Annotated in this window: 85 protein-coding genes and 1 pseudogene (1 of these 86 running past the window's edge); 44 read left to right on the top strand and 42 right to left on the bottom strand. The window is 70.9% G+C overall.

The window, feature by feature from the left end:
- Positions 1-201 precede the first annotated feature (201 nt).
- A complete protein-coding gene (locus EMA17_RS30295; RefSeq protein ID WP_126640315.1) occupies positions 202-1,488 on the top strand; it encodes a M18 family aminopeptidase in 1,287 nt (428 codons plus the stop codon).
- An 8-nt stretch (positions 1,489-1,496) separates the two neighbouring features.
- Here the strand turns inward: EMA17_RS30295 and EMA17_RS30290 are convergent.
- Positions 1,497-3,013, bottom strand: a pseudogene (locus EMA17_RS30290) (thioredoxin-like domain-containing protein); the annotation flags it as partial.
- Between the two features lie 160 nt (positions 3,014-3,173).
- Between EMA17_RS30290 and EMA17_RS30285 the strand changes: the two are divergent.
- The 3 genes from EMA17_RS30285 (at position 3,174) to EMA17_RS30275 (ending at position 5,066) form a co-directional block, all read left to right on the top strand.
- Positions 3,174-3,725 carry an LURP-one-related/scramblase family protein gene (locus tag EMA17_RS30285; RefSeq protein ID WP_246126985.1) on the top strand — a complete coding sequence of 184 codons (552 nt, stop codon included), beginning with the start codon at positions 3,174-3,176 and terminating at the stop codon, positions 3,723-3,725.
- A 94-nt stretch (positions 3,726-3,819) separates the two neighbouring features.
- Positions 3,820-4,389: a SigE family RNA polymerase sigma factor gene (locus tag EMA17_RS30280; protein WP_126640313.1), complete on the top strand. Its 570-nt coding sequence runs from the start codon at positions 3,820-3,822 to the stop codon at positions 4,387-4,389.
- Positions 4,365-5,066, top strand: coding sequence for a hypothetical protein (locus tag EMA17_RS30275; RefSeq protein ID WP_126640312.1), 702 nt, complete (start codon positions 4,365-4,367; stop codon positions 5,064-5,066). Before EMA17_RS30280 ends, EMA17_RS30275 begins: the two co-directional genes overlap by 25 nt.
- A gap of 45 nt (positions 5,067-5,111) precedes the next feature.
- On the opposite strand, the gene EMA17_RS30270 is transcribed toward EMA17_RS30275, so the two are convergent.
- Positions 5,112-5,885, bottom strand: a complete 774-nt coding sequence (locus EMA17_RS30270) for a carbon-nitrogen family hydrolase (protein WP_126640311.1) — start codon at positions 5,883-5,885, stop codon at positions 5,112-5,114.
- Positions 5,886-6,034: 149 nt separating this feature from the next.
- On the opposite strand from EMA17_RS30270, the gene EMA17_RS30265 reads away from it, so the two are divergent.
- Entirely contained in the window at positions 6,035-6,847 is an 813-nt protein-coding gene (locus EMA17_RS30265) for a maleylpyruvate isomerase family mycothiol-dependent enzyme (RefSeq protein ID WP_126640310.1), read from the top strand.
- A gap of 55 nt (positions 6,848-6,902) precedes the next feature.
- Here EMA17_RS30265 and EMA17_RS30260 read toward each other — a convergent pair whose 3' ends face one another.
- The 4 genes from EMA17_RS30260 to pdhA all read right to left on the bottom strand — a co-directional run bounded on the left by EMA17_RS30260 (position 6,903) and on the right by pdhA (position 11,836).
- Complete coding sequence (locus tag EMA17_RS30260) at positions 6,903-8,180, bottom strand: MFS transporter (RefSeq protein WP_126640342.1); 1,278 nt, start codon at positions 8,178-8,180, stop codon at positions 6,903-6,905.
- Positions 8,181-8,325: 145 nt separating this feature from the next.
- Positions 8,326-9,675 (bottom strand): dihydrolipoamide acetyltransferase family protein, encoded by a 1,350-nt coding sequence (locus EMA17_RS30255; protein ID WP_126640341.1) that lies wholly within the window; start codon positions 9,673-9,675, stop codon positions 8,326-8,328.
- A gap of 32 nt (positions 9,676-9,707) precedes the next feature.
- Positions 9,708-10,709 carry an alpha-ketoacid dehydrogenase subunit beta gene (locus EMA17_RS30250; RefSeq protein WP_371863056.1) on the bottom strand — a complete coding sequence of 334 codons (1,002 nt, stop codon included), beginning with the start codon at positions 10,707-10,709 and terminating at the stop codon, positions 9,708-9,710.
- Positions 10,709-11,836 (bottom strand): pyruvate dehydrogenase (acetyl-transferring) E1 component subunit alpha, encoded by a 1,128-nt coding sequence (gene pdhA / locus EMA17_RS30245; RefSeq protein WP_246126984.1) that lies wholly within the window; start codon positions 11,834-11,836, stop codon positions 10,709-10,711. The genes EMA17_RS30250 and pdhA overlap by 1 nt, the downstream gene beginning before the upstream one ends.
- A 312-nt stretch (positions 11,837-12,148) precedes the next feature.
- On the opposite strand from pdhA, the gene EMA17_RS30240 reads away from it, so the two are divergent.
- The 3 genes from EMA17_RS30240 to EMA17_RS30230 all read left to right on the top strand — a co-directional run bounded on the left by EMA17_RS30240 (position 12,149) and on the right by EMA17_RS30230 (position 13,647).
- On the top strand, positions 12,149-12,856 hold the full coding sequence (locus tag EMA17_RS30240) for a response regulator (protein ID WP_371863055.1): 708 nt from the start codon (positions 12,149-12,151) through the stop codon (positions 12,854-12,856).
- A gap of 78 nt (positions 12,857-12,934) precedes the next feature.
- A complete protein-coding gene (locus EMA17_RS30235; RefSeq protein ID WP_126640308.1) occupies positions 12,935-13,345 on the top strand; it encodes a type II toxin-antitoxin system RelE/ParE family toxin in 411 nt (136 codons plus the stop codon).
- Positions 13,342-13,647: a helix-turn-helix domain-containing protein gene (locus EMA17_RS30230; protein ID WP_126640307.1), complete on the top strand. Its 306-nt coding sequence runs from the start codon at positions 13,342-13,344 to the stop codon at positions 13,645-13,647. The genes EMA17_RS30235 and EMA17_RS30230 overlap by 4 nt, the downstream gene beginning before the upstream one ends.
- A gap of 54 nt (positions 13,648-13,701) precedes the next feature.
- Here the strand turns inward: EMA17_RS30230 and EMA17_RS30225 are convergent, their stop codons facing one another.
- The 5 genes from EMA17_RS30225 to EMA17_RS30205 form a co-directional block, all read right to left on the bottom strand.
- Positions 13,702-15,063, bottom strand: a complete 1,362-nt coding sequence (locus tag EMA17_RS30225) for a flotillin family protein (RefSeq protein WP_246126993.1) — start codon at positions 15,061-15,063, stop codon at positions 13,702-13,704.
- Positions 15,064-15,244: 181 nt separating this feature from the next.
- On the bottom strand, positions 15,245-15,445 hold the full coding sequence (locus EMA17_RS30220) for an NfeD C-terminal domain-containing protein (protein ID WP_170222266.1): 201 nt from the start codon (positions 15,443-15,445) through the stop codon (positions 15,245-15,247).
- Positions 15,446-15,544: 99 nt separating this feature from the next.
- On the bottom strand, positions 15,545-16,168 hold the full coding sequence (locus tag EMA17_RS30215) for a hypothetical protein (protein ID WP_126640304.1): 624 nt from the start codon (positions 16,166-16,168) through the stop codon (positions 15,545-15,547).
- Positions 16,169-16,344: 176 nt separating this feature from the next.
- Entirely contained in the window at positions 16,345-17,277 is a 933-nt protein-coding gene (locus tag EMA17_RS30210) for a metallophosphoesterase family protein (RefSeq protein WP_246126983.1), read from the bottom strand.
- 257 nt (positions 17,278-17,534) lie between these two features.
- Positions 17,535-18,554 (bottom strand): LacI family DNA-binding transcriptional regulator, encoded by a 1,020-nt coding sequence (locus tag EMA17_RS30205; RefSeq protein WP_126640303.1) that lies wholly within the window; start codon positions 18,552-18,554, stop codon positions 17,535-17,537.
- 204 nt (positions 18,555-18,758) lie between these two features.
- On the opposite strand from EMA17_RS30205, the gene hisC reads away from it, so the two are divergent.
- From hisC to EMA17_RS30175, 6 genes are all read left to right on the top strand, one after another.
- Complete coding sequence (gene hisC, locus EMA17_RS30200; protein ID WP_126640302.1) at positions 18,759-19,865, top strand: histidinol-phosphate transaminase; 1,107 nt, start codon at positions 18,759-18,761, stop codon at positions 19,863-19,865.
- Between the two features lie 272 nt (positions 19,866-20,137).
- Positions 20,138-21,574: a cytochrome ubiquinol oxidase subunit I gene (locus tag EMA17_RS30195; protein ID WP_126640301.1), complete on the top strand. Its 1,437-nt coding sequence runs from the start codon at positions 20,138-20,140 to the stop codon at positions 21,572-21,574.
- A gap of 17 nt (positions 21,575-21,591) precedes the next feature.
- Complete coding sequence (cydB, locus tag EMA17_RS30190; RefSeq protein ID WP_126640300.1) at positions 21,592-22,629, top strand: cytochrome d ubiquinol oxidase subunit II; 1,038 nt, start codon at positions 21,592-21,594, stop codon at positions 22,627-22,629.
- Between the two features lie 82 nt (positions 22,630-22,711).
- Complete coding sequence (cydD, locus tag EMA17_RS30185) at positions 22,712-26,335, top strand: thiol reductant ABC exporter subunit CydD (protein WP_126640299.1); 3,624 nt, start codon at positions 22,712-22,714, stop codon at positions 26,333-26,335.
- A 117-nt stretch (positions 26,336-26,452) separates the two neighbouring features.
- Positions 26,453-28,228 (top strand): sensor histidine kinase, encoded by a 1,776-nt coding sequence (locus EMA17_RS30180; RefSeq protein WP_174861448.1) that lies wholly within the window; start codon positions 26,453-26,455, stop codon positions 28,226-28,228.
- A gap of 105 nt (positions 28,229-28,333) precedes the next feature.
- Complete coding sequence (locus EMA17_RS30175; protein ID WP_126640298.1) at positions 28,334-29,434, top strand: medium chain dehydrogenase/reductase family protein; 1,101 nt, start codon at positions 28,334-28,336, stop codon at positions 29,432-29,434.
- Positions 29,435-29,569: 135 nt separating this feature from the next.
- Here EMA17_RS30175 and EMA17_RS30170 read toward each other — a convergent pair whose 3' ends face one another.
- Positions 29,570-30,163: an NADPH-dependent FMN reductase gene (locus tag EMA17_RS30170; RefSeq protein WP_126640297.1), complete on the bottom strand. Its 594-nt coding sequence runs from the start codon at positions 30,161-30,163 to the stop codon at positions 29,570-29,572.
- 112 nt (positions 30,164-30,275) lie between these two features.
- Here EMA17_RS30170 and EMA17_RS30165 point away from each other — a divergent pair, with 112 nt between their 5' ends.
- The gene (locus tag EMA17_RS30165) at positions 30,276-31,118 is read left to right on the top strand and encodes a helix-turn-helix domain-containing protein (RefSeq protein WP_126640296.1); all 843 of its coding nucleotides are present in this window, start codon (positions 30,276-30,278) and stop codon (positions 31,116-31,118) included.
- Positions 31,119-31,201: 83 nt separating this feature from the next.
- Here EMA17_RS30165 and thiC read toward each other — a convergent pair whose 3' ends face one another.
- The 4 genes from thiC to EMA17_RS30145 form a co-directional block, all read right to left on the bottom strand.
- The gene (gene thiC, locus EMA17_RS30160) at positions 31,202-32,968 is read right to left on the bottom strand and encodes a phosphomethylpyrimidine synthase ThiC (protein WP_246126982.1); all 1,767 of its coding nucleotides are present in this window, start codon (positions 32,966-32,968) and stop codon (positions 31,202-31,204) included.
- Positions 32,969-33,119: 151 nt separating this feature from the next.
- Positions 33,120-33,320, bottom strand: coding sequence for a hypothetical protein (locus tag EMA17_RS30155; protein ID WP_126640295.1), 201 nt, complete (start codon positions 33,318-33,320; stop codon positions 33,120-33,122).
- A 150-nt stretch (positions 33,321-33,470) separates the two neighbouring features.
- Positions 33,471-34,136 carry a thiaminase II gene (gene tenA, locus EMA17_RS30150; protein WP_126640294.1) on the bottom strand — a complete coding sequence of 222 codons (666 nt, stop codon included), beginning with the start codon at positions 34,134-34,136 and terminating at the stop codon, positions 33,471-33,473.
- Between the two features lie 75 nt (positions 34,137-34,211).
- Positions 34,212-34,529 carry a cupin domain-containing protein gene (locus EMA17_RS30145; protein ID WP_126640293.1) on the bottom strand — a complete coding sequence of 106 codons (318 nt, stop codon included), beginning with the start codon at positions 34,527-34,529 and terminating at the stop codon, positions 34,212-34,214.
- Positions 34,530-34,610: 81 nt separating this feature from the next.
- Here EMA17_RS30145 and EMA17_RS30140 point away from each other — a divergent pair, with 81 nt between their 5' ends.
- From EMA17_RS30140 to EMA17_RS30125, 4 genes are all read left to right on the top strand, one after another.
- Positions 34,611-34,988 carry a phage holin family protein gene (locus EMA17_RS30140; RefSeq protein WP_126640292.1) on the top strand — a complete coding sequence of 126 codons (378 nt, stop codon included), beginning with the start codon at positions 34,611-34,613 and terminating at the stop codon, positions 34,986-34,988.
- Between the two features lie 63 nt (positions 34,989-35,051).
- Positions 35,052-36,173 (top strand): cystathionine gamma-lyase, encoded by a 1,122-nt coding sequence (locus tag EMA17_RS30135; protein WP_126640291.1) that lies wholly within the window; start codon positions 35,052-35,054, stop codon positions 36,171-36,173.
- A 74-nt stretch (positions 36,174-36,247) separates the two neighbouring features.
- Complete coding sequence (locus tag EMA17_RS30130) at positions 36,248-37,147, top strand: LysR family transcriptional regulator (protein ID WP_126640290.1); 900 nt, start codon at positions 36,248-36,250, stop codon at positions 37,145-37,147.
- 99 nt (positions 37,148-37,246) lie between these two features.
- Entirely contained in the window at positions 37,247-37,708 is a 462-nt protein-coding gene (locus tag EMA17_RS30125; RefSeq protein WP_126640289.1) for an NUDIX domain-containing protein, read from the top strand.
- A gap of 21 nt (positions 37,709-37,729) precedes the next feature.
- Here EMA17_RS30125 and EMA17_RS30120 read toward each other — a convergent pair whose 3' ends face one another.
- From EMA17_RS30120 to EMA17_RS30105, 4 genes are all read right to left on the bottom strand, one after another.
- A complete protein-coding gene (locus tag EMA17_RS30120; RefSeq protein WP_078976274.1) occupies positions 37,730-38,398 on the bottom strand; it encodes a response regulator in 669 nt (222 codons plus the stop codon).
- The gene (locus EMA17_RS30115) at positions 38,395-39,738 is read right to left on the bottom strand and encodes a sensor histidine kinase (RefSeq protein WP_126640288.1); all 1,344 of its coding nucleotides are present in this window, start codon (positions 39,736-39,738) and stop codon (positions 38,395-38,397) included. Before EMA17_RS30115 ends, EMA17_RS30120 begins: the two co-directional genes overlap by 4 nt.
- Before the next feature lie 23 nt (positions 39,739-39,761).
- The gene (locus tag EMA17_RS30110) at positions 39,762-41,930 is read right to left on the bottom strand and encodes an MMPL family transporter (protein WP_126640287.1); all 2,169 of its coding nucleotides are present in this window, start codon (positions 41,928-41,930) and stop codon (positions 39,762-39,764) included.
- A gap of 569 nt (positions 41,931-42,499) precedes the next feature.
- Positions 42,500-43,156, bottom strand: coding sequence for a sensor domain-containing protein (locus tag EMA17_RS30105; RefSeq protein ID WP_160161615.1), 657 nt, complete (start codon positions 43,154-43,156; stop codon positions 42,500-42,502).
- 241 nt (positions 43,157-43,397) lie between these two features.
- Here EMA17_RS30105 and EMA17_RS30100 point away from each other — a divergent pair, with 241 nt between their 5' ends.
- On the top strand, positions 43,398-44,282 hold the full coding sequence (locus EMA17_RS30100) for a LysR family transcriptional regulator (protein ID WP_126640285.1): 885 nt from the start codon (positions 43,398-43,400) through the stop codon (positions 44,280-44,282).
- A 12-nt stretch (positions 44,283-44,294) separates the two neighbouring features.
- Here EMA17_RS30100 and dnaB read toward each other — a convergent pair whose 3' ends face one another.
- Complete coding sequence (gene dnaB / locus EMA17_RS30095) at positions 44,295-45,668, bottom strand: replicative DNA helicase (protein WP_126640284.1); 1,374 nt, start codon at positions 45,666-45,668, stop codon at positions 44,295-44,297.
- A gap of 479 nt (positions 45,669-46,147) precedes the next feature.
- On the opposite strand from dnaB, the gene EMA17_RS30090 reads away from it, so the two are divergent.
- Positions 46,148-47,491 carry an MATE family efflux transporter gene (locus EMA17_RS30090; RefSeq protein ID WP_170222268.1) on the top strand — a complete coding sequence of 448 codons (1,344 nt, stop codon included), beginning with the start codon at positions 46,148-46,150 and terminating at the stop codon, positions 47,489-47,491.
- 63 nt (positions 47,492-47,554) lie between these two features.
- On the opposite strand, the gene EMA17_RS30085 is transcribed toward EMA17_RS30090, so the two are convergent.
- From EMA17_RS30085 to rpsF, 9 genes are all read right to left on the bottom strand, one after another.
- A complete protein-coding gene (locus tag EMA17_RS30085) occupies positions 47,555-47,764 on the bottom strand; it encodes a heavy-metal-associated domain-containing protein (protein ID WP_078976282.1) in 210 nt (69 codons plus the stop codon).
- 145 nt (positions 47,765-47,909) lie between these two features.
- Positions 47,910-48,872 carry a nitroreductase family protein gene (locus EMA17_RS30080; RefSeq protein WP_218043102.1) on the bottom strand — a complete coding sequence of 321 codons (963 nt, stop codon included), beginning with the start codon at positions 48,870-48,872 and terminating at the stop codon, positions 47,910-47,912.
- The gene (locus tag EMA17_RS30075; protein ID WP_126640282.1) at positions 48,869-49,981 is read right to left on the bottom strand and encodes a hypothetical protein; all 1,113 of its coding nucleotides are present in this window, start codon (positions 49,979-49,981) and stop codon (positions 48,869-48,871) included. Before EMA17_RS30075 ends, EMA17_RS30080 begins: the two co-directional genes overlap by 4 nt.
- Positions 49,978-50,436: a DUF4188 domain-containing protein gene (locus tag EMA17_RS30070; protein ID WP_126640281.1), complete on the bottom strand. Its 459-nt coding sequence runs from the start codon at positions 50,434-50,436 to the stop codon at positions 49,978-49,980. The genes EMA17_RS30075 and EMA17_RS30070 overlap by 4 nt, the downstream gene beginning before the upstream one ends.
- Positions 50,433-52,004, bottom strand: coding sequence for a phenylacetate--CoA ligase family protein (locus EMA17_RS30065; RefSeq protein WP_126640280.1), 1,572 nt, complete (start codon positions 52,002-52,004; stop codon positions 50,433-50,435). Before EMA17_RS30065 ends, EMA17_RS30070 begins: the two co-directional genes overlap by 4 nt.
- A 158-nt stretch (positions 52,005-52,162) precedes the next feature.
- On the bottom strand, positions 52,163-52,609 hold the full coding sequence (gene rplI, locus EMA17_RS30060; RefSeq protein WP_078976286.1) for a 50S ribosomal protein L9: 447 nt from the start codon (positions 52,607-52,609) through the stop codon (positions 52,163-52,165).
- 17 nt (positions 52,610-52,626) lie between these two features.
- The gene (gene rpsR / locus EMA17_RS30055) at positions 52,627-52,863 is read right to left on the bottom strand and encodes a 30S ribosomal protein S18 (protein ID WP_020557174.1); all 237 of its coding nucleotides are present in this window, start codon (positions 52,861-52,863) and stop codon (positions 52,627-52,629) included.
- A 68-nt stretch (positions 52,864-52,931) separates the two neighbouring features.
- On the bottom strand, positions 52,932-53,534 hold the full coding sequence (locus tag EMA17_RS30050) for a single-stranded DNA-binding protein (RefSeq protein ID WP_078976287.1): 603 nt from the start codon (positions 53,532-53,534) through the stop codon (positions 52,932-52,934).
- Positions 53,535-53,608: 74 nt separating this feature from the next.
- Positions 53,609-53,899, bottom strand: a complete 291-nt coding sequence (gene rpsF / locus EMA17_RS30045) for a 30S ribosomal protein S6 (RefSeq protein ID WP_020557172.1) — start codon at positions 53,897-53,899, stop codon at positions 53,609-53,611.
- Between the two features lie 246 nt (positions 53,900-54,145).
- Here rpsF and EMA17_RS30040 point away from each other — a divergent pair, with 246 nt between their 5' ends.
- The 3 genes from EMA17_RS30040 (at position 54,146) to EMA17_RS30030 (ending at position 56,979) form a co-directional block, all read left to right on the top strand.
- A complete protein-coding gene (locus tag EMA17_RS30040; RefSeq protein WP_126640279.1) occupies positions 54,146-54,481 on the top strand; it encodes a hypothetical protein in 336 nt (111 codons plus the stop codon).
- 219 nt (positions 54,482-54,700) lie between these two features.
- Complete coding sequence (locus tag EMA17_RS30035; protein ID WP_078976289.1) at positions 54,701-55,819, top strand: lipid II:glycine glycyltransferase FemX; 1,119 nt, start codon at positions 54,701-54,703, stop codon at positions 55,817-55,819.
- 128 nt (positions 55,820-55,947) lie between these two features.
- Complete coding sequence (locus EMA17_RS30030; RefSeq protein ID WP_126640278.1) at positions 55,948-56,979, top strand: alanine racemase; 1,032 nt, start codon at positions 55,948-55,950, stop codon at positions 56,977-56,979.
- Between the two features lie 91 nt (positions 56,980-57,070).
- Here EMA17_RS30030 and EMA17_RS30025 read toward each other — a convergent pair whose 3' ends face one another.
- Positions 57,071-58,510, bottom strand: a complete 1,440-nt coding sequence (locus tag EMA17_RS30025) for a glycosyltransferase family 87 protein (RefSeq protein WP_126640334.1) — start codon at positions 58,508-58,510, stop codon at positions 57,071-57,073.
- 138 nt (positions 58,511-58,648) lie between these two features.
- On the bottom strand, positions 58,649-61,051 hold the full coding sequence (locus EMA17_RS30020) for a transglycosylase domain-containing protein (RefSeq protein ID WP_126640277.1): 2,403 nt from the start codon (positions 61,049-61,051) through the stop codon (positions 58,649-58,651).
- Positions 61,052-61,586: 535 nt separating this feature from the next.
- On the opposite strand from EMA17_RS30020, the gene EMA17_RS30015 reads away from it, so the two are divergent.
- From EMA17_RS30015 to EMA17_RS29995, 5 genes are all read left to right on the top strand, one after another.
- On the top strand, positions 61,587-62,246 hold the full coding sequence (locus EMA17_RS30015; protein ID WP_126640276.1) for a PadR family transcriptional regulator: 660 nt from the start codon (positions 61,587-61,589) through the stop codon (positions 62,244-62,246).
- Positions 62,247-62,294: 48 nt separating this feature from the next.
- The gene (locus tag EMA17_RS30010; protein WP_126640275.1) at positions 62,295-63,374 is read left to right on the top strand and encodes an inositol-3-phosphate synthase; all 1,080 of its coding nucleotides are present in this window, start codon (positions 62,295-62,297) and stop codon (positions 63,372-63,374) included.
- Positions 63,375-63,517: 143 nt separating this feature from the next.
- Positions 63,518-64,837 carry an MFS transporter gene (locus EMA17_RS30005; RefSeq protein ID WP_126640274.1) on the top strand — a complete coding sequence of 440 codons (1,320 nt, stop codon included), beginning with the start codon at positions 63,518-63,520 and terminating at the stop codon, positions 64,835-64,837.
- 133 nt (positions 64,838-64,970) lie between these two features.
- The gene (locus EMA17_RS30000) at positions 64,971-65,471 is read left to right on the top strand and encodes an LppU/SCO3897 family protein (protein ID WP_160161614.1); all 501 of its coding nucleotides are present in this window, start codon (positions 64,971-64,973) and stop codon (positions 65,469-65,471) included.
- A gap of 145 nt (positions 65,472-65,616) precedes the next feature.
- Positions 65,617-66,279 (top strand): LppU/SCO3897 family protein, encoded by a 663-nt coding sequence (locus tag EMA17_RS29995; RefSeq protein WP_126640272.1) that lies wholly within the window; start codon positions 65,617-65,619, stop codon positions 66,277-66,279.
- A 63-nt stretch (positions 66,280-66,342) separates the two neighbouring features.
- Here EMA17_RS29995 and EMA17_RS29990 read toward each other — a convergent pair whose 3' ends face one another.
- The gene (locus tag EMA17_RS29990) at positions 66,343-67,776 is read right to left on the bottom strand and encodes a CCA tRNA nucleotidyltransferase (RefSeq protein ID WP_126640333.1); all 1,434 of its coding nucleotides are present in this window, start codon (positions 67,774-67,776) and stop codon (positions 66,343-66,345) included.
- Positions 67,777-67,959: 183 nt separating this feature from the next.
- On the opposite strand from EMA17_RS29990, the gene EMA17_RS29985 reads away from it, so the two are divergent.
- The 9 genes from EMA17_RS29985 to EMA17_RS29945 all read left to right on the top strand — a co-directional run bounded on the left by EMA17_RS29985 (position 67,960) and on the right by EMA17_RS29945 (position 80,503).
- Entirely contained in the window at positions 67,960-68,421 is a 462-nt protein-coding gene (locus EMA17_RS29985) for an NUDIX hydrolase (RefSeq protein WP_126640271.1), read from the top strand.
- Positions 68,418-70,838, top strand: a complete 2,421-nt coding sequence (locus EMA17_RS29980) for a DUF6049 family protein (RefSeq protein WP_126640270.1) — start codon at positions 68,418-68,420, stop codon at positions 70,836-70,838. The genes EMA17_RS29985 and EMA17_RS29980 overlap by 4 nt, the downstream gene beginning before the upstream one ends.
- Before the next feature lie 52 nt (positions 70,839-70,890).
- On the top strand, positions 70,891-73,533 hold the full coding sequence (murJ, locus tag EMA17_RS29975) for a murein biosynthesis integral membrane protein MurJ (protein ID WP_126640269.1): 2,643 nt from the start codon (positions 70,891-70,893) through the stop codon (positions 73,531-73,533).
- A gap of 567 nt (positions 73,534-74,100) precedes the next feature.
- Complete coding sequence (locus EMA17_RS29970; protein ID WP_218043099.1) at positions 74,101-75,786, top strand: protein kinase family protein; 1,686 nt, start codon at positions 74,101-74,103, stop codon at positions 75,784-75,786.
- Between the two features lie 128 nt (positions 75,787-75,914).
- The gene (sigM, locus tag EMA17_RS29965; RefSeq protein WP_126640267.1) at positions 75,915-76,628 is read left to right on the top strand and encodes an RNA polymerase sigma factor SigM; all 714 of its coding nucleotides are present in this window, start codon (positions 75,915-75,917) and stop codon (positions 76,626-76,628) included.
- Positions 76,625-77,572 (top strand): RsmA family anti-sigma factor, encoded by a 948-nt coding sequence (locus tag EMA17_RS29960; RefSeq protein WP_126640266.1) that lies wholly within the window; start codon positions 76,625-76,627, stop codon positions 77,570-77,572. The genes sigM and EMA17_RS29960 overlap by 4 nt, the downstream gene beginning before the upstream one ends.
- Before the next feature lie 165 nt (positions 77,573-77,737).
- Complete coding sequence (trxB, locus tag EMA17_RS29955; protein WP_126640265.1) at positions 77,738-78,685, top strand: thioredoxin-disulfide reductase; 948 nt, start codon at positions 77,738-77,740, stop codon at positions 78,683-78,685.
- A gap of 59 nt (positions 78,686-78,744) precedes the next feature.
- Positions 78,745-79,071: a thioredoxin gene (gene trxA, locus EMA17_RS29950; protein WP_078976304.1), complete on the top strand. Its 327-nt coding sequence runs from the start codon at positions 78,745-78,747 to the stop codon at positions 79,069-79,071.
- Positions 79,072-79,324: 253 nt separating this feature from the next.
- Positions 79,325-80,503 carry an N-acetylmuramoyl-L-alanine amidase gene (locus EMA17_RS29945; protein ID WP_126640264.1) on the top strand — a complete coding sequence of 393 codons (1,179 nt, stop codon included), beginning with the start codon at positions 79,325-79,327 and terminating at the stop codon, positions 80,501-80,503.
- Positions 80,504-80,591: 88 nt separating this feature from the next.
- On the opposite strand, the gene EMA17_RS29940 is transcribed toward EMA17_RS29945, so the two are convergent.
- The 9 genes from EMA17_RS29940 to rpmH form a co-directional block, all read right to left on the bottom strand.
- Positions 80,592-80,816, bottom strand: a complete 225-nt coding sequence (locus EMA17_RS29940) for a hypothetical protein (RefSeq protein ID WP_126640263.1) — start codon at positions 80,814-80,816, stop codon at positions 80,592-80,594.
- A gap of 170 nt (positions 80,817-80,986) precedes the next feature.
- Positions 80,987-82,165 (bottom strand): ParB/RepB/Spo0J family partition protein, encoded by a 1,179-nt coding sequence (locus EMA17_RS29935; protein ID WP_126640262.1) that lies wholly within the window; start codon positions 82,163-82,165, stop codon positions 80,987-80,989.
- Positions 82,162-83,094: a ParA family protein gene (locus EMA17_RS29930; protein WP_246126980.1), complete on the bottom strand. Its 933-nt coding sequence runs from the start codon at positions 83,092-83,094 to the stop codon at positions 82,162-82,164. The genes EMA17_RS29935 and EMA17_RS29930 overlap by 4 nt, the downstream gene beginning before the upstream one ends.
- 273 nt (positions 83,095-83,367) lie before the next feature.
- Positions 83,368-84,120 (bottom strand): 16S rRNA (guanine(527)-N(7))-methyltransferase RsmG, encoded by a 753-nt coding sequence (rsmG, locus tag EMA17_RS29925; protein ID WP_126640332.1) that lies wholly within the window; start codon positions 84,118-84,120, stop codon positions 83,368-83,370.
- A gap of 82 nt (positions 84,121-84,202) precedes the next feature.
- The gene (locus EMA17_RS29920; RefSeq protein WP_371863052.1) at positions 84,203-84,754 is read right to left on the bottom strand and encodes a Jag family protein; all 552 of its coding nucleotides are present in this window, start codon (positions 84,752-84,754) and stop codon (positions 84,203-84,205) included.
- Between the two features lie 68 nt (positions 84,755-84,822).
- Positions 84,823-85,989, bottom strand: a complete 1,167-nt coding sequence (gene yidC, locus EMA17_RS29915; RefSeq protein ID WP_126640260.1) for a membrane protein insertase YidC — start codon at positions 85,987-85,989, stop codon at positions 84,823-84,825.
- A gap of 2 nt (positions 85,990-85,991) precedes the next feature.
- Complete coding sequence (gene yidD / locus EMA17_RS29910; protein ID WP_126640259.1) at positions 85,992-86,336, bottom strand: membrane protein insertion efficiency factor YidD; 345 nt, start codon at positions 86,334-86,336, stop codon at positions 85,992-85,994.
- On the bottom strand, positions 86,333-86,836 hold the full coding sequence (gene rnpA, locus EMA17_RS29905; protein WP_126640258.1) for a ribonuclease P protein component: 504 nt from the start codon (positions 86,834-86,836) through the stop codon (positions 86,333-86,335). Before rnpA ends, yidD begins: the two co-directional genes overlap by 4 nt.
- 16 nt (positions 86,837-86,852) lie before the next feature.
- Complete coding sequence (rpmH, locus tag EMA17_RS29900) at positions 86,853-86,990, bottom strand: 50S ribosomal protein L34 (protein WP_010849920.1); 138 nt, start codon at positions 86,988-86,990, stop codon at positions 86,853-86,855.
- Between the two features lie 351 nt (positions 86,991-87,341).
- On the opposite strand from rpmH, the gene dnaA reads away from it, so the two are divergent.
- The 6 genes from dnaA to gyrB all read left to right on the top strand — a co-directional run.
- Positions 87,342-89,333 carry a chromosomal replication initiator protein DnaA gene (gene dnaA, locus EMA17_RS29895; protein ID WP_126640257.1) on the top strand — a complete coding sequence of 664 codons (1,992 nt, stop codon included), beginning with the start codon at positions 87,342-87,344 and terminating at the stop codon, positions 89,331-89,333.
- 836 nt (positions 89,334-90,169) lie between these two features.
- Complete coding sequence (gene dnaN / locus EMA17_RS29890) at positions 90,170-91,303, top strand: DNA polymerase III subunit beta (protein ID WP_078976313.1); 1,134 nt, start codon at positions 90,170-90,172, stop codon at positions 91,301-91,303.
- Between the two features lie 199 nt (positions 91,304-91,502).
- On the top strand, positions 91,503-92,444 hold the full coding sequence (gene gnd / locus EMA17_RS29885; RefSeq protein WP_126640256.1) for a phosphogluconate dehydrogenase (NAD(+)-dependent, decarboxylating): 942 nt from the start codon (positions 91,503-91,505) through the stop codon (positions 92,442-92,444).
- An 18-nt stretch (positions 92,445-92,462) separates the two neighbouring features.
- Complete coding sequence (gene recF / locus EMA17_RS29880; RefSeq protein WP_126640255.1) at positions 92,463-93,605, top strand: DNA replication/repair protein RecF; 1,143 nt, start codon at positions 92,463-92,465, stop codon at positions 93,603-93,605.
- Positions 93,598-94,113 (top strand): DciA family protein, encoded by a 516-nt coding sequence (locus EMA17_RS29875; RefSeq protein WP_246126979.1) that lies wholly within the window; start codon positions 93,598-93,600, stop codon positions 94,111-94,113. The genes recF and EMA17_RS29875 overlap by 8 nt, the downstream gene beginning before the upstream one ends.
- Positions 94,114-94,504: 391 nt before the next feature.
- A protein-coding gene (gene gyrB, locus EMA17_RS29870) for a DNA topoisomerase (ATP-hydrolyzing) subunit B (protein WP_126640254.1) crosses the window boundary here: on the top strand, positions 94,505-96,480 show its 5' portion. Its footprint extends 61 nt past the window's final position; 1,976 of the gene's 2,037 nt are visible here — the first part of the coding sequence; its start codon is at positions 94,505-94,507; its stop codon lies off the right edge, out of view.

The following is a 96,480-nucleotide window of genomic DNA, read 5'->3' as shown; positions in this document are numbered from 1 at the left end:
GACACGACCCCCGCTCCCCGAATCGCTCACGCCACGAGGCCGACGCCGCTCTACTCGCCTTCCCCCCGAACCGAGCGGGCTTCCGTCGAACCGCCGCCGCCCAGGTCACCACAGTGGGCCCTACCGAGGGTGGGCGTAGGCTCGGCTGCGGACAACCATCACGATTCTGCGGCCGAGTGGGTCGCGCACCTTGGAGTACGCATGCCCTCGCCGCGCTTCGACCGGAGTCACACCGATGATCTGATCGCGTTCATCGGCGCCAGCCCCTCCCCCTATCACGCGGCCGCGAACGTGGCCGAGCGGCTGGAGGCGGCGGGCTTTCGGCGGCTCGAGGAGACGGCCGCGTGGGACGGTGAGGCGGGCGGGCGCTACGTGCTGCGCGGGGGCGCGATCGTGGCCTGGTACGTGCCGGAGGGCGCGGAGAGCACGCGCGGCTTCCGGATCGTCGGCGCGCACACCGACTCGCCGACGCTGCGGGTCAAGCCGCTGCCCGACACCGGCGCGGCCGGCTGGCGGCAGATCGCCGTGGAGGTGTACGGCGGCCCGCTGCTGAACTCCTGGCTGGACCGCGACCTCGGCCTGTCCGGCCGGATCGTGCTGCGCGACGGCGGCGAGCGCCTGGTCTTCGTCGACCGCCCGCTGCTGCGGGTGCCGCAGTTGGCGATCCACCTGGACCGCTCGGTCAACGAGGCCGGCCTGCAACTGGACAAGCAGCAGCACATGACCCCGATCTGGGGGCTCGGCCCGGTCGACGAGGGCGCGCTGATCCGGTTCGTGGCCGAGGAGGCCGGGGTGCCCGCCGGCGACGTCACCGGGTGGGACCTGATGGTCCACGACGTCCAGAAGCCGAGCTACCTCGGCCGCGATCGCGAACTGCTCGCCGCGCCGCGCCTGGACAACCTGCTGTCCGTACACGCGGGTCTGGTCGCGCTGCTCGCCGCCGCGCACGACAAGGCGGCGCACATCCCGGTGCTGGGCGCGTTCGACCACGAGGAGACCGGCAGCGAGTCCACCACCGGCGCGGGCGGGCCGCTCCTGGAGACGGTGCTGACCCGGATCGTGAGCGCGCGCGGCGGGTCGCTCGACGACCGGGCCCGGGCGTTCGCCGACTCGTTCCACCTCTCCAGCGACGTCGGGCACGCGGTACACCCGAACTACGTCGGCCGGCACGAGCCGGGCCACCTCCCCGTGCCCAACGGCGGCCCGATCCTGAAGGTCAACGTCAACCAGCGCTACGCCACCGACGGGCGCGGCCGGGCGGTGTGGACCACCGCGTGCGAGCGCGCGGGGGTGCCGGCGCAGATCTTCGTCGGGATCAACTCCATCCCCTGCGGCACCACGATCGGCCCGATCACCGCGGCCCGCCTGGGCATCGAGACGGTCGACGTCGGCGCGGCGTGCCTGTCGATGCACTCCTCGCGCGAACTCTGCGGCGCCGACGACCCGTTCCTGCTCGCCTCGGCCGCCGCGGCGTTCCTGGAGGGCTGAGCCCGAGCGCCCGGGGAACGGTCGCGGGCCGCGCGTCGCGGTCGGCGACCGTCCTCCGGGCTCGGGACTACGTGTGCGGGAGGCGGAATTTGCGGACCCGGTGGGCCGAGGATTCGACCACGGTCAGGTACAGGTCCTCGTCCAGGTCGGCCACCACCGCCACCGCGGCCGGCTCCTCCAGGCCGGTGAGCAGGGTCGACACGAACCCGTCCGCGGGGTCGTAGCGCCGTACCGCGCCGTTGTAGGTGTCCGCGACCACCACCGAGCCGTCCGGCAACGTGTCCACGCCCAGCGGGTGTTGGAACAACGCGTGCTCGGCCGGGCCGTCGCGCAGGCCGAAGTCGAACAGGCCGCGCCCGACCACCGTCTCGATCCCGCCGTCCACGAGCCGGCGCAGCGCCGAACTCTCCGCGTCCACCAGCCACAACGTATGGCCGTCGGGGGAGACCGCCAGGCCCGAGGGCTGGGCGAGGCAGGCGGTGTCCACCGGACCGTCCTCCATGCCCTCGTCGGTGGTGCCGGCCAGCACCCCGACGCCCTCGCCCACCGGGTCGAACTCCCAGAGCTGGTGGACCCCGGCCATCGCGACGATGATCCGGCCGCCGAACCACGCCACGTCCCACGGGCTGGAGAGGTCGATCGTGCGGGCCGCGCCGTGGTCCTCCGCGCCGCTGCGGCGCTGCCGGCCGGTGCCCGCGACGGTACGGATCGACCCGGTGGCCAGCGAGACGCCGCGCAGCGCGTGGTTGGCGGTGTCGGCGACCACCACGTCGTAGCGCACGTGTGCGGCCACCTCGGGCGGCAGCAGCGCCATGCCGTGCGGCTCGGCCAGCATCGCGTGCCGAGGGCCGCCGTCGAGCAGCCCGCGCCGCCCGGTCCCGATCCGGCGCAACACCGTGCGCCCGTCGTCGGAGAGTTCGGCCAGCGAGTGGTGGCCGGTGTCGGCGACCAGGAGCGCCCCCGACGGCAGCCGGAGCACCTGGCCCGGGAAGCGCAGGTCGGTGCGCGGGATCTCGGGCCGGTCCACCTCCTCGGCGGACCGGCGCAGCGTGCCCTTGCCGTCGTGCTCGGCGACCAGGTCGGCGATCAGCGTCTCGATCTCGCCCGCGTGGCCCTCGCCGGACAGTTGCGCGACCACGTAGCCCTCGGGATCGACGACCACCAGGGTCGGCCACGCGTGCACCGCGTACTGCTTCCAGGTGCTCAGCTCCGGGTCGTCCAGGACCGGGTGGCACACCTCGTGCCGCTGTACCGCGCACACCACCGTGCCGTGTTCCGCCTCGTGCTCGAACTTGGGCGAGTGCACGCCGATCACGGTCAGCACGTCGCGGTGGCGCTCCTCCAGGCCGCGCAACTCGGCCAGCACGTGGTGGCAGTTCACGCAGGCGGAGGTCCAGAAGTCCAGCAGCACGATCCGCCCGCGCAGTCCGGCCAGCGTCGGGCCCGGACCGGCGGTGTTGATCCAGCCGCCGGAACCGGACAACTCGGGGGCCCGGACCCTGGCTCGACGCGCGGTGCTGCTCATGATTCGAAGTGAACCATCCACCTCGGCCGCGAGCCGCCGGCCCGCGCGTGTACGGGCCGCACCCCACCCAACCGGGTGTATCCGTACCGCCGCACGCCGGCGCGCCGAAGACGACTGAACGCCGGCATATCGGGCAGTCTGCCGACAAGGTGAGGCGACCGTGGAGGCACCAGTGTTCGGGGACGAGTACGACGACGGCACCCAGCTCTACCCGGGGATTCCGCCCGGCCGCTATCTCGTGCGGGAGAAGATGTTCGCGATCGGCGACGACTTCTGGGTCACCACCGAGGAGGGGGAGAAGGTCTATCTGGTCGACGGCAAGGCTTTGACCCTGCACGACCGGCTGGAGCTCAAGGATTCCGCCGGCACGGTGTTGGCGACCGTGAAGAAGAAGATCGTCAGCATCCATCATTCGATGAAGGTGCAGGACGCGACCGGCGAGACGGTCGCCACGGTGCGCAAGAAGATGTTCACCCCGCTGCACGAGGCGTTCACGGTGGAACTCGCGGTCGGGACCGAACTCACGGTGCGCGGCGACATGTTCCACCACGAGTACGGGATCTCCGGGCCGAACGGGCCGGTCGCCCAGATCACCCGCAAGTGGCTGCGGGTGCGGGACACCTACGGCATCGACATCGCGCCCGGCTGGGATCACGCGTTGATCATCGCGATCGCGGTGTGCGTGGACCGGTTGAGCGAGGACGAGGACTGAGCCCGCGCGGAACCCGCCGACCCGCCGAGGGTTCGGCGGGTTCGGCATAGAACCGCCCGCCCCCACACGTCTGTTCGGGTGAAAGGGGGCACGGTTGAGATCCCAACGGGAAGAAGACGAGTTCCGCGTCTTCGTCGAGGCCCGGCGGACGGCTCTGGTGCGCACCGCGTACCTGCTGTGCGGCGATCGCGACGAGGCCGAGGACCTGGCCCAGGCCACGCTGACCAAGGCGTATACGTCCTGGGCCCGGGTGTTCGCGGCGCAGAGCCCCGACGCCTACGTGCGGCGGATCATGGTGAACACCCATCTGTCCCGGGTCCGGGTCCGCCGGGTGACGCACTTCCTCACCGACCGGCTGCCGGATCGGGCCGGGCCCGACTCGACGGGCGCGGTGGCCGAACGCAGCGTGCTGATGGCCGCGTTGGGCCGGTTGCCGGCGGGTCGGCGGGCGGCGGTGGTGTTGCGCTACTGGGAGGACCGCCCGGAGTCCGAGGTCGCGCAGATCCTCGGTTGTGCGGTCGGTACGGTGCGAAGCCAGACGTTCAAGGGACTCGCCCAACTTCGCAAGGATCCTCAACTCGCCGAGCTGATCCCATATCAGACGGAGACCCCCTCGACTTCGGATACGGAGGTGCGGCCATGGCCGACGACGGCACCGCACTGAGGGAGGCGTTCATGGCGGAGATCGAGGCGGCGCGGTTGACCCCGCCGACGGCCGACGCGGCGATCCGCGGCTCGCGCAAGCGCCGTTGGCGCGGGCTCACGTTCGGCGCGGCGACGGTGACCGCGCTGGTGTCGGCCGGCGGCGGCGCGGTGATCGCGGGGGGTGTGCTGGACGAGAACGGCAACTCCACCGACATCGTCTCCGTCGACGCGGGCACCCGGCCGCCCGGCGCGGGCCCCGACATCGTGGGCGCGGGTGTGGTGGCCGGGAAGCCGTGGAAGTTCCGGGCCTGGACGGAGGGCCCCGAGCGCATCTGCTTCGAGGATGTCGAGCGGCAGGTCTTCGGTTTCTCGAAGGCGTGCGACACCATCCCGGGGCGGACCGCGCGGGACAAGGCGAACGATCGGAACCGGTTCGGGGGCGGCGGCGGCCTCGGCCCCGTCGAGGGCGAGAAGGACCTGTACGCGGCGGCGTTCCAGGCCGAGGTCTCCCCCGACGTGGCCTACCTGAAGGTCACCTGGAAGGGAGCCAAGGAGCCGTTGGTGATCCACCCCGTGCAGATCGACCCCGACACGCGTGCCTACGTCCTGGTGGTGACCGCGCGCGGGGCGAACCCCGCGTACACGCTCAAGGCGTACGACGCGGCGGGCAGGGAGGTCGAGAACACGCACCTGTGAGCCGGCCCGCGACACCGGGTCGCGGGCACGGCCGCGGGAGCCGACTCAGAACACCCGGTTCTGCAGGACCGGGAAGTCCTCGCGGGTCTTGGCGACCAGCGCGGGGTCGATCTCGGCGGTCAGCACGGTCTGTTCGGTCCCCGCCTCGGCGACGATCTCGCCCCACGGGTCGATCACCATGCTGTGCCCGCCCATCGCCTGACCGCCCTGCTCGCCGGTGACGTTGCAGGCGAGCACGAACATCTGGTTCTCGATCGCGCGGGCGCGGGACAACACGCGCCAGTGCTCGACCCGCCGCGCCGGCCACGCGGCGGGCAGCACCAGCACCTCCGCGCCCGCGTCCAGGATGCGTCGGAACAACTCCGGGAAGCGCAGGTCGTAGCACGTCGCCAGGCCCACCTCGGCCCACGGCATGCGGACCTGCGCGGTCTCGGTGCCGCGCGAGATCAGCGCGGCCTCGCCGCCGGTGAAGCCGAAGCGGTGGATCTTGCGGTAGGTGCCGCGCAGCGTGCCGTCGGGGTCGAAGACCAGCGACGTGTTGTAGAGGTTGTCGTCGGCGCCGCGCTCGATGATGCTGCCGGCGTGCAGCCACACGCCGGCGTCGCGGGCCGCGCGGGCCATGCTCTGGGCGACCGGGCCGCGCACCCCCTCGGCGTCCGATTCCCAGCCGTCGTAGACCCAACCCGTGTGCAACCACAGTTCGGGCAGCACCACCAGGTGGTCGCCGCGTCGGCCGCGGACCAGGGCGGACACCTCGGCCAGGCGGTCGCGAGCGGGCACCGCCGGGTCGACGTCGAGTTGTACGAGCGAAACGCGCACTTTCCCCTCACCTACACCGCTTGCTTCCCGCGAACGGGCTGACCGCAGGATCTTTGGCAGCGTAACGTGCCTGCCAGGATCCCGGACCACGTCAAAGCAACGGTCGCTCCCCTCCATTCGACCGGTGACGCAGCGACGAGAGGTAGTACGTGACCATCGACCTGAAAACGCACGTCGACGCCTGGGAGCACTCGGTGCGCTCCCTCAAAGATCTGGTCTCCACCCTGACCGAGGGCCGGTGGAGCAGCCCGACCGAGTGCCCGGGCTGGTCGGTCCGGGACGTGGTGTCCCACGTGATCGGCATCGAGCTGGAACTGCTCGGCGATCCGCGGCCGATCCACACGCTGCCGCGCGATCTACGACATGTGCACGACGAGTTCAGCCGCTACACCGAGATACCGGTGGACGTGCGGCGCTGTCACACCTCGCCGGAGATGACCGGCGAGTTGGAGTACGTGATCCTGCGGCGGCGCCGGATGCTCGACGAGTGCGACCGGGCGCCGGACGACGAAGTGCGCGGCATCATGGGCCGCAGCGTTCCGTACCGCTTCCTGCTCACCCAGCGGGTGTTCGACGTGTGGGTGCACGAGCAGGACGTGCGGCGCGCGATCGGGGAGCCCGGCAATCTGGACTCGCCCGCCGCGCTGATCACCCGCGACTTCCTGCTGGCCGGGCTGGCCCGGGTGGTGGCCAAGGACGCCAAGGCGCCGGCGGGCGCGTCCGTGGTGTTCGACGTGACCGGGCCGGTGGAGTTCATGCGCACGGTCACCGTGGACGAGAACGGCCGGGGCCGGCTCGACGGGCGGGTCCCGCTGGGGCCGCTGGTGTCGATCGGCACCGACTGGGAGACGTTCGTGCGGTTGATGTGCGGTCGGGTCGCGCCGAACCGGGCCGAGGTGCGGATCGAGGGCGACCCCGACCTCGCGCGGCGCATCGTGGGCAGCATGGCCGTCACGCCCTGAGCCGTCGCCCGCGCGCGAGGGTGTCCCGAGTGCGGTGGGGCGATCGGGCACGGCCTCAGCCCGCGTCGGGCACACTTTCGCGCTCGGGCGTGCGCCGGGCCACCACGCACACCGGTTCGGGCCGCCGTTCGCGGCCCGCGACCTTGCGGGCGTAGCGCAGCACCTGCACGACGCCCAGGAGCAGCGGCACGGCCTGCACCGCCATCGCCACGCGGTACGCGGCCAGGCCGTGCTCGCCGCCGCCGGGCTCGACCAGGTCCAGGACCAGGCCGATGGCGAACAGGCACAGGGTGGCCGCGGCGAATCCGCCGACGTTGACGATGCCGGAGACGGTGCCCAGGCGCTGCGGCGGATTGCCCGCCCGGGCGAACTCCATGCCGACCAGGGACAACGCGCCGCCGGGTCCGATCACCAGGGCCAGCAGGACCAGGAGCCACAGCGGCGAGGGTTCGCTCGGGATCAGGACCGCCGCCCACGCCACGACGGCGAGCACGGGCTGTCCCACGCACAACACGAGCCGGCTGCCCGGCCGTCGGGTCACCAGCGGACCGACCACCAGGCACGCGAGCATGTTGATCACGATCGCGACGGTGAGCAGCGCGCTCGCGGCGCCCTTGGACAGGCCCTGGCCCTCGACCAGGAACGGGAAGCCCCAGAGCATCAGGAACACCTGCGGCAGGCAGCCGCACGCCCAGTGCGCCCACAGGCCGAGCCGGGTGCCGGGCTCCGCCCACGCGGCGCGGACCTGGGACCACATGCCGGGACCGCCCGCCGGGCGGGTGCGCACCGGGGCACCGGGGTTGTCGCGCAGCACGAACAGGAGCACCACCAGGACCACTACGCCGACCCCGGCCGAGACGGCGAAGGTGCGGCTCCAGCCGAACGCGTGCAGCGCCCCGGCGAGCGGGGTGGCGCCGGCCAGGTTGCCGGCCATCCCGAGCAGCGCGGTCAACTGGGTCAGCACCGCGACCCGGTTCGGCGGGAACCACACCGCCACCACGCGCAGCACGCTCACGAAGGTCATCGCGTCGCCCATGCCGACCAGGACCCGGGCGAGCACCGCGCCCGTGAAACCGTGCGCGAAGGCGAACGTGAACTGTCCCGCCGTCATCAGCACCAGACCGCACCCGAGCACCCGCTTGGCGCCGAACCGGTCGGTGAGCGCGCCGACGGGTATCTGCAGGCCCGCGTAGACGAGCAGTTGCAACATCGGGAAGAGGGAGAGCTGCGACGCGGAGACGTGGAACCGTTCCTGGGCCTCGATCCCGGCGACCCCGAGGCTGCTGCGATGGAACACCGCGACGACGTACACCGAGGCCGCCACCGCCCACATGATCCAGGCGATTCGGCCGCCGAGCCGGGTGGGCGCTGGGTCCGCAGTTGGCTTCACAGTACACACACATTATCGGACGCCCTCGGACATACGTCCGGCCGGGCCCCGAACAGGGCCCGGCCGGACGAAGTGCGCGACCCGCGGATCAGCCGCGCGCGAACAACAGCTTCGGCCGCTCCAGCATCTGCGCCACGTCGGCCAGCACGCGCGAGCCCAACTCGCCGTCCACCATGCGGTGGTCGAACGACAACGACAGCGTGGTCACCTGCCGGGGCTTGACCTTGCCCTTGTGCACCCACGGCTGCTCACGGATCGCGCCCACCGCCAGGATCGCGGCCTCGCCCGGGTTGAGGATCGGTGTGCCGCCGTCCACCCCGAACACGCCCACGTTGGTGATGGTGACCGTGCCGCGGGCCAGGTCGGCGGGCGAGGTGCGGCCCTCCCTCGCGGTGGCCACCAACTCGGTGAGCGCGCCGGCGAGCGCGGTCAGGCTCTTGCCGCCCGCGTCCTTGATGTTCGGCACGATCAGACCGCGCGGGGTGGCCGCGGCGATACCCAGGTTGACCCGGTCCCGGACCACGATCTCCTGGTTCGCCTCGTCCCAGGAGGCGTTGATCTCCGGGTGCCGGGCGACCGCCACCAGCAGCGCCCGGGCGACCAGGAGCAGCGGGCCGACCTTGGTGTCCGCGAAGTCGGGCAGCTCGCGCAGCTTGCGCACGAGTTTGACGGTGCGGGTCACGTCCACCGTCACCCACTCGGTGACGTGCGGTGCGGAGAACGCGCTGGCCACCATCGCCTGCGCGGTCGCCTTGCGCACCCCCTTGACCGGGATCCGCCGCTCGCCGGCGATCGTCTCGCCCGGCCCCGTCGCCTGGAAGGCCTGCGCCGCGGGTGCCGGCGCCGGGCGGGCGGCGGCGTGCACGTCCTCGCGGGTGACGGTGCCGCCGGGGCCCGAGGGCCGCACCGACGCGAGGTCCACGCCCAGGTCCCGGGCCAGCTTGCGGACCGGCGGCTTGGCGAGGGCGAGGGGGCCGCCGGCCGGGGCGGGGCGGGCCGCTCCGTTCGTCGGCGCCGCGGCGTCGGCCCTGCGGGGCCGCCGTTTGCCGCTGCTGGTGCGTACGCCGTAGCCCACGAGCACCGCGGTGCGGGTCTCCTTGCCCGCCTCCTTGCCCGCCTCCTTGGTGGGAGCCGCCTCGGCGACCGGCTCGGCGACCGGCTCCGGGACGAGGTCGGCCGCGAGGGCCTGCTCCCGCACCGGCTCGGCCGCGGCGGTGCCCGCGGGCGCGACCGCGATGATCGGCGCGCCGACCGCGACCGTGTCGCCCTCGGCGGCCAGCAGTTCGGTCACCACCCCGTCGTACGGGCACGGCAGCTCGACCAGCGCCTTCGCCGTCTCCACCTCGACCATCACCTGGCCGTCGTGCACCTCGTCGCCGACCTTGACGTGCCAGACGACGATGTCGGCCTCCTCCAGGCCCTCGCCGACGTCGGGCATCAGGAACTTCTTCACCTCGGACACGGGGTTCCTCACCAGGCCAGGGAGCGGTCGACGGCATCGAGCACACGGTCGAGGTCGGGGAGGTACTCCTCCTCGACCCGGGACGGCGGGTACGGCGTGTGATAGCCGCCGACCCGCAACACCGGTGCCTGAAGGTGGTAGAAGCAGCGCTCGGTGATGGTCGCGGCGACCTCCGCGCCGATGCCCAGGAACGACGGCGCCTCGTGTACGACCACCAGGTGTCCGGTGCGCTCGACCGACTTCTCGATCGTGTCGAAGTCCAGCGGGGACACCGAACGCAGGTCGATCACCTCCAGCTCGCGCCCCTCCTCGGCGGCCGCGGCGGCGGCCTCCAGACAGGTGGCCACCATCGGTCCGTAGGCGACCACGGTGCACGCGTCGCCGGAGCGCACCACGCGGGAGTCGTACAGCGGTCCCGGGGTCGCGGCGGTGTCCACCTCGGCCTTGGTCCAGTAGCGCCGCTTGGGCTCCAGGAAGATCACCGGGTCGTCGGAGGCGATCGCCTGCTGGATCATCCAGTAGGCGTCCACCGGGTTCGAGCACGACACCACGCGCAGGCCCGCGGTGTGCGCGAAGTACGCCTCGGGCGACTCGCTGTGGTGTTCGACCGCACCGATGCCGCCGCCGAAGGGGATGCGGATCACGATCGGCAGCCGCACGTAGCCCAGGGAGCGGGCGTGCATCTTGGCGAGCTGGGTGACGATCTGGTCGTAGGCGGGGAAGACGAAACCGTCGAACTGGATCTCCACGACCGGCCGGTAGCCCGCGAGGGCGAGGCCGATCGCGGTACCGACGATGCCGGACTCGGCGAGCGGGGTGTCCACCACCCGGTCCTCGCCGAAGTCCTTCTGCAGGCCGTCGGTGACCCGGAAGACACCGCCGAGCTTGCCGATGTCCTCGCCCATGATCAAAACCTTGGGGTCGCTCTCCAGGGACCTGCGCAGTCCCGTGTTGAGCGCCTGCACCATCGACATCTGACGGGTCGTGCCCGTCGACTGTGCGGGAGCCATCAGTGCCCGTCCTCCCCGGCGTCGACGAAGGACGCGTGATAAGCCTCGAACTCGGCCCGTTCCCGTTCCACGAGCGGGTGCGGCTCGGCATAGACATTCGCGAACATGGAGGCCGGATCCGGGTCCGGCATGGTGCGCACGCCATTGCGGACGCGCTTGCCCAATTCCTCGCTCTCCGCCTCCAGATCGGCGAAGAACCCGGGGTCGCCGATGCCCTGCTTGTGCAGGAACGCCTTGAGGCGTTCGATCGGGTCCTTGAGCTTCCACTCCTCGAGTTCCGCGCTCAACCGATAGCGGGTCGGGTCGTCGGAGGTGGTGTGCGCGCCCATGCGGTAGGTGAACGCCTCGATCAGCATCGGGCCCTCGCCGCGCCGGGCCCGGTCCAGGGCCGCCCTGGTCACCGCCAGGCACGCGAGCACGTCGTTTCCGTCGACCCGAACTCCGGGAAAGCCGAATCCGGCGGCGCGCCGATACAGCGGCACCTTCATCTGGCGTTCGGTGGGTTCGGAGATCGCCCACTGATTGTTCTGGCAGAAGAACACCACGGGGGCGTTGAACACGGCCGCGAAGGTGAATGCCTCGTTCACGTCGCCCTGGCTGGAGGCACCGTCGCCGAAATAGGTGACGACCGCGGTATCGGTTCCGTCACGCTGCACGCCCATCGCGTATCCGACGCCGTGCAGACTCTGCGCGCCGATGACGATCGTGTAGAGATGGAAATTGTTCTCGCGCGGATCCCAACCGCCGTTGTTGACGCCGCGGAACATCCCCAGCAGATTCAGCGGGTCGACACCGCGACACCATGCGACGCCGTGCTCACGGTACGTGGGAAACACATAGTCGTTCGAACGCAGCGCGCGCCCCGAACCGATCTGCGCCGCCTCCTGGCCGAGCAGCGAGGCCCACAGGCCCAACTCGCCCTGCCGCTGGAGCGCGGTGGCCTCGGCGTCGAAGCGGCGCACCAGCACCAGGTCGCGGTACAGCGCAAGGTATTCGTCGTCCGAGAGGTCGACCGCGTAATCCGGATGCTCGACCCGCTCGCCCTCAGGGGTGAGCAACTGGATCAGTTCGGGACCGGCTCCGGAATCGGGCGGAAACAATGTCCCGTCCGTACTGTCCACTGCCACGTTCTCTCCTCCGTCTGTCCGGTCCGCGGGGTCGCCGTGGACCGGGTCCGGATCGCCGGGCCCGGTTCCGCGCGGGGTGTGCGCGGCTACCTTGATGTGCAGACACGGCGATTGGTGGCTGTACTTCCTAGGATTTCCTAGGAATTCCCGAGTGAATCCGGGAGGCGCCTGCGCACAGGCATGCGGTTCGGAAACCGCACACCGCAACGTTACCCATCGGTCCGGCCGGGACGTAGTGGCGACCGGCCCGAACGTGGCGGCCCCCTTTGTGGCTCTTCGACAAATAGCCGGCGTGTCGGACACGAACCGCCCATGCGGCGGCATCACAGAGCGACCGCCGAGTGCGCGTGGGAACCTGTACAAGTGACTGATCAGGGAAGCATTCGGGTATTTCTCCTCGATGATCACGAAGTGGTACGCCGGGGCGTCCACGAGTTGTTGTCGATCGAGGCGGACATCGACGTGGTCGGCGAGGCCGGCACCGCCGCCGAGGCGCTGGTGCGCATCCCGGCGACCCGGCCGCAGGTCGCGGTGCTCGACGTCCGACTGCCGGACGGCAGCGGGGTCGAGGTGTGCCGCGAGATCCGCTCGCAACTGCCCGACGTGCGCTGTCTGATGCTCACCTCGTTCTCCGACGACGAGGCGCTGTTCGACGCGATCATGGCGGGCGCGTCCGGCTACGTGCTCAAGGACATCCGCGGCTCGGACCTGGTCGGCGCGGTCCGCGACGTGGCCGCCGGCAGGTCCCTGCTCGACCCGGCGGCCACCGCCCGGGTGCTGGAGCGGCTGCGCGGCGGCCATCGCGGCGACGAACGTCTGGCCGCGCTCAGCGACCAGGAGCGCCGGATCCTGGACCTGATCGGCGAGGGCATGACCAACCGCCAGATCGGCGCCGAGATGCACCTGGCCGAGAAGACGGTCAAGAACTACGTCTCCAGCCTCCTGGCCAAACTCGGCATGGAACGCCGCACCCAGGCAGCCGCGTACGTGGCCCGCCAAAAGGCCGAGAAGCACCGGTAGACGACGGTAACGCTCCGTCCCCGCCACACGCTCGTCCGTCGCCTTGCCCAGAATATTAGTCAGTGCTAATATCGAGGCGTGGGTGGACCATACGAACTGCGCTTTTTTGCCGATGTATTGGACTGGATCCAGAGGCTGGCGAAGGAGGATCCGGAAAGTCACCTACACGTGATCGCCGCGCTCGAGCGACTTCAGGAGATCGGCCCCGCTCTCCGTCGGCCGACGGTGGGAGCAGTCGAGAAGAGCCGCTACCGGAACATGCGGGAACTGCGCCCGAGGAGTGGTGGGACAGTCAGCATCCGACTGCTCTTCGTCTTCGACCCGGCCCGTCGAGCCGTCTTCCTCGTCTCCGGGAACAAGGCGACCGGTGGGCGCTGGGCGGCTTGGTATCCCAAGGCGTTCAGGGAGGCGGACGACAAATACGCCGCCTATCTCGAAGCACTCGAGCAAGAGAAGCCGGACCACCGGCGAAAGGAAGGCAACAGATGAAGCTCGGTGGCATGGCCGATCTGACGGCCGACATCACTCCGGAACAGCGCGAGCGAATCGACGCGATCAAGACGGACATGGTCGACGCCGAGCGCGGACACGAGCTCGCCGCACTCCGCAAGTCCCAGGGGTTTACTCAGGCACAGGTAGCCGCCGCGATGGGTGTCACTCAGGGGCGGATCAGCCAGATCGAACGTGGCGCGGCCCGACTCGACACGACAACGATGGCAACGTATTTGAATGCCATCGGTGGTGAGTTGACGATACTGGCCACGGTCGGGAAGTTGTCCGTACGGCTGTAGGGACCAACCCGAGCACGACTCGAAGTGCCCGGGTCGGTCCGGTGTGCGGGTTGGTCAGTTTTTCGAGGGCTCGGCGAGGACTTCGGGGGCGGGGGAGTCGTCGAGTTCGACCTCGATGCGCACCGAGTCGTTCGGGAGGGTGTCGGGCTTCGGGGTGGTGCCGTTGGTGTGGGTCAGGAGTTGGCGGGCGATGCCGAGGCCGGTGCCGCCCATGGTGAGGGCCTTGGCGAAGAGGTCGCCCAGGCCGTCGCCGCCGTTGAGCAGGACCATGTGGTCGACGTTGCCGAACGCCTCGGCGCCAGCGCGGACGATCTCCGGCCAGTTCTCGGCGAGTTGTTGGGCCACGACCGCCTCCTGGTTCTCCGCCAGGGCCGCGGCGCGGGCCGCGATGGCCGCCGCCTCGGCGAGGCCCTTGGCCTTGGCCGCCTCGGCCTGCGCCTTGCCCGTGGCCAGCGTGGCCTCGGCGGCGGCCAGACCGCGCACCTTGGTCGCCTCCGCGTCGGCGATCGCGGCCAACTCGGTCTCGCGGGCGTTCGCCTCGGCCGCCGAGATCCGCGCGTCGCGCTCGGCCTGGGCCCGGGTGCGGATCTCGTACGCCTTCGCGTCGGCCGGCTTGCGTACGTCCGCCTGGAGCTGTTGCTCGCGCCGCATGGCCTCCAACTCGGCGACCCGGGTCTCCTGGACCACCACCTCCTGCTTGGCCGCGGCGTCGGCCAGCGGACCCGCCTGCGCCGAGCGCGCGGTGGCCTCGTCCCGCTCCGCCTGGTAGCCGGCCTGCTGGATCTCGCTGTCCCGGGTGGCCTGGGCCATCCGCGCCTTGGCCTCCTGCTCGGCCTCGGTGGCCTTGCGGGTGGCCAGCGCCTCGGCGATCCGGGCGTCGCGGACCACCGCCGCGGTGTGCGGCGCGGCCATGTTCTTGATGTAGCCCGTCGGGTCCTCGATCTCCTGGATCTGCAGGCTGTCCACGATCAGCCCGAGCTTTTCCATGTCCGACCCCGACGCCGCGCGCACGTGCGCGGTGAGCTTCTCCCGGTCCCGGATCATGTCCTCGACGGTCAGCCCGCCGACGATCGAGCGCAGGTGACCGGCCAGCACCTTGCGGACCCGGGACTCCATCTGCTTCTGCTGGTCCAGGAAGCGCCTGGCCGCGTTGGCGATCGAGACGTAGTCGTCGCCGATCTTGAAGATGACCACGCTCTGCACCCGCAGCGGGATGCCCTGCGTGGTCACGCATTCGACGCTGAGCTCGGCCTCGTTCAGGTCGAGCGAGAGCTTGCGCACGGCCTGCACGAACGGCAGGACGAGCGTGCCGCGCCCGGTGACGATCCGAAACCCCATGCCCTCGCCGAGCCCCTCGGTGTGATGCCGGGAACCGGAGATGACCAGGGCCTCGTTGGGCTCGGCGACACGCCACATGAGCTTGAAGACCACGACCAGGACGATGAGCAGACCGAGCACGATGAGCACGGTGTAGAGCACGGAGCATTCCCCCTTCGGCCTGACTCGGAGTGTCCTCGCCGGGCGGAAAGCCGCCAAGAGGGAGCTCCCCAGGGGCGGTTGCCGCCCGTTGCGAAGCGAGGCCGCGCCGATCCGCGGCTCAGCCGAAGGCCGACGCCACGTACACCGTGCGCGGCGGCAGATACTCCACGATCACCACCAACTCCCCCACGGCGTGCTCCTCTCCGGGCAGCGCGGAGTACGCGAGGAACGCCTCCACCCCACCGCGTACCTCGATCATGACCTCGCCCACCAGACCGGGACCGATTCCCCCGGTGACCTTGCCGCGTTTGCCGACCATGTCGCCCATTGTGTGGCCCGATCGCCCGACCGGGTGCCGCCGGCGCGATCCGGCCCGCCCGCCCGAGTGGGGTGGGCGGGCGGACCGGTGCCGGCGAGGTCAGCCCAGGAGCGTGGTGCCCTCGTCCGAGCCCTCGCGCAGGCGCGAGCGCATGAACGGCAGGATGCCGCGGTGCAGGATCGCCCGGCGCCATTCCTCGCGCGCCAGGTACACCTCGACCTCCCCGGTCGGCCGCGCCCGGTTGCGCGCGGCCACCGCGAGCATGGCGAGCCCCCCGATCGCCGCCGCCCCGAGCGAGATGCCGATCGCCGCGATCGAGGCGAGTTGCATCGTGTGCTGCATGCCGGGATCGTCCATCGTGAGCGGCAACAGCACGTAGCCCACGATCAGGAAGACGACCGCCGAGATGCCGGCCACGATCACCGCCATCGCCGTGGCGAGGGCGAACCAACCGAAGCTCTCGCCGGCCTCGATCATCGAGGCGCCGAAGTCCGGTCGGATGCCCGACTCGAAACGCTGCTCCGTACGTTCGTACCGGTCGTATTCGTCGCGCGCCGTCTCGGCGATCGACGGGGTCGCGTCCAACGTGGCCGTCCGCAGTTGCTCGACGTTCAGGTTGGGTACCGCCGCGAGACCGGAGAGGGTTTCCTCCAGGTGCAGTGCGTCGTCGACGAACTGCTCGTACTGGCGGCGGTGCTCGTCACTTCCAAACCAGTGTTGCATCGGATCCCCCGAATGAGGCCGCGCGGGCGTTTCCCGCGTCCGCCGGGCCCGTCAGGGGACCCGTGCAAGCTGTCGGTGGATCAACGACCCGCAAAAGCACCTGACGGTGTCGAGGCGGATACCTATTGATGATAGGGTGCACCCCCGCCTTTTGGGCAGGGAGTTCCCTATGACCGTCATTCGTCCCCGGGATCGGCGGCGAGTTCGCCGAGGTCGTAGACCCGACCCTGCGTCTCCTCCAACGCGCTGGGCAGCACGCCCGATTCGGGGGCGGTCAGCGGCAACCGCGCGACCAGGCAGGGGCCGCCGAGGTAGATCCCGCCGTCCAGGTTGACCACCTGACCGTCCGCGTACACGCGCGGTCCGGCGATCGTCGAGGGGTCCTCGCCCGTCTGGTACGGGATCGGGGTGTGACCGTGCACGATCCGCCGCCCGCCCAGTTCGCTGAGCAGATCGGCCGCCGCGTACGGGCCGACCTCGCCCATGAACGCGCCGCGCCGGGTCAGGTTGCGGAACAGGTCCCACCACGAGAGCGGGTCCGGCTCGCGCAGTATGTCCGCGACGGCGCCGTCCACCTCCTCGATGGTGTCGCCGTATTCGAGGTAGGCGTTGCTGTCGGAGTGGATCAGCAGGTGCCCGTCGACCACCGCGGCCACCGGCTGTCCGGCCAGCCAGTCGGCCTGTGCTTCGGTGAAGCGCTCCAGGTCGGACTGCATGCCGCCGTTGCGCAGCCAGATCTCGCGGAAGGTGGTCGAGCCGCCCGCGACCGGCACCGGGTGATCGCCGAAGCGGAACACGCCCAGGAGCAGGATCTCGTGGTTGCCGAGCAACATCCGGGTGCTGCCGCCGGCCTCGGCCGACTCGCGGGCCAGCGACATGGCCAGTTCGACCACGCCGATGCCGTCGGGGCCGCGGTCGGTGAAGTCGCCGAGGAACCACAGGCGCGAGCGTCCGCCGCTCCAGTGCGCGTCCTCGTCGATCAGGTCCCGGGCGCGCAGGGCGGCCTTGAGCTCCTCCAGATGACCGTGGACGTCGCCGACCACGTACAGCGGGGCGTCCTGCTCCGCCGCGGCGCCCATCGGGGCCGGTGTAGCCGAGACGTTGCTCACCAGAAGGGTCCTTTCTTCAGATCGGCACCACCGTACGGCGGCGGTTCCGACACCCGTCGTGAACCAAGACGCACGACAGCCGGGTTCGGCTGCGGCTCACCCGGTCCGATTCGGATGATTCCTGGACCGTATCTCTCGTGCGGGCACGGTGGAACGGACCACGCTCAATTGTGCGTGGACCCGCGACCGTCCGACCCGGCGCCCCCACCCCCGGGTGCGACCGGGTACCGGGCCGCGGTTCGGGGCGAACACACCGGTCAGCGGCGCGTGGAGGAATCCCGGACGGAGAGCCGGGTGGGCACGGTGCGCTGGGCGGGCAGCAGCGGCCCCGCCCCGGCGTCCTCGATCACCCCGACGAGCAGTTCCACCGCCCAGGCGCCGGCCAGGGCCGGTTGCAGGCTCAGCGAGGTCACCGACGGGTCGGCCCCCTCGCCGCAGCAGGCCAGGAGCAGGTCGTCGGGCACCCTCAGGGCGCGCTCGCGGGCCGCGTCCAACAGCTCGGGCGCGCAGCCCTCGTGCAGGCCGAACACCGCGTCGGGCCCCCGGTCGAGCAGGCGGGCGGCGGCGGCCCGGCCCGCGCCGGGGGTGCGGGCCTCGTACTCCTCGGTGATCGCCGGCACACCCCGGTCCGCGCACCACGCCCGATAGCCCGCGACGCCCTTGTCGGCGCCGGGTCCGTCGGCGGCGGCGAGCAGGCCGATCCGCTCGGCGCCCGCGTCGGCGAGGTGGTCGAGCACCGAACGCACGGCCGCCACGTGGTCGTTGTCCACCCAGCCGTAGACCGGGGTGGAGCCGGGGTGGCCGCCGCTGACCACGGGCACACCCCGGCGCAGCAGCTCGTGCACGAGCGGATCGTCGTCGGCGGGGTCGACGACGATGGTGCCGTCGAGCGCGACGTTGCCCCAGACGTCGTGCGGCGAGGACGCGGGCAGCACGACGAGCGCGTAGCCCAGGTCGAGCGCGGTCGCGGTGGCCGAGCGCACCAGCTCGGCGAACCAGGCGAACTCGGTGAGCGCGAACGGCTCGGTCGAGCGCATGGTCGTGGTCAGCCCGAGCAACCCCGACCGGCCGGTGCGCAGGGTGCGCGCGGCGGCCGACGGGCGGTAGCCAAGCCGGTCGGCGACCTCGCGCACGTGCACACGGGTCGTGTCGGGCAGTCTGCCCTTGCCGTTGAGCGCGTCGGAGACGGTCGTGATCGACACCCCGGCGGCCGCTGCGACGTCCCGGATGCCCACCCGGATCCGCCGCCCCACGCGCGGTACATCTGGCGCTGTCATCGTCACGACACTAGGGCGAATGGGCGGCCCTGGCCGGGTTCATGTCATTGCTTTACGAAGAAACGTATCGCCCCATACCTGCCGCTGAACGTTCGGCGCCGGGCGCCCTCCGTCCGGGAATCCCGTCCGGGGCCGGCGGATCATAGAGTGAGACGACCGGGACGTGCGCCCAGGCACCCCGACCAGTATGCGAGGAGGACGGGCGTGACCGAGCACAACGCCCCAGGCACCGACGACGGCACCACCCCCCGGTTCCGGGCCGCCCTGGCGGCGGTGCCCGCCTACAAGGCGGGTCGACCGCCCGCGGTGGCCGAGGGCATACCGGCGTACAAGCTCTCGTCCAACGAGAACCCGTACCCGCCGCTGCCCAGCGTGCACAAGGTGGTGGCCGACGCGGTCGGCGAGATCAATCGCTACCCGGACCCGGCGAACGCGGAGCTGGCCGAGACGCTCGCCGAGCGGTTCGGGGTGCCCGCGTCGCACATCGTGGTGGGCAACGGTTCGGTGACCGTGGCCCAGCAGTTGGTCAACGCGACCGCCGGCGAGGGCGACGAGGTCGTCTTCGCGTGGCGCTCGTTCGAGGCGTACCCGATGCTCGTGCTGCTCGCCGGGGCGACGCCGGTGATGGTCCCGCTGCTCGCCGACGAGAGCCACGACCTGGACGCGATGGCCGCGGCGATCACCGAGCGGACCCGGCTGGTCTTCGTGTGCAACCCGAACAACCCGACCGGCACGGTGATCCACCGCGCCGAGTTGGAGCGGTTCCTGGACCGGGTGCCGCGCCACGTGGTGGTCGTGCTGGACGAGGCGTACCGCGAGTTCATCCGGGACGAGCGGGTGCCGGACGGGGTCGAGCTGTACCGCGAGCGGCCGAACGTGGTGGTGCTGCGCACGTTCTCCAAGGCCTACGGGCTGGCCGGCCTGCGGGTGGGCTTCGCCATCGCGCACGAGGCGGCGGCCGACGAGCTGCGCAAGACCGGGATGCCGTTCGCGGTGAACCGGCTCGCCCAGGTGGCGGCGATCGCCTCGGTCGGCGCCGAGGCCGAACTCCTGGAGCGGGTCGAGGCGTTGGTCCGGGAGCGGACCCGGGTGCTGGAGACGCTGATCGGCCAGGGCTGGACGGTGTTCGACTCGCAGGCCAACTTCGTCTGGCTGCGGCTCGGCGAGCGCACCGGCGAATTCGCCGCGATGTGCGAGGCGGCCGGGGTCACGGTGCGCCCGTTCGAGGGCGAGGGTTGCCGGATCACGATCGGCGAGACCGAGGCCAACACGATCTTCCTGGAGCAGGCGGCGCGTTTCATGGAGAAGTAGCGCCCGAGAGCCGAAATGAGCCCCTTCGGGCACCCCCCTCCAGGGTGCCCGAGGGGGCTCGCTAGTGTTTGTGAACGGATGCACAAGCTCGACTTTGTGAACCCATTCACAAAGTCGTGCCTGTCGAACCTGCGCATCCATCCCGGTTCATCCGGGTTCGTCCGGCGGAGTGTCGGGCGAGGGGCGCGGGGCGGCGTGTGCATCGTGAACCAAACGTGCCTCGCGCGCTCGCGGGCGGGGCGCGACCGGCGATCAGGAGGAATGAGGGGCCCATGGACCTCGCCGTCGAAACACTCGACGTAGCCCGGTGGCAGTTCGGCATCACGACCGTCTACCACTTCCTCTTCGTGCCCTTGACGATGGGTTTGTCCATCCTCGTCGCCTGTCTGCAGACCGCGTGGGTGCGCACCGGCAGGGAGCACTACCTCCGGGCCACCAAGTTCTGGGGCAAGCTCTTCCTGATCAACTTCGCGCTCGGCCTGGTGACCGGCATCGTGCAGGAGTTCCAGTTCGGGATGAACTGGTCCGACTACTCGCGTTTCGTCGGCGACATCTTCGGCGCCCCGCTGGCGATCGAGGCGCTGGTCGCGTTCTTCCTGGAGTCGACCTTCCTGGGGTTGTGGATCTTCGGCTGGGACCGCCTGCCGAAGAGGATCCATCTGGCCACCATCTGGGCCGCCGCGATCGGCACGATCCTGTCGGCCTACTTCATCCTCGCCGCCAACTCGTGGATGCAGCACCCGGTCGGCTACCGGATCAACCCGGAGACCGGACGCGCCGAGCTGACCGACTTCGTGGCGGTGCTCACCAACAACACCGCGATCGCCGCGTTCCTGCACATCCTCCCGGCCGCGTTCCTGGTCGCCGGCGGCTTCCTGATCGGGATCAGCTGCTGGCACCTGCGCAAGCGCAACGAGGTCGCGGTCTTTCGCCCCTCGCTCCGGCTCGGCCTGTGGGTCTCGGTGCTCGCCGGCGTCGGCCTCGCGCTCACCGGCGACATGCAGGGCAAGCTGATGTACGACCAGCAGCCGATGAAGATGGCCTCGGCCGAGGCGCTGTGGGAGACCTCCAAGCCGGCGCCGTTCTCGATCTTTTCCTACGGCGACGTGCAAAAGGGTCACAACAAGGTCGCGATAGAGGTCCCGGGCGCGCTGTCCTTCCTGGCCAAGAACGACTTCAACGCCGAGTTGCCGGGGATCAACGACCTCCAGGAGCAGTCGGTGGTCAAGTACGGCCCCGGCGACTACCGGCCCAACATCTTCGTCACCTACTGGTCGTTCCGGCTGATGATCGGCGTGGGCATGGTCACCGCGGGCATCGGCCTGGTCGGGCTGTGGCTGACCCGGCGCAAGCGGGAGCTGCCGAGCAACCCGTGGGTGTACCGCGTCGGCCTGTGGACCATCGCGTTCCCGTTCGCGGCCAACTCGTTCGGCTGGATCTTCACCGAGATGGGCCGCCAGCCGTGGCTGGTGTTCGGGGTGCTCAAGACCGAGGCGGGAGTGTCGCCGAGCGTGTCCACGGGTGAGGTGCTCACCTCGCTGATCGTGTTCACCCTGCTCTACGGCGCGCTCGCGGTGGTCGAACTCGGCCTGATCCGGCGCTACGTCAAGGCCGGCCCCGAACCGATCAAGCCGACCGCGGACAAGCACCCCGACGATCCGTCGGGCGGGGGCGAGGACGCCGACCGGCCGCTCGCCTTCGCGTACTAGGGGAGAGGGAGAGGGTCATGGGACTCAACGAATTCTGGTTCCTGCTGATCGCCGTGCTCTGGGTCGGCTACTTCTTCCTCGAGGGCTTCGACTTCGGCGTCGGCATCCTGACGAAGGTGCTGGCCCGGAACGAGACCGAGCGCCGGGTGCTGATCAACACCATCGGTCCGGTCTGGGACGGCAACGAGGTGTGGCTGATCACCGCGGGCGGGGCGACCTTCGCGGCGTTCCCCGAGTGGTACGCGACCCTGTTCAGCGGCTTCTACCTGCCGCTGCTGCTGATCCTGGTGGCGCTGATCCTGCGCGGGGTGGCGTTCGAGTACCGGGCCAAGCGCGACGAGGACCGCTGGAAGCGCGGCTGGGAGCAGGCGATCTTCTGGGGCTCGCTGGTGCCGGCGTTCCTGTGGGGCGTGGCGTTCGCGAACATCACGCGCGGGGTGAAGATCGACGGGAACAAGGAGTACGTCGGCGACCTGTTCGACCTGCTCAACCCGTACGCCCTGCTCGGCGGCGTGGTCACCACGGTGCTGTTCACCTTCCACGGCGCGGTGTTCGTCGCGCTCAAGACCGACGGCGACATCCGGGGCCGGGCGCGCGCGCTGGCCGGACGCCTCGGCCTGGTCACCGCGGTGCTCGCGGCGGCGTTCCTGATCTGGACCCAGGCCGAGCACGGCAACGGCCGTACCCTGGTCGCGCTGATCGTCGCGGTCGCGGCCCTGGTCGGCGCGTTGGCGATGAACCGGATCGGGCGCGAGGGCTGGGCGTTCGCGATGTCGGGCGTGACGGTGATCGCGGCGGTGGCGATGTTGTTCCTGTCGCTGTTCCCGAACGTGATGCCCTCGAGCCTGGACTCGGCGTGGGACCTGACCATCCACAACGCGTCCTCGACGCCGTACACGCTGAAGATCATGACCTGGGTCGCCGCCTTCATGACCCCGATCGTGCTCTGCTACCAGGCGTGGACGTACTGGGTGTTCCGCAGGCGGATCAGCACCAAGAGCATCCCGACCAAGCCGGCGTTCGGGGCGGCGGCGGCCGATCTGGTGGGGAAGTAGGGGTTCGGCGCAGGGGCCGGCGGCCCGATGGGTCCGCCGGCCCCGGTGCGGCGACGCAACGACGTAGCGAAGAGAGCCGATCGTGAAGCCTGTCGACCCGCGCCTGCTGACCCACGCCCGGGCCACCCGCGGCTTTCTGGCCCTGACGGTGGTGTTGGGCACAGCGGGCGCGGGCCTCGTGCTCGTCCAGGCGGCACTGCTCGCCCGGGTGATCGTGGCGGCCTTCGAGGAGGGCGCCGGGGTCGGCGACCTGTGGCCGGAGCTGGGCCTGCTGGCCGGCGTGATCGCGGCCCGCTCGGCGATCTCCTGGCTCACCGAGGTGGTCGCGCACCGGACCTCGGCCGCGGTGAAGTCGCAGTTGCGCGCGCGCCTGCTCGCGCACGTGGTCCGGCTCGGTCCGGCCTGGCTGAACCGGGAGCGGTCGGGTGAGCTGACCACGCTCGCCATCCGGGGCGTGGACGCGCTCGACGGCTACTTCGCGCGGTATCTGCCGCAGCTGGTGCTGTCCGTCACGGTGCCGGTGGCGGTGCTCGCGCGAGTGGTGTTCGGCGACTGGATCTCGGCCGTCACGATCGTGGTCACCCTTCCGCTGATCCCGCTGTTCATGGCGTTGATCGGGATGGCCACGCAGAAGTACATGGACCGGCAGTGGAGCGTGCTGAACCGGCTGGCCGGGCACTTCCTGGACGTGGTCGCCGGGCTGCCGACGCTGAAGGTGTTCGGGCGGGCCAGGGCCCAGGCCGCGTCGATCCGGACGATCACCGACGACTACCGCCGGGCCACCCTCAAGACCCTGCGGATCGCGTTCCTGTCCTCCTTCGCCCTGGAGCTGCTCGCCACCATCTCGGTCGCGCTCGTCGCGGTCGGCGTGGGCCTGCGCCTCGTCGACGGGGACCTGGGTCTGGAGACCGCGCTCGTGGTGCTGATCCTGGCGCCCGAGGCGTATCTGCCGCTGCGTCAGGTCGGCGCCGAGTATCACGCGAGCGTCGAGGGAGTCAGCGCCGCGGAACGGGTGTTCGAGGTGCTGGAGACCGCGCCGGACGCTCCCGCCGGGACCGCGCCGGTGCCGGATCCGCGCTCGGCCGACCTGGTGCTGCACGGGGTGACGGTGCGGCGCGAGGGACGCGCGGACGCCGCGCCGGCGGACGTGGACCTGACCGTGCGGCCCGGCGAGACGGTGGCGCTGACCGGTCCGAGCGGGTGCGGCAAATCCACCCTGCTCGCGGTGCTGCTCGGCTTCGTGCGGCCGACGTCGGGTCGGGTCACCGTCGGCGGGGTGGACCTGGCCGATCTCGATCCGCGGGCGTGGCGGGCGCACATCGCGTGGGTGCCGCAGCGGCCCTACCTGTTCGCGGGCACGATCGGGGCGAACGTACGACTGGCCCGGCCGGACGCGGACGACGCCGAGGTGGACCGGGCGCTGGCCGACGCGGGGGCGGCCGACTTCGTGGCCCGCGCGGGGGGCCTCGACGCGCCGCTGGGCGAGGACGGGGCGGGCCTGTCCGCCGGGCAGCGGCAACGCCTCGCGCTGGCCCGGGCGTTCCTGGCCGACCGCCCGATCCTGCTGCTCGACGAGCCGACCTCGAACCTGGACGGGGACAGCGAGGCGACCGTCGTCGAGGCGGTCGGCCGGTTGGCGGTGGGCCGCACGGTGATCCTGGTGGCGCACCGACCCGCGCTGTTGCCGTTGGCGGATCGGGTGGTGACGGTGGGGGGCGCGTCGGCGGGGGGCTCGGTCGCCGGGGCTGCGCCGATCGGGGCGCACGCGGCGGTCGGGGCCCGGGCCCGGGTGGACACGATGCGCGCGGCGGAGGCGGCGGGTGACGTCGCGGCGGTGTCGGCGGAGGTGGCCGCGGAGGCGGTGGGCTCGGCCGGCTCGCCGACTTCGTCGGGGGCCTCGGGCTCGGGCGGCGCGTCCGCCGTACCGCCCGCGCCGGGCTCGCCGGCTCCCGCGCCGGCCGGTCCCGGGCGGCGGCTGCTCGCGCTGGCCCGGCCGTTGCGGGGGCGGCTCGCGCTGGCGGTGGTGTGCGGGGCGCTCGCGCTCGGTAGTTCGGTCGGGCTCATGGCCACCTCGGCGTGGTTGATTTCGCGGGCGTCCGAACACCCGCCGGTTCTGACGCTGATGGTCGCGGTGACCGGGGTCCGGGCCTTCGGCGTCTCGCGTGCGGTGTTCCGGTACGCCGAGCGGCTGATCGGGCACGACGCGGCGTTTCGGATCCTGGCCCGGCTGCGGGTTCGGGTGTACGAGCGGCTGGAGCGGTTGGCGCCGACGGGGCTGCCCGCCTTCCGTCGCGGGGACCTGCTGTCCCGGTTGGTCGCCGACGTGGACGCGGTGCAGGACTTCTTCCTGCGGGCGCTGTTGCCCGCCTGTGTGGCGGCGGTGGTCGGCGCGGGAGCGGTACTCACCGTCGCCCTGGTGCTGCCGGAGGCCGGCGCGGTGCTGCTGGTGGGCCTGCTCGCCGCCGGTGTGCTGGTGCCGTGGACGGCCGCCCGGGTCGCCCGGCGGGCCGAGCGCCGGGTCGCGGCCGTCCGGGGTGAGCTCTCCGCCGCCGTGGTCGACCTGCTGCGCGGCACCCCCGAGTTGATCGCCGCCGGCCGCGCCCCCGCCCGACTCGCCGAGGTGGCCGAGGTGGACGCCCGGTTGCGGGCGACCGAGGCGGGCCAGGCCCGGGGCGCGGGCGTCGGCGCGGGCCTGGCCGCGCTGGTGGCCGGCGCGACCGTGTGGGCCTCGGCCCTGGTCGGCGTCGCCGCGGTGCACGCCGACCGGCTGGACGGCGTGCTGCTCGCGCTGGTGGTGCTCACCCCGTTGGCCGCGTTCGAGGCCACCGTCGTGCTGCCCGCCGCGGGCCGGCACCTGGAGGCGTCCCGACGGGCCGCGGCCCGGGTGTTCGAGGTGCTGGACGCCCCGGAGCCGGTGCGCGAGCCGGCCGCGCCGGTCGTGCTGCCCGCCGCGCCGCGGCCGTTGCGGGTGCGCGACCTGTCCGCCCGCTGGACCCCCGACGGCCCGCCGGCCCTGGTCGGGGTCGACCTCGACCTGACGCCCGGCAAGCGGCTCGCGGTGGTCGGGCCGAGCGGGTCGGGCAAGACCACGCTGGCCAATGTGCTGCTGCGCTTCCTGGAGCCGGCGGCGGGCACGGTGACGTTGGGCGGTGTACCGCTCGGCGAGGCGGCCGGGGACGACGTGCGCCGGGTGATCGGGTTGTGCGCGCAGGACGCGCACGTCTTCGACAGTTCGCTGCGGGAGAACCTGCGGCTGGCCCGGCCGGACTGCGACGAGGAGGCGATGCGGGCGGCGCTGGCCCGGGCCCGGCTCCTCGACTGGGTCGACGGCCTGCCCGAGGGGTTGGACACGATGGTCGGCGAACACGGCGCCCGGCTCTCCGGCGGGCAGCGGCAACGGCTCGCGCTCGCCCGCGCGCTGCTCGCCGACTTCGAGATCCTGCTCCTGGACGAGCCGGCCGAACACCTCGACCTGCCCACGGCCGACGCGCTGACCGCCGACCTGCTCGACGCCACCCGGGGCCGGACCACCCTCCTGGTGACCCACCGCCTCACCGGTCTGGACGCGGTCGACGAGATTGTGGTCCTGGCCCAGGGGCGTATCCGCCAACGCGGCACGTGGGCGGAACTGAGCACCGCTCCCGGGGAGTTCCGCACGCTCCTGGAACGCGAGCACGCGGCGGCGCCGGTCGCGGCGGGCGCCTGAGCGGGATGCGCCACCCGGGCGTCCCGGGCCGGCGCGGGAGGGGTCGGCCGCGGATCTGCACGCGTGTCCGTGCGGTTTGACACCTTTCAGGACGATTCACACCCGTACGCTTTACCCATGGCGAACGGCGGCGACAGCGCGGAGGAACCCGAGCGGACCGAGCGCCCCGACCCGCCCGAGCGCCCCGACCGGACCGACGACACCCGCGAGACCCACCGATCCCCCGCGTCGGCCCCGCTCACCCTGGACGACGTCGTCGCCGAGGTGGTCGAACGGCTCGGCCCGGCCGCGGCCACCCGGGACCGGCTCCAGGGCCTGCTCGAAGCGGTGATCGCGGTCGGCGCCGACCTGGACCTGCACACCACGCTGCGCCGGATCGTCGAGGCCGCGGCCGACCTGGCCGACGCCCGCTACGCCGCGCTCGGCGTGATCGGCGGCGACAACAACCTGTCCGACTTCATCACCGTCGGCATCGACCCGGCCGAGCGCGAGCGAATCGGCGAACTCCCGCACGGCCGGGGCATCCTGGGCCTGCTGATCGACCGTCCCGAGCCGCTGCTCCTCGACGATCTGACCCGGCACCCGGCCTCCTACGGCTTCCCGCCGAACCATCCGGCGATGCACTCGTTCCTGGGCGTGCCGATCCGGGTGCGCAACGAGGTGTTCGGCAATCTGTACCTGACCGAGAAGCGCGGACGACCCGACTTCGGCATCGAGGACCAGCAGGTGGTCCGGGCACTCGCGGCGGCGGCCGGCGTCGCGATCGAGAACGCGCGCCTGTTCGAGAGCGCGGCCCGTCGGGAGAAGTGGATCATGGGTTCGGCGGACGTCACCACGGCGCTGCTGACCGCGCAGGACCCGGACGAGGCGCTGGTCGTGGTGGCGGAGCGGGCGCGCGGTCTGGCCGAGGCGGACTTCGCCGCGATGTACCTGCCCCAGCCCGACGGCTCCTACCTGGTCGAGGTCACCTCCGGCGAGGATCTGGCGGGCCTCGGCGGCACGGTGATCGAGAAGGGCACCCCGCTCGCGGAGGCGATCAACGCGGGCCGCAGCATCTTCATCGAGGACATGAGCACCGACCCGAACGTGATGGTGGCCAAGTCGCGCTGCTTCGGTCCGGGCCTGTTCGTGCCGCTGATCGCGAGCGATCGCATCCTCGGCGCGCTGGAGTTGGACAAGCGCGTCGGCGCGGTGCCGTTCAACGCGACCGAGCGCTCGATGGCGCAGGCGTTCGGCGGCCAGGCCGCGATCGCGCTGATGCTGGCGGGCGCGCAGCGTGACCGGGAACGGCTGGCGGTGTTCGAGGATCGCGACCGGATCGCCCGGGACCTGCACGACCTGGTCATCCAGCGGCTGTTCGCGACGGGGATGATGCTCCAGGGCGCGGCCCGGCTGGCCAAGGTGCCGGGCGTGATCACCCGGGTCGATCAGGCCGTGGACGAACTCGACGCGACCATCCGCGAGGTGCGCAGCACGATCTTCGCGCTGCGGAATCCGCCGCGCGAAGGGGCGACCGGGGTCCGGGGGCGGGTGTTGCGCGAGGCGAGCGCGGCGGCACCCGCGCTCGGCTTCGATCCGACGGTCACCTTCGTCGGACCGGTCGACTCGACCGTGCCGGACGAGGTCGCCGAGCAGCTTCTCGCCGCACTGCGCGAGATCCTGTCCAACGTGTCCCGCCACGCGCACGCGTCGCGCGTCGAGGTGAGCCTGGTGGTGGCCGGCGGCTCCGTCGCCCTGGCGGTCACCGACGACGGCGTGGGCATCGCGCCGGGCGGACGGCGCAGCGGGCTGGCCAATCTGGCGGGCCGGGCCGAGGAGTTGGGCGGCCGGGCGGACTTCGGCCCGGGGCCGGAGGGGCTCGGGACGACGGTGACCTGGTCGGCGCCGATCTGAAGCCTGTCCGGCGGGTTTCGCGGGAACCCTTGACGGACTACAGGCATGCATTTAAGTTAGAGGCTATAACGAAGGTTACTAAGGATCACAAGGCCGGGAGATGTCATGACCATCAGCGCGATCGGGACCGAGACCACGACCACGTCCGGGTCCGCCCCCCGAGCCCAGGCCGCCGCCGAGACCACGACCGAGATCGTGCTCCCGGGCGTCGTCGACCCCTCGGGTCTGCAGGTGCGCGAGCGCCCGGTGGCCGAGCCGGGTCCCGGGGAGGTGCTTCTGGTGGTCGAGGCGTCGGGGGTGTCCTTCGCCGAGCAGCAGATGCGCCGGGGCAAGTACTACGACCAGCCGCCCTTCCCGTTCGTGCCCGGCTACGACCTGGTCGGCACGGTGTCGCGGGTGGGCTCCCGGGTGAACGCCTCGCTCGTCGGCCGCCGCTTCGCCGCGCTGACCAAGGTCGGCGGCTGGTCGAGCCGGATCGTGCTCCCGGTCGCCGACCTGGTCGAGGTGCCCGAGGAGATCGACCCGGCCGAGGCGGAGACGGTGGTGGTCAACGGGATCACCGCCTGGCAGATGTTGCACCGCGTGGCGAAGGTGCGCCGGGGACAAACGATCCTGGTACACGGCGCCAACGGCGGCGTGGGCTCGACCCTGGTCCAGTTGGCCACGCACGCGGGCATCCGGGTGATCGGCACCGCGTCCCCGCGCCGGCACGACGCGGTACGCGCGCTCGGCGCCATACCGCTCGACTACCGCGCGCCCGATCTGCCGTCCCTGGTGCGCGAGTCGGCCCCCGACGGCGTCGACGCGGTGTTCGACCACGTGGGTGGGGACGGCATCGTCGACTCGTTCCGACTGCTCGCCCGGGGCGGCACGCTGGTCTCCTACGGAACGGCGGCCACCAAGGACGAGCCCGGCTCGTCCCGCCTGCCCGTGCTCCGGCTGATCGCCCGCCTGCTGTGGTGGAACCTGCTGCCCAACGGCCGGCGCACCCACTTCTACAACATCTGGGCCGGCAAGCGCCGCCCGGCCGCCTTCCGAGCCCGCCTGCGCGCCGACCTGACCGAGGTCCTCGCCCTGCTCGCCGAGGGCGCCATCACCCCCCAGGTGGCCGCCCGCATCCCGCTGACTCGGGCCGCGGAGGCGATGGCGCTGGCCGAGTCGGGCACGATCACCGGCAAGGTCGTCCTGATCCCGGACCCCCGCTGATCGCGCAGCCCCGCCCCGCCACTCCTCCGCAAGCGGCAGGTCGGGTTCGGTCCTTCGACCGAAGACCGGGAGATCGGCGGCACCGATGCTTCCGGCCTGACGACGGCCCGGGATCCGGGCCGTCGCCGTCCCGCCTCATGCCGGGTACGGAGTCGTCTCCCGCGCCGACCGGAGCGCGTGCGCCCACCAGGACAACTGGTCGAGCAGGACCTTGGCGTAGCCCGGGGCCTCGGGGTCGATCGGGCGGTCGTCCCGCCACGTGAGGAAGTAGTTCGGGAACGCCAGGCCGTCGCGGATGGTCACCGCGTGCAGCTCCGTCAGCACGTTCTCCAGGTGCAGCGCCGCGTGCCGGCCACCCGCCGCGCCGCCGTAGCTGACGAACGCCACGGGCTTGGCCGTCCACTGGGTGAAGTGCCAGTCGATGGCGGCCTTCAACGACGCGGGATAGCTGTGGTTGTACTCCGGTGTGACCAGCACGATCGCGTCGGCGCTCGTGAGGGCCGACGTCAACGGCGCCATCCCGGCCGGACGGGGGTACTCGTCGGCGGTGGCCTTGGGCGATACCGCGGGCAGCGCCAACGGGATGTCGATCTCGGCCAGATCGACGACCTCCACCTCGAATCCGCCGTGGGCACTCGTCTGTTCGGTGAACCACGACGTCACGACCGGGCCGAATCGGCCTTCGCGAACACTTCCGACAATGATCAGCAGCTTGGGCTTGTTCTCCATGTCCACCACGATCCGGCCGTGCCGCGGGGGCAACCAGACCGCGCTCAGGCCGGCCCCCGGGGAGCCACGCTGAGCCCTCCACCGGCGGCGATCGGCGGCCTATGCTCGCGGCATGAGTACGCCGTTGGGGGATTTCATCCGAACCAAACGCGACAGCGTGCAACCGGAATCACTGGGCTTGCCCGAGCGCGGTCGACGCAGGTCGCCGGGACTGCGGCGGCTGGATCTCGCCGCGCGGGCCGGCATCAGCGTCGAATACCTGACCCGCATCGAACAGGGCCGGGACCGCAACCCCTCGGTGTCGATCGTGAACGCGCTCGCCGACGCGCTCAGCCTCGACCCCGCGGAACGTGTGCACCTGCGCTACCTCGCGAAGATCTCCGGCGGCGAATGCACGGCCCATCCCCGGCCCGCGCCGACGTCGCCGGCCCGGGAGGTGCGCCCGACCATTCGGGAGACCCTTCGCCTCCTGGAACCGGGCATCGCCGCGGTGAGCAACCGGCTGGGCTACGTGCTCGCCCACACCCCCGGCTACGCGTCGGTCATGGGCGCGAGCGGACTGCTCGACGCCGACGCCCCGAACCTCACCCGCTACGTGTTCACCGACCCCGCCGCCCGGACCTTCTTCGTCGACTGGGACGTCATCGCGGACGAGCAGGCCTTCGACCTCTGGCTCGCCCCCTCGGCCGAGGGCTCCCAGTGGATCACCAGCGAACTCGGGCCCCTCGCCGGACCCGACTTCACCAAACGCCTGAACCGACACGTGGTGCCCGCACGCGGCGTACTCCGCCTCGATCACCCCTCGGGCCGGCGACTCGACTTCAACCGGGAGACGCTCGAACTCGCCTGCGACGACCAACAATTGGTCGTCTTCCTACCGGCGGACGAGGCGACGGCGACGAGCCTGGAGCAACTGCGCCGGCCGGGCACCGGCCGACTCCGGGCGATCTCCTAGCCCGGACTCGGCCACCGTCCGCCGGCGGGGCCGCGGATCCCGCCGAAACCGGGGAACCGGGATCCGCGGCCCCTCGCCGCGACTCAGTCGGCCAGCGGCAGGTACACCCGGTTGCCCGAGGCGGCGAACTCCGCCGACTTGGCGCGCATGCCCGCCTCGGCCTCGGCTTCGACCGCCACGACCGCCGCGCCGTCGCCGTGTTCCGCGCGGATGTCGTGCGAGATCCGCATCGAGCAGAACTTCGGCCCGCACATCGAGCAGAAGTGGGCGGTCTTCGCCGGCTCGGCCGGCAGGGTCGCGTCGTGATAGGCCCGCGCCGTGTCCGGGTCCATCGCCAGGTCGAACTGGTCCTGCCAGCGGAACTCGAACCGGGCGTCGGAGAGCGCGTCGTCCCACGCCTGCGCGCCCGGGTGGCCCTTGGCCAGGTCGGCCGCGTGCGCGGCGATCCGGTACGCGATCACGCCCGCCTTGACGTCGTCCCGATCCGGCAGGCCCAGGTGCTCCTTCGGCGTCACGTAGCAGAGCATCGCGGTGCCCCACATGCCGATCATCGCCGCGCCGATCGCGGAGGTGATGTGGTCGTAGCCGGGCGCCACGTCCGTGGTCAGCGGGCCCAGGGTGTAGAACGGCGCCTCGTCGCAGATGCGCTGCTGGAGGTCGACGTTCTCCTTGATCTTGTGCATCGGCACGTGACCGGGGCCCTCGATCATCACCTGCACGTCCATCGACCGAGAGATCCGGCCCAGTTCGCCCAGCGTCTCCAACTCGGCGAACTGCGCCGCGTCGTTGGCGTCGGCGATCGAGCCCGGACGCAGGCCGTCACCGAGCGAGTAGGTCACGTCGTACGCGCGCAGGATCTCGGTCAGCTCGGCGAAGTGCGTGTACAGGAAGTTCTCCCGGTGGTGCGCCAGACACCACGCGGCCATGATCGAGCCGCCGCGCGAGACGATCCCGGTCTTGCGCCGCGCGGTCAGCGGCACATAGCGCAGCAGCACGCCGGCGTGCACCGTCATGTAGTCGACGCCCTGCTCGCACTGCTCGATCACGGTGTCCCGGTACAGCTCCCAGGTCAGTTCCTCGGGCTTGCCGTTCACCTTCTCCAGTGCCTGGTACAGCGGCACCGTGCCGATCGGGACCGGCGAGTTGCGCACGATCCACTCGCGCGTGGTGTGGATGTCCTTGCCGGTGGACAGGTCCATCACGGTGTCCGCGCCCCAGCGGATCGCCCACACCAGCTTGTCGGTCTCCTCCTCGATCGAGGAGGTCACCGCCGAGTTGCCGATGTTCGCGTTGACCTTGACCAGGAAGTTCTTCCCGATCGCCATCGGCTCGATCTCGGGGTGGTTGATGTTCGCGGGCAACACCGCCCGCCCGGCGGCGATCTCCTCCCGCACCACCTCGGGGGTCAGGCCCTCGCGGACGGCCACGAACTCCATCTCCGGGGTGATCAGCCCGCGCCGGGCGTAGCCGAGTTGGGTCACCGCCTCGGATCCCGCGGCCCGCCGGGGTCGCACCCCCGCGCCGGGCACCGCGAGCCCGGCCGGGGTGAGGTCGGCGATCCGGCCGTCGTAGCGCTCGGTGTCGCCGCGCTCGTCGATCCACGCCTCGCGCAACGCGGGCAGACCGCGCCGCACGTCCACCTCGAAGGCGGGATCGGTGTACGGGCCGGACGTGTCGTACAGGCGGACCGTCTCGCCGTTGGTCAGGTGCACCGTGCGCACCGGGACGCGCAGGTCCTCGCGCGATCCGGCGACATAGCCGCGGTGGTGGGCGGGGGAAATCGGACCGCTGGTGACCGTCTGCGCGGCGGCGTTGCCGGCAGCGGACAGCGAAGTGTGGTGCGAGGTCATGGAAAGGCTCCCTACGCCGGCATTACCCGGTCAGGTTCTGCGGTCGGCGCGGCCTCAGCGCCCTCTCAGCCCGGTGCCCCGAGCTCCCGTGTATCTCCGTGTGGTGCGCCCCCACCCTGGCACACCGCCGACCGCACGACCAGCGCCGGGTTCACTCCAGCGGATCGCGCGGTCCCCGACCGGCCACCGCCGTACGCGCGAGCACGACCATGCCGATCACCACGAACAACCCCACGACACCCTTGACGAGGACCATCAGGAAGGCCGAGAACAGCCAGATCAGCAACCAGCACAGCAGCACCAGCGCCACCACCGCAACGCCGATGCGCGCCCACCGCGGCCATGTCTCCATCGTCCAACCCCCAAGTCACGCGAACCCACGCGAGACGTGCACGCCAGGGGAGCACATTCCCCGGGAGGACACGCCCTACCCGGGAAGCCCGGTTCCGCTCCGCGCGACGCCGGCCCGACGCGCTCGACCGCGCTGCGCCGTACCCCGTGCTCAGACCGGCCAGCGCTCGCCTCGCCACGCGGCGTCCCAGAACATCCACTCGTAGCGCGCGGTGGTCGCGAAGTGTTCCAGCATCCGGGCCCGTTCGCCCGCCGACAGGTCCTCGCCGATCCGGTCCACCAGATCGAGGACCGCGCGCACCGTCTCCTGGAACTCCTCGGCGCCGTACGTGGCGATCCACCGCCCGTACAGCTCGTCGGGCGAACCCTTGGCGAGCAGCGCGTCACCCACCCGGGCGTAGATCCAGTAGCAGGGCAGCACCGCGGCCACACCCTCGGCGAACGAGCCGTTGTGCACCGTGGCCATCAGGTAGCTGACGTACGCGCGGGTGCCGGGCAGCACCGGCTCGGTCGCCGTCGCGTCGGCCACCGAGCTGCCGAAGTCGACCATGAAGCCCTCGTGCAGCGACCGCTCCGCCGCGATCGCCCCGGCCGCGTCCCGCGCGAACTGTACGGTCGTCGCCTCGTCCGGCGCCTTGGCCGCGCACACCGCGAGCGCCCTGGCGTAGTCGCGCAGGTAGTGCGAGTCCTGCACGACGTAGTACCGGAACGCCTCGCGCGGCAGTGTGCCGTCGGTGAGCCCGTGGATGAAGGGGTGGTCGAGGATCGCCGCGTAGACGTCCTCGATCGACGCCCAGAGTTCGTCGCGCAGTGCCATCGGATGTACTCCCCATCGTCGGATCCCGAGATGCGATTGTCGTACACCGCCGACCACGGGTCGCCGCCCGCCCGCTCACCCCTCCGGCGGCGAGAAGAACACCAGCACACGCAGCGGTTCGGTGATCCGGTGGAAGTGGTGCGGCACGTTCGCCGGCACGTACACCACGCTGCCGCGTGCGACCGCGGTCGACTCGTCGCCCACGGTCAGCGTGGCCCGACCGCTGATCACCACGTACGCCTCGTCCTGCCCGTGCGGCTTCTGGGTGTCAATCTCGCCCGGCTCCAGGGCGTACAGGCCCATCGAGAAGTTCCGCTCGCGCAGGAACCGCAGATACGCGCCCTGCTCGAAGGCGCGTTCCGCGTCCAGGTCGTCGAGGCGGAAGACCTTCATGTGACCAACTCCTTACCGACACGAACAGACTTTCTGCCCGGGCACGAGCGGGAGAGGCCCGCCGGGTGCCAGCATCAAGATATGAAAAGCCTGCTCATCAAACTTGTCGCCAACGCACTCGCCATCTGGTTCGCCGGCTGGTTCGTGTCCGGAATCGATCTCGCCGACGGTGCCTCGGCCGGCACCAGGGCCAAGACGATCATTTTCGTCGCGCTCATCTTCGGCATAGTCAACGCGATTATCAAACCGATCGTGAAGCTGCTCTCCCTACCGCTGTTCGTGCTCACCCTCGGCCTGATCACCTTCGTGATCAACGCGCTGATGTTGTGGCTCACCGAGGCGATCTCCAACAAGCTCGATCTCGACTTCCACATCGACGGCTTCGGGGCGGCCCTGCTCGGCGCCCTGGTGATCGGCCTGGTCAGCTGGTTCCTGAGCATGATCCTGGACCGCGACTGACGACCGCCCGCCACGATGGCTCGGCACGAGGTTTCACGTGAAACAGGCAGCGAGGGAGTCGTGATGACCGACGAATGGGGCGACGGGACACGCGCGGTCCGCGTGGGCGGCCCCGGCCACGCCCCGGGCGACCCCTTCCTGCCCGGACCGGTGTTCGCCGGCACCTACCACCTGCCCGGCGAACCGGCCGGGCCCTACCAGTACGGGCGCTACGCCAACCCCACCTGGACCGGCCTGGAGACCGCGATCGGCGCGTTGGAGGGCGCCGCCGACACGGTGACGTTCGCGTCCGGGATGGCCGCGGTCTCGGCCGTCCTGCTCGGCCTCACCGGGCCGGGCGACGTGCTCGTGCTGCCCTCCGACGGCTACCCCGCCACCCGCACGGTCGGCGCGCACCTGGCCGAACGCGGGGTGGAGGTGCGCACCGTGCCGACCGCCGGGGACGAGCTGGAACGGGCCCTGCCCGGCGCCCGGCTGGTGTGGCTGGAGACCCCGAGCAATCCGGGTCTGGACGTGTGCGACATCCGCCGAATCGCGGAACTCGCGCATGCCCGGGGCGCCCTGGTGGCGGTGGACAACACGCTGGCCACGCCGCTGGGCCAACTCCCGCTCGCGCTGGGTGCGGACATCTCGGCGGCGAGCGGCACGAAGGCGCTGACCGGGCACAGCGACGTGCTGCTCGGCTACGTCGCCTGCGCGAGCGCCGAACTCGCCGACCGGGTCCGGTCCTGGCGCTCGCTCACCGGAGCGGTGCCCGGGCCGATGGAGGCCTGGTTGGCGCATCGCTCGTTGTCCACCCTCCAGTTGCGGGTGGATCGACAGGGGGCCAACGCGCTGGCCGTGGCCGAGGCGCTGCTCGGTCGCCCCGAGGTCGCCGACGTCCGGCACCCCGCACTGAAGGGCGATCCGTCCTACGATGTGGCCACCCGTGTGATGCGGCGGTTCGGCTGCGTGGTGGGCTTCACGCTCGCCGACGCGGACACCGCTCGTCGCTTCCTGGGCGCCCTCGAACTGGTCGCCGACGCCACCAGTTTCGGCGGCGTGCACAGCATGGCCGAGCGACGTGCGCGCTGGGCCGGGAACGATGTCGCGGAGGGGTTCGTCAGATTCTCGGCGGGCTGCGAGGACACCGCGGATCTCGTCGCCGACGTGCTGCGCGCCCTGGACGCCGCCTCCCCGGGCTGACCTGCGACTTCGGGCAAGATCACGTGATGTCCCCGGCTCTCGGGAGTGGTCGGGGGACACGAGACGGGGGACCCGTGGACCTGACGCTGTTGCGCACTTTCCTGGCCGTGCACCGCGCGGGCTCCTTCACCCGGGCCTCCGCGTCGCTCGGACTGTCGCAACCGGCGATAACCGCGCAGATCCGTACCCTGGAAAAGCAGGTGGGCAAGCAGTTGTTCGAACGGCTGCCGCGCGGGGTGGCGCCCACCGGACCCGCCGACGAACTGGCCCGCCGACTCGCCCCGCACCTGGACGCGATCGAGGAGATCGCCGCCCGCGAGTTGCGCGGCACCGACCCGATGCGCCGCACGGTGCACCTGGGCGGCCCCACCGAACTGACCGCGCTGCGCGTGTTGCCGTCGCTGGCCGACCTGGTCCGGCGCGGCCTGCGGTTACGGGTGACCCTGGGTCCCGGCGACACGCTGTTGGCCGGGCTCGCCGCGGCCCGGCACGACCTGGTCATCTCCGACGTGCGCCCGCGTGCCCGGGGGATCGTCGGTACACCGCTCACCGACGAGGAGTACGTCCTGGTCGGCGCGCCGAGCTGGGCCTCACGGCTGCCGCAGAGCCGGATCCGGGCGCAGGGCCCGGCCGCCCTGGAGGGGGTGCCGCTGGTCGGCGAGGCCGAGGAGCAGCCGCTGATCCGGCGCTACTGGTCCACCGTGTTCGACGCCAAGCCGACCGCGCCCGCCGCGGTGACGGTGCCCGACCTGCGCGCCGTCCTGGAGTGTGTGCGCGCCGGGCACGGCATCGCGGTGCTGCCGCGCTACCTGTGCGCCGAGGCGCTGGACCGGCGCGCGGTGGTCGCCCTCCTGGAGCCCGAACTGCCGCCGTTGCACACGGTGTTCCTCGCGGTGCGCGAGGGCACGCTGAGTCAACCGCACATCGCGCATCTGCACGGCGAGCTGATCGCGCGCGCCGCGCGCTGGGCATGATCCCTTCGCGTGGGGTGAGACAGGCATAAACCGGCCGCTCCGTCGGAAAGCAAGTCTCAGACGGGGGGCAACGCCTGGCGAGAAAGCAGAGGCACGACGATGCGTTCAGTGGTGAAGCGGACGGCACGCGCGATCCTCCTCGACGAGGAGGATCGGATGGTGCTGATCAAACGCACGAAGCCGGGCAGTCCCCCGTACTGGATCACCCCCGGCGGCGGCGTCGAGCCCGAGGACACCACGGTCACCGAGGCGCTGCGGCGCGAGGTGTTCGAGGAGTTGGGCGGCAAGATCGGCCGACCGGTGCCCGCGTTCGTGGACACCGTGCCCGAGCCCGGCGGGGTCAAGATCCAGCACTTCTTCGCGTGCCGGCTCGAATCCATGGACCCCGCGCTGCGGCACGGGCCCGAGGTGGACGAGCCGAACGGCGAGTACGACATCGTGCGCGTGCCGTTCACGCCGTCCGGGCTGGCCTCGGTCGGGCTGGTGCCGGCCAGCCTCGCGGCCTATCTGCGGGCCAACGTCGAGGGCATCCACACCCTGCTCGCGGGCGATCTGGGCTGACGTGCGCCGGGACGCGGGAAGTCAGCCGCGTCCCGGTCGAACCATCCCCGACTCGTAGGCGATCACCACGAGTTGCGCCCGATCGCGCGCGCCGAGCTTGACCATCGCCCGGCTGACGTGGGTCTTGGCGGTCAGCGGCGAGACGAACAGGTGCTCCGCGATCTCGTCGTTGCTCATCCCGGCCGCGACCAGCGACAACACCTCGCGCTCGCGGTCGGTCAGCGCCTCCAGTCGGTCCGGGGCGGCCACCTTGGGCTCGGGCTGGGACAGGAAGCGGGCCACCAGGGCGCGGGTGGCGCCCGGCGAGAGCAGCGCGTCGCCCGACGCGACGGTCTTGATCGCCTTGAGCAGGTCCTCGGGATCGGTGTCCTTGACCAGGAACCCGCTGGCCCCGGCCCGCAGCGCCTCGAACACGTACTCGTCGACCTCGAACGTGGTCAGCACCAGCACCCGCACCCCCGCGAGATCGTCGTCGCGCACGATCCGCCGGGTCGCCTCCAGACCGTCCATGCCGGGCATCCGGATGTCCATCAGCACCACGTCCGGGGTGGTCTCCCGGGCCAGCGCCAGCGCCTCGGTGCCGTTCGCCGCCTCGCCGACCACCACCAGCTCGGGGTCGCTGCCGACCAGCACCTTGAAGCCCGAGCGCACCAGCAGCTGGTCGTCCGCGATCAGCACGCGCACCGTCATGAGGACCCTCCTTCGCGGCGCGCCGGCGGCGCGCCCTTGTGGTGCGGCAGCACCGCGTGTACCGAAAACCCGCCGTTGGGGCCGGGGCCCACCGCGAGCGAGCCGCCCACGGCGACCGCCCGTTCCCGCATGCCGAGCAGACCGTGGCCGGTGCCGTCGGCGCCGCCCGTGCGCCCCGGCTCGGGGGTGCCGCGACCGTCGTCGAGCACGTCGACCTCGACCGCGTGTTCCCCGTAGACCACCCGCACGATCGCGGTGGCCCCGTCGCCGGCGTGCTTCATCGCGTTGGTCAGCGACTCCTGGACGATCCGGTACAAGGCCAGGCCGACCGGCGCGGACGGGGTCCGGTCCCGGCCGGACTCCTCGAGCAGCACCGGCAGCCCCGCGTTGCGGTAGGACGCCACCAGCGATTCCACGTCGTCCACCCCGGGGGTCGGCTCGGTGGGCAGGTCGTTGTCGCCGTCCTGGCGCAGCACGCCCAGCGTGGTGCGCAGTTCGGCCAGCGCGTCGCGGCTGGCCACCTTGATGTGTACCAGCGCCTCCCTGGCCTGCGGTACGTCGCGATCGATGACGTGCGCGGCCACGCCCGCCTGGATGTTGATCATCGCGATGCTGTGCGCGACCACGTCGTGCAGCTCGCGGGCGATCCGCATGCGCTCGGCGGTGACCCGGCGCCGGGCCTCGTCCTCGCGCTCCTGCTCGGCGCGGGCGAGGCGGGCCTGTACCTCCGCCCAGTACGCCCGCTTCGCGCGGACCGCCTCGCCGATCGCGACCGGGAGATACATCCAGATCCCGGAGAGGTACTTCTCCGGGGACAGGAACCCGTCGGGGGTCAGCCCTATCCGCATGGCGGTGTGCAGCAGGGCCACGCCCGAGGCGATCAGTACCGAGCGGCGCAGCTGACCGCGGGCGGCCACGGTGTACAGCGCCACCATGGTCGGCATCAGGATCGGCCCGTCGAGGCCGTCGGCGGCCAGATAGAAGATCTGGCCCGCCTCGGTGAGCACCAGCACGGTCAGCGGCCAGCGCAGCCGGCCCAGGAGCACCAGGCAGGTGAGCGCGCCGATGGCCAGGTTGAACGCGTCCGGGCTGCCGGTGGTGTCCTGGCGCCGGGTCGACCCGATCGCGCCGCCGATCACGCACAGCAGCACCACCGCGACCAGCAGCAGCTCGCCCAGCCACGGCCGACAGCTCAGTCGCCGGGCGAAGGACTTGGGCAGCGGCAGGAACCAGGGCTCGACCGACTCGACCGCCTTGGTGGTGCCGGTGCCGGTGCCGGCCCCGGACGCGGACGCGGGAAGACCCCGCACGGCAACTCGCGCGGGGCCTTCCGCGACCATCTGCTCTCCTCGGTCCTACCGGGTCATCGGTCCCCGGCGAACACCGGCTTCCTGTCCTCGTCGCCCCGGCCGACCGGCCCGGTCGCCCGGTCGCCGTGTCCCGGCCACCAGGCGGCGTGCCCGATCAGGGCGGTCACCGAAGGCACCAGGAACATCGACATCACGAACGCCGAGATGCAGATCCCGACCGAGACCGCGAAGCCCATCTGGGTCATCATGTCGATGCCCGCCATCATGAGCGACGCGAACGTTCCTGCCAGGATGACACCCGCGGCGGCAATCGAGGGACCCGCGTGCTCGACGGCCAGTGCGGCGGCCTGCCTCGGCTCGTGTCCCTCCTTCGCCTCCTCCCGCAATCGGGCGACCATCAGGATGTTGTAGTCGGTGCCGATGGCGACCACGAACATGTAGATCATCACCGGCAGCATGAACATCACGCCGGAGTTGCCGGCCAGCGTCTGGAAGACGAGGACCGTCGCGCCGATCGTCGAGACGAAGCCCAGGACCACCGCCAGCATCAGGTACCACGGGGCCACCACGCTGCGCAGCAGCAGGCCGAGCACCAGCGCGATCAGCAGACCGGCGACCGGGAAGATCACCGACAGGTCGCGGTTGGTGGCCTTGCGGATGTCGGTGAAGGCCGCGGTCTGGCCGCCCACCATCGCCTTGGTGCCCTCCGGCTGGTGGGCGTGCGCGAAGTCGCGCAGCGGGGCGATGGTGTCCAGCGCCTTGTTCGCGAACGGGCTCTCCTTGAGCACGATGGCGATCTCGGCGGACATCCCGTCGCCGCTGACCTTGACGTGCGAACCCCCGGCGTCCTCGCCGGCCTCGTTCAGGTCGCCGACCCCCGCGACGTCCTTGAACGACAGGGCGAAACGCTCCGCCGCACCCTTGTCGATCGGCTTGCCGTCGGTGCTCTTGAGGTAGATCTGCGTCGGGTTGAGCGTGCCCGCCGCGAAGTCGAGCTGCATGTCCTTCATCGACTTGGCCGACTCGGTGTCCCCGGGCAGCTGACCGAGCTGGTCGTAGTCGGCCTTGAAGTTCAGCGCGCCGGCGGCGAAGGCCACCATGACCACGCCGGCGACCAGGGCCACCGCGACCGGCTTGCGCCCGACCAGGCCGCCGATCCGGTGGAAGGCGGTGCCCTTGGGCTGGTGCTGCCAGGTCTTGGACGGCCAGAACACCTTCGGGCCGATCAGCGACACCACGGCGGGCACCAGCGTCAACGCGGCGATCGCCATCACGATCACCGCGATGGCCAGACCCGGGCCCATCGACTTGAACGAGCCGAACGTGGCGAGCAACATCGCGCCGAAGGCGATCACCACGGCGCCGGCGGCCGAGGCGATGGCCTCGCCCACCCGCTCGACGGAGACGATCATCGCCTCCTTCCTGTCGTCGCCCGCGCGCAGTCGTTCCCGGTAGCGGAAGAGCAGGAAGAGGATGTAGTCGGTGCCGATGCCGAACAGCACCACGATCAGGATCGTGTTCAGCGACTGGTCCACCTGCAGGCCGGTGGCCTTGCCGACGATGGCGATCACGGGCGAGGCGACCATCGACACCAGCGCGACCATGATCACCGGCAGCAGGGCCGCGATCGGACTGCGGTAGATCGCCAGGAGCAGCACGATGATCAGCACGATCGTGACGATGCCGACGATCGCCTCGGCCTTCTTGAAGGCGTCCTCGTTGTCGACGTTGATCGCCACGCTGCCGGTGAAGCCGAGTTTGAGGTCGGTCTTGTCGACCATCGGCTTCGCCTTGTCGCGAAGCTTCTTCAGCGCCTCGTTGACGAACTTGTCCTGCTGTTCGCCCTTGATGTAGGCGGTGCCCAGGGCGATCCGGTCCTTGGCGGCGCCCGCCTCGACCTTGCTCACATGCTCGACGCCGGCCGCGCCCAGGCTGCCGGTGATCTCCTTGACCCTGGTCTTGTCGGCCTCGGTCAGGTTCTTGCCGTCGGCGCGCTTGAAGACCAGCAGCGCGGTCTGCTCGGTGGACTGCGGGAACGCCTTCTCGGCGAGCTTCTGCGCCTGTACGGACTCGTACTTGCCGGGCAGGAAGCTCGACTGGTCCTGGTTGGTCAGGTCGCTCAGCTTCGGCGCGAACATGACGAGGGCGATCGCGGCTATCAACCAGGCCGCGATCACCTTCCAGGGGTTGTGGACGACGAGCCTGCCGAGTCGTCCGAACATTGATCTCTCCTCGGTCGCGTGGGCGATCCCACGGTGTGACCGGCCCCCGAGGACGCCTTGTGATTCGATTCACAAGGCGTGCCGATCGCCGCACGAACCGAGAGAACGCTGGTGGTGTCAGCTTCGACGGTAGGCAGCGACGCCGGACGCTTCAAACGAAATCGGGCCCCGGAGCCCAAGTTCCGCCCCGGGGACTACAGGGGCGCACCGCCCTCGCAGACGCCGGCACGCCCGCCTACTCCAGCGGGAGTAGACACATCTCGTGCCGGGGGATGAACGTCCCCACGGTCGGGTCGGCGCGAAGACCAAGCACGGACCCATCGCACACCAAGCGCGACCGGACACGATCACTTCCATGCGGCGGGCCCCGAACAGACCCCGTGCCCCGGGACCCGCCGCGGGGGAAGCGAGCGGTTCGCGGCCTTCCGGGGGAGGGAGACCGCGGACCGCCGCCTCCCCGGGTACACCCGCCGCCCGTCGAGGGCCCGGCCACGCACGCCGCCGCACGCCGGAGCGGAGGGCGTCCCGGCGGGCGGCGGCTGTCGAAGGGGCGGGTTCGCGCTCGGAGGCTACGCGGCGGCGGGGTACACGACCGGCATCACGCTCGGCTTCGGCGCGGACACCGGGCCGAGCAGGCTCCGGGTCCACCGCGCGTGCGCCCGCAGCAGTGCCGGGCCGGACAGGAAGCCGACGACCAGCGCCGCCGCGCCGAGCGGCACCGCGTACAGCGCGTCGGTCGCGTCCCGGACGTGGATGAAGCCGTACCAGAGCGAGCCGCCGGCATCGTCGATCGGCTCCCGGATGAACGGCATCACCAGGCCCTCGACGCCGAACACGACCAGCGCGAGCGGCAGGATCGCGAGCAGCGTGCCGATCACCGGGTTCAACAGCGTCCACAGCAGGTCCCGCCAGGTGGCCGGGTCGGCCAACAGCGCCATGTCGCGCCGCCACCATCCGACGATGCCCCGGCCGGCCAGCACGGCGCGGTACGGCTGCTCGATCCCGACACCCGACCAGCGCCCGGCCTGCCCGCGGGCCTGCCGGGCGAGCAGCCGGGTGGCGTGGACCGCCGGCGGCAGCAGGAGCAGGCCCACCCCGGTGGGGATCACCGCGATCGCCGTCGCGGTCACCGTGAACAGCGCGAGCTGCGGCACCGCCTGCGACACCATCGCCAACCCGCGCAGCGGTGCCGCTGCCCTCGCACCCGGCGTCCCCGTGCCGTCCATGATCGCGATGTCCTCTCGCCGCCCGTCCCCGCGCGGCCCCTTCGGCCCCGCATCCACGAGTCTGGTTCCGCGCGACCTCGGAAACACTGCGCCGAACCCCCGACCCGGGGTGGGCCCAGACCCACCCGGCCGACGCGACCCGCTCGTCCCCGGTGGCGGACCGATCGCCCGACCCCGACCGAGCGGGGCGGCCAGGCAGAAATCCAACAGATCGGAATACCGGTATCTAGAATCCACAGTCATGGAACTCAGGCAGCTCGAATACTTCGTCGCGGTCGCCGAGGAACGCAACTTCACCCGGGCGGCGGAGCGGGTGCACATCAGCCAGTCGGGGGTCAGCGCACAGATCCGACAGCTGGAACGGGAGTTGGGCGCCGAGTTGTTCGAGCGCTCGGCGCGCGGCGTCACGCTCAGCGTCGCGGGCAAGGCCGCACTCGAATACGCCCGCGCCGCACTGGCCGCCGCCGAGTCGGTGGGTCAGGCGGTCGGCGAGGTGACCGACCTGATCCGGGGCCGGGTCACCGTCGGCATGGTCATCGGCTGCACCATCACCCCGCTGTTCGACGCACTGGCCGCCTTCCACCGGGCGCATCCCGGGGTGGAGATCGCGCTCCAGGAGAACAACTCCGACTCCCTCACCCACGACGTCCGCACCGGGGCCACCGACCTGGCCCTGATCGGAGTCGCCGACTCCACGCCCGAGGACCTGGAGGCGATGACGATCATCAACGAACGCCTCGTCGCGATCTTCCCGCCCGACCACCCGCTGGCGGCCCGCTCCCGGATCACCCTGTCCGACCTGACCGCGCACCCGATCACCTGCATGCCCCCGGGCACCGGCCTGCGCACCGTCCTCGACCGGGCCTGCGCGGCCCGCGACCTGCACCCCAGGATCGCGCTGGAGGCCAGTGCGGCCGACGCGATCGCCGACCTCGCCGCCCGCGGCCTGGCGGTCGGCGTGCTCAGCCAATCCATGGCCGCCCGCTACGCCGACCGCCTGCTCGCCCGCACCATCACCGACGTACGAATCCCGGCCCTGCTGGCCCTGGTCTGGAAGCACACCCACAACCCGGCCGTCCGGGAACTCCTCACCCACACCCGCAGGGCCTTCGGCCCAACGCCGTGACCGGCCCGGATCTCAGCTCTGGGCCATGTCCACGAAGCGCGAGTAGTGCCCCTGGAACGCCACGGTGATCGTGGCCGTCGGACCGTTGCGGTGCTTGGCCACGATCAGGTCCGCCTCCCCGGCCCGAGGCGACTCCTTCTCGTACGCGTCCTCCCGATGCAACAGGATGACCATGTCGGCGTCCTGTTCGATCGAACCACTTTCACGAAGGTCCGACACCATCGGCTTCTTGTCGGTGCGCTGCTCGGGGCCACGGTTGAGCTGGGACATCGCGACCACGGGGACCTCGAGCTCCTTGGCCAGGAGCTTGAGGTTTCGCGACATCTCGGAGACCTCCTGCTGGCGGTTCTCGGCCCGGCGCGAGCCGCCCGACTGCATCAGCTGGAGGTAGTCGATGATCACCAGACGCAGGTCGTGCTTCTGCTTGAGCCGGCGGCACTTGGCCCGGATCTCCATCATCGACAGGTTCGGCGAGTCGTCGATGTACATCGGCGCGGCGGTGACCTCGCCCATCTTGCGCGACAGGCGGGTCCAGTCGTCGTCGGTCATGCTCCCCGACCGCATGTGATGCAACGCGACCCGCGCCTCCGCCGACAACAGACGCATCATGATCTCGTTGCGCCCCATCTCCAGCGAGAAGATCACACTGGAGAGTCCGTTCCTGATCGAACAGGCGCGCGCGATGTCCAATCCGAGCGTCGACTTGCCCATGGCGGGGCGGGCGGCGATGACGATCATCTGGCCGGCATGGAGGCCGTTGGTGAGGGAGTCCAGGTCGGTGAAGCCGGTGGGGATGCCGGACATCTGGCCGCCGCGGGAGCCGATCGCCTCGATCTCGTCGAGGGCGCCCTCCATGATGTCGGCCAGCGGGGCGTAGTCCTCGGTGGTGCGCTGCTCGGTGACCTTGTAGACCTCGGCCTGGGCGTTGTTGACGATGTCGTCGACCTCGCCGTCGGCCGCGTATCCCATCTGCACGATCCGGGTGCCCGCCTCGACCAGGCGGCGCAGCACCGCCTGTTCGCGCACGATCCGCGCGTAGTACTCGGCGTTGGCCGCGGTCGGCACCGACGAGATCAGGGTGTGCAGGTACGGGGCACCGCCCACCCGGCCGATCTCGGTGCGCTTGGTCAACTCGGCGGCGACGGTGACCGCGTCGGCCGGTTCGCCCCGCGCGTACAGGTCCAGGATCGCGTTGTAGACGAGTTCGTGGGCGGGCCGGTAGAAGTCGACCGGCTTGAGGTTCTCCACGACGTCGGCGATCGCGTCCTTGGACAACATCATGCCGCCGAGGACCGACTGTTCGGCCGCGATGTCCTGCGGCGGGGTCCGCTCGAATCCTTCGCGCGCCGGTTCGGGTCGGGCCTCTTCGAACTCGGAGACGCTCATGCCCGGGGTCTCCTTTCGACGAGGCTCGCGCGAGATCGCACCGCAATCACCGTGTCCTTCATACGCCACACGGCCGACAGAATCGCCGCACGACGCGGCATGCGGCCCTTCACCGTACGGGTGGACCCCGGACCGGCCAAGGCGGTCATACACAGGGCCTGTGGATAACTGTGGACAACCTGTGGAGAGGGACGGGTCCAGCTGTGTACAAGCTGTGCGCAGTCGGCCGCCAACGCTTCGCAATCATGTCCACAAACGGGCTCTGACCTGCAATTTCTCTATCCACCGGCTGTGTATGTGAAAAACTGTTGGGCGAATCATGCGGCTATCGCCCCACGTGTGCACCCGCGTACGCCCCGCGCTCGCCGGTAACGACCAGAACGGCATTGTGCCCCTTACCTGTGGATGACTACCGTGGACGGGTGCCGTCCACCCCCTCCTCGCCGACGAACCCTCCGGCGACCGATCCACAGCCGCTCGTGCCGGCACCCGACAGCGCGCCCACCCCCGCCCCCCGGCCCCGCGCGCACGACCGCGACATCCTGCGGCTGGCCGTCCCGGCGTTCTTCGCCCTCGTCGCCGAGCCGCTGTTCGTGCTCGTCGACTCGGCGATCGTCGGCCGCCTTGGCACCCCGCAGCTGGCCGGACTCGGCGTCGCGGGCGCGATGCTGACCACCCTGGTCAACCTGTGCGTGTTCCTCGCCTACGCGACCACCGCCGCCGTCGCCCGGCTGCTCGGCGCCGGCGACCCGCGTGCCGCGATCCGCCAGGGCCTGGACGGCGTCTGGCTCGCCGCGCTGCTCGGCCTCGCGCTGACGGTGGTCGGCCTGGTCACCGCCCCGTGGATCGTCGCCGCCTTCGGCGCCTCCGACAGCGCGACCCCGCACGCGGTGACCTACCTGCGGATCGGCTCGCTCGGCGTGCCGGCGATGCTGATCGTGCTGGCCGCCACCGGCGTGCTGCGCGGCCTCCAGGACACCCGCACCCCGCTCCTGGTGGCCGTTCTCGGCTTCACCGCCAACCTGCTGCTCAACCTCGGCTTCGTGTACGGCCTGCACTGGGGGATCGCCGGATCCGCGTGGGGCACGGTGATCGCCCAGACCGGCATGGCCGCGGTCTACCTCGTCACCGTCGTGCGCGGCGCCCGTCGGCACGGCGCCTCGCTGCGCCCCGACCTCGCCGGCATCCGCGCGTCCGCCGGCGCCGGCGCACCGCTGTTCGTGCGCACCGTGAGCCTGCGCGCGATCCTGATCGGCGCCACCGTCGCGGCGACCCGGATGGGCGACACCTCGATCGCCACCCACCAGGTCGCCTGGCAGGTGTGGACCTTCCTCGCCTTCGCCCTCGACGCCCTCGCGATCGCCGCCCAGGCCATCGTCGGCCGGGCCCTGGGCGCGGGCGACGCGACCGGCGCCCGCGCCGCCACCCGCCGGATGCTGGTGTGGGGGGTGTGGACGGGGGCGCTGTTCGCGATCGTGGTGATCGCCGCGCGTCCGCTGTACATCCCGCTGTTCACGGCCGACCCGGCGGTGCGCCACCTGCTGGCCGGCACGCTGCTCGCGGTCGCGGCGCTCCAGCCGGTGGCCGCCGCGGTGTTCGTCCTGGACGGGGTGCTGATCGGCGCGGGCGACGGGCGCTATCTGGCGCTCACCATGCCCCTCGTGCTGGCCGCGTTCGGCGCGGTCCTGGGCACGGTGCTCGCCCTCGGCGGCGGCCTGATCGCGATGTGGTGGTGGGCGATCGGCACCTTCATGCTCGCCCGCGTGATCCTGCTCGGCCATCGGGTCCGCGCCGACGCGTGGCTGGTGACCGGCCGCCGCTGAGCGCGCCGATCCACGAAGGCGATCCCGCCGTCCCGCCGGTTCGACCGACGGGACGGCCTCGCCTCACGCTCCGACGACCTCGTAGCCCGCCTCGACGACGGCCGCGCGCACCGCGTCGGGGTCCACCGGCTGCGCCGAGGTCACGGTGACCAGACCCGAGGCCAGTTCGACCGCGACGTCGGTCACGCCCGCCACCTCGGAGACCTCCTCGGTGACGGAGGACACGCAGTGACCGCAGGTCATCCCGCTGACGGTGAAGGTGGCGGTGCTCATGACGGTGATCCTTTCCTCGACGCGGAGACCATCGTCGGCTCCACGATCACGAAGTTATACCCCTAGGGGGTATCAAGGCAAGCCGACGCCACCACTCTCGCCGGGCGATGTCACGACCCGCCCGAACCTGCCCGCCCCCGCCCGCTCAGTCCGTCAACCGCCCCGACCGCACCGGCTCGCCCACCGGCCGCCCCACCCGGAACACCGCCAACGGCACCGCCCCCACCAGACCCGCCACCTCCTCGGCCGTCCGCGCGCAGTCGATCAGCTGACTGAGCGGATGCGTCGCGTAGCCGTGCCGGGCCAGGGTCAGCCAACACCGGAACAACCCCCGCCCCGACTCCAGCAGCTCGGCCGGATCCCCGGGCGCGGCCGGCGCCGTCACCACCAGCACACTCCCGTCGTAGCGCAACACCCCCCGCGAGGACGCCGCCAGCACCCGCGCCAACCCGACCGGCCGCAACACCCGATACGCCCCCGGCCGCAACACCGCGTGCAGCGCCCGCGCCTCCACCCCGGACAACGCCAACGCCCGCCCGGTCAACCCGTCCCGCGCCGGCGCCCGCCCCGCCCGCAACCGCAACCACCGGCGCAACTCGCCGACCAGCGCCGGATCCGCGAACATCCAGCGATCCGCCTCGTCGAGCAGCGGCGCCAGCGTCCGGGTCCCGCCCCGCCACAGACCCGCCGACCCGGCGAACGCTCCCGCCGCCTCCGCGAACACCGCGTCCGGCAACACCCCCGGCTCGTACGCCCCCCGCGCACTGCGCCGCCCGGTCAACTCCGCCGCCGTGAACGACGTGCGATAACACTCGTCCGCCCGGACGAACCGGGCCACCACCCCGCGCCCCCGCTCCGGCGTCCCCGCGTACTCCACCCGCAACGGCACCCCCAGCGCCGCCGAGGCGATCGAGAACGCCTCCACGAACGCCCCCAGCCCCAGGAACAGGTCCCGCCGCCCGGGATCGCCGACCGGCAACGCCCGCGCCGGATCCCAGGACAGCGCGTAGCCCAGGGCTCCACTCGGCGCCACCGTCCACGGCTGGGTGTTGTGCGCGCTCGGCGCCCGCCCGGCCAGCCGGAGCAGATCCGCGAGTTCGGTGCTCATCGGGCGCTCCCGACCGGCTTCGCGTAGAAGGTGTGCCCGTGCAGCTCCCGCCCGCCGATCCGGCGATACTGCGCCGCCGACGCCCCGTTGTCGTCCTCGACCCACGTGCTGCGCAACGTGTCGTAGCCGCCCGCGCGCAGCGCCCGATACTGCTCCCGCGCGAGCAGGGTGAGATAACCGCGCCCCTGGGCCCCGGGCACCGTGCCCTTGATGATCAACACCGCCTCCCGGCGATACCGCCCCCGCGTCGCCAGCAGCCGCACCCGGTTGCCCGGGTGCAGATCGCCGCGGATCCGGATCAGGAACTCCGAGATGTCCGGCACCGCGAGGGTGAACGCGACCGGTTCGCCGGCCCGCTCCAGCCACAACAGCAGCGACTCGTCCAGCAGATACGCCAACCCATCGGTCTGCGCCCGCAGTTCGTCCAGGGTGATCGGCGTGTAGTAGCCCAGCTGCGCGAAGCTCGCGTTCAACATCGTGTGCAGGATCGGCAGTTGCTCGGCCAACCGACGCCGCGATCCGCGCCGGATCACCAGTTGCTCGGCGGCGATCCGCGCGTCGTCGAACACGTACGTCGCCGCCGGATCGTCCACCCGCTCGGTCAACCCCGGACAGATCCACGTCGACGCCGAGAACCTCCGGGCGAATCCGGCCCGTTCGTAGGTCTCCGGATACCGCGCCGGATTCCACGCCGAGTCCACGAAGCCGCGCTCGGTGAACCCCGACGTGATCACCCCGCCGGTCTGGTTCGGCAACAGCGCCACCGGCCCGAACAGGCTGTCCGCCCCCGCCCGCGCGGCGCGCTCCTCGATCAGCTCGACCAGCCGGGCGAACACCGCCGGGTCCTCGGCGAACTCGGTGAGCCCGAACAGCTGATGCCGCCCGCCCAGCTTGGCGTCGAACCGCGCCTCGGTGTGCGTACAGGTGCGCCCCACCACCCGCCCGGCCCGATCACGCACCAGATACAGCTCGATCCCCGCCCGCGCCCACCGCCGCACCTGATCGCGCGGCACCGGCACATAGCGCTCCCTCGGGTGCAGCCGCATCGGCAACGCGCAGAAGTCGCGCAGCGCGCGCCGGGACCCGACCCGCTCCACGGTGAGCGTCACGACCTCTTCGCCTTCCGGTGCACCGGCGGGCCGCTCTCCTCGCGGCCGATCGGGGTGAACTCCTCGATGTGCGCCATCTCGCGCCCCTCGGCCCGCCACTCGCCGTTGCTGTACCCGCCGGGCTGCGCGTCGAAGATCCGGATGAACCCCGCCGTGCCGTTGCGCTCGCCCCGGTCGGTCATCCAGCACATCAGATCGCGGTGCGCGCTCGTGCGGGCGAACCGCATCAGCGCCTCGCGGTCGGCGAACACCGCGATGGTGCCCAGCGTGAACGGCCCCTGTAGATAGACCTTGTGCCAGCGGTAGCCGTCCATGCGCTTCATCGTGCGCACCATCCGCAACCACGGCCGGGCCAGCGAGAGCAGCGAACGCGGACCGCTGTAGTGCGTGGCCCCGATGAACATCGCCTCGCCTCGCGCCTGCGGCGGCGCCGCCGAGAAATCGGTGGTCCTCATCGCTGCTTCCCTTCCACGGATTCCACGGTTTCCCCGGGTTCGACGAGATAGACGTTCTTGATCCGGGTGGTGCCGCGCAGGAACGGCCCGGTCCGGAAGTCGTGCACCAGCACCCGTACATCGGCCGCCGTCGGATCCTCCGCGAGCGACTGCGCGAAGTCCCGGCTGACCCGGGCCAGGTGCCGCACCACGCCCTCCCGGCACACCAGGGCGAGCCTTTCCCGATCCGCCTCGTCCAGCGAGGCCCCGTCGCGCAGTTGCAGGTTGACCACCGGACGGCTCTCCAGGTCGGCGTACTCGTCGACGGTCAGGCAGAACCCCTCCAGGTGCGCCGCCATCGGGTTGTCCCGGTAGAGCCCGTACTCGACGTCCTGCGGATAGATGTTCGCGCCCATGTAGGAGATCGTGCTGTCCTTGCGACCGAACAGCAGCAGCAGCGGCAGCCGCATGCCCTCCACTCGCGCCGCGCGCTCCCAGTCGGCCCACGCCTCGCGGTCCGGCCGGATCATCTCCTCGACCTCCGGGAAGGTCAGCAACCGGCCCTCGTCGCCGATGTTGTAGCGCACCTTCGGACTCATCACCGCGGTCGAGTTGATCGTGCAGATCACCTCGTCCTCGGCGTTGGTCTCCAGGTAGGTCTCCAGCGGGTTGTACTGGAACACCATCGGCACCCGGCCCTCGTCCGGCCCCAGCATCCGGGTGCGCAGCCGCTCGTCGGTCAGCAGCCGCTTGCGCAGCCACACCGTCGCGTCGCTCTCGCCGGCCATCCCTATCGTCAGGTCGGAGGCACCGTAGCCGGAGCGCACCTTGACGAAGCGCTCCTCCAGGTAGTCGCGCAGCGCCTCGGTCATGCCCTCGCCGCCGACGAAGCCGTACATCCGGTGCCGGGTCCAGTCGAAGCCGTCCGCGTCCAGCCGGTCGCGCAGGTGCTTGAGGAACGGCGGGTACGCGGTGACCAGGTAGGTGAAGCGCGGCCCGAAGTGGCGCAGCGTGTCCACGATCTTGTCGATGTCGGGGCCGGTGTTCTTCACCATCGCCACCCGCGCCATCGCGATGCCGGTGTTGGTGCCGGTCGCCCACGCGCCCATCGAGTAGGCGTTGATCACGAACAGCTTGCGCCGGGGAAAGACCATCGACGTGTAGCCGGCCACGTTGCGGTGCACCGACTTGAGTTCGCGGCGCGAGCGCAGCCAGTTGTGCGGCGTCCCGGAGGAGCCCGACGACTCGTCCACCACCGTCCCGGCCACCTCCAGGGCGCCCAACCAGCAGCGGCTGTCCTCGGGATACGCCTTGACGTAGTTCTCCTTGGACGTCTCCGGATACGAAGCGAGGTCGAACCAGCGGAAGCGCCACCGGTGTCGGCGCAGGAAGTCGCGGTAGGCGGGCACGTCGAGCGCGGCGAACTGGCAGGTCATCCACGCGTGTCGGCGGGCGAACCGCTGCATCCACGGCCGATAGTGGGTGGCGGTCCAGCGCCACACCACCGGATGGACCCGGTAGAGCTGATACAGCCCGGTCAGCGCGAAGCTGACCACGCGCAGCAACCACTGTCGGATGAATCTGGCCATGACCGCCCGCCCCTTTGCCCGGCCGGTCCGCCCGGCGTGTGCTCCCAGACTGGGCCTCGGGGGGTGGGCGGGACATGAGTACCACTACTCATTCGGTACTCGGAAAACGCCGAACGGCCCGATCCCGCAAGGGGGTCGGGCCGTTCGGGTGATTCGGGTCAGGCGGGCACGACGTCGAGGTCGAGCGCGGCCGACACCTCCTGGTGGAGGCGAACCGTGATGCGGTGCGACCCGACGGTCTTGATCGGAGTACCGATCTCGACGCGCCGCTTGTCGATGTCCGGACCGCCGGCGGCCTTGATGGCCGCCACGACGTCCGCGACGGTGACCGAGCCGAACAGGCGGCCCGTGTCGCCGGCGCGCGTCTGGAGCGTCACCTTGAGACCCGCGAGCCGACCCTTGACCTCGGTGGCCTGGTCGAGCGTGCGGATCTCGCGAACCTTGCGGGCGCGACGGATGGCCGCCACGTCCTTCTCCCCGCCGCGGCTCCAGCGGATCGCGTAGCCGCGCGGGATGAGGTAGTTGCGGCCGTAGCCGTCCTTGACCTCGATGATGTCGCCGGGCTCACCGAGACCGGTCACCTCGTGGGTGAGGATGAGCTTCATGACAAGATCACCCTTTCTCAGCGAGCAGTGCTGGTGTACGGCAGCAGCGCCATCTCGCGGCTGTTCTTGACGGCCACGGCGACGTCACGCTGGTGCTGCGTGCAGTTACCGGTCACGCGACGAGCGCGGATCTTGCCACGGTCGGAAATGAACTTCCGCAGCAGGTTGGTGTCCTTGTAGTCCACATAGGAGATCTTCTCCTTGCAGAACACGCAGACCTTCTTCTTAGGCTTGCGCGCAGGCGCCTTCGCCATTGTGCTCTCCAGATCGTTTCAGAAGTCTTCAGCTCGGGTCGCGACCCGCCCCTTGTGCCGTCTCCGGCCTAGAAGGGGGGTTCGTCCGAGTAGCCGCCCGGCGGGGGACCCCAGCCCCCCGCGCCGCCGCCGCCCTGCTGCTGACCGCCCCCTGCGGGAGTGGCCCACGGGTCGTCGGCGGGTGCGCCACCGCCCTGCTGGGGACGACCGCCGTAGCCGCCGCCTCCCTGCTGACCGCCGCCCTGCTGACCGCCGTAGCCGCCACCCTGCTGACCGCCGCCGTAGCCACCCTGGCCGCCGCCTCCGCGGCTCGCCTTGGTGACCTTGGCGGTCGCCCACTTCAGGGTCGGGCCGATCTCGTCGACCTCGAGCTCCACGACGGTGCGCTTCTCGCCCTCTTTGGTCTCGTAGGACCGCTGCTTCAGCCGGCCCTGGACGATGACGCCCGTGCCGCGCTGGAGGGATTCCGCCACGTTCTCGGCCAGCTGCTTCCAGGCCGAACAGCGGAGGAACAGCGCTTCGCCGTCCTTCCACTCGTTCGTCTGACGGTCGAACGTGCGCGGCGTGGACGCCACGGTGAAGTTCGCGACGGCGGCACCGCTGGGCGTGAAGCGCAGTTCCGGGTCGGCAGTCAGGTTCCCGACAACAGTGATGATGGTCTCGCCTGCCATGCTGACCCCTTCGCTGATTTCAGCGCAGTGCTGCGTTTCGTCGTGCGGTGCGGTTGGTGGTGCGCGAGCTCGGACTAGCGCTGGTCGGGACGCAGGACCTTGGTCCGCAGCACCGACTCGTTGAGGTTCATCTGACGGTCGAGTTCCTTGACGGTCGCGGGCTCCGCGGCCAGGTCCACGACGGCGTAGATGCCCTCGGACTTCTTCTTGATCTCGTACGAGAGCCGACGACGGCCCCACGTGTCGATCTTCTCGACCTTGCCACCGTCGTTGCGGATGACATTGAGGAACTGCTCGAGCAGCGGCGTGACCGCGCGCTCTTCGAGGTCCGCGTCGAGGATGACCATGAGTTCGTAGCTACGCATGTGAACACCCACCTCCTGTGGACTGGATCGGCCACGGGATCTCCGTGGCAGGAGGGCTTGCGTAATCGCCGCCACGCCAAGGCGGCCCCTCGAACAAAGCGCTCGGGGGTGCCGAGAGTGCAGCGGACGGTACAGCGTACCCGGACCGGCAGACAGTCTCGAAATCCGAGCATGACGCCGGTCACGCCAGGGGATGGATATATGGACAAATTGGTCCGTCCCGCAGTCACTCACCGGAGGTGTGTGATGGCACATACGATCCGCCGCACAGCGTCCGCCGCGCCCGCGGCGCCCGCCGGGGCGCACCGGCCCCGGCTGACCCTCAACTCCGACGGCCGTGCCCATCCGCGCGAGAACGCGCTGGTCGCCGCCGTCGTGCTGTTCGCGCTGGTGGCCGGCATCTGCGCGTTCTTCAAGGACATGCACATCCTGGGCGCGTGGACCGCGCTGGCCGGTGTCGTGACCGGGCTGATCAGCCAGATGTTCTCGGCGACCACCGAGGAGCGGGCGGTCACCGTGCTCGCGCTCGGCGTCAGTGCCGTCGCACTGTTCATGAACATGTTCCACGGCGGCCTGTACTGACCTGCCACGCCGACGCCCGAAGCGGCCCGCCGGACCGGGATCCGGCGGGCCGCTCGCGGTTTGCGATCCCGTCGCGCACCGCCGATCCGGGCGCCCGCTTCGCCGGTGAAGGTCCGCATCGCCCCCGTACCGTCCCGCCTGCGACGCCCGACACGATCCATGGCGCCCGCAGGCGCAGTAACCTCTGTCACGGCCGAACCGATATCGAGGAGCTCTTACATGTCTTTGCGCCTGAGGACGCTCACCGCCGAGGAGCACCTGGCCTTCATCAAGGGCAGGCCCTCCGTGAGCTTTCTTCAGTGCCCCTCCTGGGGTGCGGTGAAGAGTGAGTGGCGATCCGAGAGCATCGGTTGGATCGACGAGTCGGGCGCCGTCGTGGGCGCGGCACTCGTGTTGTACCGGCAGTTGCCGAAGATAAAGCGCTACCTCGCCTACATGCCCGAGGGTCCGGTCATCGACTGGTTCGACGGCGACCTGCGGCGATGGCTCGACCCGATGCTCGCGCACCTGAAGAGCCGGGGCTCGTTCTCGGTCAAGATGGGCCCGCCCGTGGTGATCGCCCGCTGGGAGGCGGAGACGATCAAGAAGGCGATCGCGGCCAAGTCGGCGAACCGGCTGCGCGACCTGACCCCCGACTGGACCGACGAGCGCGGCTCCGAGTTGGAGCGGCAACTGCGCGGCCTGGGCTGGCAGCAGGACGCCTCGGGCGGGGCCGGCTTCGGCGACGTGCAGCCGCGCTACGTCTTCCAGGTGCCGCTGGTCCGACGCAGCCTCGACGACGTGCACGCGGGCTTCAACCAGCTGTGGCGGCGCAACATCAAGAAGGCCACGAAGGCCGGCGTCGACGTGGTCCAGGGCGGCTACGACGACCTGCCGGTGTTCCACGAGGTCTACAAGGTCACCGCCGTGCGCGACCACTTCACCCCGCGCCCGCTGGCCTACTTCCAGGGCATGTGGAAGGCGCTCAACGCCGAGGACCCCGAGCGCATGCGGCTGTACCTGGCCAAGCACGAGGGGGAGGTGCTCGCCTCCACCACGATGGTCACCGTGGGCGACCACGTCTGGTACTCGTACGGCGCGTCCGCCAACCACAAGCGCGAGGTCCGGCCCTCGAACGCGATCCAGTGGCGGATGTTGCGGGACGCGTACGCGCTCGGCGCCTCGGCCTACGACCTGCGCGGCATCAGTGACACCCTGGACGAGAACGACCACCTCTTCGGGCTGATCCAGTTCAAGCTCGGCACCGGCGGCCAGGCCGTCGAATACCTCGGCGAGTGGGACTTCCCGCTCAACAAGATGCTGCACAAGGCACTCGACATGTACATGTCACGCCGCTGACGCGCGGCCGGCGACACCCCGAGTCGCCGGCCGCGCGTGATCACCGCGACGCGGTCCACGTCGCGTGCTCCGCCTTCGCCTCGCGTCCCCCAAGGCACGCCCCACACCCGGAAGGCCCCGAAACGCCCATGTCGCTCACGCTCTACGTCGATGCCGCCCGGTGGCGCAAGCACCAGGACGAGGTCCGCGACACGTTCCCCGGCCTGGTGCCGGTGATGAAGGGCAACGGGTACGGGTTCACCAATCCGAGGCTGGCCGAGGAGGCCACCCGGATGTGCGTGGACACCGTGGCCGTGGGGACCACCTACGAGGCCGCGCTGGTCAAGGACCACTTCGACGGCAAGGTCCTGGTGCTCACGCCGTATCTGCGCGGCGAGGAGGCGGTACCGCTGCCGGATCGCACCATCCGCACGGTCTCCTCCGTGCAGGCCGCCCGGGACCTGGTGGGCTGCCGGATCGTGGTCGCGTGCATGACGACGATGAAGCGCGACGGGGTCACCGAGGAGGAGTTGGTCAAGCTCCGCACCGGGATGGACGACGTCCGGCTGGAGGGGTTCTCGCTGCACCTGCCGCTGGACCACCCGGACGGCTACGACCCGGTCGTCGAGGTGGTGGGCTGGGTGGAGCGGCTGCGCGCGGCGCGCCTGCCGGTGCGGACGATGTACGTCAGCCACCTGACCGCGGCCGAGTTGGGGGTGCTGCGCGAGCGGTACCCGGACACCGAGTTCCGGCCGCGGATCGGCACCGACCTGTGGCTGGGCGACCACGACGCGCTGGCCAGTCGGGGCACGGTGCTCGACGTGGTGCGGATCGCGCGCGGCGAGCGGTTCGGCTACCGCCAGCGCAAGGCGCCGAGCGACGGGCACCTGGTCGTGGTCAGCGGCGGCACCGCGCAGGGGGTCGGCCTGGAGGCGCCCAAGACGGTGCGCGGGGTGATGCCGAGGGCCAAGGGCGTCGCGCGCGCCGGGCTGGCCACCGTCAACCGCTCGTTGTCGCCGTTCACCTGGGCGGGCAAGCAGCGCTGGTTCGCCGAGCCGCCGCACATGCAGGTCAGCCTGCTGTTCCTGGCCAACGACGTGGCCCCGCCCAAGCCCGGCGACGAGCTGGAGGCGGCGCTGCGGCACACCACGACGCACTTCGACCGGATCGCGATCCGCTGACCCGGCAGGACCCGAAGGACCCGACCGGCCGAACGGCCTCGGGGCGGCGATCCCACCGCCGCCCCGAGGCCGTTCGCCGTCTCGCCGTCGCTCAGTGGCCCGCCCGCGCCGGGATCGCGCCGGGCACGAACACGTCGGGCGCCCGATCCAGCACGCCGCCCGAGGGGTCGTCGCCGCCGTCGGCGCGCACCGGGTCCCGCTCCGGGCGCAGGATGTCGCGCACCACCACCATGCAGATGTACGCGGTGCCGAGCAGGTGCAGCAGGATCACCACGTGGTACGCGTTCTGCGACAGGCCCTTGCCGGAGAACGAGGCGATGTACATCCACACGCCCAGGAAGTAGGTCACCTCGCAGGCCTGCCAGATCAGGAAGTCCCGCCAGCGCGGTCGGGCCAGCACCACCAGCGGGATCAGCCACAACACGTACTGCGGCGAGTAGACCTTGTTGGTCAGGATGAACGCGGCCACGATCAGGAACGCCACCTGGGCGAAGCGCGGTCGGCGCGGCGCGAACATCACCAGCGCGGCGATCGCGAGGCAGCACAGCACCAGGCTCAGCGTGACGTAGGTGTTCAGATCCTCCAGGGTCTTGCCGTCGCGTTGCTGGATGATCAACCAGATCGATCCGTAGTCGGCGGGTCGGTCCTGGCTGAACGTGTAGAACAGCTTCCAGCCCTCGCGGATGTGCAACCCGCCGTCGAAGTCGAGCATCACCGGCAGGTTGACCACCAGCCAGGACACCAGCGCGGCGGCGGCCGTCCTGGCGAACGCGACCAGCCGTCCCGAGCGCAGGCACAGCAGGAACAGCGGCGCGAGCAGCAGCACGGGATACAGCTTCGCCGCGGTCGCCAGGCCGATCATCACGCCGGCGACCACCACGTTGCGCCGCGCCCACGACCACATGGCCACCGCGGTCAGCGCGACCGCGACCAGGTCCCAGTTGATCAACCCGTTCAGCGCCAGCGCCGGCGCGCACGCCACCATCGCGGCGTCCCAGGGCCGGCGCCCCGACGTGCCCTTGACCGCGATCACGGTGACCACCGCGCAGGCCATCATGATCAACGCGTTGATCATCACGAACCACAGCTGTTCGTCCCGGAGATCACCGTCGGTGAGATCCCCGGCGGCCCGGGCCAGGGTGCCCGCGAAGGCCATCACCCCGCCGGTGATCACCGGATACTCCAGGAACTTCATGTCCTTGTCGCCGGTCTCCTGGAAGTACGGGATCTTCCCGTCCGCGAGACCACGATTGACGTACAGGTGCGGCATGTCGCTGTAGCAGGCGTGCGAGTACTGCGTGCTGCCGGCGAACCAACCGCCGTCGTAGCAGGGCTTCTTCTGCACGATCCCGAGCGCGAAGCAGGCCACCGCGAGCAGGACGAGCACCCGCACGGGGCTCCACCAGCGGTTGCCCCCGAACCGGATCCGGCGCCCGGCCGGCCCACCGACGACCTCGCTGCCCGCCCGGACCACCGGATCGTCGAGGCTCGGCAGGACGGGTTCGGTCGATGTCGGCGTCATGGCGCCCATCCTCTCGCGCTCCACGAGGAGCCGGCCCTCGCCGGCCGGATAAAACGACAACGCGTGCCCCACCGCCATTGCGATGGGGCACGCGTAAGGCTAGGGCCTGTCCGGCGGATCCTGGTGGATCAGGTCCTGTCCGGTGGCCTAGCCGCTGCCGGCTCGGCCGCCGATGATGAAGCCGTTGGCGCCGCCCCGGCTGCCGTTCGGGCCACCGCCCGGCCCGCCGGGCCCGCCGGTTTCGGTGTTCGTCGGTCTGCCGGTGTTCGTCGGTTTGCCGGTGTTCCCGCCGCCTCCCGGGTCACCGCTGCTGCCGTGCGAGCCGCCACCGGGGGCGGTCGACGTCTGCGGCGGCGTGGTCGGCGGTGCGCTGGTCGTCGGCGGCGGGGTGGTGGGCGCCTTCGTGGTCGGCGGCGCGGTCGTCGGCGGGAGGGTCACCCGGTCCCGGTCCTCGAACTTCTCGCCCGGCACCGCGAAGTCGGCGGTGGGCATCCCCTGCATCGCGCCCTTCATGTACGCGGTCCACACCAGCGTGGGGATGTCACCACCGTGCACGGCGTCGCGACCGCCCAGGCCCTTGAGCGACAGGCGGGCGTGCGTGTTCGGGTCCTCCCGGAACAGCGCCACCGAGGTGGCCAGGTTGGGCGTGTAGCCCACGAACCACGCGGAGTTGTTGCCGTCGGTGGTACCGGTCTTGCCGGCCACGGGCCGAGCCAGCGCCTTGGCCGCGCGGCCGGTGCCGTCGTTCAGCGGCGGGTTGTCCACGACCCGCTGCATGACCTGGTTGACCGTGTCCGCGACGTTCTTGTCGAAGAGTTGCTTCGGCTCGCGCTTGGGCAGTTCGACCTTCGAGCCGTCGTGGGTGACTTCCTTGACGAAGTACGGATCGGCGTGCAGACCGCGTGCCGCGAACGTGGCGTAGGCCTCGGCCATGTCCAGCGCGCTCGGCGGCGCGACACCGAGCGCCATCGTCGGCGTCGGCTCGAACGAGCCGAGGTCCGGCGGCAGACCGGCGTCGATCGCGGCCTTCTTCACCTTCTCCGGCCCGACGTCGGCGGCCAGTTGGAGGAAGACGGTGTTGACCGACTTCTCCATGGCTCTGGTGATCGGGATCGGACCGTAGTCGACGTCGCCCTCGTTGGGCGCCCGATAGTCCTCGTTGGTCTTCTCGTCCCTCTTGAACGTCTGACCGTTCTGCAGCTTGATCGGGATCTTGCTGTCACCGTTGTAGATGCTGTCCGGGCCGATGGGTTTGCCGTCCTTGCCGCCGCCGTCGCGCAACGCCGCCGCGAGGACGAAGAGCTTGAACGTCGAACCCGCCTGGATGTCCCGCCGGACCGCGTCGTTGTACTCCTGCTGGATGAAGTCCGGACCGCCGTACAGGGCGACCACCGCCCCGTCCCCGGGGACCACCGAGGCCAGCCCGGTGCGGATGTAGCGGTCCGCCTCGATCTTGTCCGGTTTCAGCTCGGAGGTCAGCTGGTCCTTGACCGCCGCGACCGCCGCGTCCTGCTTCGGCTTCTCGAACGTGGTGACGATCTTGTAGCCGCCCCGGGCCAGATTCGCCTCGGGGATCACGTTGTTGGCCTTGAGGTACTGGTCGGTCACCTTCATCAGGTACCCGGCCTGCCCGGCCTTGTTCGCGGCCGGCTTGGGCTTGATCGGCATCGGGAACTGGAGCGCGTCGCGTTCCGCCTTGGGCAGCCAGCCCTCCTTGACCATGCCGTCCAGCGCGTACGCCCAGCGGCCCTTGACCTTCTCCAGCTGGCCCGGGAACTCGATCACGTCGTAGATGCCCGGCGCGTTGAGCAGGGTGGCCAGGTAGGCGCCCTCGGCCACGTTCAGGTCGCCGACGTTCTTGTTGTAGTAGGCCTGCGCGGCGGCCTGGATGCCGTAGGCGTTGCGGCCGTAGAAGGCGGTGTTGAGGTAGCCGACCAGGATGTCGTCCTTGCGCATCTGCCGGTCGACCTTCAGCGCGATGAAGATCTCGCTGAACTTGCGCTTGAAGGTGCGCTCCTGGGTCAGGTAGGTGTTCTTGACGTACTGCTGGGTGATCGTCGATCCACCCTGCGTGTCGCCGCCCTTGACCATGGTGACCCCGGCCCGCAGCAGACCCTTCGGCGAGACGCCGGAGTCGCTGTAGAACGAGCGGTTCTCCGCCGCGATCACGGCCTTCTGCACGTGCTTGGGGATCTGGTCCACCGTCACGTTCTGCCGGTTGACCTGCCCGGTGCGGCCGATCTCGGTGACGCCGTCGGCGTAGTAGTAGATGTTCGACTGATAGGTCGTGTTCGCGTTCGGGTCGGGCACCTTGACCATCGCGTACGCCAGGGCCGCGAGCCCCATCAGCGACGCGAGGAAGAACAGGATCATCGCCAGGATCTGCTTGATGGACGGCAACCAGCGACGAATGCCGGTCTTGCCGAACCTCGGGTAGTCGATGAACCGCTTCTTCCGGGGCGGACCGGCCTCGGATCGGGAACGGCCGCCGGCCGCCCCGCCGTTGGCGGCCCGCCGGCCACCGGCGCGGGCGGCCGCTCGGGCCTCCACGCGCGAAAGCGGGCGTTCCTCGTCGCCCTCTCCGGGCCCGTCGGGCAACGACGAGCCGCCGGGTGGCGTTCCGCCGCCCCCGGACCCTCCCGCGCCCCCCGAATGCGAGCCACCGCGCCCCTCGGGACGCGGCTGCGGTGATCTACGGCGATGTTCACTCATGCGTTCGCTACTCCTCGGCCGTACGACGCGGAGGTCGGACGCACGGGTCGTGGCTCTCCGCTCCCCAGGACGCGAGCGCGCGGGAAGCGGTTCCGCAGGAAGCGGGGCTTGAGGTACCACACGGCGGAACAGACTACGCGGATCCGCTTTCGCGACCTCACTGTGACCTGCCTGTGACCCGAGTCACCGGCGGCCGCCTTGCCACCACACGGCAAGGAGACCTATCGTCTCGATGTATCGGTTCGATACATCGGGCCGGTACATCGAGCCGGGGGCGCAGGAGCCCCGGCCGGACGAAGGTCGGCTGTGACCGTATCCCACGGTCGCGTCCGTGCCCATGTCCGGCCCGGTCCGCAGTGGATGGAGGAAGGCGATGAGCAGGCGCGGTGGCGTCCTCGAATTCGCGATCCTCGGTCTGCTGCACGACTCCCCCATGCACGGCTACGAGTTGCGCAAGCGGCTCAACACCGTGCTCGGTTCGTTCCGTGCCATCGCCTACGGCACCCTCTATCCGTGCCTGAAGTCCCTGCTGGAACGGGGTCTGCTCGCGGAGGAGGTTCCGGAGGTGACGGCACTCGCCGGCAGCAAGCGGTCCCGGATCGTCTACCAGCTGACGGCACAGGGCAAGGAGCACTTCCAAGAACTGCTGTCCGAGTCCGGGCCCTCGGCCTGGGAGGACGAGAACTTCGGCGTGCACTTCGCCTTCTTCGGTCGAACCGACCACGAGGTGCGCATGCGTATCCTCGAGGGTCGGCGCAGCCGGCTCGAGGAGCGCCTCGACCGGGTGCGCGGGTCGCTGACCCGGACACGGGAGAAGCTCGACGGTTACACCCTCGAGTTGCAGCGACACGGCTTGGAGTCGGTCGAGCGCGAAGTGCGCTGGCTGAACGAGCTCATCACCGCCGAGCGGCACGCCGGAGCGACTCCGGACGCCGCCGGCCCCGAAACCCCGGTCGACCCGTCGAAGGACGCCGACCGGCTTCGGACCCCCACCCAGGACGTGGCCTCGGACCCGTCCGCATCCAACAACTGAGGTCGCCGGTTCGTGGCGGCTTCGTCGAGATCACAGGGAGCAACCGGAATGGGTTCGGTTCGCGTAGCCATCGTCGGCGTGGGCAACTGCGCCGCTTCGCTGGTGCAGGGCGTCGAGTACTACAAGGACGCCGACCCGAACAGCCGCGTCCCCGGCCTGATGCACGTGCAGTTCGGCGAGTATCACGTGCGTGACGTCGAGTTCGTGGCCGCTTTCGATGTGGACGCCAAGAAGGTCGGCTTCGACCTCTCCGACGCCATCGGTGCCAGCGAGAACAACACGATCAAGATCTGCGACGTGCCGCCGTCGGGCGTCACCGTGCAGCGTGGGCACACCCTGGACGGTCTCGGCAAGTACTACCGCGAGACCATCGAGGAGTCGACCGACGCCCCCGTCGACGTGGTCAAGGTCCTCAAGGACCAGGCCGTCGACGTCCTCGTCTGCTACCTCCCGGTGGGCTCCGAGGACGCGGCGAAGTTCTACGCCCAGTGCGCCATCGACGCCAAGGTCGCGTTCGTCAACGCCCTCCCGGTCTTCATCGCCGGCACCAAGGAGTGGGCGGACAAGTTCACCGAGGCGGGCGTGCCGATCGTCGGCGACGACATCAAGTCGCAGGTGGGCGCCACCATCACGCACCGCGTGATGGCGAAGCTCTTCGAGGACCGCGGTGTCCTGCTCGAGCGCACCATGCAGCTGAACGTCGGCGGCAACATGGACTTCAAGAACATGTTGGAGCGCGACCGCCTGGAGTCGAAGAAGATCTCCAAGACGCAGTCGGTCACCTCGCAGGTGGACCGCGACCTCGGCTCGGACAACGTGCACATCGGCCCGTCGGACTACGTCGCGTGGCTCGACGACCGCAAGTGGGCGTACGTGCGCCTCGAGGGTCGCGCCTTCGGCGACGTGCCGCTGAACCTGGAGTACAAGCTCGAGGTCTGGGACTCGCCGAACTCGGCCGGCGTCATCATCGACGCCGTGCGCGCCGCGAAGATCGCCAAGGACCGCGGCATCGGTGGCCCGATCCTGTCGGCTTCCTCCTACTTCATGAAGTCGCCGCCGGTGCAGTACTTCGACGACGAGGCCCGCAACGCCGTCGAGTCCTTCATCAAGGGCGACATCGAGCGCTGACCCGCTCCGCTCGACCCGCACCCCCGCGGTGCGTCCGAGTGACCGAAGGCCCGGCTCCCCTCCAGGAGCCGGGCCTTCGGCGTATCCGCGCGCGGCGGTGCCCGTTTCGGGTGCGGCGCCCGCCGCCGGCTACGGTGGGCGCCGTGGCCCTCATCCGTGATCTGCGCTCGTTGCTGAAGCTGCGCGACTTCCGTCGGCTCTTCGCCACCCGGCTGACCTCGCAGCTGTCCGACGGCGCCTTCCAGGTCGCGATCGCGGGGCAGGCGTTCTTCTCGCCGGAGAAGCAGACCTCGGCCGCGGCGATCGCGACCGCGTTCGCCGTGCTGCTGCTGCCGTATTCGCTGGTGGGGCCGTTCACCGGGGTGCTGCTCGACCGGTGGCGGCGGCGGCAGGTCCTGGTGCGGTGCAATCTGCTGCGCGCGGTGCTGGTGGCGGTGACGGCCGCGCTGGTGCTGATCGGGGTACCCGATCCGGTCTTCTACGCGGCGGCCCTGGTGGTGCTGTCGGTGAACCGGTTCGTGCTCGCCGGGTTGTCCGCGTCGCTGCCGCGCGTGGTGCCAGCCGAGCGACTGGTGACGGCGAACTCGGTGTCACCCACGGCCGGCACGGTGGCGGCGGCGGTCGGCGGCGGGGCCGCGGTGCTCGTGCACGCGTTCCTGGCCGAGGGCTCGGGGGCCACCGCGCTGGTGATCGTGGTGTCGGGCCTGCTCTACCTGGGCTCGGCGGCGGTCGCCGCGACGATGCCGACCGATCTGCTCGGGCCCGATCCCGACCGGGTGTTGCCGGATGTGCGCGAGGCGCTGCGCTCGGTGGCCAGGGGGCTGCGCGAGGGGGCGGTGCACGTGTGGCGCCGCCGGGCGCCCGCGCACGCGTTGGCCGCGATCACCGCGATGCGGTTCTGCTACGGCGTGCTGACCGTGATGACGGTGCTGCTGTGCCGCAACACGTTCAACGATCCGAGCGACACCGACGGCGGTCTCGCGACCTTCGGGATCACGGTGAGCGTGTCCGCGCTCGGCTTCTTCGTGGCGGCCGTGATCACGCCGGGGGTCACCGCGCGAATCGGCGTCCCGGCCTGGATCGGCGCGTGCGCGCTGGCCGGGGCGGTGTGCCAGACGGCGCTCGGGCTGCCGTTCCTGTTCGCGCCGATGGTGGTGGGCGCCTTCCTGCTCGGGGTGACCTCGCAGGGCGCCAAGATCGGGGTGGACACGATCGTGCAGACCACCGTCGACGACGCGTACCGGGGTCGGGTGTTCTCCGTCTACGACGTGCTCTTCAACGTCGCGTTCGTCGGCGCCGCCGCGGTCGCCGCGCTCGGGCTACCCGACGACGGTCGCTCCCCGGCGGTGCTGCTCGGGGTCGCGGGGGTGTATGCGCTGACCGGAGTCCTGTACGGCCTGGCGTCACGCCGCCACCCTCCGGTGATCATCGAGGGCTCTCCGACGGGCAACGGCCGGCCGTGATGCCCCTTTCATAACCGGGCGAGGCATTTGATCCACCGCGCATCTCCAAGAAATTACCCGTGGGTAGTGCAATGACGAGGCCGAAGTTCTAATCTGCACATCCAGCGATTTTCGGCACCTGTGGAGATACTCCATGTCCAACGACGCCGGTCCGGGTGAAAACAATCCTTTGCCGTACAGACCGGCATGGACCGAGAACACTCCGCCGCACGGGCACGACCTCGCCGCCCGCGAGCCGGCCGCCCCGCACGTCCCGCCGGCCCGCCGGCCGCGGGTCGACGGGCGCGCGAGCCGGCGGGCGGCGGAGCGTCCGCGGCGCGGCCGTGCGGTGCTGATCGCGACCCTGGCCGTGCTGCTGATCGGCGGCGGGACGGCGGCCGGGGGCTGGTGGTACGTGCACAAGGACGACGGCGACGGGGTCCGCGTCCACGAGGGCGACTGCCTGCGCGACAAGACGAGCATCGACGCGGACCCGGTCCCGTGCGAGGACCCGCGGGCCCGCTTCATCGTGGTCGAACGGGTCCAGGGCACAACGAACACCGACGTCTGCGATTCGCTGCCGGGCGACCCGATCCCGCTGGTCTCGGATTCCGCGAAAGACCGCTTCGTGCTGTGTCTCGCGGCACGAAAGTAATCCGCGACACCCACGAATAGCGTTTTTTGCCCGTTATTCCGCTCACATTCGACCGGTGTAAGGGGAATCCCCGCTGCGCGTTGTCCGGCCGGACCCCTAGTGTTCCGGACTGTCTCACCAGTCCCCTGCAACGGAGATCGCCCCCATGTCCAATCCCTTCCCGCCCGACCCCAACGGCCCGCAGCAGCCGAACCAGGGCTGGAACCAGCAGCCCGGTCAGCCGCAGCCGCAGGGCGGGTGGCAGCAGCAGCCGGGCCAGCCGCAGCAGGGTTGGGGGCAGCAGCCCGGTCAGCCGGGCGGATACCCGCCCGCCGGCCAGCCGGGCTTCTACGGCGGCCCGCCGCCGCCCCCGCCGCGCAAGAGCAAGCTCAAGAAGATCCTGATCCCGATCGGTGTGCTCATCGTGCTGGGCATCGTCGCCGCGGTCGCGCTCAACGCGTTCAAGAAGGACGACGCCACCAGCGCCAAGGCGGGTGACTGCCTCGAACGCATCGAGGGCGGCATCGGCAAGTCCAAGATGCCGAAGATCGCCAAGTGCGACTCGCCCGACGCCAAGTGGAAGGTCCTCAAGAAGGTCGACGGCAGCTCGGACAAGAGCAAGTGCGAGGGTCTCCCGGACAGCTCGGGCTACTTCGCGACCTTCTACTGGACCGGCTCCAAGAAGGGCGTGGTCTGCATGGCCTTCACCTCGAAGACGACGCTGTCCGACGTCAAGGCGCTGGACCCGATCTCGACGATGAGCGCCACCGAGGCGGACTTCCAGGCCACCAAGAAGGAACTCGAGGAAAAGGGCGCCAAGTTCGAGTAGGCGCCCCGGACCCGTACGACACCGAAGCCCGCCGGCTGTCCCACCGGCGGGCTTCGTGCGTGCTCAGGCTGGCGTGTTCGCCGTCCACCACTCGCGCAGCGCGGCGACGGCCGTCTCGTGGTCCATCGGGCCGTTTTCGAGGCGCAGCTCCAGCATGTGCCGGTAGGCCCTGCCCACCAGCGGGCCCGGCGGCACCTCCAGGAGCTTCATGATCTCGTTGCCGTCCAGGTCCGGGCGGATCGAGTCCAGCTCCTCCTGCTCGGCGAGCTGCGCGATCCGCTCCTCCAGCGAGTCGTAGGCCCGGGCCAGCGTGGCCGCCTTGCGCTTGTTGCGCGTGGTGCAGTCCGAGCGGGTCAGCTTGTGCAGCCGATCGAGCAGCGGGCCCGCGTCGCGCACGTAGCGGCGCACCGCCGAGTCGGTCCACTCGCCCGTGCCGTAGCCGTGGAAGCGCAGGTGCAGCTCGACCAGGCGGGTGATGTCGTCGGTGACGTCCTTCGGATACTTCAACGCCTTGAGCCGCTTGCGGGACATGTGCGCGCCGACCATCTCGTGATGGTGGAACGAGACCCGGCCGTCCGCCTCGAAGCGCCGGGTGCGCGGCTTGCCGATGTCGTGAAGGAGCGCGGCGAGGCGCAGCACCAGGTCCGGCTCGCCCGGCGGCTCCAGCGCCATCGCCTGTTCGAGCACGATCAGCGTGTGCTCGTACACGTCCTTGTGCCGGTGGTGCTCGTCCACCTCCAGGCGCAACGTCGGAAGCTCGGGCAGCACGTGCTCGGCCAGGCCGGTGGTGACCAGCAGCTCCAGGCCCTTGCGCGGGTGGTCGGACACGATCAGCTTGTTCAGCTCGTCGCGGACCCGCTCGGCGGAGACGATCTCGATCCGCTCGGCCATGTCCGTCATCGCCGCGACCACCTCGGGCGCGACCTCGAAGTCGAGCTGCGCGGCGAAGCGCGCGGCCCGCATCATCCGCAGCGGATCGTCGCCGAAGGACGCCTCGGGCGTACCCGGGGTGCGCAACACGCGCGCGGCCAGGTCGGCCAACCCGCCGTGCGGGTCCACGAACGTGATCCCCGGCAGCGCGACCGCCATCGCGTTGACCGTGAAGTCGCGCCGGACCAGGTCGTCCTCGATCGAGTCGCCGTAGGAGACCTCCGGCTTGCGCGAGGTGCGGTCGTACGCCTCGGAGCGGTAGGTGGTGATCTCGATCTGGTAGTCGGGCGAACCGGCGAGCCGCTTGCGGCAGCCGACCGTGCCGAACGCGATGCCCACGTCCCACACCGCGTCCGCCCAGGGGCGCACGATCGCCAGCACCTGTTCGGGGCGCGCGTCGGTGGTGAAGTCGAGGTCGTTGCCCAACCGGCCGAGCAGCGCGTCCCGCACCGAGCCGCCGACCAGCGCGAGCGTGTGCCCGGCCGCTTCGAAGCGGCGGGCGAGGTCGTCGGCGACGGGGGCGACGCGCAACAGTTCGGTGACGGCGCGGCGCTGGACGGCGCTCAGCTCGCCGCCGGCCGGCGAGTCGTCCGGGAGGGGTGTGTTCTTGGCGTTCGGCACGGGAGACAAGGTTACGGGTCGAGGCCGCGGCTCTCGCGCGCATTATGCCGGGGCCGCCCTCGCGCGCGGTCGGCGTGCCGGCGTGATCATGGCGTGATGGCGTGGCGCATGTCGCACTAAGCTTGGCGGATGCCTTCCGAGACCACGCCGCCGCGCCGTCGGCTGCAGGTGGTCGAGGAGACCTCGGCGGGCGGTCTGGTGATCGATCGGCTCACGTTGCGCGCGGCGTTGATCGCCCGCCGGGACCGACGCGGCCGGCTGCTGTGGTCGCTGCCCAAGGGGCACATCGAGGACGGCGAGAGCGTGGTGGACGCCGCGCTGCGCGAGGTCGAGGAGGAGACCGGCATCGTGGGTCGGGTGCTGGCTCCGCTCGGCGTGATCGACTATTGGTTCACCGCGCCGGACCGGCGGGTGCACAAGACCGTCCACCACTACCTCATGGAGGCGGCGGGCGGGGATCTGTCGGACGACGACATCGAGGTCGAAGCGGTGGCTTGGGTTCCGCTCGGCGCGCTCACCGCGCGCCTCGCCTACCCCGACGAACGACGGTTGGCGACACTCGCCCCGGAGCTGTTGGCGGACAGCGCGTGAGCCATCGCCGGATCCGCTCCGAGACCGGGATACCGCCGCGACGCGGCCGAGTGGCCGGTGTGCTGCTGTCGGCCCTGCTGCTCGCCGTCACGCTGCTCGGGGCGCTGCCGCCGACCGTCGTACGCGCCGCCGACGGCGACGGGGTGCAAATCCTGATCACCAAGATGACCCCGATCGCCAAGCCCGGCGGCACCATCACCATCGAGGGCCAGGTCCTGGGCAACGGCTCCAAGCCGCTCGACGCGGTGGAGCTGGCGGTGCGGATGCGCACCTCGGAACCGCTCTTCCGCAGCGGCATCTCCTCGCCCGAGGAGGGCCAGTCGAACGGCTCCCTGGTGCGCGAGGTCAAGCCGGTGACCGTGAGTGTGCCGCCCTCGGGACCGGGCCGGCCGTGGTCGTTCGGCATTCGCGCCGACGCGCTCAACCTGGGCGAGGCCGGCGCGTACCCGCTCGCGATCGAGGCGCGGGTCGGCGGCCGGGTCGTCGGCTCCACCCGCACCTTCCTGCCGTGGGTCGGCAAGAACGGCCTGAAGAACGTACCGAAACTGCGGGTCGGCATGGTCTGGCCGCTGGTCGACCGGCCGCACCGCGACGGCACCACGCTGGGCGACGAGGGCCAGACGCCGGTGTTTCGCGACGACGAGCTGGCCGCGCTGTTCGCCCCGGGCGGGCGGTTGTACGAACTGATGGCCATCGGCGGCGGGATGAAGGTCGACTGGGCGATCGACCCCGAACTGCTCGACTCCGCCGCCGAGATGGCCGGCGGCTACCGGGTCGCGCCGCCCGGCAGCCTGGAGCCGGGCAAGCCGAGGAAGACCAAGGACGGCAAGCCGCCGCCCGAGGAGGACACGGCCAAGGCGACGCCGAACCAGATCTCGAACACCCTGGCCGGCGGCGGCGGCCAGACCGCCGCGGGATGGCTGGACCGGCTCAAGGGCGCCATCGGCCCCCAGCCCGTGATCGGCCTCCCGTACGGCGACACCGACATCGCCGCCGTGGCGCACTCGCTCGACGCCAGCAAGGCGGACCTGCGCCCGCAGCTGGCCGAGGCCCAGCTCGAATCCGCCGCCGTCTTCCAGCGCGTCCTGGGCAGGCCCGCGCGCGCCGACGTCGCCTGGCCCGTCTCCGGCGCGCTGGACCCGTCGATCGTCTCGTTGGCCGGCGGCAGCGGGGCCGGCACGGTGATCACCGCCGGCGCGAGCCTGCCGCCGACCAAGGACCTCAACGTCACACCGCTGGCCACCGCGTCCCTGCCGGGCGCCGACAAGGGCACCGCGCTGGTCACCGACCCGGACATCGACACGCTGCTGGCCGCGGACACCAGGGCGCCGGGCCAGGCGGTGCTGACCACCCAGCAGTTGCTCGCCGAGTTCCTGACCATCGTGCTGCAGGAGCCCACGCTCAAGCCCACCCGCAGCGTGCTGATCGCCCCGCCGCGGCTGATGGACACCGCGCTGGCGGGCGTGCTGCGCGACGTGATGGCCGCGTCGGCCGAGTGGGCGCAACCGACCGGCCTGACCGAGTTGGCCGCCGAGCCCGCCCCGTTGCCCGCACGCAAGGCGGCCGCCTACCCCAAGAACGTCCGCGCCTCCGAGCCGAGCGCGCAATACCTGGCGGAGACCGACAACCTGGCCGGGTCGATGCAGACCTTCGCCTCGATCCTGACCCGGCCCGAGCGGGTGACCGGCCCGTTCAACCCCGCGCTCCTGCGCATGTTGTCCACCGCGTGGCGCGGCGACACGCAGGGGGCGGACCGCTACCGGCTGGGCGTGACCCGGGGACTGCGCGAGCTGGAATCGCTCGTCTACATCATCCGCAGAACCGGGGTGACCCTGTCCGGCGACGAGGGCAACATCCCGGTCACCGTCGTGAACAACCTCCAGCAGCCGATCAACGTGCGGGTGGTCGTCACCTCGCACCAGCCCAACCGGCTCAAGCTGGGCGACCCGGCCACCGTGACGGTGCCCGACGGCCGCCGGCTGGAGGTGCCGATCTCGGCGAAATCGGCCGCGAACGGCAAGGTCATGGTCGACGTGGCGCTGCTCACCCCGGACGGGCGGGCGGTGAATCCGGCGCAGTCGTTCTTCGTGAACACCACCACGATCGACGCGCTGACCCGCTGGATCATCGGCGGCCTCGCCTTCCTGCTCGCGGTCTTCTCGCTTCGCGCGTTCCTGCGCAAGCGCCGGGAGGCGGCCCTTGCCCGGGACGCGCACGGCGAGGATGGTGAGGACGACGTCGACCCGCCGGCGGAATCCGATCCCCCGGACGACGCCGCCGGGGACCGGATCCGGCCGATATCGGGGTGGTCGCCGGCGCGTGCGACGCACCCGCACGCCGGCGGGAACCGACCGCCCGATCCGGCCGACCCGCACGGACACACACCGTTGGGATCCACGACCGACCGCCCCGAATGAGAAAGTGGGCACCGGACACTCAACCTGACCGAGAAGACGAGGGCCCGCCCGCATGAGCGACCGGAGCGACGAACGTCAGCCGTACACCGGCGGCTCCGCCGAGCCGGACGACGGCGCGCACGACGATCCCTACCGGGGTCGGCCGCCCGCCGACCCATACCTGCAGCAGTACGTCGATCCGTACGGGCAGCCGGCCGATCCCTACGCCGCGCAGCCGCCCGATCCGTACGCGCGCCCCGGGGAGCAGGGCTATCCCGACCCCAACGCGCACCCGGGATACGGCGAGCCCGAGTACCCGCAGCAGGGCTATTCGAGCCAGGGCGGCTACGGCGCGGGCCCCGAACCGGCCTACGGGGATCCCTACGGCGCGCAGTCGGGCGGCGGCTACGACCCGTACGGGCAGCAGCAGCAACAGCAGCAGCCCGCACAGGACGGCGGGGCGTGGTTCCGGGACGAGTTGAGCGACCCGCCCGGCAACGACCCGTACGTGGGCGTGGACGAGATCTTCACCCCCGAACCGGCGCCGCCGTACGACCCTTCCCGGCAGTACGACCCCTCGCGGCACTACGACCCGTCCGGCGCGCCGCAGCAGTACGGCGACAACGGCGGATACGGCTCCGGCGACCCGTACCTGCAGCAGCCGCAGGCGCAGAACTACGCGCAGCAACCGCAGCAGCCACAGCCGCAGCAGCACCAGCAGCAGCAGTCGTACCAACAGCAGTCGTACGTCCCGCAGCAGCCGAGCCCGCAGCAGGGCCAGGGCGGCTGGGGCGACTACGACCGCCCCGGCGGCTGGCTGATGGACCAGACGCTGACCGGCATCAACCTCGGCCTCGCCGGCGACATCGCGGGCATGCCCTCGTACACCGAGGCGTACCAGCGCTACGAGACCCAGCACCGGGCCGAGGCCGCCGCCGCGTCGATGTCGGCGAGCGCCGTCCTCGACGCCCCGCCGGTACCGGTGAATCCGTCCACGTCGCCCGTCTATCGGATGCCCGGCTCGGGTGCCGAGGAGCGCATGGCCGGCATCCCGGTCGGCGGCGGCGGCAGGAAGGGCAGCAAGCTCGGCGGGATAATGCGGTCCTCCGCCGTGATGGCGGCGGGCACGATCGTGTCCCGGATGACCGGCTTCGTGCGCAACCTGGTCGCCGCGGCGGCGCTGGGCACCGCGATCCTGGCGAACACCTACAACGTCGCCAACACGATGCCGACGCTGTTGTACATCCTGGTCGGCGGCGGCGCGCTGAACGCGGTGTTCGTACCGCAACTGGTGCGGGCCATGCGCCAGGACGACGACGGCGGCGAAGCGTACGCGAACCGCCTGCTCACGCTGGTGATGACGGTGCTGGCGGGGTTGGTGATGCTGGCCTGGTTCGGCGCGCCGCTGCTGATCCGGGCGTTCGCGAACTCGCTGGCCAAACATCATCAGGACTACGAGCTCGCGATCACCTTCGCGCGCTACTGCCTGCCGATCATCTTCTTCATGGGTCTGCACGTGCTGTTCGGGCAGATCCTCAACGCGCGCGAGCGCTACGGCCCGATGATGTGGACCCCGGTCCTGAACAACATCGTCATCATCGCGACGTTCGGCCTGTACATCTGGGTGGCCGGCACCCAGAAGAACACCGGGCAGAACTCGGACACCATCACCCCGGACGAGATCCGGCTGCTGGGTCTGGGCACGCTGCTCGGCATGGTCGTGCAGTCGATGGCGATGATCCCGTACCTCAAGTCGGCCCGGTTCCGCTTCCGGCCGCGCTTCGACTGGCGCGGCTCGGGGATGGGCAAGGCGCTCGGGCTGGCCAAGTGGACGTTCCTGTTCGTGCTGGCCAACCAGGCCGGCTACCTGGTGGTGACCCAGCTCGCCACCGCGATCGACGTCGACGCACGGGACCAGAACATCCAGTTCGGCGTCGGCTTCACCGCCTACAGCAGCGCGCTGTTGATCTGGCAGCTGCCCCAGGCGGTGATCACCGTGTCGGTGATGACCGCGATGTTGCCCCGGATGAGTCGCGCCGCCGCCGACGGCGACGAGGCCAGCGTGCGCGGCGACATCTCTTCCGGGTTGCGCCTGTCGGCGGTGGCGATGATCCCGTGCGCGGTGATCTTCGTGGCCCTCGGCCGGGACATCGGCGGCTTCATCTTCGCGCCCACCGGCGAGCAGAGCGCGCACTGGATCGGCTACATGCTGATGGCGCTCGGCCTGGGCCTGATCCCGTACTCGGCGCAGTACGTGCTGCTGCGCGGGTTCTACGTGTACGAGGACACCCGAACACCGTTCCTGAACACCGTGTGGATCGCGGGCGCCCAGGCGGCCTTCGCGGGCCTGGCCTATGTCGCGCTGCCCACCAAGTGGGCCGGTGTCGGCATCGCGGGCGGCTACAGCCTCGCCTACCTCGTCGGCGTGCTGCTGGCCGCGCAACGGCTGAAGAAGCGGCTCGGCGACCTGGACGGCCGCCGGGTGACCCGGACCTACACCCGGTTGCTGATCGCCGCCGGGATCGGCGGCGCCGCGGCGTTCTTCGTGGCCCGGTTGTGCACCGGCCACTTCGGCTCGGCCATGGGCGGCTCGGCGATCGCGGTGGGCGCCGGGATCGTGACCATGTTCGTGGTGTTCTTCATCGCGGCGAACCGCATGCGCGTCGAGGAGATGAGCGCGATGACCGGGATGATCAAGGGCCGACTCGGCCGCTGAGCGGCTCGCGCGGACGACCGTACGACCCCGCCCGCCGGATTCCCACCGGGAATTCGGCGGGCGGAACGGTGTGGGATGCACCACCATGGGGCGAGTGAGGGTGTGACCCTCGGCGAAACGGGGGTAATGCTCCCGATACGCCGGTCTCGGATTCCTTTTCGGATCTTGCGAGGAGGCAACCCGAGACGGGGTCCGGGAGTCTCAAGACATGTAGAGGTCGTCCCTGACCAACGGCCCGAGAAGCCTCACCTCTACGATGAGTGTGCCGACGAGGAGGATGAGGCCGAGGTGACGGACCGAACCGCAGGATCCGTCGACCTAGCGACGGGTGAGGCAAACCCCGTACCGACAAAGGCTTCTGACACATCGTTGGACAAACGTGTCGGTTCGGACGAGAAGACCTCCGGAACCACCACCACGGTTTTGCCCATCGGTTCCGAGCCCGAACCCGATGCCGGCTCCGAACCCGGGGCGCCTTCCGCTTCCCCGTCCGACGAAGAGGCGGCGGCCGAGACCGCCGAGCCGACCGCGACCGCGGGAAGCGCCGAAGCGGCGGTCGAACCGGTCGTGCGGAAGCCGACGGCCGACGGCGACGGCGGCAAGGGCGACACGGACGCCGACGCCGCGCCGGCCGAGCCCGCACCGGCCCCGGAGCCCCCGGCCCCCCGGGTCAGCCGAGGCACCCGACTCGCCGAGCGCTACCGGCTCGAGCACCGCCTGTCCCAGAACGGCCGCAGCGAGACCTGGCGCGCGGTGGACGAGAAGTTGCGGCGCGCGGTGGGCGTACACATCGTCCCCGCCGGCGGTGAACACGGTCGGGCGGTGATCGCAGCCGCCCGCGCCGCCGCGCTGATGGGCGACCCCCGCTTCGTCCAGGTCCTCGACTGCGCCGAACAGGACGGCCTGATCTATGTGGTGAAGGAGTGGCTGCCCGACGCCGACAACCTCACCAAGGTCTTCGAGAGCGCCCCGCTGCCGCCGCACGAGGTCTACGAACTCACCCGCGCGCTCGCCCAGGCGATGTCCGTCGCACACCGCGCCGGCCTGTCGCACCTGCGGCTCACGCCGGAGAACGTGCTGCGCATGCACACCGGCCAGTACAAGATCGTCGGCCTGGCGGTCGAGGCGGCGCTGTACGGGCACGACACCACCGACGCGGCCCGCGACGACACGCACGCGGTCGGCCGGCTGATGTACGCCGCGCTGACCCGACGCTGGGTCGAGGGCACCGAATACGGTTTGCAGGCCGCGCCGTTCACCGGCGGCAGGCTGTGCGCGCCCGGCCAGATCCGGGCCGGCGTGGACGACACGCTCGCCGCCCTGGCGATGCGCGCGCTCGGCCACGAGGTCAAGCACGAACCGGTGTTCGAGACACCGGGGGAGTTGTCCGCGGCGATCACCGCCATCCCGGAGATGCACCCGCCGGAGCAGAACGCCATCGTCGGCGGCCCGGAGCCGGACGAATACCCGATCTACACCCCGACGCCGAACCGGACGGTCTACGCCTCGGCGGGCTACTCCGGCGGCGGCCCGACCGGCCCGGCCCGACCGCCGGTCACCCCGCCGCCGCCGCTGGGCGGCCGGTTCGGCGCCGCGGTCAAGGGCGCGGTCGCGGTCCTGGTGGTGCTCGCCATCGTGCTGGTGACGTGGCAGGTGGCCAGCCACGTGGGCGACGGCGAGAAGAAGGAACCACCGCTGAAGACGCAGGACGTGCAGTCGCCGACCGCGCCGCCGAGCACGGTCCCCCCGAAGCCGAGCACCACGCGCCCGAAGAACGGCAAGGAGATCTCCATCGGCGGCGGTACACCGATCTCGCCGCAGGATGTGTACAAGACCTACGACGAGAACCCGTCGACCTACTGGCGCACGAACTACATGGTCGACGGCCCGGAGATCACGTTCAGCCGCAAGGGCTACGGCATCGTCTACGACCTCGGCGCGGTCCACGAACTGCGCGACGCGCAGATCACCCTCGGCTCGGGTGGGGCGTACACCAACATCAAGCTGATGGCGGCGCCCGACGCGAAGACCATGCCGACCTCCGAGGACGCCTTCAAGACCACGGTCGGCGAGGGCACCAACAAGGGCACCGACCTGAGGATCGAGGCGACCGGCAAACCGGTACGGGCACAGTTCGTCCTCCTGGTCATGACCGCGATGCCCAAGGTCGACTCGAACATCGGCGACTACCAGATCTACAACGCCGGATATCAGAACGCGTGGCGCGAGGTCACGTTCTCCACGCTGCCCTGAGCCCGGATCCACCACGCCGACCCCGGACCGATCCCGAGCCCGATACCGATGTCACGAACGAGGCGATCCCCTCTGCGTCCCACGCGGGCCCCATGCCAGGATGACCCCGGGCCCAGGGGAGGTAGGCGGTGAGCACCGAGCGCAACGGATCGGCGTACGCGGACGTCACCGACGCCGATCTGCTCGCCCGACACGGCCACGGCGACCCCGACGCGTTCGGCGAAGTCGTACGCCGGCACCGCGATCGGCTGTGGGCGGTGGCCCTGCGCACCCTGGGGGACCGCGAGGAAGCCGCTGACGCCCTCCAGGACGCCCTGGTTTCCGCCTACCGAGCTGCGGGACGGTTCGAGGGCCGCGCGGCCGTCACGACGTGGCTGCACCGGATCGTGGTCAACGCCTGCCTGGACCGGGCCCGCCGCCGCGCCGCCCGGCCGGCCGTACCGCTGCCCGAGGATCTGGACCAGCGGCTGCCCGCGCCCGCGCAGGAGGATCCGGCGGTCCGGGGCGAGACCCGCGAGGCGCTGCTCGCCGCGTTGGCCACCCTCCCCGCCGAACAGCGTGCCGCGCTCGTCCTGGTGGACATGGAGGGTTATCCCGTCGACGAGGCGGCCAGGATCCTCGACGTCGCGTCCGGCACCATCAAGAGTCGCTGCGCCCGCGGTCGGGCCAAGCTCCTGCCCCTGGTGCGGCACCTGCGCGAGAGCGGGCCACCGGGCCCGGCCGGGTCACCGGGGAACCCCTCGGCCGGACAATCCGTCCCATCGACGGACGACCGCCCACGAGCCGGCGGTCCGACCCCGGACACGGGCGGCACGAGCATGGAGGGAGGTGGCACACGATGAACGAACACATCGACGTCGAGGTGCTGTCCGACCTCGTCGAGGGACTGCTCACCGCGGCCGAGGCGGCCGCGCTCGACGCCCACCTCGCCGAGTGCGCCGAGTGCCGCGACACCCGCGACGCGCTCGCGGAGGTGCGCGAACTGCTCGGCGGACAACCGCCCGAGCCGATGCCCGCCGACGTGATCGCCCGGATCGACGACGCGCTGGCCCTGGCCGCGCTGCCGCCGCCGCGCCCCGCCGAGCCGCCCACGCCGAAGCCGCTGCCGCTGCCGCTGCCCGTGCCGGTGTCGGTCGTGACCCCGCCGCCCGAGCCGGGCGCGCCGCCGGCCGAGCACGTCGTCGTCCCGCTCGACCGGGCCCGCCGTCGGCGGCGCGGTCCGCTGCTCCTGCTCGCCGCGGCCGCGGCCGCGGTGGCCCTGGGCGTCACGATCGTGGTCGGCACCGGCGACGACGGCGACTCGGACCACCGGTCGAGCGCGGTCCGGAGCAACGCCGACGCGTCCGCGCCCAAGGCCGCCGCCCCGCCCGGCAAGTCGGGCGAGCGCCCCGGGGCGAACGCGGAGGAGCACACCCCGCAGACCCCGCTGTCGGCGTCCACCGCCGCGCCGACGGTGTACACCGTCGGCGGACTGACCGACCAGGTCTCGCTGCTGCTGCGTCGCGCCGACCGCGCGCCGCGCGAGCTGCCCGCGTGCGTGGCCGCCGCGGTCGGTCCCGACGCGCCGCGGGCGCTGGCCGCCGACGCCGGCAGCTATACCGGCAAGCCCGCGTGGGTGGTGGTCCTGCCCGGTCCGAACACCGACCGGGTCCGCGTGTACATCGTGGACGCGTCGTGCGCCCCGCGCTCCACCACCGACACCTCGGCGAGCCCGCCGCCCGCCGTACCCCCCTCGACCGGGTTCGCCGGCTCGCTCCTGCTGAGCACCGAGGTACCGAGAAGGTGATCCCCGGCACGCCGCACCCGCGGCGTTGTGACCCGGGAATGGTGCGCGCCTAGGATCCGTTGTCGAACGAGACACCGCATCTCTCGGGGCGCGGGTTTCGCAGACCCGCACAGCCGACGCCGACCACCGGCACGAGGCTCGACAAGGAACCAGGGAAGGCTCAGCGTGAGCGACGTCCGCAACGTGATCATCATCGGATCCGGTCCGACCGGGTACACGGCCGCCGTCTACGCAGCACGCGCGGACCTGAAGCCGCTGGTCTTCGAGGGCGCCGTCACCGCGGGCGGGGCGCTGATGAACACCACCGAGGTCGAGAACTTCCCCGGCTGGCCGGACGGCATCATGGGTCCGGACCTGATGGACAACATGCGCAAGCAGGCCGAGCGCTTCGGCGCCGAGCTGGTTCCGGACGACATCGTCGCCGTCGACCTCGCGGGCGACGTCAAGACGGTCACCGACAGCGCGGGCACCGTGCACAAGGCGCGCGCGGTGATCCTGGCGACCGGGTCGGCCTACCGCAAGCTCTCCCTCCCCAACGAGGACGCGCTGTCCGGCCGCGGGGTGTCCTGGTGCGCCACCTGCGACGGCTTCTTCTTCCGCGACCAGGACATCGCGGTGGTCGGCGGCGGCGACTCGGCGATCGAGGAGGCCACGTTCCTGTCCCGCTTCGCCCGCTCGGTGACGGTGATCCACCGCCGCGACGAGCTGCGCGCGAGCAAGGCGATGCAGCATCGGGCGTTCGCGAACGAGAAGATCTCGTTCGCCTGGAACAGCGAGGTCGCCGAGATCCGGGGCGACGGCAAGCTCAGCGGCGTCGGGTTGCGCGACACCGTCACCGGCGAGCTGCGCGACCTGGCGGTCACCGGCCTGTTCATCGCGGTCGGCCACGACCCGCGCACCGAGCTGGTGCGCGGCCAGATCGACCTGGACGACGAGGGCTACATCAAGGTCGACGCGCCGACCACGCGGACCAACCTCACCGGCGTCTTCGCCGCGGGCGACGTCGTGGACCACACCTACCGCCAGGCGATCACCGCGGCCGGCACCGGCTGCGCGGCCGCCCTCGACGCGGAGCACTACCTCGCCTCGCTCGCCGACGGCGCGAGCGCCTGACCCGTACCCCGTCGTCCGTCCTTCGTTCGTCCCACCCCCAGCACACCGAGGAGCAACCCATGGCCGGGGCCACCCACACAGTCACCGACAAGACCTTCGACACCGACGTCCTGATGAGCGACAAGCCCGTGCTCGTCGACTTCTGGGCGGAGTGGTGCGGCCCCTGCCGCCAGATCGCCCCGGCGCTCGAGCAGATCGCGGCGGAGAACGGCGACAAGCTCGCCGTGGCGAAGCTGAACATCGACGAGAACCCGGAGATCACCACCCGCTACGGCGTGCTGTCGATCCCGACCCTGCACGTGTTCCAGGGCGGCGAGATCGTCAAGACGATCGTCGGCGCCAAGCCGAAGGCGGCTCTCCTGCGGGAGCTCGACGGGCTCATCTGAGTCCGATCACATCGGCCGTGCGCGAGGGGCGCTTCCCGGAACCGGGGAGCGCCCCTCGCGCGTGTCAGGGCGTACCGGCCGACGGCGACGACCGGGCCGTGCGCCACGGGCCGCGCACCGCCGCACCGCGCGCCCGACCCGCCGCGGCGCGCGGTGCGGAATCGAGGCCCCCGGACCCCCGCTCCGGTACGGGAACGACCGGATGCGCGCGTACGATCGAGTGTTGCGTCAAAACTCGGGAGGACTTCTTTCCATGACCATGCAGCGGCGGTACCGACGCGGTGACACCGGCCCCGCAGTGGCCGAGATCAGGTCCAAACTGGTGCTGCTCGGCCTCCTGCCCGCCGGTGCCCCCAGGCCGACCGACACCGGCGGTCCGGACGGCCTCGGCGGCTACGCGGACGCGGTGTTCGACCACTCCGTGGACCTCGCCGTCCGGCACTTCCAGCAGCAGCGCGCGATGACCGTGGACGGCGTCGTCGGCCCGGAGACCTACCGTCACCTCGACGAGGCACGGTGGCGCCTCGGCGACCGCATGTTGTCCTACTCGGCCGGCCACCCCACCGTCGGGGACGATGTGGCCACCCTCCAGCAGCGGTTGCTCGACATGGGCTTCGACTGCGGCCGGGTGGACGGCATCCTGGGCCCGGCCACCGAACGCGCCCTGCGCGAATTCCAACGCAACTACGGACTCGGCGCGGACGGTACGTGCGGACCGGCCACGTTCCGAGCCCTCGACCGGCTCGCGCGCACGGTCGTCGGCGGCCAACCGCACGCGATGCGCGAGTCCGAACTGCTGCACCGCTCCGGCCCGTCGCTGGCCGGCAAGACCGTGGTGATCGACCCGGGCCACGGCGGCGCGGACTTCGGTGTGGTCGCACACGGCCTGACCGAGGCCGAGGTGATGTGGGACCTGGCCCGGCGCCTGGAGGGCCGCCTGTCCGCCCTGGGCGTGCGCGCCTACCTCACCCGGGGGCCGGCCGAGGACGGCATCGGCGAGGAGGAGCGGGCGGCCTTCGCCAACGCCACCGACGCCGACCTCGTGATATCCCTGCACGCGGACCGCAACGACAGCCCGCGTGCCGCCGGGGTCTCGTGCTACTACTACGGCAGCGGCAGCGACCGGTACGGGCGACGCTCGCCCACCGGGGAGCACTTCGCGAGCCTGGTCCAGCGCGAACTCGTGGCGCGTACCGGCATGGTGGACGGCCGCACCCACGGCAAGGCGTGGACACTGCTGCGGCGCACCCGGATGCCCGCCGTGCGCATCGAGATGGGCTACCTCACCAACGTGGACGACGCGGCCCGGCTGGCCTCCTCGGAATTCCGCGACCACGCCGCCGAATCGGTCGTCGTGGCCCTCCAGCGGCTCTACCTGCCGCCGGACGAGGACGTGCCCACGGGGATGCTGCGGCTGCCCGTCTTCACCTGACCGTCCGCGCCGGAGCGGGCGGCGGACGATCACCACACACCGGATCGATCCCTTCCCCGGCCTGCTCCCGCGCTCCCATCGATCGCGACTACCCGCCCGGCCGCGCCCGGGCGGACCGTTCCGCCGGAGTGTCCCGATCCACCGGCCACCGTGAGCCCCGCGGCAGCGCATGGACCGGGATCGCGGGACCCGCGGGCGCCCACGGCGGCGGGCCGGGCACCCTGGGCCGCCGCGAGCCACCGAGCAGGCCGCCGACGAAGCCGCCGACGACGCCCACGCCCAGACCCGCCAGGATCCAGCGCTTCGACCTCATCGTCCCTCCAGGGGTGAGGACAGGTTTCACGTGAAACATCGGCATGCCGCGATCTCCGGCGGCGGCGCGTTTCACGTGAAACACAAGCAAGGAAGGGGCCCGCGGTCAACGACCGCGGGCCCCTTCCCACGTTTCTTTGCCGACCCGCTACGGGTCCATGGCGACGCCGCCTACGGAACGAGCACCGAAGTCTCCGCGTCGTCCGCGTCGTTCGCGGTGGTCGACGTCGCCTCGACTCCCGCCTCGACTCCCGCCTCCTCCGCCGACGCCGTGACACCGGACGCCGCCGCGCCGCGAGCCCGCCCGGCCTGGCCCGGCACCTCCCGCTCGGCGAGCTGCTTGGCGAACTGATCGCCCTCGCCGGGCGCCATCGAGGCGAGAATGCGCTCCAGGTCCTCGACCGAGGCGAACTCGACGACGATCTTGCCCTTCTTCGGACCGAGCACCACCTTCACCTCGGTCTCGAACCGGTCCTTCAGCCGATCCGCGAGATGGTTCAGCGCGGGTGCCACGATCGCACCCGGACGCGGCTTCTGCGGCTTCGGCTTCGCCACCGGCTCCTGGTTGTTGATCGTGCGCGCGATCTCTTCGACCGTACGCACCGTCATGCCCTCGGCGATGATCCGCTTCGACAGCTTGATCAGCTCGTCGGGCCGATCCAGCAGGGCGAGCAACGCACGCGCGTGCCCGGCGAGCAACGTGCCCGCCGCGACCCTCGTGCGCACCTCCATCGGCAGCCGCAACAACCGCATCGTGTTGCTCAGATGCGGACGCGAGCGACCGATACGATCCGCGAGCTCCTCCTGCTTGCACTGGAACTCCTCCAGCAACTGCTGGTAGGCCAACGCCTCTTCGAGCGGGTTCAGCTCGGCGCGGTGCAGGTTCTCCAGGAGCGCGTCGAGCAGCAGCTTGTCGTCGTTGGTCACCCGCACGATCGCCGGGATGCGGGTCAACCCGGCGATGCGGGAGGCCCGCAACCGACGCTCGCCCATCACCAGTTCGTAGCTGCCCTCGTTGGTCGAACGCACCACGACCGGCTGGAGGACGCCCACCTCCCGGATCGACTGCACCAGTTCGGCCAGCGCGTCCTCGTCGAACACCTCGCGCGGCTGCCGCGGATTCGGCTCGATCAGATCGACGAGCAGTTCGGCGTACAGCGCCGCCGGCGGAGCCGGCTCGGTCTTCGGCGCATCCTGCAACGGCACCGACGTCGGCGACAGGGCCGACTCGTCCGTCGCTATCTCCGCCATCTTCCGCAAGGTCGCCGCGGCGGAGGAGGACGGCTTCAACGGCCGGGCCGGGATGAGCGATTCGAGCCCCTTGCCCAATCCCCTGCGTTGTCCGCTCATACTTCCTCCTTCGCCTTCGCCACACCGCGCAGCGCCATCTCCCGAGCCGCTTCAAGATACGACAACGCCCCGGTGGACCCCGGGTCGTAGGTCATCACGGTCTGCCCGTAGCTGGGCGCCTCGGAGATGCGGACCGAACGCGGGATCGCGGTGGGCAACACCTCGTCCGGGAAGTGGTCGCGCACCTCCTGCGCCACCTGCGAGGCCAACCGGGTCCGGGCGTCGTACATCGTCAGCAAAATCGTCGAGACGCCGAGGTTCGGGTTCAGGTGTGCGCGGACCAGTTCCACGTTGCGCAACAACTGGCCCAGCCCCTCCAGCGCGTAGTACTCGCACTGGATCGGGATGACCACCTCGGCGCCCGCGACGAGCGCGTTCACCGTCAACAGACCGAGCGAGGGCGGGCAGTCGATCAGGATGTAGTCCAGCGGCTGCTCGTAGGCGGCGATCGCACGTTGCAGCCGACTCTCCCGGGCGACCAGCGAGACGAGTTCGATCTCGGCCCCGGCGAGGTCGATCGTGGCCGGGGCACAGAACAGTCCCTCGACGTCGCGCACCGGCTGCACGACCTCGGCCAGGTCGCGGCCCTCGACCAGCACCTCGTAGATCGACGGCGTGCCGGCGTGATGGTCCACCCCGAGCGCGGTGGAGGCGTTGCCCTGGGGGTCGAGGTCTATCACCAGCACACGCGCGCCGTGCATCGCCAGCGCGGCCGCGAGGTTCACGGTCGACGTGGTCTTGCCGACGCCGCCCTTCTGGTTCGCGACCACCATGACGCGGGTGCGCTCGGGGCGGGGCAATCCCTCCGAAGCGCGCCCCATCGTCTCCACGGCCTGTCTGGCCGCTCGGGCGATCGGGGTGTCTTCGATACCGGGCGCCTCTGTTTCACGTGAAACGTCGACGGCGGCACCCACACGGGGCGCCGGCATCGAGGCTGTCGGATACTCGGACGGCAACGGTCCACTCTCCTCTCCTGCCGCGGCGACATGGGAACTCGGGCCGACGGAATGACCACGCACTGCGGCGGCACCCTCAGAGGGTGTCACGTTCCGGCGCGCCTCAGGTGAGTAGAAGCGTTTCCACGGAAGACGTTTCACGTGAAACACGATCCCGGGTGCGGTCGGGGGACGGCGTTCACGACACACCCCGAGCGGGCAGGAACGGCGTTTCAGCCGTCCGGCCCAACCCGTGGGCGAGTTCGCCTACCTGGCGGGGCGTCGCCGGGCCGGCTTGGCGGTTCGGCGCGCCTTGGCCGCTTTCGACTCCTTGGGCGCGACGGTGCCGATCCGTACCCGGACGACGGTGGTCAGCGGATCCACGATCCCGGCACCCGCGTGCGCGACCGCCCACGACACCGCGCCGAGCTTGCGCAGATCCGCCTCCGACTCCAGCAGTTCGTCGGCGGCCGAGTCGCCCTTGAGCGCCAACATCTCGCCGCCGGAGGCGAGCAGCGGCAGCCCCCATCCGGCGAGCTTGGCCAACGGCGCCACCGCGCGCGCGGTGACCACGTCGGCCCAGGTACGCCCGCGCACCTCCTCGGCGCGACCCCGCAGCACCCGTACGTTGTCCAGGCCCAGCTCGTCGACCACCTCGTCGAGGAACGTGGTGCGCCGCAGCAGCGGCTCGACGAGGGTGATCCGCAGGTCCGGACGCACCAGGGCGAGCGGAATTCCGGGCAGGCCACCGCCCGAACCGACGTCGTGCACGATCGCGTTCTCCGCGATCAATTCGGCGACCACCCCGCAGTTGAGCAGGTGCCGCTCCCAGAGCCGGCCGACCTCACGCGGCCCGACCATGCCGCGGCGTACGCCGGGGCCGGCCAGCATGTCGGCGTAGCGGATCGCGCGGTCGAGGTTGGCCCCGAAGAGCCGCGCTGCCGCTTCCGGAGCCTCGGGCGCGCGTTCGTCCGCCGGCGGGTCGGGGGTCGTGTCGTCCTGACGTTTCACGTGGAACATCATCCCAAGAACGGCGCCGGCCCCACCTGTGGTGCAGGTGGGGCCGGCGCGACGGTTGGCGGAAACGGATCCGTGGATCCGATCAGGCGGGCAGGACGACGACGCAGCGATTGGGCTCCTCGCCCTCCGACTCGCTGCGCAGTCCGGCCTCCGCGACGGTGTCGTGCACGACCTTGCGCTCGAACGGGGTCATCGGTTCGAGCTTGAGCGAGGTACCCGCGGCCTTGACCCGTTCCACCGCTTCACCGGCGATCCGTGCCAGGTTCGCCCGCTTGGCGGCACGGAACCCGTCCACGTCGAGCATCAGCCGGCTGCGCTCGCCGGTCTCCCGGTGCACCGCGAGTCGGGTCAGCTCCTGAAGGGCCTCCAGGACCTCACCGTCACGACCGACGAGACGCTTGAGGTCGGCGCCGGAGGATTCGCTCTCCTCGCCCGCGATCACCGAGACCGACGCGCGCCCGCCCTCGACGTCCATGTCGATGTCGCCGTCGAGGTCGGCGATGTCGAGCAGGGCCTCCAGGTAGTCCGCGGCGATCTCACCCTCCTGTTCCAGACGGCTGATCTCCTCCGCGGTGAGCGTGATCCGACGCGACGCGGCGGGTGAGTCGACGGCGGGGGTCGTGCCTTCCGTCACAGGGGAACTCCTTTGTGGACGAGTGAGCGAGTCGTGGGGGTGGGCGGCGGCCGGCCCGTCGAGGGCGGTCACTTCTTCCTCGGGTGCTTCCGGCCCTGAGGCTGCCTGCGCGGGCCGGCGTTGCGCGCACCGGAGTGCGGCGTCCGCGCGGTCGAGCCCTTGACCGCGCCGTTCGACCTGGCGGGTGTACCCGAGCCGTTGCGCGTCGCGGTGTCGGCGTCGGTGGTCTCCTCGGCGTCGGCACCGGCCGCCTCCGCCTCGTCCCGGGCCCGAGCCTTGCGCTGCGACTTGGTCAGTCGGGTGGGCTGCTGGCGCCGGGCGGCCTGGGCCTTGATCTCGGCCTGCTGGGCGTCGTACTCGGCCTGGTCCATCAGCTTGCCGTCGGGCAACAGCACCTTGCCCTGCTTGCGCGCCTTCTCCGCCAGCTTCTCCTGCCGCACCTTGAACGCCGGGCTGCCGGGAGTGGGGTTGCGGTTGATCACGAACAGCTGCTGGCCCATCGTCCACACGTTGGTGGTGAGCCAGTAGACGAGCACACCGACGGGGAAGTTGATGCCGAAGACCGCGAACATGATCGGGAACGCGTACATCATCAGCTTCTGCTGCTTCGCGAACGGGTTGCCCACGAGCGAAGCGGGGTCGGTGTTCTTCGTCATCAGCTGGCGCTGGGTGAAGAACTGCGACGCCGACATCAGGATGATCATCACGACCGTGACGATCCGCACGGTGGTGAGGTCGGCCCCGAGGCTTTCGATCTTGGCCGCCGAGTCGGTGAACTTGGCGGCGATCGGCGCGCCGAAGATGTGCGCCTGCTGGGCGCTGTTCACCAGGTCGCGGTCGATCACGCCGACCGTCTTGTTCTGCGAGACCCGCTGGAGCACGTGGAACAGGGCGAAGAAGAACGGCGACTGGACCAGGATCGGAAGGCAGCTCGAGAGCGGGTTGGTGCCCGTCTCCTTGTAGAGCTTCATCATTTCCTGGGACTGACGCTCACGGTCGTCCTTGTACCGCTTCTGGATCTCCTTGATCCGCGGCTGCAGCGCCTGGAGTCCACGGGTCGCCTTGATCTGCTTCACGAAGAGCGGGATCAGGCAGATCCGGATGACGACCACGAGGCAGACGATGGACAGCCCCCACGACCAGCCGCTGTTCTTGCCGAAGATCGGGCTGAACAACGAGTGGAATTGGACGATGATCCACGAGACGGCGGTATATAGGGGGTTAAGAATCCCCACGGTCAAGCTCCTCGGGCGGTGGTGTTCGCACCGGGCGCGGGCTCGGTACGGCCGGTGCTGGACGTCTGCTGCCGCTCCTGCGGCTCCGACTCCGAGCGCGACTTCCGCTCGGGAAGTCGCCACGGTCGGCGTGTGCGCGGCGGCACAGGATCGACACCGCCAGAGTTCCAGGGGTTGCAGCGCAGGATGCGCCACACGGTGAGGTAGGTGCCCTTGACGGCACCGTGCACGGACATCGCCTCATACCCATAATGCGAGCACGACGGGTGGAAGCGACACACCGGCCCCAGCATCGGGCTGATCGTCCACTGATAGACCCGAATGAACCCCATGAACAGGTACTTCACGCCGTCGCTCCCGGCTTGGCCGCGGGCCCATCCGCTCGAACCGCGACGGGGCGCCCGGCCCGGCCCAGGAGCCGGTCGAACGCTGCGTCCAGATCCCGTGCCAGGTCGGAATGGTCCGCCTGGGCTGCGGGTGGCAATGCCCGTACCACGACCAGGCTACCTGCCGGGAGCAGGGCCATCCGATCGCGTATGAGGTGGCGTAGCCGACGCTTGACGACGTTACGGACAACAGCGGGGCCGACGGCCTTGCTCACGACGAAACCCGCACGCGGTGGTGGAGCGTGCTCCACTTCCGCGTGCGGGTCCTCTGCCACAGATTGGCGCAGGGTGTCCGGCTCGGACGGCTGCGCGGTCGCCGGGGTGTGCGTGGGCGCGCCGAGTCCACTCGTCTCCTGGCGATGCAGGTGGACGACCAGGCTCGGACGGCCGGCTCGACGCCCGCGGCGAACCGCGATCGCGAAGTCCTCGCGCCGCCTCAGCCGGTTATCGGCAGGCAGCACGGAGAGATCCGCGAACTCAGGCGGAAAGCTCCGCGCGGCCCTTGCGGCGACGGGCAGCAAGGATGGCGCGACCGGCACGGGTGCGCATGCGCAGCCGGAACCCGTGGGTCTTCGCCCGGCGACGGTTGTTCGGCTGGAAGGTGCGCTTGCTCACTCGGGGGCTCCAGGATTTGAATCGTGGGCCGGCAGAAAAGACCGCCGGCCACCACCGTACGTCCGCATCGACATGATCTCGGACATGCGGCAGCGGTCGTCAGACAACTAGACCGGCCCACGGTACGTACCAACAGGCGACGGGGTCAAATGGGGGATCCGGGGCACGTCGCCCACCTGCGGAAACGCCCTGTCGGGCAGGCTGTACACAGGCTGTGGACAACGGCTTGAGCAGGTGGATGGCCGCCACTACCGTGAACTGGTGGAGTCGGACCGGAGCGCTCGCTCCCGGGGTCCGGGACACTGGGAGCCCTCCCGAGACCTGCGTCGATGCAATGAAAGAGCGTGCACTGTGGCTGACATCACCAGCGACCTCGCCGCAGTCTGGGCACGGTTCCTGGAACGACTGGCCACCGACGACTCGGTCACGGCCAAGGACAAGGGATGGCTCCAGCGCACCCAGCCGCTGACCCTCTTCTCCGACACCGCGCTGCTCGCGGTGCCGAACGAGTTCGCGAAGGAAGTGCTGGAGACCCGGCTCCGCCAGGTGGTGACGGACGCGCTGAGCCACGGTTTCGGGCGGCCGATCCGCTTCGCGGTCAGCGTCGAGCCGGGGGCGGGCGAGCCGGAGCAGGTGCCCGAGCGGCACGACCGCTCGCCCCGACACGACGACTACAACCCCGGTCCGTACGGACGGCCCGCCTACGGCGACCGCTACGGCCGCGACGGCTACCCCCAGGAGCCCTACCCGCAGGAGCCGTACGGCCAGCAGCCGTATCGCCCGGACCGCGACCCGTACGCCGAGCCGCAGTACCAGCAGGACTACCCGCACGAGCGCTACGCGCCCGGACCGTATCGGGATCAGCGTGATCCCCGGGACGCGCGTGATCCCCGCGAGTCCCGTGAGCAGCGTGACCCCCGGGAGTCGCGCGAGGGCAGGGACGGTCGGGATCCGCGCGATCGGGACCACCGGGACACCCGCGATCCGCGCGATTCCCGTGATCAATACGGATATGGCGGCGGGCAGGGCGGCTCGTCCGATCACCCGGGAATTCCGCCGTCCGACGGGACCCTCTTCGCCGATCGCGAGGACCTCTTCGGGACACCCGGCTTTTCCACACCCTCCGTCCACAGCTTTGTGGATAATTCGACACATCAATCCGGCGACAGAGAGCCGATTCCCGGCGCTCCGCAGCCGCCGCAGCAGTCGCCGCCCCACCAGCCGCCGTCGGCCCCGCCGGCCGACGTGCCGGGGAATCGGCCGCTGCGGCTGGCCCGGCCGGGCACCGGTCGCGAGCACGGCGTGGTCGAGCACGAGCCCGCCGCGCGACTGAACCCCAAGTACCTGTTCGAGACCTTCGTCATCGGCTCCAGCAACCGGTTCGCGCACGCGGCCGCGGTGGCCGTGGCCGAGGCGCCCGCGAAGGCGTACAACCCGCTGTTCATCTACGGCGAGTCGGGGCTGGGCAAGACCCACCTGCTGCACGCGATCGGGCACTACGCGAAGAGCCTGTATCCGGGCACCCGGGTGCGCTACGTGAGCTCGGAGGAGTTCACCAACGAGTTCATCAACTCGATCCGCGACGGCAAGGCCGACGGCTTTCGCCGACGTTATCGAGATGTCGACGTCCTGCTGGTGGACGACATCCAATTCCTGGAGACCAAGGAGCAGACCCAGGAGGAGTTCTTCCACACCTTCAATACGCTCCACAACGCGAACAAACAGATCGTCATCTCGTCGGACCGGCCGCCCAAGCAGCTGGTGACCCTGGAGGATCGACTGCGCAATCGTTTCGAGTGGGGGCTGTTGACCGACGTCCAGCCGCCCGAATTGGAGACGCGGATCGCGATCCTGCGCAAGAAGGCGATCCAGGAGGGGTTGAACGCGCCGCCGGACGTGCTGGAGTACATCGCCAGCAAGATCTCCCGGAACATCCGCGAGCTGGAGGGCGCGCTGATCCGGGTGACCGCGTTCGCGAGCCTGAACCGGCAGCCGGTGGACCTGCAGCTGACCGAGATCGTGCTCAAGGACCTGATTCCGGACAGCGCGGGGCCCGAGATCACGGCGACCACGATCATGGCGCACACCGCGGCCTACTTCGGGTTGTCCGTCGAGGACCTGTGCGGCACCTCGCGCAGCCGGGTGCTGGTGACCGCGCGCCAGATCGCCATGTATCTGTGCCGCGAGCTGACCGATCTGTCGCTGCCGAAGATCGGCGCCCAGTTCGGCGGGCGCGACCACACCACGGTGATGCACGCCGACCGCAAGATCCGCTCGCTGATGGCCGAGCGGCGGTCGATCTACAACCAGGTGACCGAGTTGACGAACCGGATCAAGAGCTGATTCGAGTCCCGATCACCCGCTCGGGCCGGCCGGCGTTCCCTTTTCGGGGCGCCGGCCTTCTTGTGTGTGGTGTGACCTTCATCTCATCGGCTCCGACGGAGGTGAGTTATCCACCGATCGGCGCCGAGTCGGGCATCCACACCATGGGGACGAGCTGTTTACCGTCGAGTTCCCCACAATGGCTGCGGGAACCTGGGGAAAACGCCGGCGAGCCGGCAGGTCAGGTTCCTGTGGTGATGTGGAGCGGAGTCCTCCACAGACTGTGGATAACTTTCCCGCGACGCACCGTCCATCGTCGTGTTGTCCGGTTGTCCACGTCCCGTCCACCGGAATTCGCGGCTTGTCCCCAGGTTGTCCACGGATCTGTCCACAGTCGGGCCGGTTTCACCCCTTACGGTGAATCCCGAGCCGAATGGCGTCCGCAGGGGGTGGGGACAAGTGGCCCCCGACCTGGGGATTGATTGGGGACAACCGGGGGTACGGCTGGGGACGACCTGTGGAGCCAATTCGGGCATCCACAGACACAGGGGGTTTATCCACGGGTCCACCCACACCCCGAAGTGGATAAAAAAGCGGCTCTGACCTGCGCATATACCGGTTATCCACGGTATCCACACCCCCTACTACTACGACCACGCGTAGTTCAAGAGCGATCCACGGAAAACGGTCGGGGCGGGCCGAATCTGTGGACTGCGGGTTTGCCGGGGGCTGCGCGGGCTGTCGGCGCGGTGCGTCAGACTGTGTCCCGGTGGTAGGCCCCGACGGCCCGACACCGACGCCGAAACGAACGGCGACCAAACGACAGACGGCCGGCAACGGCAGGAGGCGGTGAACCGGTGAAGTTCCGGGTCGAGCGTGACGTTCTCGCTGATGCGGTGGCGTGGACCGCGCGGAGTCTCCCGGCGCGGCCGGCGGTTCCCGTCCTCGCCGGATTGCTCCTGGAGGCGGCGGACCAGCGGCTGACGCTGTCCAGCTTCGACTACGAGGTCTCCGCCCGCGGCGGCGTCGAGGCCGAGGTGGACGAGCCGGGCCGGGTGCTGGTGTCCGGGCGACTGCTCGCCGACATCTCCAAGAGCCTGCCGAACCGCCCCGTCGAGGTGTCCACCGACGGGGCCAAGGTGACCGTGGTCTGCGGCAGCGCCCGCTTCACGTTGCCCACTCTCCCGGTGGAGGACTACCCGGCGCTGCCGGAGATGCCCACCGCCGCGGGCGCCGTCGAGGGCGACGTCTTCGCCGCCGCCGTGGCCCAGGTGGCCATCGCCGCCGGCCGCGACGACACGCTGCCGATGCTGACCGGCGTCCGGGTCGAGATCGAGGGCGACCTGGTCACCCTGGCCGCGACCGACCGATACCGGCTCGCGGTCCGCCAGTTCCACTGGAAGCCCGAGGCCGACGGCCTCTCCTCGGCGGTGGCCCTGGTGCCCGCCAAGACGCTCAACGACACCGCCAAGTCGCTGACCCAGGGCGACAGCGTGCAGATCGCGCTGTCCGGGGACAAGATCGGCGAGGGCATGATCGGCTTCGAGGGTTCGGGCCGGCGCACCACCACCCGCCTGCTCGAAGGCGAATTCCCCAAGTACCGCGCGTTGTTCCCGGAGCAGTCGGAGACGGTCGCCACCGTCGAGACCGCGCCGTTCGTGGACGCGGTCAAGCGCGTGTCCCTGGTCGCCGAGCGCAACACCCCGGTGCGGCTGTCCTTCTCGGACGGCCGACTCGTGCTCGAAGCCGGCTCCGGCGACGAGGCGCAGGCCTCCGAGGCGATCGAGGCGGGCCTGGAGGGCGAGGAGATCTCGATCGCCTTCAACCCGACCTTCCTGCTCGAAGGGCTCAGCGCGATCAACTCCCCGGTCGCCCAGATCTCCTTCACCACGTCCACGAAGCCCGCCGTGATGACCGGCAAGCCCGACGTGGAGGCCGAGGCCACCGACGAGTACCGCTACCTGATCATGCCGGTGCGGCTCTCCGGCTGATCCGGACGGCGTCGAACCGGCCCGGGGCACAACCGGGTTCGACCGACGCGCCGGTGCATACCCCGCGGCCGCACGGGCAACCGCTACCCGCGTACCGTCGACGCGGTGAAAGCCCCCGCCCCTACGAGGGCGCCGGGGGCGCGGAAGCGGCCTCGGCGGTGCCCACCCGGCATCGCAGCAGCGAACGAAGGATTTCAGGATGCAGCTCGGACTCGTCGGCCTCGGCAAGATGGGTGGCAACATGCGCGAGCGGTTGCGCCGCGCGGGCCACACGGTGGTGGGCTACGACCGCAACCCCGACGTGGCGGACGTCCACAGCCTCAAGGAACTCGTGGACACGCTCGCCGAGCCGCGCGTGGTGTGGGTGATGGTGCCGGCGGGGGCGCCGACCCAGGCCACCATCGACGAACTGGGCGAACTGCTGTCCCCGGGCGATGTGGTCGTCGACGGCGGCAACTCGCGCTGGACGGACGACATCAAGCACGCCGAGGCGCTGGCCGGGAAGAACGTCGGCTTCGTCGACTGCGGCGTCTCCGGCGGTGTGTGGGGCCGGGACAACGGCTACGCGCTGATGTGCGGCGGCGACGCGGCCGACATCGCCAAGGTGCGGCCGATCTTCGACGCGCTCAAGCCCGAGGGTCCGGCCGGCTTCGTGCACGCGGGCAAGGTCGGCGCCGGGCACTTCGCCAAGATGGTGCACAACGGCATCGAATACGCGCTGATGCAGGCCTACGCCGAGGGCTGGGAACTGCTCGAGGCCGCCGACGTGGTCACCGACGTGCGCGAGGTCTTCCGCAGCTGGCAGGAGGGCACGGTCATCCGTTCCTGGCTGCTCGACCTGGCCGTGCGCGCGATGGACGACGACGAGCACCTGGAGGGCCTGCGCGGCTACGCCGAGGACTCCGGCGAGGGCCGCTGGACGGTCGAGGCGGCGATCGACCACGCCGTACCGCTGCCCGCGATCACCGCGTCGCTGTTCGCCCGGTTCGCCTCGCGTCAGGACGACTCCCCGCAGATGAAGATGGTCGCCGCGCTGCGCAACCAGTTCGGTGGGCACGCGGTCACCGCCGCGTCGACGCACAAGGGCGCCGACGCCCCCGGCGCCGACGTCACGCCGCCGAAGGAGGCCGACGCGGGCTGACCGGCAGCCCGCCCGCCCATGCATGTAGCGCACCTGTCACTCGTCGACTACCGGTCGTACGCCCGGGTCGAGGTCCCCCTCGAACCGGGCGTGACCGCGTTCGTGGGGCCCAACGGCCAGGGCAAGACCAACCTGGTCGAGGCGATCGGCTACCTGGCCACGCTCGGCAGCCACCGGGTCGCCTCCGACGCGCCCCTGGTCCGGCTCGGCGCCGAGCGGGCCTATGTCCGCGCGAGCATCGTCCGCGAGGACGGCCGCAGCGCGCTGGCCGAGTTGGAGATCAACCCCGGCAAGGCCAACCGGGCCCGGATCAACCGCTCGGCCGCCACCCGGCCGCGCGATCTGCTCGGCCTGCTGCGCACCGTGCTGTTCGCGCCGGAGGACCTGGCCCTGGTCAAGGGCGACCCGGGGGAACGCCGGCGGTTCCTGGACGAGTTGCTGACCGCGCGCACTCCTCGGTTGCTGGGGGTGCGGCAGGACTACGACCGGGTGCTCAAGCAGCGCAACACGCTCCTTCGCACCGCGGCGCTGGCCCGTCGGGCGGGCGGCGGTCGCAGCGGGGCGCTGAGCACGCTCGACGTGTGGGACGAGCATCTGGCCGCGACCGGCGCCGAGTTGACCGCGGCCCGGCTCGACCTGGTCGCCGCGCTGCAACCCCTGGTGGACAAGGCGTACGACGCGTTGTCCACAGGCGGTGGACCGATCGTGCTCGACTACCGCAGTTCGATGTCGGAGGACCCGCTGCCCTCGGATCGGGCGGGGATCCACGCGGTGCTCACCGCCGCGATCGCCGCCGGTCGGGCGGCGGAGGTCGAGCGCGGACAGACCCTGGTGGGCCCGCATCGGGACGATCTCGTCCTGCGGCTGGGTCCGTTGCCCGCCAAGGGCTACGCCAGCCACGGCGAGTCCTGGTCGTACGCGCTGGCGCTGCGGCTGGGCTCCTACGAACTGCTGCGCGCGGACGGGGGCGAGCCGGTCCTGGTGCTCGACGACGTCTTCGCCGAGTTGGACGTCACCCGTCGGGCGCGGCTGGCCGAGATGGTCGCGCACGGCGAGCAGGTGCTGGTCACGGCCGCGGTGGCCGAGGACGTGCCGCCCGCGCTCGTGGGCGCGCGCTACGACGTCGCCGCCGGTGAGGTACGGAGGGTCGAGGGTGAGTGACGAGGGCCACATCCCGCCCGCCTCGGGCGACGCCGGCGCGGCCGAGCCGACGCGCGGCATCGACCTGGCCCGCGCCGCGCTGACCCAGGCCCGGGCCCAGGCGCGCACCCGGCACGACCACCGGCAGGACCAGGACCGGGCCCGGCGTGGCTTGAAACGCAGCGGTTCCGGACCGGACGACCGCGACCCCCAGCCGCTGCGACAGATCATGGGGCGCCTGGTCAGCGAGCGCGGCTGGCAGACCCCGGCGGCGGTGCACGGCGTACTCCAGCGCTGGCCGGAAATCGTCGGCCCGGCGCTGGCGGCCAACTGCCGTCCGGAACGTTTCGAGGACGGCGAACTCGTGGTGCGGGCCGAATCCGACAACTACGCCACCCACGTGCGCTGGCTCGCGCCGAAACTGCTCGCCCGGCTCAACCAGGAGCTGGGCGACGGCACCGTCACCTACATCCGCGTCCTCGGTCCGGCCCAGGAGCGCCGCCGGGGCCAGTGGCGCGCCCAGCCGTAGGCGGTTTCCGGCCACGGCCACGCGGCTTGCACCGCTCCGGGCGGGTGCGCCGACCGGCGGCGACCGCGTCGGCGGGGGCGATGTGTCCGGTGTCATACCGGTCTGACACGCTGTCACCATCCGAGTCGCCCGCGCCGCGTGGACAGGCATGAGAGCGATTCGGGACCCCGGGGCAAGTGGGGGGACATGCGACAGGGCACATCAGGGCGCCACACGCGAACACAGGGCCCTTGGGAACCCATCTTTGTGTCGCCCCGACCGGTAGACTGAACCAGCAATACCGCTCATGCGGATCCTGTTTCGACTTCCGCGGCTCCGTGCCCGGGGGCGCGTCGGGCCGGCTGCCTGCCCTTCGACGCACCCTGCCGTTCCTGCTCCCGGGCAGGGAGCCGTGCTGTGCCAGAAAGGGCGCTTCGTGGCCGATTCCGGCAACCCCAAGGAGAATGACGTGGCCGGCTCGCCGGAAACCTCTGCCGCGAGCAACGGGCAGTCCTACGGCGCGAGCGACATCCAGGTCCTGGAGGGCCTCGACGCGGTCCGCAAGCGCCCGGGCATGTACATCGGTTCCACCGGTGAGCGCGGTCTGCACCACCTCGTCTACGAGGTCGTGGACAACTCGGTCGACGAGGCGCTGGCGGGGCACGCGACGCACATCGAGGCGACGATCCTCGCCGACGGCGGCGTGCGCGTGGTGGACAACGGCCGCGGTATCCCGGTCGACATGCACCCGGTGGAGAAGAAGCCCGCGGTCGAGGTCGTCCTGACCATCCTGCACGCGGGTGGCAAGTTCGGCGGCGGCGGCTACTCGGTCTCCGGCGGTCTGCACGGCGTCGGCGTCTCCGTGGTCAACGCGCTGTCCTCGCGTCTCGCGGTGGACATCCGCCGTGACGGCTACCGCTGGACGCAGGACTACAAGCTGGGCACCCCCACCGCGCCGCTGGAGCGGCACGAGGCGGCCGCCGAGACGGGCACCACGGTCACCTTCTGGGCCGACCCGGACATCTTCGAGACCACGGTCTACTCGTTCGAGACGCTCTCCCGGCGCTTCCAGGAGATGGCCTTCCTCAACAAGGGCCTGACCATCTCGCTCCGGGACGAGCGCCCGGACCACGTGGACGAGAAGGGCGAGCAGCTCGCGGTCACGTACCACTACGAGGGCGGCATCGCCGACTTCGTGCGCTACCTCAACTCGCGCAAGGGCGAGCTGGTCCACCCCTCGGTGATCGACATCGAGGCCGAGGACAAGTCGCGCACCATCTCGGTGGAAGTCGCGATGCAGTGGAACTCGCAGTACACCGAGGGTGTGCACAGCTTCGCGAACACGATCCACACGCATGGCGGCGGCACCCACGAAGAGGGCTTCCGGTCCGCGCTGACCGCGCTGATCAACCGCTACGCGCGGGAGAAGAAGCTGCTCAAGGAGAAGGACGAGAACCTCGCCGGCGAGGACATCCGCGAGGGGCTGACCGCGATCATCTCGGTCAAGCTCGGCGACCCCCAGTTCGAGGGCCAGACCAAGGACAAGCTGGGCAACACCGAGGCGAAGACGTTCGTCCAGCGGGTGGTGCACGAGCACCTCACCGACTGGCTCGACCGCAACCCGAGCGAGGCCGCGGACATCATCCGCAAGGGCATCCAGGCGGCCACCGCGCGGATGGCGGCGCGCAAGGCGCGCGACCTGACCCGGCGCAAGGGTCTGCTGGAGACCGCCTCGCTGCCGGGCAAGCTCAGCGACTGCCAGAGCAACGACCCGTCCAAGTGCGAGATCTTCATCGTCGAGGGCGACTCGGCCGGCGGCTCGGCCAAGTCCGGCCGCGACCCGATGTACCAGGCGATCCTGCCGATCCGCGGCAAGATCCTGAACGTCGAGAAGGCCCGGATCGACAAGATCCTGCAGAACACCGAGGTCCAGGCGCTCATCTCGGCCTTCGGCACCGGTGTGCACGAGGACTTCGACATCGAGAAGCTCCGCTATCACAAGATCATCCTGATGGCGGACGCCGACGTCGACGGTCAGCACATCAACACCCTGCTGCTGACCTTCCTGTTCCGCTTCATGCGCCCGCTGGTCGAGGCCGGCCACGTGTACCTCTCCCGGCCGCCGCTGTACAAGATCAAGTGGAGCCGGGACGACTTCGAGTACGCCTACTCCGACCGCGAGCGCGACGCGCTGCTCGAACTCGGCCGGCAGGCGGGCAAGCGGGCCAAGGACGACTCGATCCAGCGCTTCAAGGGCCTCGGCGAGATGAACGCCGAGGAGCTTCGGGTGACCACGATGGACATCGACCACCGCGTCCTGGGTCAGGTCACCCTCGACGACGCGGCCCAGGCCGACGAACTGTTCTCGGTGCTCATGGGTGAGGACGT

The sequence above is a fragment of the Embleya hyalina genome, assembly GCF_003967355.1.
Lineage (GTDB): Bacteria > Actinomycetota > Actinomycetes > Streptomycetales > Streptomycetaceae > Embleya > Embleya hyalina.
The sequence above is the reverse complement of the archived record's forward strand: the minus strand, read 5'-3'. Positions and strand labels throughout refer to the sequence as shown.

Excerpts from the sequence above, each read along its gene's own strand:
- EMA17_RS30050 (WP_078976287.1), bottom strand. The coding sequence starts at position 53,534 with ATGGCAGGCGAGACCATCATCACTGTTGTCGGGAACCTGACTGCCGAC.
- rsmG (WP_126640332.1), bottom strand. The coding sequence starts at position 84,120 with ATGTTCCACGTGAAACGTCAGGACGACACGACCCCCGACCCGCCGGCG.
- cydB (WP_126640300.1), top strand. The coding sequence starts at position 21,592 with ATGGGACTCAACGAATTCTGGTTCCTGCTGATCGCCGTGCTCTGGGTC.
- rplI (WP_078976286.1), bottom strand. The coding sequence starts at position 52,609 with ATGAAGCTCATCCTCACCCACGAGGTGACCGGTCTCGGTGAGCCCGGC.
- EMA17_RS30025 (WP_126640334.1), bottom strand. The coding sequence starts at position 58,510 with ATGGGCGCCATGACGCCGACATCGACCGAACCCGTCCTGCCGAGCCTC.
- EMA17_RS30145 (WP_126640293.1), bottom strand. The coding sequence starts at position 34,529 with ATGAAGGTCTTCCGCCTCGACGACCTGGACGCGGAACGCGCCTTCGAG.
- EMA17_RS29960 (WP_126640266.1), top strand. The coding sequence starts at position 76,625 with ATGAACGAACACATCGACGTCGAGGTGCTGTCCGACCTCGTCGAGGGA.
- gnd (WP_126640256.1), top strand. The coding sequence starts at position 91,503 with ATGCAGCTCGGACTCGTCGGCCTCGGCAAGATGGGTGGCAACATGCGC.
- EMA17_RS30140 (WP_126640292.1), top strand. The coding sequence starts at position 34,611 with ATGAAAAGCCTGCTCATCAAACTTGTCGCCAACGCACTCGCCATCTGG.
- EMA17_RS30080 (WP_218043102.1), bottom strand. The coding sequence starts at position 48,872 with ATGAGCACCGAACTCGCGGATCTGCTCCGGCTGGCCGGGCGGGCGCCG.
- thiC (WP_246126982.1), bottom strand. The coding sequence starts at position 32,968 with ATGACCTCGCACCACACTTCGCTGTCCGCTGCCGGCAACGCCGCCGCG.
- EMA17_RS30100 (WP_126640285.1), top strand. The coding sequence starts at position 43,398 with ATGGAACTCAGGCAGCTCGAATACTTCGTCGCGGTCGCCGAGGAACGC.
- EMA17_RS30255 (WP_126640341.1), bottom strand. The coding sequence starts at position 9,675 with ATGCCCGACGTCGGCGAGGGCCTGGAGGAGGCCGACATCGTCGTCTGG.
- EMA17_RS30030 (WP_126640278.1), top strand. The coding sequence starts at position 55,948 with ATGTCGCTCACGCTCTACGTCGATGCCGCCCGGTGGCGCAAGCACCAG.
- EMA17_RS30175 (WP_126640298.1), top strand. The coding sequence starts at position 28,334 with ATGACCATCAGCGCGATCGGGACCGAGACCACGACCACGTCCGGGTCC.
- EMA17_RS30040 (WP_126640279.1), top strand. The coding sequence starts at position 54,146 with ATGGCACATACGATCCGCCGCACAGCGTCCGCCGCGCCCGCGGCGCCC.
- EMA17_RS30015 (WP_126640276.1), top strand. The coding sequence starts at position 61,587 with ATGAGCAGGCGCGGTGGCGTCCTCGAATTCGCGATCCTCGGTCTGCTG.
- EMA17_RS29945 (WP_126640264.1), top strand. The coding sequence starts at position 79,325 with ATGACCATGCAGCGGCGGTACCGACGCGGTGACACCGGCCCCGCAGTG.
- murJ (WP_126640269.1), top strand. The coding sequence starts at position 70,891 with ATGAGCGACCGGAGCGACGAACGTCAGCCGTACACCGGCGGCTCCGCC.
- EMA17_RS30000 (WP_160161614.1), top strand. The coding sequence starts at position 64,971 with ATGTCCAACGACGCCGGTCCGGGTGAAAACAATCCTTTGCCGTACAGA.
- EMA17_RS30065 (WP_126640280.1), bottom strand. The coding sequence starts at position 52,004 with ATGGCCAGATTCATCCGACAGTGGTTGCTGCGCGTGGTCAGCTTCGCG.
- EMA17_RS30085 (WP_078976282.1), bottom strand. The coding sequence starts at position 47,764 with ATGAGCACCGCCACCTTCACCGTCAGCGGGATGACCTGCGGTCACTGC.
- EMA17_RS30275 (WP_126640312.1), top strand. The coding sequence starts at position 4,365 with ATGGCCGACGACGGCACCGCACTGAGGGAGGCGTTCATGGCGGAGATC.
- EMA17_RS29935 (WP_126640262.1), bottom strand. The coding sequence starts at position 82,165 with ATGAGCGGACAACGCAGGGGATTGGGCAAGGGGCTCGAATCGCTCATC.
- rpsR (WP_020557174.1), bottom strand. The coding sequence starts at position 52,863 with ATGGCGAAGGCGCCTGCGCGCAAGCCTAAGAAGAAGGTCTGCGTGTTC.
- EMA17_RS30170 (WP_126640297.1), bottom strand. The coding sequence starts at position 30,163 with ATGGAGAACAAGCCCAAGCTGCTGATCATTGTCGGAAGTGTTCGCGAA.
- EMA17_RS30155 (WP_126640295.1), bottom strand. The coding sequence starts at position 33,320 with ATGGAGACATGGCCGCGGTGGGCGCGCATCGGCGTTGCGGTGGTGGCG.
- EMA17_RS30105 (WP_160161615.1), bottom strand. The coding sequence starts at position 43,156 with ATGGACGGCACGGGGACGCCGGGTGCGAGGGCAGCGGCACCGCTGCGC.
- EMA17_RS30260 (WP_126640342.1), bottom strand. The coding sequence starts at position 8,180 with ATGTGGGCGGTGGCGGCCTCGGTGTACGTCGTCGCGGTGTTCCATCGC.
- EMA17_RS30205 (WP_126640303.1), bottom strand. The coding sequence starts at position 18,554 with ATGACAGCGCCAGATGTACCGCGCGTGGGGCGGCGGATCCGGGTGGGC.
- EMA17_RS30215 (WP_126640304.1), bottom strand. The coding sequence starts at position 16,168 with ATGCAACACTGGTTTGGAAGTGACGAGCACCGCCGCCAGTACGAGCAG.
- EMA17_RS29985 (WP_126640271.1), top strand. The coding sequence starts at position 67,960 with ATGCCTTCCGAGACCACGCCGCCGCGCCGTCGGCTGCAGGTGGTCGAG.
- EMA17_RS30135 (WP_126640291.1), top strand. The coding sequence starts at position 35,052 with ATGACCGACGAATGGGGCGACGGGACACGCGCGGTCCGCGTGGGCGGC.
- dnaB (WP_126640284.1), bottom strand. The coding sequence starts at position 45,668 with ATGAGCGTCTCCGAGTTCGAAGAGGCCCGACCCGAACCGGCGCGCGAA.
- EMA17_RS30010 (WP_126640275.1), top strand. The coding sequence starts at position 62,295 with ATGGGTTCGGTTCGCGTAGCCATCGTCGGCGTGGGCAACTGCGCCGCT.
- EMA17_RS30295 (WP_126640315.1), top strand. The coding sequence starts at position 202 with ATGCCCTCGCCGCGCTTCGACCGGAGTCACACCGATGATCTGATCGCG.
- EMA17_RS30110 (WP_126640287.1), bottom strand. The coding sequence starts at position 41,930 with ATGTTCGGACGACTCGGCAGGCTCGTCGTCCACAACCCCTGGAAGGTG.
- EMA17_RS29995 (WP_126640272.1), top strand. The coding sequence starts at position 65,617 with ATGTCCAATCCCTTCCCGCCCGACCCCAACGGCCCGCAGCAGCCGAAC.
- EMA17_RS30180 (WP_174861448.1), top strand. The coding sequence starts at position 26,453 with ATGGCGAACGGCGGCGACAGCGCGGAGGAACCCGAGCGGACCGAGCGC.
- EMA17_RS30220 (WP_170222266.1), bottom strand. The coding sequence starts at position 15,445 with ATGGTCGGCAAACGCGGCAAGGTCACCGGGGGAATCGGTCCCGGTCTG.
- rpsF (WP_020557172.1), bottom strand. The coding sequence starts at position 53,899 with ATGCGTAGCTACGAACTCATGGTCATCCTCGACGCGGACCTCGAAGAG.
- EMA17_RS29940 (WP_126640263.1), bottom strand. The coding sequence starts at position 80,816 with ATGAGGTCGAAGCGCTGGATCCTGGCGGGTCTGGGCGTGGGCGTCGTC.
- trxA (WP_078976304.1), top strand. The coding sequence starts at position 78,745 with ATGGCCGGGGCCACCCACACAGTCACCGACAAGACCTTCGACACCGAC.
- EMA17_RS30250 (WP_371863056.1), bottom strand. The coding sequence starts at position 10,709 with ATGGCTCCCGCACAGTCGACGGGCACGACCCGTCAGATGTCGATGGTG.
- EMA17_RS30035 (WP_078976289.1), top strand. The coding sequence starts at position 54,701 with ATGTCTTTGCGCCTGAGGACGCTCACCGCCGAGGAGCACCTGGCCTTC.
- EMA17_RS30225 (WP_246126993.1), bottom strand. The coding sequence starts at position 15,063 with ATGTGGCGTGTCGCCGAGCCCAACGAGGCCCTGGTCATCTCCGGTTCC.
- EMA17_RS29930 (WP_246126980.1), bottom strand. The coding sequence starts at position 83,094 with ATGCCGGCGCCCCGTGTGGGTGCCGCCGTCGACGTTTCACGTGAAACA.
- EMA17_RS30165 (WP_126640296.1), top strand. The coding sequence starts at position 30,276 with ATGAGTACGCCGTTGGGGGATTTCATCCGAACCAAACGCGACAGCGTG.
- recF (WP_126640255.1), top strand. The coding sequence starts at position 92,463 with ATGCATGTAGCGCACCTGTCACTCGTCGACTACCGGTCGTACGCCCGG.
- EMA17_RS30195 (WP_126640301.1), top strand. The coding sequence starts at position 20,138 with ATGGACCTCGCCGTCGAAACACTCGACGTAGCCCGGTGGCAGTTCGGC.
- EMA17_RS30120 (WP_078976274.1), bottom strand. The coding sequence starts at position 38,398 with ATGACGGTGCGCGTGCTGATCGCGGACGACCAGCTGCTGGTGCGCTCG.
- EMA17_RS30070 (WP_126640281.1), bottom strand. The coding sequence starts at position 50,436 with ATGAGGACCACCGATTTCTCGGCGGCGCCGCCGCAGGCGCGAGGCGAG.
- EMA17_RS30125 (WP_126640289.1), top strand. The coding sequence starts at position 37,247 with ATGCGTTCAGTGGTGAAGCGGACGGCACGCGCGATCCTCCTCGACGAG.
- EMA17_RS30115 (WP_126640288.1), bottom strand. The coding sequence starts at position 39,738 with ATGGTCGCGGAAGGCCCCGCGCGAGTTGCCGTGCGGGGTCTTCCCGCG.
- EMA17_RS30230 (WP_126640307.1), top strand. The coding sequence starts at position 13,342 with ATGAAGCTCGGTGGCATGGCCGATCTGACGGCCGACATCACTCCGGAA.
- tenA (WP_126640294.1), bottom strand. The coding sequence starts at position 34,136 with ATGGCACTGCGCGACGAACTCTGGGCGTCGATCGAGGACGTCTACGCG.
- EMA17_RS30240 (WP_371863055.1), top strand. The coding sequence starts at position 12,149 with ATGCGGCGGCATCACAGAGCGACCGCCGAGTGCGCGTGGGAACCTGTA.